The organism is Nocardia sp. CDC153, assembly GCF_035818515.1.
Lineage (GTDB): Bacteria > Actinomycetota > Actinomycetes > Mycobacteriales > Mycobacteriaceae > Nocardia.
Map to the genome: position 1 here is coordinate 57,672 of NZ_JAYKYU010000006.1, position 112,048 is coordinate 169,719.

At 67.7% G+C, this 112,048-nt stretch carries 110 protein-coding genes (2 of these 110 only partly in view); 64 read left to right on the forward strand and 46 right to left on the reverse strand.

What is annotated here, in order from left to right:
- Together VMT65_RS30530 and car are read left to right on the forward strand one after the other, a co-directional pair.
- Positions 1 to 969: the 3' portion of an alpha/beta hydrolase gene (locus VMT65_RS30530; RefSeq protein ID WP_326311974.1), read on the forward strand. It extends 66 nt beyond the left edge of the window; the window shows 969 of its 1,035 coding nt (coding positions 67-1,035); its start codon lies off the left edge, out of view; it ends in the stop codon at positions 967 to 969.
- 203 nt (positions 970 to 1,172) lie between these two features.
- Positions 1,173 to 4,703 carry a carboxylic acid reductase gene (car, locus tag VMT65_RS30535; protein ID WP_326311975.1) on the forward strand — a complete coding sequence of 1,177 codons (3,531 nt, stop codon included), beginning with the start codon at positions 1,173 to 1,175 and terminating at the stop codon, positions 4,701 to 4,703.
- Here the strand turns inward: car and VMT65_RS30540 are convergent.
- A complete protein-coding gene (locus VMT65_RS30540; protein WP_326311976.1) occupies positions 4,700 to 5,407 on the reverse strand; it encodes a TioE family transcriptional regulator in 708 nt (235 codons plus the stop codon). The two genes, car and VMT65_RS30540, sit on opposite strands and share 4 nt — an antisense overlap.
- Positions 5,408 to 5,499: 92 nt before the next feature.
- On the opposite strand from VMT65_RS30540, the gene VMT65_RS30545 reads away from it, so the two are divergent.
- Positions 5,500 to 6,633 carry an erythromycin esterase family protein gene (locus VMT65_RS30545; protein WP_326311977.1) on the forward strand — a complete coding sequence of 378 codons (1,134 nt, stop codon included), beginning with the start codon at positions 5,500 to 5,502 and terminating at the stop codon, positions 6,631 to 6,633.
- On the opposite strand, the gene VMT65_RS30550 is transcribed toward VMT65_RS30545, so the two are convergent.
- On the reverse strand, positions 6,630 to 7,262 hold the full coding sequence (locus VMT65_RS30550) for a TetR family transcriptional regulator (RefSeq protein ID WP_326311978.1): 633 nt from the start codon (positions 7,260 to 7,262) through the stop codon (positions 6,630 to 6,632). The genes VMT65_RS30545 and VMT65_RS30550 overlap by 4 nt on opposite strands.
- Positions 7,263 to 7,385: 123 nt before the next feature.
- Here VMT65_RS30550 and VMT65_RS30555 point away from each other — a divergent pair, with 123 nt between their 5' ends.
- Positions 7,386 to 8,525 (forward strand): lipase family protein, encoded by a 1,140-nt coding sequence (locus tag VMT65_RS30555; RefSeq protein ID WP_326311979.1) that lies wholly within the window; start codon positions 7,386 to 7,388, stop codon positions 8,523 to 8,525.
- Between the two features lie 60 nt (positions 8,526 to 8,585).
- Here VMT65_RS30555 and VMT65_RS30560 read toward each other — a convergent pair whose 3' ends face one another.
- Both VMT65_RS30560 and VMT65_RS30565 read right to left on the reverse strand, forming a co-directional pair.
- Complete coding sequence (locus VMT65_RS30560; RefSeq protein ID WP_326311980.1) at positions 8,586 to 9,368, reverse strand: VOC family protein; 783 nt, start codon at positions 9,366 to 9,368, stop codon at positions 8,586 to 8,588.
- Between the two features lie 69 nt (positions 9,369 to 9,437).
- On the reverse strand, positions 9,438 to 10,229 hold the full coding sequence (locus tag VMT65_RS30565) for an SDR family NAD(P)-dependent oxidoreductase (RefSeq protein ID WP_326311981.1): 792 nt from the start codon (positions 10,227 to 10,229) through the stop codon (positions 9,438 to 9,440).
- A gap of 105 nt (positions 10,230 to 10,334) precedes the next feature.
- Here VMT65_RS30565 and VMT65_RS30570 point away from each other — a divergent pair, with 105 nt between their 5' ends.
- Complete coding sequence (locus VMT65_RS30570; protein ID WP_326311982.1) at positions 10,335 to 12,374, forward strand: CocE/NonD family hydrolase; 2,040 nt, start codon at positions 10,335 to 10,337, stop codon at positions 12,372 to 12,374.
- Between the two features lie 3 nt (positions 12,375 to 12,377).
- Here the strand turns inward: VMT65_RS30570 and VMT65_RS30575 are convergent, their stop codons facing one another.
- Positions 12,378 to 12,965, reverse strand: coding sequence for a hypothetical protein (locus tag VMT65_RS30575; protein WP_326311983.1), 588 nt, complete (start codon positions 12,963 to 12,965; stop codon positions 12,378 to 12,380).
- A 55-nt stretch (positions 12,966 to 13,020) separates the two neighbouring features.
- Positions 13,021 to 14,787, reverse strand: coding sequence for an ABC transporter ATP-binding protein (locus VMT65_RS30580; protein ID WP_326311984.1), 1,767 nt, complete (start codon positions 14,785 to 14,787; stop codon positions 13,021 to 13,023).
- An 85-nt stretch (positions 14,788 to 14,872) separates the two neighbouring features.
- Between VMT65_RS30580 and VMT65_RS30585 the strand changes: the two genes are divergently transcribed.
- The 5 genes from VMT65_RS30585 (at position 14,873) to VMT65_RS30605 (ending at position 20,649) form a co-directional block, all read left to right on the forward strand.
- On the forward strand, positions 14,873 to 15,316 hold the full coding sequence (locus tag VMT65_RS30585) for a MarR family winged helix-turn-helix transcriptional regulator (RefSeq protein ID WP_326311985.1): 444 nt from the start codon (positions 14,873 to 14,875) through the stop codon (positions 15,314 to 15,316).
- Positions 15,317 to 15,564: 248 nt separating this feature from the next.
- Positions 15,565 to 16,209: a pentapeptide repeat-containing protein gene (locus VMT65_RS30590; protein ID WP_326311986.1), complete on the forward strand. Its 645-nt coding sequence runs from the start codon at positions 15,565 to 15,567 to the stop codon at positions 16,207 to 16,209.
- 39 nt (positions 16,210 to 16,248) lie between these two features.
- A complete protein-coding gene (locus tag VMT65_RS30595; protein ID WP_326311987.1) occupies positions 16,249 to 18,498 on the forward strand; it encodes a molybdopterin-dependent oxidoreductase in 2,250 nt (749 codons plus the stop codon).
- The gene (locus VMT65_RS30600) at positions 18,495 to 18,992 is read left to right on the forward strand and encodes a winged helix-turn-helix transcriptional regulator (RefSeq protein ID WP_326311988.1); all 498 of its coding nucleotides are present in this window, start codon (positions 18,495 to 18,497) and stop codon (positions 18,990 to 18,992) included. Before VMT65_RS30595 ends, VMT65_RS30600 begins: the two co-directional genes overlap by 4 nt.
- 70 nt (positions 18,993 to 19,062) lie before the next feature.
- A complete protein-coding gene (locus VMT65_RS30605) occupies positions 19,063 to 20,649 on the forward strand; it encodes an HNH endonuclease signature motif containing protein (RefSeq protein ID WP_326311989.1) in 1,587 nt (528 codons plus the stop codon).
- A gap of 436 nt (positions 20,650 to 21,085) precedes the next feature.
- On the opposite strand, the gene VMT65_RS30610 is transcribed toward VMT65_RS30605, so the two are convergent.
- Positions 21,086 to 21,631, reverse strand: coding sequence for a YaeQ family protein (locus VMT65_RS30610; protein WP_326311990.1), 546 nt, complete (start codon positions 21,629 to 21,631; stop codon positions 21,086 to 21,088).
- A gap of 20 nt (positions 21,632 to 21,651) precedes the next feature.
- On the opposite strand from VMT65_RS30610, the gene VMT65_RS30615 reads away from it, so the two are divergent.
- From VMT65_RS30615 to VMT65_RS30645, 7 genes are all read left to right on the forward strand, one after another.
- Complete coding sequence (locus VMT65_RS30615) at positions 21,652 to 22,365, forward strand: L,D-transpeptidase family protein (RefSeq protein ID WP_326311991.1); 714 nt, start codon at positions 21,652 to 21,654, stop codon at positions 22,363 to 22,365.
- Positions 22,366 to 22,553: 188 nt separating this feature from the next.
- The gene (locus tag VMT65_RS30620; RefSeq protein WP_326311992.1) at positions 22,554 to 23,279 is read left to right on the forward strand and encodes a response regulator transcription factor; all 726 of its coding nucleotides are present in this window, start codon (positions 22,554 to 22,556) and stop codon (positions 23,277 to 23,279) included.
- Between the two features lie 94 nt (positions 23,280 to 23,373).
- Positions 23,374 to 23,910, forward strand: a complete 537-nt coding sequence (gene ectA / locus VMT65_RS30625; RefSeq protein ID WP_326311993.1) for a diaminobutyrate acetyltransferase — start codon at positions 23,374 to 23,376, stop codon at positions 23,908 to 23,910.
- Entirely contained in the window at positions 23,907 to 25,175 is a 1,269-nt protein-coding gene (gene ectB, locus VMT65_RS30630) for a diaminobutyrate--2-oxoglutarate transaminase (protein ID WP_326311994.1), read from the forward strand. The genes ectA and ectB overlap by 4 nt, the downstream gene beginning before the upstream one ends.
- A gap of 1 nt (position 25,176) precedes the next feature.
- Positions 25,177 to 25,569 carry an ectoine synthase gene (locus VMT65_RS30635; RefSeq protein ID WP_326311995.1) on the forward strand — a complete coding sequence of 131 codons (393 nt, stop codon included), beginning with the start codon at positions 25,177 to 25,179 and terminating at the stop codon, positions 25,567 to 25,569.
- Between the two features lie 16 nt (positions 25,570 to 25,585).
- Positions 25,586 to 26,479: an ectoine hydroxylase gene (gene thpD, locus VMT65_RS30640; protein ID WP_326311996.1), complete on the forward strand. Its 894-nt coding sequence runs from the start codon at positions 25,586 to 25,588 to the stop codon at positions 26,477 to 26,479.
- A 74-nt stretch (positions 26,480 to 26,553) separates the two neighbouring features.
- Entirely contained in the window at positions 26,554 to 28,020 is a 1,467-nt protein-coding gene (locus tag VMT65_RS30645) for an alpha/beta hydrolase (protein WP_326311997.1), read from the forward strand.
- A gap of 11 nt (positions 28,021 to 28,031) precedes the next feature.
- Here the strand turns inward: VMT65_RS30645 and VMT65_RS30650 are convergent, their stop codons facing one another.
- On the reverse strand, positions 28,032 to 28,976 hold the full coding sequence (locus VMT65_RS30650; RefSeq protein WP_326311998.1) for an oxygenase MpaB family protein: 945 nt from the start codon (positions 28,974 to 28,976) through the stop codon (positions 28,032 to 28,034).
- A 130-nt stretch (positions 28,977 to 29,106) separates the two neighbouring features.
- Between VMT65_RS30650 and VMT65_RS30655 the strand changes: the two genes are divergently transcribed.
- Positions 29,107 to 29,739: a TetR/AcrR family transcriptional regulator gene (locus tag VMT65_RS30655; protein WP_326311999.1), complete on the forward strand. Its 633-nt coding sequence runs from the start codon at positions 29,107 to 29,109 to the stop codon at positions 29,737 to 29,739.
- Positions 29,740 to 29,742: 3 nt separating this feature from the next.
- Here the strand turns inward: VMT65_RS30655 and VMT65_RS30660 are convergent, their stop codons facing one another.
- Positions 29,743 to 30,903, reverse strand: coding sequence for a PucR family transcriptional regulator (locus VMT65_RS30660; RefSeq protein WP_326312000.1), 1,161 nt, complete (start codon positions 30,901 to 30,903; stop codon positions 29,743 to 29,745).
- Between the two features lie 107 nt (positions 30,904 to 31,010).
- On the opposite strand from VMT65_RS30660, the gene VMT65_RS30665 reads away from it, so the two are divergent.
- From VMT65_RS30665 to VMT65_RS30690, 6 genes are all read left to right on the forward strand, one after another.
- Positions 31,011 to 31,295 carry a hypothetical protein gene (locus VMT65_RS30665; protein WP_326312001.1) on the forward strand — a complete coding sequence of 95 codons (285 nt, stop codon included), beginning with the start codon at positions 31,011 to 31,013 and terminating at the stop codon, positions 31,293 to 31,295.
- A 131-nt stretch (positions 31,296 to 31,426) separates the two neighbouring features.
- Positions 31,427 to 32,776, forward strand: coding sequence for a cytochrome P450 (locus tag VMT65_RS30670; RefSeq protein ID WP_326312002.1), 1,350 nt, complete (start codon positions 31,427 to 31,429; stop codon positions 32,774 to 32,776).
- Positions 32,773 to 33,675 (forward strand): alpha/beta fold hydrolase, encoded by a 903-nt coding sequence (locus tag VMT65_RS30675; protein ID WP_326312003.1) that lies wholly within the window; start codon positions 32,773 to 32,775, stop codon positions 33,673 to 33,675. Before VMT65_RS30670 ends, VMT65_RS30675 begins: the two co-directional genes overlap by 4 nt.
- Positions 33,659 to 34,516, forward strand: a complete 858-nt coding sequence (locus VMT65_RS30680; protein ID WP_326312004.1) for an SDR family NAD(P)-dependent oxidoreductase — start codon at positions 33,659 to 33,661, stop codon at positions 34,514 to 34,516. The genes VMT65_RS30675 and VMT65_RS30680 overlap by 17 nt, the downstream gene beginning before the upstream one ends.
- The gene (locus tag VMT65_RS30685) at positions 34,513 to 36,003 is read left to right on the forward strand and encodes a flavin-containing monooxygenase (protein WP_326312005.1); all 1,491 of its coding nucleotides are present in this window, start codon (positions 34,513 to 34,515) and stop codon (positions 36,001 to 36,003) included. Before VMT65_RS30680 ends, VMT65_RS30685 begins: the two co-directional genes overlap by 4 nt.
- A gap of 19 nt (positions 36,004 to 36,022) precedes the next feature.
- Complete coding sequence (locus VMT65_RS30690) at positions 36,023 to 36,646, forward strand: TetR/AcrR family transcriptional regulator (protein WP_326312006.1); 624 nt, start codon at positions 36,023 to 36,025, stop codon at positions 36,644 to 36,646.
- A 3-nt stretch (positions 36,647 to 36,649) separates the two neighbouring features.
- Here VMT65_RS30690 and VMT65_RS30695 read toward each other — a convergent pair whose 3' ends face one another.
- Positions 36,650 to 37,234: a helix-turn-helix domain-containing protein gene (locus VMT65_RS30695; protein WP_326312007.1), complete on the reverse strand. Its 585-nt coding sequence runs from the start codon at positions 37,232 to 37,234 to the stop codon at positions 36,650 to 36,652.
- Positions 37,235 to 37,316: 82 nt separating this feature from the next.
- Between VMT65_RS30695 and VMT65_RS30700 the strand changes: the two genes are divergently transcribed.
- Positions 37,317 to 38,282, forward strand: a complete 966-nt coding sequence (locus VMT65_RS30700; protein ID WP_326312008.1) for an NAD(P)/FAD-dependent oxidoreductase — start codon at positions 37,317 to 37,319, stop codon at positions 38,280 to 38,282.
- Position 38,283: 1 nt separating this feature from the next.
- Here VMT65_RS30700 and VMT65_RS30705 read toward each other — a convergent pair whose 3' ends face one another.
- The 5 genes from VMT65_RS30705 to VMT65_RS30725 all read right to left on the reverse strand — a co-directional run bounded on the left by VMT65_RS30705 (position 38,284) and on the right by VMT65_RS30725 (position 43,936).
- Positions 38,284 to 39,114, reverse strand: coding sequence for a SecDF P1 head subdomain-containing protein (locus tag VMT65_RS30705; RefSeq protein WP_326312009.1), 831 nt, complete (start codon positions 39,112 to 39,114; stop codon positions 38,284 to 38,286).
- 68 nt (positions 39,115 to 39,182) lie between these two features.
- Positions 39,183 to 40,298 carry a serine hydrolase domain-containing protein gene (locus tag VMT65_RS30710; RefSeq protein WP_326312010.1) on the reverse strand — a complete coding sequence of 372 codons (1,116 nt, stop codon included), beginning with the start codon at positions 40,296 to 40,298 and terminating at the stop codon, positions 39,183 to 39,185.
- 45 nt (positions 40,299 to 40,343) lie between these two features.
- Positions 40,344 to 41,132 carry a helix-turn-helix domain-containing protein gene (locus tag VMT65_RS30715; RefSeq protein WP_326312011.1) on the reverse strand — a complete coding sequence of 263 codons (789 nt, stop codon included), beginning with the start codon at positions 41,130 to 41,132 and terminating at the stop codon, positions 40,344 to 40,346.
- Positions 41,133 to 41,600: 468 nt separating this feature from the next.
- Positions 41,601 to 43,139, reverse strand: coding sequence for an HNH endonuclease signature motif containing protein (locus VMT65_RS30720; RefSeq protein ID WP_326312012.1), 1,539 nt, complete (start codon positions 43,137 to 43,139; stop codon positions 41,601 to 41,603).
- 149 nt (positions 43,140 to 43,288) lie between these two features.
- Positions 43,289 to 43,936 (reverse strand): TetR/AcrR family transcriptional regulator, encoded by a 648-nt coding sequence (locus VMT65_RS30725; RefSeq protein ID WP_326312013.1) that lies wholly within the window; start codon positions 43,934 to 43,936, stop codon positions 43,289 to 43,291.
- A gap of 161 nt (positions 43,937 to 44,097) precedes the next feature.
- Here VMT65_RS30725 and VMT65_RS30730 point away from each other — a divergent pair, with 161 nt between their 5' ends.
- Together VMT65_RS30730 and VMT65_RS30735 are read left to right on the forward strand one after the other, a co-directional pair.
- Positions 44,098 to 45,279, forward strand: a complete 1,182-nt coding sequence (locus tag VMT65_RS30730; RefSeq protein ID WP_326312014.1) for an LLM class flavin-dependent oxidoreductase — start codon at positions 44,098 to 44,100, stop codon at positions 45,277 to 45,279.
- A gap of 167 nt (positions 45,280 to 45,446) precedes the next feature.
- Positions 45,447 to 46,313 carry a ParA family protein gene (locus VMT65_RS30735; protein WP_326312015.1) on the forward strand — a complete coding sequence of 289 codons (867 nt, stop codon included), beginning with the start codon at positions 45,447 to 45,449 and terminating at the stop codon, positions 46,311 to 46,313.
- Here the strand turns inward: VMT65_RS30735 and VMT65_RS30740 are convergent.
- Positions 46,286 to 46,822 (reverse strand): hypothetical protein, encoded by a 537-nt coding sequence (locus tag VMT65_RS30740; protein ID WP_326312016.1) that lies wholly within the window; start codon positions 46,820 to 46,822, stop codon positions 46,286 to 46,288. The two genes, VMT65_RS30735 and VMT65_RS30740, sit on opposite strands and share 28 nt — an antisense overlap.
- 111 nt (positions 46,823 to 46,933) lie before the next feature.
- On the opposite strand from VMT65_RS30740, the gene VMT65_RS30745 reads away from it, so the two are divergent.
- The 5 genes from VMT65_RS30745 to VMT65_RS30765 all read left to right on the forward strand — a co-directional run bounded on the left by VMT65_RS30745 (position 46,934) and on the right by VMT65_RS30765 (position 51,746).
- Entirely contained in the window at positions 46,934 to 47,698 is a 765-nt protein-coding gene (locus VMT65_RS30745) for an ATP-binding cassette domain-containing protein (RefSeq protein WP_326312017.1), read from the forward strand.
- A complete protein-coding gene (locus VMT65_RS30750) occupies positions 47,695 to 48,900 on the forward strand; it encodes an ABC transporter permease (protein WP_326312018.1) in 1,206 nt (401 codons plus the stop codon). Before VMT65_RS30745 ends, VMT65_RS30750 begins: the two co-directional genes overlap by 4 nt.
- Positions 48,901 to 49,010: 110 nt before the next feature.
- On the forward strand, positions 49,011 to 49,907 hold the full coding sequence (locus VMT65_RS30755) for an ABC transporter substrate-binding protein (RefSeq protein ID WP_326312019.1): 897 nt from the start codon (positions 49,011 to 49,013) through the stop codon (positions 49,905 to 49,907).
- Positions 49,908 to 49,954: 47 nt separating this feature from the next.
- Positions 49,955 to 50,338, forward strand: coding sequence for a hypothetical protein (locus tag VMT65_RS30760; RefSeq protein ID WP_326312020.1), 384 nt, complete (start codon positions 49,955 to 49,957; stop codon positions 50,336 to 50,338).
- A gap of 214 nt (positions 50,339 to 50,552) precedes the next feature.
- Positions 50,553 to 51,746: a lipase family protein gene (locus VMT65_RS30765; RefSeq protein WP_326312021.1), complete on the forward strand. Its 1,194-nt coding sequence runs from the start codon at positions 50,553 to 50,555 to the stop codon at positions 51,744 to 51,746.
- Between the two features lie 24 nt (positions 51,747 to 51,770).
- On the opposite strand, the gene VMT65_RS30770 is transcribed toward VMT65_RS30765, so the two are convergent.
- Entirely contained in the window at positions 51,771 to 52,091 is a 321-nt protein-coding gene (locus VMT65_RS30770) for an ArsR/SmtB family transcription factor (protein ID WP_326312022.1), read from the reverse strand.
- Positions 52,092 to 52,150: 59 nt separating this feature from the next.
- On the opposite strand from VMT65_RS30770, the gene VMT65_RS30775 reads away from it, so the two are divergent.
- The 3 genes from VMT65_RS30775 to VMT65_RS30785 all read left to right on the forward strand — a co-directional run bounded on the left by VMT65_RS30775 (position 52,151) and on the right by VMT65_RS30785 (position 54,890).
- Positions 52,151 to 52,492 carry a putative quinol monooxygenase gene (locus tag VMT65_RS30775; protein ID WP_326312023.1) on the forward strand — a complete coding sequence of 114 codons (342 nt, stop codon included), beginning with the start codon at positions 52,151 to 52,153 and terminating at the stop codon, positions 52,490 to 52,492.
- Between the two features lie 113 nt (positions 52,493 to 52,605).
- Positions 52,606 to 52,989 (forward strand): phage holin family protein, encoded by a 384-nt coding sequence (locus VMT65_RS30780; protein ID WP_326312024.1) that lies wholly within the window; start codon positions 52,606 to 52,608, stop codon positions 52,987 to 52,989.
- Complete coding sequence (locus VMT65_RS30785; protein WP_326312025.1) at positions 52,986 to 54,890, forward strand: potassium transporter Kup; 1,905 nt, start codon at positions 52,986 to 52,988, stop codon at positions 54,888 to 54,890. The genes VMT65_RS30780 and VMT65_RS30785 overlap by 4 nt, the downstream gene beginning before the upstream one ends.
- Here VMT65_RS30785 and VMT65_RS30790 read toward each other — a convergent pair.
- Genes VMT65_RS30790 through gvpJ form a run of 8 tightly spaced genes read right to left on the reverse strand, consistent with a single transcriptional unit; the run spans position 54,887 to position 58,342 of the window.
- Complete coding sequence (locus VMT65_RS30790; RefSeq protein WP_326312026.1) at positions 54,887 to 55,171, reverse strand: gas vesicle protein K; 285 nt, start codon at positions 55,169 to 55,171, stop codon at positions 54,887 to 54,889. The genes VMT65_RS30785 and VMT65_RS30790 overlap by 4 nt on opposite strands.
- A complete protein-coding gene (locus VMT65_RS30795; RefSeq protein WP_326312027.1) occupies positions 55,168 to 55,356 on the reverse strand; it encodes a gas vesicle protein in 189 nt (62 codons plus the stop codon). Before VMT65_RS30795 ends, VMT65_RS30790 begins: the two co-directional genes overlap by 4 nt.
- Positions 55,353 to 56,135, reverse strand: coding sequence for a GvpL/GvpF family gas vesicle protein (locus VMT65_RS30800; RefSeq protein WP_326312028.1), 783 nt, complete (start codon positions 56,133 to 56,135; stop codon positions 55,353 to 55,355). The genes VMT65_RS30795 and VMT65_RS30800 overlap by 4 nt, the downstream gene beginning before the upstream one ends.
- Positions 56,128 to 56,508 (reverse strand): gas vesicle protein, encoded by a 381-nt coding sequence (locus VMT65_RS30805; protein WP_326312029.1) that lies wholly within the window; start codon positions 56,506 to 56,508, stop codon positions 56,128 to 56,130. The genes VMT65_RS30800 and VMT65_RS30805 overlap by 8 nt, the downstream gene beginning before the upstream one ends.
- A complete protein-coding gene (gvpO, locus tag VMT65_RS30810) occupies positions 56,505 to 56,840 on the reverse strand; it encodes a gas vesicle protein GvpO (RefSeq protein ID WP_326312030.1) in 336 nt (111 codons plus the stop codon). The genes VMT65_RS30805 and gvpO overlap by 4 nt, the downstream gene beginning before the upstream one ends.
- The gene (locus VMT65_RS30815; RefSeq protein WP_326312031.1) at positions 56,830 to 57,069 is read right to left on the reverse strand and encodes a gas vesicle protein GvpG; all 240 of its coding nucleotides are present in this window, start codon (positions 57,067 to 57,069) and stop codon (positions 56,830 to 56,832) included. The genes gvpO and VMT65_RS30815 overlap by 11 nt, the downstream gene beginning before the upstream one ends.
- The gene (locus VMT65_RS30820) at positions 57,066 to 57,857 is read right to left on the reverse strand and encodes a GvpL/GvpF family gas vesicle protein (RefSeq protein WP_326312032.1); all 792 of its coding nucleotides are present in this window, start codon (positions 57,855 to 57,857) and stop codon (positions 57,066 to 57,068) included. The genes VMT65_RS30815 and VMT65_RS30820 overlap by 4 nt, the downstream gene beginning before the upstream one ends.
- A complete protein-coding gene (gene gvpJ, locus VMT65_RS30825) occupies positions 57,854 to 58,342 on the reverse strand; it encodes a gas vesicle protein GvpJ (protein WP_326312033.1) in 489 nt (162 codons plus the stop codon). Before gvpJ ends, VMT65_RS30820 begins: the two co-directional genes overlap by 4 nt.
- A gap of 176 nt (positions 58,343 to 58,518) precedes the next feature.
- Between gvpJ and VMT65_RS30830 the strand changes: the two genes are divergently transcribed.
- Together VMT65_RS30830 and VMT65_RS30835 are read left to right on the forward strand one after the other, a co-directional pair.
- Positions 58,519 to 58,692: a CsbD family protein gene (locus VMT65_RS30830; RefSeq protein WP_326312034.1), complete on the forward strand. Its 174-nt coding sequence runs from the start codon at positions 58,519 to 58,521 to the stop codon at positions 58,690 to 58,692.
- Positions 58,693 to 58,824: 132 nt separating this feature from the next.
- Positions 58,825 to 63,384 carry a cation-translocating P-type ATPase gene (locus VMT65_RS30835; RefSeq protein WP_326312035.1) on the forward strand — a complete coding sequence of 1,520 codons (4,560 nt, stop codon included), beginning with the start codon at positions 58,825 to 58,827 and terminating at the stop codon, positions 63,382 to 63,384.
- Here the strand turns inward: VMT65_RS30835 and VMT65_RS30840 are convergent.
- Genes VMT65_RS30840 through VMT65_RS30860 form a run of 5 tightly spaced genes read right to left on the reverse strand, consistent with a single transcriptional unit; the run spans position 63,296 to position 65,845 of the window.
- Positions 63,296 to 64,084, reverse strand: coding sequence for a metallophosphoesterase family protein (locus VMT65_RS30840; RefSeq protein ID WP_326312036.1), 789 nt, complete (start codon positions 64,082 to 64,084; stop codon positions 63,296 to 63,298). The two genes, VMT65_RS30835 and VMT65_RS30840, sit on opposite strands and share 89 nt — an antisense overlap.
- Positions 64,081 to 64,335, reverse strand: a complete 255-nt coding sequence (locus VMT65_RS30845; protein ID WP_326312037.1) for a BON domain-containing protein — start codon at positions 64,333 to 64,335, stop codon at positions 64,081 to 64,083. Before VMT65_RS30845 ends, VMT65_RS30840 begins: the two co-directional genes overlap by 4 nt.
- Entirely contained in the window at positions 64,332 to 64,892 is a 561-nt protein-coding gene (locus tag VMT65_RS30850) for a nucleotidyltransferase family protein (protein WP_326312038.1), read from the reverse strand. Before VMT65_RS30850 ends, VMT65_RS30845 begins: the two co-directional genes overlap by 4 nt.
- Before the next feature lie 5 nt (positions 64,893 to 64,897).
- Positions 64,898 to 65,509 carry a flavodoxin family protein gene (locus VMT65_RS30855; RefSeq protein ID WP_326312039.1) on the reverse strand — a complete coding sequence of 204 codons (612 nt, stop codon included), beginning with the start codon at positions 65,507 to 65,509 and terminating at the stop codon, positions 64,898 to 64,900.
- Between the two features lie 9 nt (positions 65,510 to 65,518).
- Positions 65,519 to 65,845, reverse strand: a complete 327-nt coding sequence (locus tag VMT65_RS30860; protein WP_326312040.1) for a plasmid stabilization protein — start codon at positions 65,843 to 65,845, stop codon at positions 65,519 to 65,521.
- A gap of 294 nt (positions 65,846 to 66,139) precedes the next feature.
- Between VMT65_RS30860 and VMT65_RS30865 the strand changes: the two genes are divergently transcribed.
- Complete coding sequence (locus tag VMT65_RS30865; protein ID WP_326312041.1) at positions 66,140 to 66,904, forward strand: alpha/beta hydrolase; 765 nt, start codon at positions 66,140 to 66,142, stop codon at positions 66,902 to 66,904.
- A gap of 17 nt (positions 66,905 to 66,921) precedes the next feature.
- Here the strand turns inward: VMT65_RS30865 and VMT65_RS30870 are convergent, their stop codons facing one another.
- Positions 66,922 to 68,331 carry an FAD-binding oxidoreductase gene (locus VMT65_RS30870; protein WP_326312042.1) on the reverse strand — a complete coding sequence of 470 codons (1,410 nt, stop codon included), beginning with the start codon at positions 68,329 to 68,331 and terminating at the stop codon, positions 66,922 to 66,924.
- A gap of 22 nt (positions 68,332 to 68,353) precedes the next feature.
- Positions 68,354 to 69,304: a TIGR03557 family F420-dependent LLM class oxidoreductase gene (locus VMT65_RS30875; protein ID WP_326312043.1), complete on the reverse strand. Its 951-nt coding sequence runs from the start codon at positions 69,302 to 69,304 to the stop codon at positions 68,354 to 68,356.
- 41 nt (positions 69,305 to 69,345) lie between these two features.
- Between VMT65_RS30875 and VMT65_RS30880 the strand changes: the two genes are divergently transcribed.
- Both VMT65_RS30880 and VMT65_RS30885 read left to right on the forward strand, forming a co-directional pair.
- Positions 69,346 to 71,154 carry a glycoside hydrolase family 15 protein gene (locus VMT65_RS30880; RefSeq protein ID WP_326312044.1) on the forward strand — a complete coding sequence of 603 codons (1,809 nt, stop codon included), beginning with the start codon at positions 69,346 to 69,348 and terminating at the stop codon, positions 71,152 to 71,154.
- Positions 71,151 to 72,113, forward strand: a complete 963-nt coding sequence (locus VMT65_RS30885; protein ID WP_326312045.1) for an SDR family oxidoreductase — start codon at positions 71,151 to 71,153, stop codon at positions 72,111 to 72,113. Before VMT65_RS30880 ends, VMT65_RS30885 begins: the two co-directional genes overlap by 4 nt.
- On the opposite strand, the gene VMT65_RS30890 is transcribed toward VMT65_RS30885, so the two are convergent.
- Both VMT65_RS30890 and VMT65_RS30895 read right to left on the reverse strand, forming a co-directional pair.
- On the reverse strand, positions 72,093 to 73,199 hold the full coding sequence (locus VMT65_RS30890; RefSeq protein ID WP_326312046.1) for an enolase C-terminal domain-like protein: 1,107 nt from the start codon (positions 73,197 to 73,199) through the stop codon (positions 72,093 to 72,095). The genes VMT65_RS30885 and VMT65_RS30890 overlap by 21 nt on opposite strands.
- Positions 73,196 to 76,054 carry an FAD-binding and (Fe-S)-binding domain-containing protein gene (locus VMT65_RS30895; RefSeq protein WP_326312047.1) on the reverse strand — a complete coding sequence of 953 codons (2,859 nt, stop codon included), beginning with the start codon at positions 76,052 to 76,054 and terminating at the stop codon, positions 73,196 to 73,198. The genes VMT65_RS30890 and VMT65_RS30895 overlap by 4 nt, the downstream gene beginning before the upstream one ends.
- A 150-nt stretch (positions 76,055 to 76,204) precedes the next feature.
- On the opposite strand from VMT65_RS30895, the gene VMT65_RS30900 reads away from it, so the two are divergent.
- Positions 76,205 to 78,001, forward strand: coding sequence for a thiamine pyrophosphate-requiring protein (locus VMT65_RS30900; protein ID WP_326312048.1), 1,797 nt, complete (start codon positions 76,205 to 76,207; stop codon positions 77,999 to 78,001).
- 109 nt (positions 78,002 to 78,110) lie between these two features.
- Here the strand turns inward: VMT65_RS30900 and VMT65_RS30905 are convergent, their stop codons facing one another.
- Positions 78,111 to 78,431 (reverse strand): hypothetical protein, encoded by a 321-nt coding sequence (locus VMT65_RS30905; RefSeq protein ID WP_326312049.1) that lies wholly within the window; start codon positions 78,429 to 78,431, stop codon positions 78,111 to 78,113.
- Between the two features lie 174 nt (positions 78,432 to 78,605).
- On the opposite strand from VMT65_RS30905, the gene mbp1 reads away from it, so the two are divergent.
- The 6 genes from mbp1 (at position 78,606) to VMT65_RS30935 (ending at position 81,030) form a co-directional block, all read left to right on the forward strand.
- Entirely contained in the window at positions 78,606 to 78,851 is a 246-nt protein-coding gene (gene mbp1 / locus VMT65_RS30910; protein WP_326312050.1) for a microaggregate-binding protein 1, read from the forward strand.
- A 13-nt stretch (positions 78,852 to 78,864) separates the two neighbouring features.
- The gene (locus VMT65_RS30915; protein WP_326312051.1) at positions 78,865 to 79,434 is read left to right on the forward strand and encodes a hemerythrin domain-containing protein; all 570 of its coding nucleotides are present in this window, start codon (positions 78,865 to 78,867) and stop codon (positions 79,432 to 79,434) included.
- A gap of 238 nt (positions 79,435 to 79,672) precedes the next feature.
- Complete coding sequence (locus VMT65_RS30920; RefSeq protein WP_326312052.1) at positions 79,673 to 79,948, forward strand: hypothetical protein; 276 nt, start codon at positions 79,673 to 79,675, stop codon at positions 79,946 to 79,948.
- A 6-nt stretch (positions 79,949 to 79,954) separates the two neighbouring features.
- Complete coding sequence (locus VMT65_RS30925) at positions 79,955 to 80,140, forward strand: hypothetical protein (RefSeq protein ID WP_326312053.1); 186 nt, start codon at positions 79,955 to 79,957, stop codon at positions 80,138 to 80,140.
- Positions 80,141 to 80,232: 92 nt separating this feature from the next.
- On the forward strand, positions 80,233 to 80,439 hold the full coding sequence (locus VMT65_RS30930; RefSeq protein ID WP_326312616.1) for a hypothetical protein: 207 nt from the start codon (positions 80,233 to 80,235) through the stop codon (positions 80,437 to 80,439).
- A gap of 195 nt (positions 80,440 to 80,634) precedes the next feature.
- On the forward strand, positions 80,635 to 81,030 hold the full coding sequence (locus tag VMT65_RS30935) for a CBS domain-containing protein (protein ID WP_326312617.1): 396 nt from the start codon (positions 80,635 to 80,637) through the stop codon (positions 81,028 to 81,030).
- A 48-nt stretch (positions 81,031 to 81,078) separates the two neighbouring features.
- On the opposite strand, the gene VMT65_RS30940 is transcribed toward VMT65_RS30935, so the two are convergent.
- Both VMT65_RS30940 and VMT65_RS30945 read right to left on the reverse strand, forming a co-directional pair.
- On the reverse strand, positions 81,079 to 82,065 hold the full coding sequence (locus tag VMT65_RS30940; protein ID WP_326312054.1) for a DoxX family membrane protein: 987 nt from the start codon (positions 82,063 to 82,065) through the stop codon (positions 81,079 to 81,081).
- A gap of 26 nt (positions 82,066 to 82,091) precedes the next feature.
- Positions 82,092 to 82,247 (reverse strand): hypothetical protein, encoded by a 156-nt coding sequence (locus tag VMT65_RS30945; RefSeq protein WP_326312055.1) that lies wholly within the window; start codon positions 82,245 to 82,247, stop codon positions 82,092 to 82,094.
- Between the two features lie 103 nt (positions 82,248 to 82,350).
- Between VMT65_RS30945 and VMT65_RS30950 the strand changes: the two genes are divergently transcribed.
- The 6 genes from VMT65_RS30950 to VMT65_RS30975 all read left to right on the forward strand — a co-directional run bounded on the left by VMT65_RS30950 (position 82,351) and on the right by VMT65_RS30975 (position 87,678).
- A complete protein-coding gene (locus VMT65_RS30950) occupies positions 82,351 to 82,869 on the forward strand; it encodes a DUF6328 family protein (protein ID WP_326312056.1) in 519 nt (172 codons plus the stop codon).
- Positions 82,870 to 82,959: 90 nt separating this feature from the next.
- Positions 82,960 to 83,373, forward strand: a complete 414-nt coding sequence (locus VMT65_RS30955) for an STAS domain-containing protein (protein ID WP_326312057.1) — start codon at positions 82,960 to 82,962, stop codon at positions 83,371 to 83,373.
- A 60-nt stretch (positions 83,374 to 83,433) separates the two neighbouring features.
- Complete coding sequence (locus VMT65_RS30960) at positions 83,434 to 84,120, forward strand: PAS and ANTAR domain-containing protein (RefSeq protein ID WP_442790341.1); 687 nt, start codon at positions 83,434 to 83,436, stop codon at positions 84,118 to 84,120.
- Positions 84,121 to 84,282: 162 nt separating this feature from the next.
- A complete protein-coding gene (locus VMT65_RS30965) occupies positions 84,283 to 84,726 on the forward strand; it encodes an anti-sigma factor (protein ID WP_326312058.1) in 444 nt (147 codons plus the stop codon).
- On the forward strand, positions 84,716 to 85,486 hold the full coding sequence (locus VMT65_RS30970) for an RNA polymerase sigma factor SigF (RefSeq protein WP_326312059.1): 771 nt from the start codon (positions 84,716 to 84,718) through the stop codon (positions 85,484 to 85,486). The genes VMT65_RS30965 and VMT65_RS30970 overlap by 11 nt, the downstream gene beginning before the upstream one ends.
- 83 nt (positions 85,487 to 85,569) lie before the next feature.
- The gene (locus VMT65_RS30975) at positions 85,570 to 87,678 is read left to right on the forward strand and encodes a catalase (protein WP_326312060.1); all 2,109 of its coding nucleotides are present in this window, start codon (positions 85,570 to 85,572) and stop codon (positions 87,676 to 87,678) included.
- Here VMT65_RS30975 and VMT65_RS30980 read toward each other — a convergent pair.
- A complete protein-coding gene (locus tag VMT65_RS30980) occupies positions 87,675 to 87,803 on the reverse strand; it encodes a hypothetical protein (protein ID WP_326312061.1) in 129 nt (42 codons plus the stop codon). The genes VMT65_RS30975 and VMT65_RS30980 overlap by 4 nt on opposite strands.
- Between VMT65_RS30980 and VMT65_RS30985 the strand changes: the two genes are divergently transcribed.
- Both VMT65_RS30985 and VMT65_RS30990 read left to right on the forward strand, forming a co-directional pair.
- A complete protein-coding gene (locus tag VMT65_RS30985) occupies positions 87,802 to 88,224 on the forward strand; it encodes a hypothetical protein (protein WP_326312062.1) in 423 nt (140 codons plus the stop codon). The two genes, VMT65_RS30980 and VMT65_RS30985, sit on opposite strands and share 2 nt — an antisense overlap.
- A gap of 42 nt (positions 88,225 to 88,266) precedes the next feature.
- On the forward strand, positions 88,267 to 88,455 hold the full coding sequence (locus tag VMT65_RS30990) for a DUF2795 domain-containing protein (protein ID WP_326312063.1): 189 nt from the start codon (positions 88,267 to 88,269) through the stop codon (positions 88,453 to 88,455).
- 37 nt (positions 88,456 to 88,492) lie between these two features.
- Here VMT65_RS30990 and VMT65_RS30995 read toward each other — a convergent pair whose 3' ends face one another.
- Together VMT65_RS30995 and VMT65_RS31000 are read right to left on the reverse strand one after the other, a co-directional pair.
- Positions 88,493 to 89,983 (reverse strand): FAD-dependent oxidoreductase, encoded by a 1,491-nt coding sequence (locus VMT65_RS30995; RefSeq protein ID WP_326312064.1) that lies wholly within the window; start codon positions 89,981 to 89,983, stop codon positions 88,493 to 88,495.
- Positions 89,984 to 90,018: 35 nt separating this feature from the next.
- Positions 90,019 to 90,300 carry a hypothetical protein gene (locus VMT65_RS31000; protein WP_326312065.1) on the reverse strand — a complete coding sequence of 94 codons (282 nt, stop codon included), beginning with the start codon at positions 90,298 to 90,300 and terminating at the stop codon, positions 90,019 to 90,021.
- A gap of 172 nt (positions 90,301 to 90,472) precedes the next feature.
- Between VMT65_RS31000 and VMT65_RS31005 the strand changes: the two genes are divergently transcribed.
- From VMT65_RS31005 to VMT65_RS31035, 7 genes are all read left to right on the forward strand, one after another.
- Positions 90,473 to 90,730: a hypothetical protein gene (locus VMT65_RS31005; protein ID WP_326312066.1), complete on the forward strand. Its 258-nt coding sequence runs from the start codon at positions 90,473 to 90,475 to the stop codon at positions 90,728 to 90,730.
- A 19-nt stretch (positions 90,731 to 90,749) separates the two neighbouring features.
- A complete protein-coding gene (locus tag VMT65_RS31010) occupies positions 90,750 to 91,514 on the forward strand; it encodes a beta-phosphoglucomutase family hydrolase (protein ID WP_326312067.1) in 765 nt (254 codons plus the stop codon).
- Entirely contained in the window at positions 91,514 to 93,850 is a 2,337-nt protein-coding gene (locus tag VMT65_RS31015) for a glycoside hydrolase family 65 protein (RefSeq protein WP_326312068.1), read from the forward strand. Before VMT65_RS31010 ends, VMT65_RS31015 begins: the two co-directional genes overlap by 1 nt.
- Before the next feature lie 110 nt (positions 93,851 to 93,960).
- A complete protein-coding gene (locus VMT65_RS31020) occupies positions 93,961 to 94,887 on the forward strand; it encodes a hypothetical protein (protein WP_326312069.1) in 927 nt (308 codons plus the stop codon).
- Positions 94,888 to 94,961: 74 nt separating this feature from the next.
- Entirely contained in the window at positions 94,962 to 96,425 is a 1,464-nt protein-coding gene (locus VMT65_RS31025; protein ID WP_326312070.1) for an amidase, read from the forward strand.
- An 89-nt stretch (positions 96,426 to 96,514) separates the two neighbouring features.
- Entirely contained in the window at positions 96,515 to 96,772 is a 258-nt protein-coding gene (locus VMT65_RS31030; RefSeq protein WP_326312071.1) for a hypothetical protein, read from the forward strand.
- A 72-nt stretch (positions 96,773 to 96,844) separates the two neighbouring features.
- Positions 96,845 to 98,137: a family 1 glycosylhydrolase gene (locus tag VMT65_RS31035; RefSeq protein ID WP_326312072.1), complete on the forward strand. Its 1,293-nt coding sequence runs from the start codon at positions 96,845 to 96,847 to the stop codon at positions 98,135 to 98,137.
- A gap of 7 nt (positions 98,138 to 98,144) precedes the next feature.
- On the opposite strand, the gene VMT65_RS31040 is transcribed toward VMT65_RS31035, so the two are convergent.
- From VMT65_RS31040 to VMT65_RS31050, 3 genes are all read right to left on the reverse strand, one after another.
- Positions 98,145 to 98,876, reverse strand: coding sequence for an HAD family hydrolase (locus VMT65_RS31040; protein ID WP_326312073.1), 732 nt, complete (start codon positions 98,874 to 98,876; stop codon positions 98,145 to 98,147).
- The gene (locus VMT65_RS31045) at positions 98,873 to 100,399 is read right to left on the reverse strand and encodes a mannitol dehydrogenase family protein (protein WP_326312074.1); all 1,527 of its coding nucleotides are present in this window, start codon (positions 100,397 to 100,399) and stop codon (positions 98,873 to 98,875) included. Before VMT65_RS31045 ends, VMT65_RS31040 begins: the two co-directional genes overlap by 4 nt.
- Positions 100,400 to 100,709: 310 nt before the next feature.
- Positions 100,710 to 101,078 (reverse strand): hypothetical protein, encoded by a 369-nt coding sequence (locus tag VMT65_RS31050; protein WP_326312075.1) that lies wholly within the window; start codon positions 101,076 to 101,078, stop codon positions 100,710 to 100,712.
- A gap of 173 nt (positions 101,079 to 101,251) precedes the next feature.
- On the opposite strand from VMT65_RS31050, the gene VMT65_RS31055 reads away from it, so the two are divergent.
- Both VMT65_RS31055 and VMT65_RS31060 read left to right on the forward strand, forming a co-directional pair.
- The gene (locus VMT65_RS31055) at positions 101,252 to 106,717 is read left to right on the forward strand and encodes an ATP-binding protein (protein WP_326312076.1); all 5,466 of its coding nucleotides are present in this window, start codon (positions 101,252 to 101,254) and stop codon (positions 106,715 to 106,717) included.
- Between the two features lie 172 nt (positions 106,718 to 106,889).
- Positions 106,890 to 108,089 carry a cytochrome P450 gene (locus tag VMT65_RS31060; RefSeq protein WP_326312077.1) on the forward strand — a complete coding sequence of 400 codons (1,200 nt, stop codon included), beginning with the start codon at positions 106,890 to 106,892 and terminating at the stop codon, positions 108,087 to 108,089.
- 38 nt (positions 108,090 to 108,127) lie between these two features.
- Here the strand turns inward: VMT65_RS31060 and VMT65_RS31065 are convergent, their stop codons facing one another.
- From VMT65_RS31065 to VMT65_RS31075, 3 genes are all read right to left on the reverse strand, one after another.
- A complete protein-coding gene (locus tag VMT65_RS31065) occupies positions 108,128 to 109,897 on the reverse strand; it encodes an acyl-CoA dehydrogenase family protein (RefSeq protein WP_326312078.1) in 1,770 nt (589 codons plus the stop codon).
- A 196-nt stretch (positions 109,898 to 110,093) separates the two neighbouring features.
- A complete protein-coding gene (locus tag VMT65_RS31070; RefSeq protein ID WP_326312079.1) occupies positions 110,094 to 111,356 on the reverse strand; it encodes a cytochrome P450 in 1,263 nt (420 codons plus the stop codon).
- 90 nt (positions 111,357 to 111,446) lie between these two features.
- A protein-coding gene (locus VMT65_RS31075) for a class I SAM-dependent methyltransferase (RefSeq protein ID WP_326312080.1) crosses the window boundary here: on the reverse strand, positions 111,447 to 112,048 show its 3' portion. It continues 28 nt past the right edge of the window; the window shows 602 of its 630 coding nt (coding positions 29-630); its start codon lies beyond the right edge, outside the window — the gene reads right to left on this strand; it ends in the stop codon at positions 111,447 to 111,449.

Here is a 112,048-nt window from a genome sequence, read left to right on the forward strand (position 1 = left end):
CGCTACTACCTCCCCGCCGACCCCGCGAACCTGCTGCACGCCGACCCGACCCGGCGCGACACGGTGAAATTCGCCAGCGGCACGGCCACTCTCGTCGGTCACCTCTACCGCCCGCCGGGCCGCGCCGCCGACGTCCGCACGCCCGGCGTGGTGATGTGCGGGCCCATCAGCAGCGTCAAGGAGCAGACCCTGCCGCATTACGCGGAGCGCCTCAGCGACGCGGGCTACACCGTGCTGACCTTCGATCCGCGCAATTTCGGTGAGAGCGAGGGCGAACCGCGCTTCCGCTACGACCCCAACCAGGTCATCGCCGACTACGCCGCCGCCATCGGCCACCTGCTGACCCGCCCCGACATCGACCCCGAAAATGTTGCGGCCGTGGGCGTCTGCATGGGCGGCGGGTACGCGGTGTCGGTCGGCGCACGCGACAAACGCCTGAAGGCCGTGGTCAGCATTGCCGGTGGCTACAACATCGGCGGCACCTTCCAGCAGTTCTTCGGCATCGACGGTTTCGCCGCCTACTACCGCCAGGTCAACGATCTGGTGCAGCGCCAGTACGAGACCGGTGAGATCGTCTACATCCCCACCATCGCCGCGGCCCTGTCCGAGGAACACCCGGTGGTGGCCATGCCGAATCCGGAGGCGTTCAGCTACTACGACCGCACCGCCAAGGCCGACGCGCCGACCTGGTCCTACACCCTGACCGCCGACTCGCTCGAGCCGTACTTCCTCTACAACTCGGTCGTCCACGCCCCGCTGGTGGCGCCGACCCCGCTCCAGATCATCCACGGCACCACCGATTCCGCGCTCCTGCCGGAGTTCGCGCAGCAGGTCTACGACGCCGCCTCCGGCGACAAGGAGTTGATCTGGATCGACACCCACAACCACATCGAGCTCTACGACCAGGACCCGTACGTGAGCGAGGCCGCCGCCCACGCCATTCGCTGGCTGGACCGGCACCTGCGCTAGCTCGAAGCGGTGTCGCCGGTCCGGCCACCGGTGGCACCGATCGCGGTCGCGGCGCATCCTGGCAGGGATGCGCCGCGAGGTTCTTGACTTTCCCTCGCCGCCCGCGCATCGTGGAATAGTTAGCAAAGCTAATCGATGTGTGAAATCCGGTCGCCCAAACCCGTTTCACGGTTCACTTGGGCGAGGATCCAGGGAGGCAGTCGATGGTCGAAGACACCGCGCTCGAAGAATTGACCCGGCGTTTCGGGGACCCGCTCGGTCAGGCGGAGATCGCGAAGCGCTTCGAGGAACTGATGGCCGACGAACAGATCCGCGCGGCCATGCCGCTGCCGGAGGTGAGTGAGGCGGCCCGACAGCCGGGGCTGGGGTTGGCGCGCGCGGTGGCGGTCCTCATGGAGGGCTACGCCACGCGCCCGGCCATCGGGGAGCGCGCGGCCGAGATCGTCATCGCCGCCGACGGTCGGCGCACCCGCCGCCTGCTGCCCGAATACCGGACCGTGAGCTATGGCGAACTGTGGTCGCGCGCCGGGGCCATTGCCTCGAGCTGGCAGCATGACGAGCGGAATCCCTTGCGCGCCGGGGACTTCCTCGCGATCCTCGGCTTCGCCAGCGGTGATTTCACCGCTCTGGAGCTCGCCGCGATCCGCCAGGGCCTGGTGACCGTGCCCTTGCAGTCGAGCGCGTCTGCGGCGCAGTGGCTTTCGATCATCACCGAGACCGGATCCCGGACCCTGGCGGTGAGTCTGGAGCTGCTCGAACCCGCTGTCGAGTGCGTCCTGGGCGGTGCGCCGGTGACCTCGATCGTGGTCTTCGATTACGAACCCGAGGACGATGGACAGGCCGAAACCTTCGCCGCCGCACAGCGCCGCCTCGCGGAATCGGACAGCGGGATCACCCTGGAATCGCTTGCGGCCGTGACCGAGCGGGGAGCCACGCTGCCCGACGTGCCGCTCCACGTTCCCGCCGACGCGGATGAACTCGCCGTGCTCATCTACACCTCCGGCAGTACCGGCACGCCGAAGGGCGCGATGTATCCGCACCGTCTGGTCACCGGAATGTGGCTGGGCCCCACCGTGATTCCGGCACCGGTCATCAACTTCTGCTACATGCCGCTGAGTCACGTGGCCGGACGCATGATCCTGACCGGCACCTTCTCGCGCGGCGGCACCGCGTACTTCGCGGCCTCCAGCGATATGAGCACCCTGTTCGAGGACATCGCCCTGACCCGCCCGACCGAGGCGTTCTTCGTGCCGCGCGTGTGCGACATGGTGTTCCAGCGCTATCAGGCCGAGGTGCAGCGCCGCGTCACGGCCGGTGCGTCGGCCGAGGATGCCGACCGCGCGGTGAAAACCGCACTGCGGGAGGACTTTCTGGGCGGTCGCATCGTGCGGCTCATGGTCGGCAGCGCGCCCATCTCGGCGGAGATGCGCGAGTTCATGAATTCCGTCATGGGCAGCCCCATCATCGACGGTTACGGCTCCACCGAGGCGGGCGGCGGCCTGCTCATCGACAATGAGGTCCGCCGCCCACCGGTCCTCGACTACAAGCTGGTCGATGTGCCCGAGCTCGGCTACTTCGCCACCGACAAGCCCTATCCGCGTGGCGAATTCGTGGTGAAGTCCGCCCAGCAGATCCCCGGCTATTTCAAGCGGCCCGAGCTGAACGCCGAGATCTTCGACGAGGACGGCTTCTATCGCACCGGCGATATCGTCGCCGAGGTCCGGCCCGACCACCTGGTGTATGTGGACCGGCGCAACAACGTGCTCAAGCTGTCGCAGGGTGAGTTCGTGACCGTGGCCAAGCTCGAGGCTGTGTACGCCACCAGTCCGCTCATCGCGCAGATCTTCGTGCACGGATCCAGCGAGCGTTCGCATCTGCTGGCCGTGATCGTGCCCACCGCGGACGCGCTGGCCCTCGATCCCGCCGAGCGGACCTCGGCCATCACCGAATCCATGCAGCGCATCGCCAAGGAGGCCGAGCTCGAATCCTACGAGATTCCGCGGGCGTTCCTGCTCGAGACCGAGCCGTTCACCCAGGACAACGGGCTGCTGTCCGGGATCGGAAAACTTCTGCGGCCCAAGCTGAAAGAACGGTACGGGCAGCGGCTGGACGAGCTGTACGCCGAGCTGGCGCGGCAGCAGGAGGACGAGCTCGCGGCGTTGCGGCTCGGGGCCGCCGACCGGCCGGTGCTCGAGACGGTGTGCGCGGCCGCGCGCGCCATCCTCGGCGGCGGCGAACCGCAGCCCGACGCCCACTTCACCGATCTGGGCGGGGATTCGCTCTCGGCGCTGTCGTATTCGACGCTGCTGCGGGAGATCTTCGATGTCGAGGTCCCGGTCGGGGTCATTGTCGGCCCGGCTACCAACCTCGCCGGGCTCGCCGCCTACATCGAGGGTGAGCGGAGTTCGGGCGGTGGGCAGCCGACCGCGGCAACCGTCCACGGCGGCACCGAGATTCGCGCGGACGAACTCACCCTGGACAAGTTCATCGACGCCGCGACCCTGCGCGTCGCGCCCACACTCGCGCGCGCCCAGCAGCCGCCGCGCACCGTGCTGCTGACCGGTGCCAATGGCTATCTCGGCCGGTTCCTGTGCCTGGAATGGTTGCGGCGCGTGGACGACACCGACGGCACCCTGGTCTGCGTGATTCGCGGCCGCGACGTCCAGGACGCGCGGCGGCGACTGGACGAGGTCTTCGACAGCGGCGATCCGGAGCTGACGCGCCGGTACCGTGCGCTGGCGCAGCGCAGGCTGCGGGTGGTGCCCGGGGATATCAGCCAGCCGAATTTCGGTCTGAGCCAGGAGGATTGGCGGGAACTGGCCGACACGGTCGATCTCATCGTGCATCCGGCGGCCCTGGTCAACCATGTCCTGCCCTACGACCAGCTGTTCGGTCCCAATGTGGTCGGCACCGCCGAGGTGATCCGCCTGGCCCTCACCTCGACGCTCAAACCGGTCACCTACTTGTCCACGGTGGCGGTGGCCGCCCAGATCGATCCGGCCGTCTTCACCGAGGACGGCGATATCCGCGAGATCAGCGCCGTGCGAGCGCTCGACGACGGGTACGCCAACGGCTACGGCAACAGCAAGTGGGCCGGTGAGGTGCTGCTGCGCGAGGCACATGAGCTGTGCGGGCTGCCCGTCGCGGTCTTCCGCTCCGACATGATCCTGGCGCACAGCGAATTCGCCGGTCAGCTCAACCTGCCCGATATGTTCACCCGACTGCTGCTCAGCGTGCTCGCCACCGGACTGGCGCCGAAGTCGTTCTACGCCTTGGATTCCCACGGCAACCGCCGCCGCGCCCACTACGACGGCCTGCCTGCGGACTTCACCGCCGCCGCCATCACCACCCTGGGCGCGCGGGTGGGTGAGGGCTTCGAAACCTACGACGTCCTCAACCCCCACGACGACGGCATCTCCCTGGACGAGTTCGTGGACTGGCTCATCGAATCCGGTCATGCCGTCGACCGCATCGACGACTACGGCGACTGGTTCACCCGCTTCGAAACCGCCCTGCGCACGCTGCCCGAGCATCAGCGCGCCGCCTCGGTGCAGCCGCTGCTGCACGCCTACCGGCGTCCGGGGCTGCCGATCGCCGGGTCGGTATTGCCCGCCAAGCGTTTTCAGGCCGCGGTCCAGGCGGCCGGGCTCGGGCCGAACGGTGACATTCCGCATCTGACAAGGGAACTCATCGACAAATATGTCGCGGACCTGAAGCTGCGCGGGCTGCTCTAGTCCGCGCGCAGCCGCAGATAGTGGCTCAGCCGACCGGCCGCGTCGAGCCTGGCCAGGCTCTGCGCGGTCAACCGGTCACGCCAGTCCGCCAGTGCCGCGGCCAGCGAATCGGTGCCGCCCGCCGCCCGAATCTGGTGCACCACCAGGGCGATCCGATCGAGGGGATAGCCGCCGCGGCGCAGCAGGTGGGCGAGTTCGGCGTCGCGTCGGTCGTTGGCGTCGTAGCGACGGTAGCCGGTGCCGGATTCCCTGGGCGGGACCAGGATTCCGGCCCGCTCCCATTTGCGCAGGGTCGCCGCGGTGACTCGAAGGTGATGCGCGAGTTCGCCAATGGTCCACGAATCGGTTCCGGAGACGGGCTCCGGCGCGTCCTGCTCGGTCAGGTGCCGCACCGCCTTGCGCACCGCGTCGAGGGTGTCGCGGTCGCGCAGTGACTGTTCGTGGCGGCGGTCGATGATCAGCAGCGCGGTCTCGAGCTCGCCCTCGTGAATCGCGGTCATGATCCGCCCGGCGGCCGCGTGCCCGTGCGCCCGCACCAGCGTGAGGTAGGCGTCGAGGGCGGCGGCGTGGAGCTCGGTATAGATCCGGTAGCCCGCGGCCGTGCGCCGCGCGGGCGGCAGGAAGCCGTCCTGCTCGTAGTTCCGCACGGCCTGGGTCGAGATGCCGTGTTCGCGGGCCAGGTCGGCCGGGCGCAGGGTATCCATCGGTTTGAGACTTTACAGAGGCAGACCAGTAGTTCAGGCTGGTGATCGGTGCACAAGTATCAACCGTCGTTTCAACGATACGATTCACCTACATGACTCCGGACATCCAAGACTTCATCCCTGCCTCCTGCGACCTGTTGGGGCTGGGGGAACCGACTCACCAGGAACCGGCCTTCGCGCGGATCCGCAACGAACTCCTCCCGCAATTGGTCGAGCGCGGTTTCCGATCGATCGCCCTCGAGATCGATCGCGTGGCCGCCCTCGGCGTCAACGACTATGTCCAAGGCGGATCGGGAACCCTGGAAGACGTAGTCCGCGAGGGCTTCTCACACGAGTGGGGCGAACGCGAACCCAATCGACAGCTCGTCGCCTGGATTCGCGACCACAATCGCGCCCACCCGCGGGACGCGGTGACCTTCCACGGCTTCGACGCCCCGACCGAGAACTACAGCGCCCCCAGCCCGCGCACCTACCTCGAACACGCCCGCGACTACTTGAAACTCGACCACGACATCGCGGCCCTCGCCGGCGACGACCACCGCTGGAGCCGCCAGGAAGCGGTCCTGGACCCCGCCATGTCCCCGGGCGCGACCCCCGAGGCGAAGCGACTGCGCGACCTGGGCGAGGACATGCTCTTCACCCTCTACCGCCGGGCCGCCGACCTGATCGCCACCACCTCCCGCGCCGAATGGTTCAGCGCCGAAACACATCTCACCGCCGCCCTGGGTCTGCTGCGCTACCACGCGCAGTGTGCCGAACCCCTCCCGCCGCACGAGCGCCTGACCCCGCTCATCGCCACCCGCGACACCCTCATGGCCCAGAATCTGCTCGCCATCCGCCGCCTCGAGGCCCGCCGCGGCCCCACCCTGGTCTGCTCCCACAACCTCCACCTCCAGCGCGGCACCACCACCATGCCCCTGCCCGACCAGACCTACACCTGGTCCAACGCCGCCTCGATCATCGACGCCCTGGACGTCCTCGACTACACCTTCATCGCCGGAAGCCTCGGCCGCAGTAAGGTTCTCGACCTCGGCACCCCGGATCCGGGCAGCTACGAAGGCGTACTGGACACCCGCACCGACACCCGGAGCCTGACCCCCGCCGCGGAGATCACCGGCGCTCACCCGCGCACAGACCCCATCCCGCACGGCCACTTCCCCCTCACCGCCGACCTGTTGGACCGCGCCGACGCGATCCTGCACGTTCGCGAGGGCGCGACGAATTAGCCTGCCGCCGCGGGAAGTTCGAGGCCGTGTTGCAGGGCGGCGACCGTCGCGTCGAGGATCTCGTACAGGCCGCGGACCGTCGGATCCGGTTGCGCCACCCAGTGATCCAAGCCCACGCCGAATGCCGAGAAGCAGGTGGTGGCGGCGAGGACGGCGCGCAGATCGTCCTCGGGCAGTCCGGCACGGCGGGCGAAGTTGCGCGCCAGGGCGTCGCGGCGGCCGAAGGTGCCGGTGAAATTCTCCCGGCGCAGTTGGGGATTGGTGATCAAAACCAGGCGGGCGCGGCGGGCGGTGTCGACCTGGCGGCGGCGCAGGTCGGTCTCCGCGTCGTCGAGGAGGAAGTCGCGCAGGGCGGCGCGGAGGGCGACGAAGACCGCCTCCCGCGGCGGGCGGCGGTCCAGGGCGGTGAGCAGGTAGGCCATGACGTCCTCCTCGTGGGCGAACACCACGGCCGTCTTGGAGGGGAAATGACGGTGGAAGGTGCGCCGGGAGACGTGGGCGGCGTCGGCGATCTCCTGAACGGTGGTCTGCTCGAAGCCCCGCCGGTCGAACAGCATCAGGGCCGCGTCGATCAATTCGCGCCGCACCCTGGCCTTTTCCCGTTCCCGCAAGCCGGTCGGTGCCGTCATGCCGTCCTCTCGTCGCGCGTGTCGCCCACCCCCTGGTGTCTCACTGTGACACTTCTCAGGATAGTCTGACTGAAGTGTCTCACTGTGACACCAAGGCGAGACGAGTACGAGAGGACTCTCCCGATGACCCGACGCAGCGTGATCTCCCTGGTTTCGGCGGCCCTGCTGGCCACCGGCCCGCTGGCTGGTACCGCCCTGGCCGACCCGCCCGCACGGTCCGACAGCGCGGCGCCGGGCACGGTCGTCGGGAACGAGGCACTGCCGCGGTCGATGTGGATCGAGGGCGCGGGTTCGGCCCGCAAGCTCACCTACTGGACGCGGGATTCCTCGGATCAGCCCGCCCTGTCCACCGGCGTCGTGTTCACTCCGGCGGGCACCCCGCCGCCGGGCGGCTGGCCGGTGCTGTCGTGGGAGCACGGCACGGTCGGCATCGGCGATGATTGCGCGCCCTCGGTGGCGGGCCGCTCGGATCGCGACATGGGCTTCCTCGCCACCTGGCTGCAGCAGGGCTACGCCATCGTGGCCACCGACTACATCGGACTCGGCACCCCGGGCATCCACGCCTACCTCGACGGTCGCGCCGAGGCGCACGCGGCCATCGACATGGTCCGCGCCGCGCACGACGTGGACGACACGCTGGCCTCGAAGTGGGTGGCCATCGGCCAGTCCCAGGGCGGCGGCGCGGCGGTCTTCACCGCCTCGCTCGCGACTCGCTATGCGCCCGAACTGGATTACCGCGGCGCGGTCGCCACCGGCCCGGCCTCCAATATCGTCGACGCCGCGACACTGATCGGCCCGAACACCCCGCCGATCCCGTCCTCGCACATCACCGCCTACGCGACCTACGTGTTCAACGGCCTGAAGGCGGCCCGCCCGGACTTCGACCTGGACTCCTACCTGACCCCGCTGGGCCGGCAGGCGGTGGCCGACGCGCAGACTTTGTGCTTCGCGCCGCTCGCGGATCGATTGAACGGAATCTCGTTGAACCAGTTGGTGTCTCGCCCGCTGTCCGAGGGCGATTTCGTGTCGGTGGCCCGCACCGTCATGGACGTCCCGTTGACCGGCTACGACCGCCCGCTGTTCCTGGGCCAGGGCACCAATGACACCGACGTGCCCGCGCCTCTGACCGCCAAGCTGGTGGCCGATATGACCGCTGCCGGAACGCATCCCGAGGTGCACGTGTACCCGGGCAAGGACCACAGCGGTGCCATGCTGGCGTCCCTGGCCGACAGCGTGCCCTTCGTGGCTCGACTATTCGCCTGATCCGATCCAAACGAAAGGCCGAGTGGCGCACTGCCACTCGGCCTTTCGCAGGTGTTGTGCTCAGCCGATGGTGACGGTGGTGTCGATGAGCCCGAACACCTCACCCTGCGGTCCCGCCACGATGCCCATGCGGCCGAACGGGCTGTCGTCCGGGCCCATGAGCACGGTCGCGCCGAGCTGCTTGGCCTGCTCCAGAGACGCGTCGGTGCCCGCGACCTGGAACCAGGTCAGCCAGTAGTTGGGCATGTCGCCGGGCTGTCCGGTGGTGTCGGCCATGCCGCCCATGGGCCGACCCTGGGCGTCGGCGAAGGTGGAGTAGGTCATCTGTTCGTTGCCGATCTCGTCGAACTTCCACCCGAACACCCGCCCGTAGAACTCCTGCGATGCCGCATATCCGTTGGTGTGCAGGTCGTTCCAGCAGTAGGCGCCCGGCTCGTTGAAGATCCCGGCCCCGGTGTGCGCCTTGGCCTCCCACACCCCGAACACGGCACCGGCCGGATCGGCGGCGATGAACATGCGGCCCACATCCATGACGTCGAACGGCGGCATGAACACCGCCCCGCCCGCCGCCTGCACCGAGCCCGCGACGGCGTCGGCATTGTCGGCGGCGAAGTAGGTGGTCCACACCGAGGGCATGGCCGCCTCACCCATTTTGGGCCCGATGCCCGCGGCGGGTTTGCCGTCGAGCATGGCCATCAGATATCCGCCCGCCTCCGGCGGGCTGTCGAGGACTTCCCAGCCCAGCAGCTGGGAGTAGAAGTCCCGCGCGGCGGCGGGATCGTCGACGGAGCAGTCGACCCAACACGGAGTTCCTTGCGGCCAGGCTTTGTCGGTTGTGGGCATGGGGATCCTCCCGTAAACGGTCGGTCGTGGGCCTGTCGGAGGGCAGGCACCTGGTCAGCTAACCACGAATCAGGCGCGGTGGGGGTATGCGCCGCCGTCGACGACTATGCGCTGGCCGGTGAGGTACCCGGCGGCGGGGGAGACCAGGAACGCCACCACGTCGGCCACTTCCTCGGGGCGGCAGACGTGGCCGAACGGAGAGGTGTCGTCGAGGTCCGCGGCCTGCCGAAGGGTGCCGCCGCTGAGGGCGGCGGTGAGGCGGTCGCCCATATCGGAGGAGACCAGTCCGGGCGCGACGATATTGACGTGGATGCCGTTGGGGGCTTCCTCTTTCGTGAGGGTGTGGGCCAGCGCCTCGAGCGCGGCCTTGGCCATGTTGTAGGGCGCGCCGTTGGCACTCAGCGCATGCGCGGCAACACTGCTGATCATGATGATGTCGCCACGCGGGCAGGTGCGCATCTGCGGCAGGACCAGGCCGCTCAGGTAGTGCGGGCCGATGGCCTGAATGCGCAGCAGGCGTTCGACTTCCGCGGAATCGGTGTCGGCGACCGCGCGGCCGCGACTGGCGATGCCGCCATTGTGGACGAGAATGCCGATCGGGCCGAGCTCGCCGTGCACGCGCTCGACCATGGCCGCCACGGCCGCCGGATCGTCGACCGGCGCGTGCACGGCCAGCGCGGTGGCTCCGGCCGAATTCAGTTCCGCCACCGTCTCGTTCGCCGGTTCCTCGTGCCGCGCCCAGTTCACCGCGACCGCGGCCCCGCGGGCGGCCAGCGCCCGGCTGATGGCCCGCCCGATGCCGCGCCCGCCGCCGGTCACCAGTGCGACGCGGCCCGCCAGATCCCCTGCTGCTGCATTCATCCGGTCAACATATGACACCGGACACGATTGCGATCGACAGTGGCGGCCATTACAGTCCGACCGTTGGGTACGCAGAGGTTCCTTGCATCGCACCACGGGGTCGGGATGAAATTCAGGAAAGTCAGGGGTCGGACGCTGGGCGCGCTCGCCCTGTTCGCCACCGTCGTCACCATCGGTGTGCTGGTTCGACCGCTGGCCACGGCCACACCGGATGCCGGATCGCTGGGCGCGGCCTGGACCGCGACCGAGGACGAGGCGCCCAAATATCCTGGCGTGCACATCGATTGGGACGTCCCCATCACCATGAGCGACGGCACGGTGTTGAAGGCCAATGTGTACCGGCCCATGGACGCCGAGGGCCATATCGTGGACACCCCGCTGCCGACGGTCGTGAACCTCACCCCGTACACGAAACTCGTGTCCATGATCGCGGATTCGGCGCTGTCGATTCCGGGGCTGTCGGATGTGTTGTCGAATTTCCTGCAGGGCTTCGACCTTTCGGGTGTCGGGCTCGGCGGACTCTCCGATCTGGTGAAGGTGGTCCCGGGCGGTGCGGCCCGCGTGTTCACCGCCGATCGCAAGCTGGTGCAGTCCGGCTACACCCAGGTCGTCGCCGATGTGCGCGGCACCGGATTCTCCGAGGGCGTGTGGCAGGTCTTCCAGGAACGCGAGCAGCTCGACAGCGTCGAGGTCATCGACTGGGCGGCGCGGCAGCCGTGGTCGGACGGCAAGGTCGGCATGTCCGGTATCTCGTATTCGGCCATCAATCAGGTGCAGGCCGCCGAACACCAACCGGCCGCGCTGAAGGCGATCTTCCCGGTCGAACCCGGCAGTGATCTGGTGCGCGATGTGCTGGCCACCGGCGGCGCGCTCGGATTCGGTTTCATCCCACCGTGGTTGCTCGGTGTCGACAGCCTCAAGCTCATCCCGGATCTGACCTCGATCTTCTCCGGCACCTTCGACTGGAAGTGGCTGGCCGACCGGCTGCAGAGCCCGTTCACCTTCTTCGACTACATCATTCAGGCGCTCACGGTGCAGAGCATCCCGGAGATCCCGGACAATCTGAAGAGCATCCTGGAACCCGACAGCAACCTGCGCAGCGCCTGGCTCGGCCACCCCGACCGGGTGCGCGTGCCGACCATGGTCTACGGCGGCTGGCACGACATCTTCACCTACTCCGAACCGCGCATCTACAACGCGATTGCCTTGCCGCCCGGGCAGAAACAGCTGATCATGGGCGACACCTACCACGCCGATCCGGGCAGCGGTTTCGGCGCACCCGGTGCCCCGCCGCGCCTGGACGTGCTGCAGCGGGCCTGGTTCGACAAGTGGCTCAAGGGAATCGACAACGGCATCGACTCCTACGGTCCGGTGACGCTGTTCCAGCAGGGTGGCGCGTGGACCACGACGGGTGAATTCCCGCGTAGCGACGTCGATTACCGGCGGCTGTACCTATCGGGCGCGCCCAGCGGCACCACCGCCACCAGCCTGCACGACGGCAGCCTGACGACGGATCCCGCTGGGCCGGAACGACTCACGGTCGCGCCCGGCATCATGAGCCTGTGCTCACGGGACTCGGCGCAGATCACCGCGGGCGTCACCGCCATCCTCGACGCCTGCGCCAAGGACGCGCGGCCGATGGAACTCAACGGCCTGACCTTCACCAGCGGTCCCGTCGCCGACGCCACCCTGGTCTCGGGTCCGATCAATGTGCATTTGAACACGGTCCTCGACGCCACCGATGGCTACTGGTCCGCGACCCTCAACGATGTCGCCCCGGACGGCCGCTCGACCGTTCTGACCTCCGGTCAGCTGACGGCCTCCCTGCGAAAAGTGGACGAGGACAAGGCAACTCGCTCGCCGAACGGCGATTACACCGACCCGTACCCTGTCCTGACCCTCGCCGATCGAGAACCGATCGTCCCCGGCCAGCCCACCACCATCGACCTAGGCCTGACCGCCACCGACGCCGTCCTACAGCCGGGCCACCGCCTGCGCGTGGACGTCTTCGCCTTCAACTTCCCCCGTGGCCTGCCCCTGCGCCCGCTGCTGAACGAAAGTGAGCTGCTCCCACAGCATCTCGATCTCGACCCGAACGCGCCGAGTTGGGTGAACATTCCGCTCGGCGGCAATCCGGGCTGGTAGGGGTCAGAAGCCCTGGGGGCCGGTGGGATACGGTCCCTGCGGATACGGTGCGTACGCCGGGGCCGGGCGGAAATAGGCGCTGGACGGTCCGCGCCACAACAGGATCACGGCGGCCAGGCCGATGAGCCAGGTCAGGACACCGATGGCGTCCGAGACGGGGAACCGTCCCGCCACCACCGAGTACAGCGTGGTGAGCGTGTCCACGGCGAAGAAGACGGTCGCGGTGACGCGGGCCCAGTGCTTCCCCGCGCGATTGGCGAACGCCATCCAGACCCAGAGCCCGACGGCGATCAGCGAGAACACGACGGATACCGCGAGAGTGACGGTGACGATCGTGTCGATATCGCTATCGGTCAGGCCCCGATGGGACCGCTGTTTCACCGTCTCGCGCGCGGCCGAGAACTGCGTGCTGCCGTACACGACCCCCACGACCGTGGCCACGGCACCTGCGAGCATCAGATAGAAGGCGTAGGTCACGGTCTGCGGCCGAGCGGGTTTACCCGGTGTCGGCCCGCCCGGGTACCCCGAACCCGCCCCGAACGGATCGTAGGGGTACGGATTCGGCTGAGCCGGGAACTGTTCGCTGGTCACGTGGCATTCTCCCTCCGATACCCGGACGTGCCGACCGGGTAGGGCCCAATGTCTATCAGACGGTAGCCCCGACCACATCTTCGAAGGCGTCGCGGGCCAGGAGAGCCGCGTAGTAGCCGTTGCGCTCCACCAGTTCGCGGTGGGTGCCGCGCTCGACCACGTGGCCGTTGTCGAGCACCACGATCTGGTCGGCGTCGCGGATGGTCGAGAGCCGGTGGGCGATGGTGATGGTGGTGCGGTTGGCCGAGAGGGTGTCGATGGCGGACTGGACCTCGCGTTCGGTGCGGGTGTCCAGGGCGCTGGTCGCCTCGTCGAGGACCATGATCGGCGGGTTGCGGAGGATGGCCCGGGCCACGGCGAGGCGTTGTTTCTCGCCGCCGGAGAAGCGGTAGCCGCGTTCGCCGACGAGGGTGTCGTAGCCATCGGGCAGGGACATGATGTGGTCGTGGATTTGGGCGGCCTGGGCGGCGGCGTGCAATTCCTGTTCTGTCGCGTCGGGTTTGGCGAAGCGCAGGTTGTCGGCTACGGAGGCGTGGAAGAGGTAGGTCTCCTGGGAGACGACGCCGACGGCGGAGGACAGGTCCGCGAAGGACAGGTCGCGCACGTCGATATCGTCGACGGTCACTCGGCCCGCGGTCGCGTCGTAGAGGCGTGCCACCAGATAGCCGAGAGTCGTCTTGCCGGAACCTGTTTCGCCGACAATCGCCAGACTCGTTCCGGCGGGGACCTCGATGTCTATATCGCTCAACACATCTCGATCCGAGTCGTAGGCGAATCCCACGTTCTCGAAGCGCACCGCGCCCGACACCTGCTTCGGCAGGGGAGTGGGATGCTCGGGTTCCTCGATATCCGGTCGCAGATCCAGGTATTCGAAGATGCGCCCGAACAGGGCCAGCGAGCTCTGGATGTCCACGCCGGTCGACAGCAACATGACCGTGGGCCGCAGCAACCCGCTCTGCAGGGTCGTGAACGCGACCAGCGTGCCGATCGACACCATGGGATGCCCCGAGGCCACGGTCATTCCGGCGGCCCAGTAGATCACCGCGGGCATGGCGGCCATGACGATCGAGATCGTCGACTGCCGCCAGCGTCCGGCCATGCTGGAGCGAATCTCCAGATCCACCAGTCCGCGCGATTCCCGCGTGAAATCGTCCACCAGGGCGGGGGAGCGACCCATGGTGCGCGACAACAGGATTCCGCTCACCGACAGCGATTCCTCCACGATCGCCGACATGCCCGCCAGCTTGCGCTGCCGTTCCCCGGTGATCCGTCGCCGCTCGGAGCCGACCTTGCGGCTGATCCAGACGAACAGCGGCAGCATGGCCAGCGACACCAGGGTGAGCCGCCAATCCAATGCGGCCATGGCGATGACCGCCGCCACCACGGAAGTGAAGTTCGAGACCAGTGAGGTGAGCGTCGAGGTGACCGTCGACTGCATGCCGCCGATGTCATTGGCGATGCGCGACTGCACCTCACCGGTACGGGTGGTGGTGAAGAAGCTCAGCGGCATGGATTGCAGCCGCGCGTAGACGGCCGACCGCAGATCGTGCATGACGTTCTGGCCGACGGAGGTGGAGATGTAGGTCTGCAACACGCCGAACACGCTGTTGAGCGCGGCCACCGCGATCATGCCCGCGGCCAGCAGCGTCAACAGCCCGGTACGACCGTGCGGCAGGGCGTCATCGATGATGCCGCGCAGCAGGAACGGGGAAGCCAAACCGGCCAGTGCGGCCAATCCCACCAGGGCCCCGACCAGGGCCAATCGCCCTCGATAGGGTCGAAAGAGCCGGACGATCCGGCCGAGTTCTCGCTCTGAAGCCATAAGCGCCTCCTTTCGAACGGAGTCACGCGCTATAACTGAGTTTGACTCATAATTGTTCCGAGGACAATGAGCTATGCTCCAAATCATGCCGAGCAGCACCCCGGACGACCCCGACCTCGCGGACCTCTTCTTCCGCGCGACCAAACGCCTGCGCCGCACCCAGTCCGCCCGCCTCGCCCCGCTCGGCCTCACCCCGGCCCAGGCCCGCGCCCTGCGCATCATCGGCCGCGCCGACGAACACGCCGACACCCCGCTGCGCATGTCGGTCCTCGCCGAGCACCTCGGCATCGTCCCGCGCTCGGCCACCACCGTCGTCGACGCCCTGGTATCCGCGGGATTGGTTGCCCGCGAACCGGACCCGGCCAACCGCCGCGCCATGCTAGTCACCCCGACCGAAGCGGGCCGCCGCGTCCTGACCCAGATGTCGCAGGCCCGCCGCGAGGCCGCCCAGGAAATGTTCGCCGCCCTCACCCCCGACCAACGCCGCACCCTCCGCGACGCCCTCGCCGCGTTGACTGCCGAGGACTAGCGCCTCGGCACCGGCTGCACCTGTGTGGTGCCGCCCGGCCCCGATCGCGTGGCGGATGGATATATCACGTGTCGCAGTGCGGGTTTTGGGTGTTCGGCGCGGTTTCAGGGCGCTGACCTGCGGGCTATACCACTGTGCCGTCTTGGCTCGAGGGTGGCGGGGCGGGGTGGGTTGTCGGGGGCCGCGAGTAGCGTCGGGGCGAATCTTCGATCCGATCTGCCGCACTCGACCTTGATTGGGACCTGCCTATGCCACGGGAGTTGACCGACCTGCCCTTCGCGCGTTTTCTCGAGCCGCGCGAGGCGATCGAGAGTGAAGGCGCGTACGACTGCGCCCATTTCGAGGGGCTGTCGCTGGATGATCCTCAGGTGCGGGGCGTGACGTTCGCCGAGTGCGCGTTCAGCGCCAGTACGGTCACCGGCGGCATCTTCCGCTATTCGCGGTTCAACGACGTCTGGCTGCAGAGCACCCGGTGGATTCGCACCGATCTGTCCGAAACCAATTGGATGGACGCGGAATTCGTGATGGCGGCGTTGTCCGGGGTGGAGGCGTTCGGTTCGACGCTGCGGCGGGTGAGCTTCCACAACTGCAAGTTCGACTCGGTGAATCTGCGCGGTGCGACGCTCATCGACGTGTCGTTCGTGGATTGCGTGCTGCGCGATGTCGACATCATGGACGCCAAGTTGACCGGGGTGACCTTCCCGGGGTCGGAAATCAGCGGGCTCATGCTGCGCAATGCCAAGTTGAAGAACGTGGATCTGCGCGAGGCCCGTTCGCTGGGGATCGCGAGCGGCGTCGAATCGCTGTCGGGCGCGACCGTCACCAATATGCAGCTGCTCGAACTGGCCCCCGTCTTCGCCGCCGCCTTCGGAATCACGGTCAAAGACCTGTAGTGGGTAGCGCTAGTGAACTAACAGGGTTACGCTCCTCACATGACGGAGTGGCAGCCCACGGCGTGCATCCTGTGTGAGTGCAATTGCGGCATCCAGGTGCTGCTCGGCCCGGACGGCCGGTCCTTCGAGAAGATTCGCGGCGACAAGCTGCATCCAGCGTCGGAGGGCTACACCTGCAACAAGGCGCTGCAGCTGGACCGCTACCAGAACGGCCACACCGGTCGCCTGACCGCGCCCCTGCGGCGGCGCGCGGACGGCAGTTTCGAGGAAATCGATTGGGACACCGCGATTTCCGAGGTCTCGGCGCGACTGCTGGAGGTCAAGCACCACTTCGGCGGGGAGTCGATCTTCTACTACGGCGGTGGCGGGCAGGGCAATCACCTGGGCGGCGCGTACGCTCCCGCGACCATGGCCGCCTACGGCATCAAGTATCGGTCGAGCGCGCTGGCGCAGGAGAAGACCGGCGACTTCTGGGTGGGTGCGCGCATGGCCGGGTACCCGATGCGCGCGGACGTGGAGCACGCCGAGGTGGCGTTGTTCATCGGCAAGAATCCGTATCAGTCGCACGGCTTTCCGCGGGCGCGCACGGTGCTGAAGGAGATCGCCAAGGACCCGGGGCGCTCGATGATCGTGCTCGACCCGGTCCGCACCGAAACCGCCGAACTGGCCGATTTCCATTTGCAGCTCCGCCCCGGCACCGACGTGTACCTGCTGTCGGCCATGGCCGCGATCCTGGTGCGCGACAACCTCATCGACCATGAGTGGCTGGCCGAACACACCACGGGCCTCGACGCCGTCCTGCCGGTCCTGCGTGCCGTCCCGATCGAAAAGTACTGTGCCATCGCCGATGTCGATCTGGATCTGGTCACCGCCGCCACGCACCGGCTGGCGCGGGCGAGCTCGGTGGCCGCCCTCGAGGACCTCGGGGTGCAGATGAACCGCTACTCGACCGTGGTCAGCTACGTCGAGAAGCTGGTCTGGCTGCTCACCGGCAATGTCGGAAAGCCCGGCACGCAATACGCTTTCACGGGTTTGACCAATATCGGCCACGACCGTGGGCATCCGGCCGGGGAGGGGCCGAAGAGCCCGGTGGTCGGGGCGCACATCGTCAGCGGGCTGGTGCCCTGCAATGTGATCAGCGAGGAGATCCTCACCGATCACCCCGCGCGCTACCGCGCGATGTTCATCGAGAGCGCGAATCCCGCTCACTCGCTGGCGGATTCGGAGCGCATCCGGGAGGCGCTGCAGGCTCTGGAGTTGGTCGTCGTCATCGATGTGGCCATGACCGAGACGGCCCGCCTGGCCGACTACGTCCTGCCCGCCCCGACCCAGTTCGAGAAGTACGAAGCCACCTTCTTCAATTTCGATTTTCCCCGCAATATCTTCCACCTGCGGCATCCCGTGCTGCCCGCGCCGGAGGGCGTGCTGCCCGAGCCGGAGATTCACGCCCGACTGGCCGAGGCCGCCGGTGTGGTGGGCGAGGCCGACTACGCGCCGCTGCGGGCGGCTCTGGCGCAGGGACGCGAAGCCTTCGCCATGGCGTTCCTGGGCATTCTCGGCGACCCGGCCCGCTCGAAACTCGCTCCCGTGCTGCTGTACCGCACGCTGGGGGAGACGCTCCCCGACGGTGCCGCGTCGGCCGCGCTGCTGTGGGCGGCGGCCTACAATATGGTGCGCAAGTTCCCCGCGAGCGTCGAACGTGCCGGGTACGGAACGGGTTTGGAGGCGGGGGAGCGGCTGTTCGAAGCCATTCTTCATGGCAAGCATGGCGTGGTGATCTCGGAGGACGACTACGCCGAGACGTGGAATCGGGTGCGTGACAAGACGATCCGCCTGGAGATCCCCGAACTGCTCGAGGTGGTCGCCACCTTGCCCGACGCGCCCGAGGATGCCGACGAGTGGCCGTTCATCCTCTCGGCCGGTGAGCGCCGCGCCTTCACCGCGAACACGATTTTCCGAGATCCCGCCTGGCGCAAGCGCGATGCAGCGGGCACCCTGCGCATCAGCGTCACCGACGCCGACCGACTGGGCCTCGCGGCAGGGGACCTGGTCCAGATCACCACCCGCCGGGGCAGTGCCCAGGTGCCGGTGGAACCCACCGACCGCATGCGCCCGGGCCACCTGTCCCTGCCCAATGGCTTCGGTCTGTCGGTGGTGGGCCCGGACGGCACCGAGGTCACCACCGGTGCCGCGCCGAACGAGCTGACCTCCTTCGACGCCCGCGACGAATGGGTCGGCACCCCCTGGCACAAGTACGTCCCCGCCCGCCTGGATACCGTGACCGCATGAAACGAACGAGTTTCGCGAACTGGCCGTGCACCGTCGCCCGCACCGTGGATCTGCTGGGCGACTGGTGGACACCCCTGATCCTGCGCGAAGCTTTCTACGGCGCAAAGCGTTTCGACGATTTCGAATCCACCCTTGGCCTCAGCCGCAACATCCTCTCCCAGCGCCTGAACCGCCTGGTGGAAACCGGCCTCCTGACCAAATCCCCCTACCAGGACCGCCCGGTCCGCCACGAATACCTACTCACCGACCAAGGCCGCGATTTCTTCCCCGTCATAGCAGCCATGATGGCGTGGGGAGACCGCTATCTAGCTCCAGAATCCGGCGAACCAGTCATCCTCCACCACACCACCTGCGACCACGATACGCACGCAGAAGTAGTGTGCGCGCATTGCCGAGAACCGCTGCGCCACGAGGATATTTCAGCCCGCCTCGGACCAGGATTCCCACCCCGCCTCCGCGAATCCGCAATTGCGACTGGTCGTTTCGATAATTGAATTCTGAAAAGCATTACATCACACCATAATTAGACTTCTATTGCGACGGCAATAGCGGTAAAATTGAGGCATGAATTCGAAGGGGGAAACACTCGACAGCACCGGCATCAGCGCCCTGATGACCGCGATCACCAACGTCGCCGACAATGCTCTGCACGGCGGACTCAAGCCGCTCGCCGATATCGATGCAGTGGAATTCATGCGCGATCTGGAGATCTGCAAGCGCCAGCTGGCCGCTCTGGATTCGGCTCTGGTGATCGAGATCGCGGAGCGGGATCTGCCGCGCAAGGCGGGGGTGAAGGATGTGGTGCCGTTCCTGCGTCAAACCCTGGGCCTGTCGCGCTATGACGCGGCGATGCGCGTGAAGATCGCCGCAGCGTGTGGGGAATTCCTCGGAGCCGACGGCAAGCCGCGTCCGATCGCGCTGGCCGCGACGGCGAACGCGTTTGAGGCGGGGGTGATTTCGCGTGATCATGTGCGCGGGATCGTGGACATCATGACGCATCTGCCCGCCGAGGTTCCCGCTCCGGCGCGGGTCGAGACCGAGGCGCTGTTGGTCGAGCACTGTGTGACCGGGCACCCCGACGACCTGCCCAAGATCGGGCGCGAGATCCTGGCACGTTTGGATCCGGAGGGCACGGTGATTTCCGATGCTGATCGTCGTCGCCGTCGCGGGATCACCATCAGCCGTCCCGGGGTGGATGGGATGTCGAAGATCGAAGGCTGGCTCACCCCCGAACTGCGCGCCCTGCTGGATGCGATCTTCGCGAAGCTCGCCCGCCCGGGCATGTGCAACCTCGACGACACCGACACCGAAATCCTCGCCGCCACCACGCACGTCGAATCGAAGGTGTTGGAGGCCGCCGCGCGCCGGGATCGCCGCGACGCGGGCCAGCGCACCCACGACGCGTTGTTCGCGCTCGTGTCCGCCCTGCAGCCGGTCACCGACACCACCGCTGGTATCGATGCCGCTGCCGCTGGCGCTGCGGGCGCTGGTGCTGCTGCGGGCACCGCCGCCGCTGGTGTTGGTGTCTTCGCTGCTGCCGGTGCCGCTGCAGCCAAGGCCGGTAAGCCGGTGAAGCTGGGCAAGCACCGCGGCCTGCCCGTCGAAGTCGTGGTCACCATGAGCCTGGCCGACCTCGAAAAGGGCGCGGGCGTGGCCACCACCGCCTCCGGCGGACACCTCTCCATCAACGAAGCCCTCAAGCTGGCCAAGAACTCTCGCCCCGTGCTCGCGATCCTCGACAAGGACGAGATCCCGCTCTACCTCGCCCACGGTGAACGCCTCGCCAGCTCGGGTCAGCGCCTGGCGTTGATCGCCCGTGATCGCGGCTGCACCCACCCCGGCTGCGATGTGCCCGCCTCGATGTGCGCGGCGCATCATGTGATCGATTGGGCCAAGGGCGGACCCACCGACCTGAACAACCTCGCCCTGGTCTGCGACCACCACCACGCCATGGTCAACGACAGCGAACACGGCTGGAAGACGGTGATGTTGGGCAAAGACTCGGCCCAGCCGGGCCGGGTGGGGTGGATTGCTCCGGCGGTGTTGGACCCCTCCCACACCCCACAGGTCAACGACAAACATCACGCGGGGCGGCGGGTCGCCACGGCGGTCGATTCCAGTTGCCGGAAGTGGGGTTCACGGGCAGCGTGACACCCGAGCAGCTCGTGCCCCGCTGGCGTGCGCAAAACAACGGGAAGTGTGGTCGCCTCGCCTGCCCTACCGGACTTGGGCTGACGCCGGGTTGGGAGCCGCCACCTCACCTCCCAGCCCACGGACTGCACGCATCACCTTCTCGAGACAACCCCAGAAACACAGACCCGAATCGTTCGACAGCTCCACGGCTTTCAGGTTCTTTGACAATTCCACAGAGACGAAGAACGGTCGAGCGGTGAGGGGGCTGGTAAGTGAGGGGGCCTCGCAAGCTCGACCCGCCTCTCTGCCTCCTCCAGGCATCTTTTGTCTTTTGTCTTTCCGGAAGCGGGCTGGTAGGTGAGGGGGCCTCGCAAGCTCGGCCACCCTCTCTCCCTCCTCCTGGCGTCTTTTATCTTTTCTTTTTTTGGTTTTTCTTTTTTTGGCTCTTGGTTTTTCAGTTGTCGAGTCGATGCTCTTCGATAGGCGCGGAGAAGGATTGGCCGTTGAGTTCGAGGAAGATGTGGCGGTCGGTGACCGAGGCGGTGAGAGTGTTTCGGCGGTCCAGGGCGGAGGCGGCGGAGTCGATGAAGTTGCGATCGAAGGAGTAGAGGGGGATGGCTTCGGCCTGGTGGATTCGTTTGGAGGGGAGGGCGGCGAGGACCTTTGTGGGGTCTCGGTGGGTGTAGATGGATACTTGGTCGGCTAGTTTGCTGGCTCGGTGGATACGGTCGGCGTCGGGGGCGCCTACGTCGATCCAGTGGGTGAGGCGGCCGGTGAGGTCGCGGATGAGGACCGGGGGCTCGTCGGTGGAGGAGACGCCGCCGTCGCTGAAGGTGATGCCTTCCTGGTATTCGAGGCAGTAGGCGAGGAGACGGGTCATCATGTATTCGGCGGTTTCGGAGGGGTGTCGCGCGACCCGGAGCTCGAGCTCCTCGTAGACATTGCGGTCCACGTCCGCCAGGTGGACGGTGAAGGTGTAGACGGTCGAGTTCAGGGCCATAAGAGAGGGAGCTTATCGCCGTGCGGCAGACTGTCAGCACCATGCCCATCACCCGCCGCCTGGTAGCCGCGCTCACCGCCGCCCTGATGCTCGCCGCGGCCGGGTGCGCACGCCCGCACGGCGAGCCGGAGGAGCAACCGAGCTATTCCGGCCCGGCCGAGCAGCTGATCACGGTGACCGCGGATTCCCCCACCGCCACAACCGCCACACTGACCGCCTGGAACCGCACCGATTCCCACTGGTCCCGCGCGATCGGCCCACTGCGAGCCGACATAGGCGCGGAGGGCGTCGGCCCCGCCAGCGAATCGGCCACCCGTTCCCCGGCCGGAATCTGGTCCCTCACCGAGGCGTTCGGCATCGCGGCCAACAACGGCACCCGCCTCCCGTATCGCCGGGTGACGGAGTCGGATTGGTGGGTCTCGGATGCGAAGTCGCAGTACTACAACACTTTTCACACCTGCGCCCCCGGCACCTGCCCGTTCGACGAATCCGCCGGTGAGGACCTGGGTTTGGCGGGTCCGGCCTACGATCACGCCGTCGTCATCGATTACAACCGCTCCCCGGTCGTCCCGGGCGCGGGTTCGGCGTATTTCCTGCATGTCGGCGACGGCCACCCCACCGCGGGCTGTGTGGCCCTCCCGAGTTCGGATCTGGACGCGGTAATGCGTTGGCTCGATCCCACCCGCGGCCCAGTTATCGATATCTCAGTGCGAAATACGCCCGCGACCAGCTGAATCCACGTCGAAACCTTTTGTGCCCGTTCTCACAATGTCGCACTTGCGCCCAAGGTGAGCCGGTAGCCAATGTTTCGCTGAACTAAGGTTCGGGTATTCGACTTTGTCGATACACGATCACCGGTAGTAGTCCGGTGATTGTCCGCTGGACGCGTCGGGGCGGCCTCCGGGCGAAAGGATATGGATGAATGGGCGCGAGCCTGATGATCGTGGGGGACGACGACAGGGTCCGCGACACCTTGCGGATGGCGATGGAGCAGGAAGGATACGAGGTCGCCGAGGCGGGTGCCGCCGAGACGGCGTTGGAGCGGCTGCGTAACCACGGAGCCCCCGACGTGATGATCGTGGATCTCCTGGTCGGCGAGATGGACGCCTTCACCTGTATTCGCGAGGTGCGCCGCGCCCACGAGGTGCCGATCATGGTGGTCAGCGACAGCGCCGACACCCACGATGTGGTCGCCGCCCTGGAGGCCGGCGCCGATGATTTCGTGGCCAAGCCGTTCGAGATCAAGGAGATCAGCGCGCGCATGCGGGCGCTGCGGCGACGTCCACGGCTGGGCGCGCTCCCGGACGAGCCGATCGCCGAGCCGCCCGCGGAAATCGTGCTGGACGCCGATGATGATGCGCCCCTGGTGCTTTCGCCCGACGGCGGCGTCGTCCGTCGTGGCGATGAACAGATTCCCTTGACCATCACCGAGTTTCGTCTGCTCTGCGAGCTGGCCGCCAACCCCGGCCGCGTCCTGAGCCGCACCCTGCTGCTCGAACGGGCTTGGGACGAAGGCTTCTTCGGCGACGAGCGGCTGGTCGACGTCCACGTGCGCCGCCTGCGCACGAAGATCGAGGCCGACCCCTCGGACCCCCGCATCGTGGTGACGGTCCGAGGACTGGGATATCGCCTCGACATGCCGCGATAGGCCCGTCTTGATGACGGCGGTCATAGGATCGTCATGAGATCGCAATGAGTTCGCATGGAAGACCTCAAAGATTGATCGTCAGGCTGAGATCGTCATGCAGATCCCAATCAGCAAATTTGACGCGATATCCCAGCAAACCATCGAGATCCGGGAGCCCCGGCTTTCCGACGGAGCGCACATGTGGCGCATTGCCGAGGACTCCCGGGTGCTCGACACCAACTCCAGCTACGCCTATCTCCTGTGGTGTCGGGATTTCCCGAACACCTCGATGGTCGCCGAAATCGACGGCGAGGTAGCCGGTTTCGTCATCGGCTACACCCGACCGGCCTGGCCGCACACCCTGTTCGTGTGGCAGGTCGCCGTCGACCATCCCCATCGCGGGCACGGCCTGGGCGTGGACATGCTCGACGCGCTGCTGGAAAGCTGTGCGTCCCAGGGCGTCACGCAACTCGAGACCACGATTTCCCCCGACAATCCGGCCTCGGTCGCCATGTTCGCCTCGCTCGCGCGTCGTCGCGGTGCGGCCCTGACCCGCACCCCGTTGTTCACGGCGGACCAATTCCCGGGCGGACATCAGCCCGAAGACCTTTATCGCATCGCACCGATTACTTCTCAGGAGGACTGGCGATGACCACACCCGACATGACGGTTTTCGCGGAACTGGAATCCAATGTGCGCGGCTACTGCCGCTCCTGGCCGACAGTCTTCGACACCGCCTCCGGAGCCTGGCTCCGCGACGAAACCGGCCGGGAATACCTGGACTTCTTCGCGGGCGCGGGCGCGCTCAACTACGGCCACAACAATCCCGTGTTGAAGCAGGCCCTGCTGGACTACATCGCCGGTGACGGCCTCACCCACGGCCTGGACATGTCCACCGTCGCCAAGCGCGAATTGCTGGAGTCCCTGCGCGAGCGCATCTTCCGCCCGCGCGGCCTGGACTACAAGGTGCAGTTCCCCGGACCCACCGGCGCGAATGCCGTGGAGGCCGCGCTCAAGCTGGCCCGCAAGGCCACCGGGCGCACCGAAATCCTCAATTTCACCAACGCTTTCCACGGCATGACCTTGGGCGCGCTCTCGGTCACCGGCAATGCCGCCAAGCGCGCGGGCGCGGGAGTGCCGCTGCAGCACGCCACCTCGATGCCCTACGACGGCTATCTCTCCGGCCCGGACGATGATTCGTTCGAATGGATGGAACGCGTCCTCGACGACGCCTCCTCCGGCCTGGACCAGCCCGCCGCCGTGATCGTGGAAACCGTGCAGGGCGAGGGCGGTGTGAACATCGCCAGCGTCAACTGGCTACGCAAGCTCGCCGGATTGTGCTCGGCCCGTGAGATTCTGCTCATCGTCGACGACGTGCAGATGGGCTGCGGCCGCACCGGCCCGTTCTTCTCCTTCGAAATGGCCGGTATCACACCGGATATCGTGACCCTGTCCAAGTCCATCGGCGGCTACGGCCTGCCCATGGCGCTGGTGCTGTTCAAGCCGGAGCTGGACCTGTGGAAGCCGGGCGAACACAACGGCACCTTCCGCGGCAACAACCCCGCGTTCGTGACCGCCCATGCGGCACTGGAGAACTACTGGGCCGACGATGCCCTGGAAAACGCCACCTTCGCCAAGTCGGCACGCATCGAGACCGCCCTGACCGGCATGGTCTCGGCCTTCGACGGCATCAGCTCCCGCGGTCGCGGCCTCGTGCACGGCATCGCCTTCGACGACGCCTCGCAGGCGGAGAAGGTGTGCGCCTCGGCCTTCCAGCGCGGTCTGCTGGTGGAGACCTCCGGCCCCGAGGACGAGGTGGTGAAACTGCTTCCGCCGCTGACCATTACCGACAGCGAACTGGACCACGGCCTGGAGCTGCTGGCCGCCTCGATCGACGTCGTGTGCGGGGGTCGCTGACATGATCGTGCGCACCACGGCCGAAATCACCGGCACCGACCGCGATGTCGCGGGCCCGGGCTGGCGCAGCAAGCGCATCGTGCTCGGCGGCGACGGCGTCGGTTTCTCCTTCCATGAGACCACCATCGACGCCGAGACCGTCCACGAATTCCACTACCAGAACCACATCGAGGCGGTCTGGCTGGTCGAGGGCGACGGCACCCTGGTCGACCTCGACCACGGCACCACCTACGAACTGGGCCCCGGCTCGATGTATCTGCTCGATGGCCACGAACGGCACCGGCTGTTCGCCCGCACCCGGATGCGCATGCTGTGCGTGTTCAATCCGCCGGTGACCGGGCGCGAGGTGCACGACGAGCACGGCGTGTATCCGCTCGTCGCCGTCGGTGAGTAACAGAGGAGGGAAACGAATGACGGTGTCCGGCACCGAACACCCGGAACGCATCGATCGCTACCGCACCCGCACCGTGGCGGGCACGCCGCCGATCGTGCGCGACGACCCGACGGTCTGGGGCGAGATCGGCACCCCCGCCCTCGCCGAGTTCGACGAGAACGGCCACGCCATCCTCGAGGGCCTGCTCGACCCGTACGAGGTCGCCGATGTGGCGGGCGAAATCCAGCGCATGACAAGCGATCCCGATCTGGTGCTCGACGATCGCGTGATCATCGAACGTGATTCGCACCGCGTGCGATCGATCTTCGACGTGCACAAGTTGAGCCAGCCCATCGCGGATCTGCTGCGGGAGAGCCGAATCGCCGGACTGGCCCGGCAGGTGCTCGGCTCGGAGGTCTATCTGCATCAGACCCGCGTCAACTACATGCCGGGCTTCACCGGCACCGGCTTCTACTGGCACTCCGATTTCGAGACCTGGCACGCCGAGGACGGCATGCCCGCCCCACGCGCGGTGAGCCTGTCCATCGCCCTGACCGACAACTACCCGTTCAACGGCAGTCTGATGGTGATGCCGGGTTCGCACCGCACCTTCGTCCCCTGTCAGGGCGTGACACCCGCCGACCACTACCGAGTCTCCTTGCGAGACCAGGAGATCGGCATCCCGTCCCAGGCGGCCATCACCGATCTGGCCGAGAAGCACGGCATCGCCCAGTTCACCGGCCGGGCGGGTTCGGCACTGCTGTTCGACTCCAATCTGATGCACGGTTCGGCCGGAAACATCACCCCGTTCCCGCGCTCGAACCTCTTCCTGGTGTTCAACAGCGTCGAGAACACCCTGCTGGAGCCGTACGCGGCCCCGTATCCGCGCCCGGAGTATCTCGCCAGTCGGGACTTCACCCCGCTGGCATAGTCCCACAGGGCTAGTCGAGATCGGGACCGTGGGGTGAGGTCGGCGAGCGGTCCCGGTTCCTAACGTCTGCAGGCGTGAAGCGAACAGTTCGTCTCGGAGTGGTGCTGGGGCTCGCCGGGCTGGTGATGTCCACGGTGGTGGCGTGTCGGGGAACGTCCGGCGCAACGCCATCGTGGACCGCTTGCCAGGGCAGCGGGCTGGATGCCCGGCAGGAGTGCACGACCATCTCGGTGCCGATGGACTACGACAAGCCCGGGGGAGAGCAGGTTTCGCTTGTCATCTCGCGGATACGCAGTGCGCATCCGGACCATCGCCGCGGTGTGTTGTTCCTGGTGCCGGGCGGGCCGGGCAGCAGCGGGCTGAATCTGCCCACCACCCAGGGCGCGGCACTGCCGGAGGCGGTGCGCGACGAGTACGACCTGATCGGCTTCGATCCGCGCGGCATCGGCGCGAGTGTGGAGGCGAATTGCCATCTCGCACAGTCGGATCTGGCACTGGAGCGTTTGCGGCCGTGGCCGGATGCCGATGGGGGGATAGCGGGGATCGTCGACGTGCAGCGGCGCATCGCCGCGTCCTGCGTGCGCGAAGGCGGTGCGCTGGTACGGTCCATCGGGACCCGGACCGAGGCGCGGGATATCGACCGGATTCGAGAAGCTCTGGGAGAGAACACGATATCCGCGTGGGGCAGGTCCTACGGGACATACGTACTGTCGACGTACGCCACCTTGTTCGGTGAGCGGACCGACCGGATACTGCTGGACAGCAATGACGATCCGGACCCCGACCGGGTCGAGCGCGGCTGGATGGCGAACTACGCCGTCGGCGTGGAGGACCGGTTCCCGGATTTCGCCCGCTGGGCCACGACGGACGGCAATCCGGACCGAGTGGCGGAGACCCCGGAGGCGGTGCGCGCCGAATTCCTGACGCTCGCAGCGCGTTTGGACCGCGACCCGCTGCCCTGGCCGGGTGCGGAGCTGTCGATCCTGAGCGGCAATGGACTGCGGCAGATCCTGCTCGACGGGATGTACGACGACAAACGCTTTCCCTTCGTGGCCCAGGTGATGAATGCCGCCGCGAGGTCGCAAACGTTGCCCGCGGCCCGGCCTGCACAGCCCGAATCCCAGGCCCAGCGAACGGCCGCGGTCCTGGTCGCCACCATGTGCAATGACGTGGCCTGGCCGACCGCGGTCGAGGACTACGCGAGCGCCGTCGCCGAGAACCGAGCCCGCTATCCCCTGACCGCGGGCCTGCCCAGCGGCTACCCACCGTGTGCGACCTGGCCGTATCTGGTCCAGCCGCGCACCGTCGTGAACGCGACCGGACCCTCGAATCTGCTGCTGGTGCAGAATCTCCGGGACCCGGCCACGCCCTACAGCGGCGCGCTGAATCTACGCCGAGCCTTCGGTGATCGCGCCCGGATGGTCGCGGTGGACGCCGGTGGGCACGGCGCGTATCCCTCCCCTGTCGCCTGTGCGAACGAGGCGGTCGAGCGGTTCCTGACCGACGGCACACGCCCGGAGTCGGACCTCACCTGCCGTTGAGTCCGCTCGAATCAGCTTGCGGCGGAAACGCTTCGGTGACCGCGGCTGCCATACAGTTCGCGGGCCTTGGCGGGGGTCACCGTCTCGGGCAGCGTGGGCACCCCGGCCTTCAGATGCTGCTCCAGGATCTGCCCGGCCATCGGCGCGATGAGCGGGGCGGCCATGATCAAGCCCGCCTTGTTGAACAGCGTGAACAGCCACACCAGGATTCGCGCCACCGGGCGGACCATCAGGTCGACGATGCCGGGCCGGTCGAACTGCCCGAGTTTGCGCATCCACTTGGGCAGCGTCGCGATCGAGGCGAAGGACAGCAGCCGTGCGCCGAGAGCATAGGTCCACCCCGCGCCGTTCTTCGGCGAGGTGAACAGCATCTGGTGCATGCCCTCCTGCGCGCGCTCCGACGTGCACAGGCGCGCACGGACATTCGCGTAGTACTGGCGGATGCCCTCGCGGGTCACCGGCACGTCCTCGGGCTTGCAGGTCTGCAGTTCGGCGGCGATCCGGCACTCCTGCCAGTAGAGGGCCTCCTCCTCGGGAGTCAGGCCGGGGCCGAACATCTCGTAGGCCTTCAGCACCGACTGCCACCCGGTGATGTGGATCCACAGCTGGGTCTCGGGGGAGTTGGGGCTGTAGCGCCGGCCGGTGATGGGCTCGATGCCGCTGCTCTTGGCGTGCACGTCCATTAGGTGCTCGGAGGCCTGGATGGCGGTGCGGGAGTCGCCGATCGCCACGATCAGGAAGTAGGCGAAGGTGGCGTCGAGGCGGCCGCGCGGGTCGGCGTAGATCTTGCCGGTGTCGGCGACCGACGCGGTCAGAAACGGGTCGAAGAACTCGAGGGTGACCGCGCGCTGGAAGCCGATCACCGCGGTCGGCGAGGTCCAGACCTTCCAGCTCGGTGAATCCGGGCCGAAGAAGCCGTAGTCATCTCGGCGCAGGGTGGTCGGATCGAAGGTCACGGGGGCTCCTCAGCAGGCTCGATCCCAAGCAATACAACGCCACCGTAGCAATTGTGCGCGGCGAATACAACGGCTGCGTAGCTTTATGGCAGAATGGCCCGGTGACGGTGGAGCGGCAGGTGAGCGAGCGATGACGGACCGGCCGCGTCGGCGATACGCGCCCCGCCTGCCGCCCGAGGAGCGTCGGGCCCAATTGCTCGACGCCGCGTTCGCGGTGTTGGAGAAGTCCGAACTTCACGAGCTGAGCATGGAGGCCGTGGCCGCCGAGGCCGGGGTCGGCAAACCGGTGCTGTACACGGTCTTCAAGACCCGCGCCGAGTTGGTCGCCGCGCTGCTCGAACGCGAGCGCGAACGCGCCCTGGACCAGGTCGCCGACACCCTGCCCACCGATCTGCTCGGCGCGGACCCGGTGGTCGCCGCCTCCGCCACGGTCGAGGCGTTCGTGGATGTGGCACTGAGCAATCCGACCCGCTGGCGGCTGCTGCTCGCGGGTCCGGGCAATGCGCCCGACGAATACCGCGAGGCCATTCGCAGCTCCCGCGCGGGCATTTTCGATCAGGCCGAGGCGCTGGTCCGCATCGGTCTCATCGCCGATCCGCGGTGGGCGGGAATGGATTCCGGGCTGCTCACCAACTCGTTGCTGACCATTGCCGAGATGCTGGGCCGCCTGGCGGTCAGCGAGCCGGACACCTATCCCCGCGAGCGCATCGAGGCTTTCGTCCAGGCCATCGTCACCCTGCTGGTCGGTGCGAGGACCGAGTAGCTCTCAGTCCCGAGACTCCGCGAGCCGCCGCGCCACCCGGGCGCTCATGAGCGTGGAGATCCCCGCCGGGGTCTGCGGATCGAAACCGGTCAACTCCGCGATCCGGGTGAGCCGGTAGGTGATCGTGTTCCGGTGCACGGAAAGCTCACGCGCCGTGCCGTTCTGGTTGAAATCCTGCAGGATGAACACTTCGAGGGTCTCGGTCAACACCGGCTGCCCATCGAGGGGATCCAGCACCCGCACCAGATTCGCCGCGGCCGCCGAGGTGGCGATGGCGTATTCGAACACCATGTCCTCGCGCCGGCAGATCATGCGCGGCCAGCGCAGCGAACGCCCGGTCTCGGCGAGCACCCGCGCCTCGGCGAAGGCGGCGGGAATCCCGTCACGGGTCGCGGCGGCCGAAACACCCACCCACAGCGCCGGTTTCGCGGTGTTCTTCCGGGGCTGCAGCACGTCGGCGAGACTGTCGATGGCCGCGCTGACATCGGCGGCCGAGCGCAGCGGCAGCAGGGTCGTCCACCCGCCGCTGTCGCGGTAGAGAAAGCTGCCCGCGATCCCACTCAAGCGCCGCCGCAGCTCGGTGAGAATCCCGGGCGGCGAATCACCGAGCCGGATGACCGCGACCACATAGGCGTCCATGATCGTGACACCCGAATCCTCGGCCCATTCATATGGATCCCCGCCGCTGAGCAGCGCTTCTGCGATCGCCCGGTGCTGCTCGATGCGGTCGTAGCGCGACTGCCGCACATCGTCGACGCAGGCATCGGCGATTCGGCCGGTCAGCAGGGCCACGTACTGGGCCAGTCGAAACGCGCTCGTCGCCGCGGTCACGGCCGCCTCGGGCGCGGGCGTCCCGACCACCTGATTCCACACGAAGGTGAGCCCGACCCGGTAGTTGGTGAGCGCCTCCGCCAGCGGCATCCCGTCGCGGACCAGTGAAACCGCCCGCGCCACCAGCGGTTCCGACTCGACCTCGCCCGGTTCGTCCCCGGTGCGCAAAAACCGGAAGAACAGCTCGATATTGAGCTGGGCGGCGGGCAGGAAGTCGGCGTCCATCATGGACTTCGGGAGCACGTCATACGGCGGCGCGCCGACCGCGAAATTCGCGATCAGCGCCTCCGCCCGCTGCTGCCAGGCATCGATGAACTTGTCGGCCTCGGCCATGAGACCTCCCGTCGTCGCAGTCAGGGTGTGACGATAGCGAAGCCGGACGCGAATCCGGCTGTTCGGCGGTGCTGTGAAACGCCGGTTGGCGGGACTACCATGCCCGCATGACGGTTGGCACCGACCTGCCCAAACCCGAAGCTCTTTTCGATCTCGACGCCTGGCTGCACCGCTGGCCCGCGAGCGTGTACGCGACCGAATTGCATTACGGCGTACTCGTTTTCACCGGCTGCGACGCCTTCGACGAGCGGGACGCGGAGATCGCGGCGCGTACCTATCCCGGGCGGCGCATCCTGATCGACGACACCGGCAAGCTCGAGGTTCATCCGGCCGGTGACGGCCCGCCGATCTCGATCTTCGATTCGCGGCATCCGCTGCGCGCGGCGCGGTAGAGACGCACCGACCGGATTCCCGGGCGGGTGATGTGGCACTCGCCGGGTTCGGAAAGTGACCCTTGCCACAGCCTGGTACACGCGCGTACCGTGCGAATGGTACGCAGAAGTACCAGGCTGGGAGATGGCGCATGACCACAGTGACACTGCCCGATGGACCGAACACGCCCGCCTTCGTGCAGGCCGTCGAGATCCTGGCCGGACGCACCCACGCGTGGCGGCGGCTGCACGCGCGGTACGGGTCGGCGTTCATGGTCAAGATGCCGCGCTTCGGGCCGACGCTGGTGCTCTCGGATCCGGCCGAGGTGAAGACGCTGTTCACCACCCACACCGATCTGGTCGACAACATCGACGCCAATCTCGGCCAATTCCTCGGTCCCGGTTCGCTTTTCGCGCTGCGCGGCGAGGAACACCGCAAGGAGCGCAAGCTGCTCACGCCGCCGTTCCACGGGCGGCGGCTGGCGGTGTACGAATCGCTCATCGAGGAGGAGGCCGTCCGCGAGATGGCCGGATGGCCGTCCGGGCGCGAGTTCGCGACCATGGAGTCGATGATGCGGATCACGCTGAATGTGATCCTGCGCGCGGTCTTCGGGGCCGAGGGCGCGGAATTCGATCAATTGCGGGCGCTGCTGCCGAAATTGGTGCTGGTCGGGTCCGCGCTCGCGGCGCTTCCGGTGCCGCGCAAGCTGTTCGGGCGCTTCGGACCGTGGGCGCGCTTCGCCGCCTATCGCGCCGAATACGACCGGATCGTGCAGCGGCTGATCGAACGCGCGGCCGACGACCCGAAGCTGAGCGACCGCGACGACGTGCTCGCCATGCTGCTGCAGGCACGCTACGACGACGGTTCGGCCATGACGCACAACGAGATCGCCGACGAGCTGCTCACCCTGCTCACCGCCGGCCACGAGACCACCGCCACCTCGCTGGCCTGGACCATCGAGCGGCTGCGGCGGCACCCGCACATTCTGGAGCGGCTGGTCGCCGAGGCGGATGCGGGCGGCTCGGAGTTCCGGGAGGCGGTGCTGTTGGAGACGCAGCGGGTGCGCCCGGTCATCGACGCCACCGCCCGCAAGGTGCGCGCGGACTCGTTGCAGCTGGGCCGGTGGACGCTGGCGCGCGGGCAGCACGTGATGGTGAGCATTCGGCTCATGCACGAGAATCCGGAATTGTTCACCAACCCAAAGGATTTCAACCCGGACCGCTTTGTCGGCAAGCGGCCGGGGACGTTCAGCTGGATCCCGTTCGGCGGCGGTGCGCGCCGGTGCATCGGGGCCGCGTTCGCGACCATGGAGATGAATGTGGTCTTGCGGGTGCTGCTGCGGGACTTCACCCTGGAGACCACCGACGCCCCGGACGAGCGCGCCCACTTCCGTGGCGTCGCACTGGTTCCTGCGAAGAAGGGGCGAGCCGTCGTCCACCGGCGACCGCCACGACCCGCGGTCACCGAGAGCAACGCGCGCGGCGAACAGGTGACGGCATGACAGAGCAGTCCGCCGATGTCGGGCGGGGTATCACGCTGACCTATGAGCGGCAGGGGCAGGGCGTTCCGCTGCTGTTGATCGCCGGGCTCGGGCAGCAGAAGCACGAATGGCACGACGGTCTCGTGGCACTGCTGGCCGACCGCGGCTACGACGTGGTGCGCTTCGACAACCGCGATGTCGGCACCTCCACCCATCTCGGGTTCCGGCCGCCGGGCCCACTCGATATGCTCCGAAAGCGCTGGGATCCAAGGCAATACGATCTCGGTGACATGGCCCTGGACACCCTCGGCCTGCTCGACACGCTGGGCTGGCAGCGGGCGCACCTGGTCGGCATGTCCATGGGCGGCATGATCGGGCAGACCGTCGCGGCCCGCTACCCGGATCGGGTCTCCTCGCTCTCCTCGATATTCTCCACCACCGGCGCGGCCCGGGTGGGTCGCCCCGCGCTGTCCACCTGGGCGCGCATGTTCGGCAAGCCCGCCCGCACCCGCGCGGAGCACACCGACGCCGCGGTTTTGATGTACCGGCACATCGGCTCGGCCGGATATCCCTTGGACGAGGCCAGGATTCGCGCCACCGCCGGAACCACCTGGGATCGCGATCCGCGCCCGGCGGCCGGTGTCGGACGCCAGCTCGCGGGCATCATGAAGTCCGGCGACCGAACTCACGAGGTCGCCACCATCACCGCCTCGACCCTGGTGCTGCACGGCGACCGCGATCGCATGGTGAATCCGACCGGCGGCAAGGTCACCGCCGCGGCCATCGCGGGCGCGCGCCTGCACACCCTGCCCGGCATGGGCCACGACCTGCCCGAGCCGCTCTGGCCCACCCTCGCCGACCTCATCGACACCCACGTCACCACCGTCGAATCCAGGAGCACCGATGCCCCGAACCACTAGGCCCCTGTCCGGCCACCCGGTCATGATCACCGGGGCGGCCTCCGGAATCGGGCGGGGACTGGCCCAATTGCTTTCTCGCCGTGGATCACCCGTGGCCATCGCGGACATCGACGCCGAGGGTTTGAAGCAGACGGCCGCCACGCTGAGCGGCCCGGTGCTGACCCGGGTGCTGGACGTGCGCGACGCCGCCGATCAACTCGCCTTCGCCGACGAGGTGCGGGACTGGCTGACCGCGCCACTGGCGGCGGTGTTCAACAATGCCGGTGTGGCGGTGTCCTCCTCGGTGCTCGACACCGTGCCCGAGGACGACGAATGGTTGCGGCAGATCAACTTCGACGGGGTGGTGAACGGGACGCGTGCGTTCCTGCCCATCCTGGTGGAGCAGGACAGCGGCGCGATCGTCAACACCTCCAGCGTGTACGGGCTGGCGGGCATGCCGTACCAAAGCGCCTACTGTGCGGCGAAATTCGCGGTGCGCGGGTTCACCGACGCGCTGCGGCAGGAACTTCGGGGCACCGGGGTCTCCGCGGTCACCGTGCATCCGGGCGGCATCAAGACCAATATCGCCCGCAACGGTCGCGTCCGGAAGGATCCCGAGGGACGGGGGCGCACCCACGAGCAGATGGCCGCCGAATTCGAGGCCATCGCCATGACGACACCGGAGAAGGCGGCCGAAATCATCTGCCGCGGAGTCGAACACGGCAAGGCGCGGATTCTGGTCGGGCCGGACGCGTACCTGTTCGACACGGTGGCCCGGGTGACCCCGACGCACTACTACGATGTGCTCTCGGTCGTCATCGGGGCACTGCGCGGGCGGGCAACGAAGGGAGCGAGACGATGACCGAACACGTGGACGTGCTGATCGTCGGGGCCGGGCTGTCCGGTGTCGGGGCGGCGCATCACCTGCAGGACGCGTTCCCGAACCGCAGCTACGCCATCTTCGAGGCGCGGGAGACCATGGGCGGCACCTGGGATCTGTTCCGGTACCCCGGCGTCCGATCCGACTCGGACATGCACACGCTCGGCTACCGCTTCCGCCCGTGGGTGGCGGCCGAGGCCATCGCGGACGGACCCGCCATTCTCGACTACATTCGCCAGACCGCTGCCGAGGCGGGCATCGATCGGCGAATCCGCTACGGGCACAAGGTGACCGGAGCCTCCTGGTCGTCCGAGGACGCGCGCTGGACCGTCGGCTACGAGCACGATGGCGCGACCTCCACCATCACCTGCGATTTCCTCTATCTGTGCAGCGGCTACTACCGCTACGACGAGGGCTACACCCCCGAATTCCCCGGAATCGAGGACTTCGCGGGGCAAGTCGTCCACCCGCAGCACTGGCCCGACGAACTCGATTACGCCGGAAAGCGTGTCGTGGTCATCGGCAGCGGCGCGACCGCGGTCACCCTGGTTCCGGCCATGGCCGAGACGGCCGGGCACGTCACCATGCTGCAGCGGTCACCGACCTACATCCTGTCGGTGCCGACCGTGGACGGCATCGCCACCAAACTGCGCGAGAAGCTCGGCACGCGGCGGGCCTACACCATTGTTCGCTGGAAGAACGTGCTGGTCAGCACGTTGATCTATCAGCTGAGCCAGCGGCGACCGACCATGATGCGCAAGTTCTTCCGCAATCTGGCCATCAAACAGCTGCCCGAGGGCTACGACGTCGACACGCATTTCAAGCCGACCTACAACCCGTGGGATCAGCGGCTGTGCCTGGTGCCGGACGGGGATCTGTTCCGGGCCATCCGGGACGGGCGGGCATCGGTCGTCACCGACCGCATCGAGCGATTCACCGCCGACGGCATCGCACTCGAATCCGGTGCCGAACTGCCCGCCGACATCGTGGTGACCGCGACCGGGTTGGACCTGCTCGCGCTCGGCGGTATCGCGCTGACCGTGGACGGCCGGGAGATCCAGGTGCCCGAGACCATGGCCTACAAGGGCATGATGCTCGGCGGGGTGCCCAATCTCGCGTTCACCATCGGCTACACCAATGCCTCCTGGACGCTCAAGGCGGACCTGGTCGCCGAGTTCGTGTGTCGGCTCTTGCGGCACATGGACATCCACGGCTACCGCCAGGCCACGCCGTGGCCGGATCCGACCATGTCCACCGCGCCGCTGCTCGACTTCCAGGCCGGATACGTGCTGCGGTCCATCGACCGCTTCCCCAAGGCCGGATCGCGCGCGCCGTGGCGGCTGGGCATGAACTACGCGCAGGACGTGATCACCTTGCGGCACGGCAAGATCGAGGACGGCACCATACGATTCGCCGGTGCCCCGCGACACGCCGCCGAACGCGCGGAGACACGCCTCGGCGTCCAGTGAATTCGGAGAAACTACTCTGATGCTCGTGACCCGCGCCGATCCGGACACCAGCGCCGAACCCGCCGTCGACTCCGTCTTCCGGCGGCGGCTGCTGGACGCCATGGCCGACGCGGTTCGCGAGCGCGGCTACAAGGACGCCACCGTCGCCGACGTGGTGCGCATCGCGCGCACCTCGCGGCGCACCTTCTACGAGCACTTCGCCGACAAGCAGGACTGCTTCGTGGCCCTGCTGACCGAGCGCAACAACGACACCATTCGCCAGATCTACGAGGCGGTCGACGTGACCGCGCCCTGGGACACCCAGATTCGACAGGCCATCGAGGCGTGGATCGAGGCGTCGCGGGTCGACACCTCGATCACGCTGGCCTGGATTCGCGACACCCCGGCGCTGGGGGAGCGGGCACGACAGCTGCACCGCGATGCGGCGGAAGCCTTCATCACCCTGATCCAGGATCTGACCACGACGCCCGAATTCCAGTCCGCCGGAATGCATCCGCCGAATCGTCAGATGGCGACCATCCTCTTCGGCGGGTTCCGGGAACTCATCGCCTCGACCGTGGAGGACGGCGGGGACGTCACCGGCATCACCGGTGTCGCGGTGGAAACCGCGCTCGCGCTGGTCGGTCCGAGGTTCGGGGCGTAGCGGTCAACCGTTGCGGGGGCGGGCGCGGAAGTGTGCGCGTTCACCCTGTTTGCCGAAGAGACTGAGGAATTCGACCGGCTCGTCCCCGACCGCGCCGAACCAGTGCGGTTCCCGGGTGTCGAATTCGGCGGCCTCGCCCGGTTCCAGGATCAGATCGTGTTTGCCGAGGATGAAGCGCAGCCTGCCATTGAGGACGTAGAGCCACTCGTAGCCCTCGTGGGTCTGCGGATTCGGTTCGGTGCGACCGGATTTCGGGGGCAGCACGATTTTGAAGGCTTGGATGCCACCGACTCGACGGGTGAGCGGGAGCATCTGCATGCCGTGGCGGGTGATCGGGCGCATGTGGACGCGGGGGTCGCCGGTGGGTGGGGCGTCGACCAGCTCGTCGAGGGTGACATTGTGCGCACGGGCCAGGGGGAGCAGTTGCTCCAGCGTCGGCCGCCGCGCACCCGACTCCAGCCGGGACAGCGTGCTCACCGAGATACCGGTCTCGGCCGACAGCTCGGCCAGCGTGGTTTCGCGCTGTTTCCGCAGCTCACGCAGCCGCAGACCCACGCCGTCCAGGGCTCGGTCGATGTCTTCGGTCATGGGATCAGTTTGCCATATCGGCAAAGAAGGTTGCCAGTTTCGCCGATGTGCCCCGATGGTGGTGATCAGGAGGTGGTCATCCATGACCGATGGGCTGAACAGCAGCTATGACGTAGTGGTGGTCGGCGGCGGTGCCGCTGGGTTGAACGGAGGGTTGATGCTGGCCCGGGCACGGCGCTCGGTGGTCGTGATCGACGCGGGCAGCCCGCGCAACGCACCCGCGGACGGGGTGCACGGGTTGTTCGCACGGGAGGGCACGCCGCCCGGGGAACTGCTGGCGCGGGGGCGGGAGGAAGTGCGGATGTACGGGGGCCAGATTGTTTCGGGCGAGGTCAGTGGAATCACCAGGGACGGTGAGGAATTCATCGTCACCCTCGCCGACGGGCAGTCGACGCGTGCCCGACGCATCCTGGTGACCACCGGACTGGTCGACGAACTGCCCCCGATTCCCGGCCTGAAGGAGCGGTGGGGACACGACGTCATCCACTGCCCGTATTGCCACGGCTGGGAGGTTCGCGACCGGCCGATCGGCGTTCTTGGACTGGGCCCCATGGGAATTCACCTGGCCTCGCTGTTCCGTCAGTGGAGTGAGGACGTCGTGTACTTCGCCCACACCGCCACCCCGCCCACCGCGGAAGAGTCGGAGCAGTTGGCGGCCAGGGGAATTCGAGTCGTCACCGGCGAAATCGCGGCCGTAGAGGTGACCGACGACCGCATCACGGGCGTCCGCCTCACCGACGGCACCGTGATCGCCCGCGAAATCCTCGCCGCCCCCAGCCGCATGGTGGCTCGCGCGGGCTTCCTCGCGGACCTGGGCCTGCACCCCACCGAACACCCCATGGGCGCAGGTGAACACATCCCCTCCGACCCCACCGGTCGCACCACGGTCCCCGGCGTGTGGGCCGCGGGCAATGTCACCGACCTGTCCGCCCAGGTGGGTGCCGCCGCGGCCGCGGGAGCCATGGCCGGCGCCCAGATCAATGCCGATCTGGTGGCCGAGGAAACGCGCCGCGCCGTCGAGGAGTACCGAGCCCTCACGCGCGTGTGAGCTACCCCTGCGCGGTGAAAATCGCCGGGAGCGCACCGAATCGCAGGGAGGCCGCGAGATTGTCCGCGGCCTCCTTGGTGAAGCTCCCGACGATCTGACTCTGATTTCCCGTGAGCGCGCTCTGGATGATCGGCGCCGACACCGCCTGCGAATCCACCGCGAACACGAACTGCTTGCCGATATTCGTCGCCGTGTACTGCCCGAACTGGCGGGCCCCGGTGTCACTGAAGGTGATATTGACCCCGTACCGTGCCGTCCGAGTGTCCATCGCGCCCTTGGCATCCGAGATCTCGCGCCCGTCGACCACGGTCGGCCCCAGCAGATAGACGGTGTCGCCGCTATCGGAGCAGGTCACCAATGGCAGCGTGGCATCATCCCCACCCTGCAGCGGATCGGGCTGCCGACAATTGATCGCGGCCATCGTCGTCGCCTGCACCGCCGGATCGGTGCTCTGCCGCACGTCCTTGCCGGGCATGGTCTTCACGCCGGTGCCTTGAAAAGGCTTGCTGGACAGTACGGGCCGCATCAGGACCCGCCCGGTCTTGGCCAACAGTCGTGCCATCGACCCGTCGTCTCCCGCCACGGTGATGGTCAACATCTCGCCATCGACCTTCACCGTGGTCTTCTTCATCCCGAGACTCTCGGCTCGCTTCTCCACGATTTGCTGAACCTGGTCCATGGTCCCCGCCGACGGAATACTGCCCTCGGCCGTCCGCCCACTGAACGCGACCGGCGTCCCCGCCTTGTCACCCCCGCCGCACCCGCTCACCGTGGCCGCGAGCGCCAAACCCGCGACCACGGCCCGCAACCCGAGACCGACCGACAATCTCATCCGGACCCCTTCTGACGCATGACGCCGTGATGATAGTCATGGCCCGGGCCGCAGGGGGTGCGCAGAGATCAACCACACAGGGTCAGCTGAATCAGTGCTTGGAGTGCGGCGTCGATAGGATGCGGCTGCGGCATACCCGCGGCATCCAGTCGATTCCACCGCTGCAGATTCACCGCGAGAGCCATCTGCCGCGTGCCGTCGGCACTGATCATGGCGACCGCCCCACTGCCCCAGGCCGACCCTTCGTGACCCCAGTAGACGCGGCCCGGCACGGTCGTCTTCTGCAGGCCGAGACCGTAATCGATGGTCTTGCCGTCGAAGGCGATGACCGGAACCGTCCGCTGCATTTCCGCCAGCGACGCCGGGCTGACTATCTCGCCCGCGAGGAGGAGTCGGTAGAAGCGATTGAGGTCCGAGACGGTCGAGATGAGCGATGCCGCCGGGCCGACGAAAGACATGTCGTAGACGCTGTAATCGCGCGGCGGATCGATCATGGCGAACCAAGCCTCGTAGTGCAGGGAGTGCGGCCCGGTGATCTCGGGTGTGATGGCGAGCTCGGTGTCCTTCAGTCCGGCTGGCTCGATGACGGTGCGGGTGATGCATTTCTCCGCGGTGTCGCCGGTGATCTTCTCCAGAAGTTGGGCCAGCAGAAGGTAATTGGTGTTGGAGTACACGCCCGGTGTGCCGCCCGGAGCACAGGTAGCGGGTGCTGAGATGCCCATCGCGATGAGATCGGTCGGATGAAAACGCGTGTAGCGGTTGGCATCCATACTGTCCGGGGTGGTCTTGCCGGGCCGCGGGAACCCAGCAAAGGATGGGTAAGCGTACTGCAAATATTCGGCGAGACCACTGCTGTGGCTGATCAGCTGGCGCACTGTGATCGCCTTACCCCGCTCGCCGGGAACGAGTTTCGGCAGATAATGGCCGATGGCCGTATCCAGCCCAACCTCCCCGTTCTCGACCTGCTGCAGTACGGCAGCGGCGGTGAACGTCTTGGTGAGGCTGCCGACCCGGTGCCGCATATCGGTGGTGATCGGGCGGCCGGTGGCCGTGTCGGCGAATCCCGCTGCGCCACGCCAGATCTGGTCGTGCTCACGAACTTCGGCGAACAGGCCGGGCATACCCGCGTGGTGCACGGCCTCCAGGGCGGTTTGCAGCTGATCGGGGTCGAGGGTGCCGGTCATGGCGGATGTCCTCTCGGTGTCGATGGATGACCAAGGTGGACACCACTATCGAGCGACCGCACCCCCGCCGTATTGGAAGAATTTTCCCCAAGCCCGATACCGATGCTGAGCGATGGCGGGCGAATAGTGCGTGGTCAACGCCCCCGGCGGGCGCCCCGTGAAGATCGACACATCCCGACTCAGATGTGCCTGATCCGCATACCCGCTCTCGGCGGCAACCTCGGCCGCACTCCCACCCGCCAACAGCCCATCCACCGCATGCCGAAACCGCACCAACATAGCTGCCCGCTTCGGCGTCAACCCGATCTGCGACTCGAACCGAGCCCACAGCCGCTTGTTGCTCCACCCGAGCGAACTGGCAAGCTCCCCAATCCGCACCCCGCCATGCGATTCGAGAACCCGCCGCCACGCATCGATCACCTCCGGATCCGGCGTCCGCGCAGACCGATCACTCTGCGCCAGAAAAGCTCTCGTCAACTCGAACCGCTCATCCCAACTGTCCGCATTGGCAAGCTGCTCGCGCAACCGCCGACCCGACGCTCCCCACAGATCCTCCAGATCGACTGCCCCCCGCCCCAATTCATTCGGAGCGATACCCAACACCGAATACGCCCGCAGCGGCGACAGCCGAACCTCTACACACTCGGCCCGCTCACACCGAAGCCGCATAGGCGCGATCGGCAGTCCAGCCACAAACCCGCCAAGGCTCCTCTGCCCAAAGGCATCATCAACAATCACCTCCTGATCTCCGAACCCGATCAACAAGGTGACCTCCGACGTCCCCGCAACTCGAAGATCCAACCCACCCCCACCCACATCCCGATACCCGATCATCGCCCCACCTCGCGCAGAGGCGGCCCCCACCGCCGCGAAGTCCCATCCCGCATCGCTCTCTCGACCCGCTCCCACTCGTCCAGGTTACGGAACCGAAGCTGGAAGAAGAAAAGCCAAAAGAAGAAAAGCCAAAAGAAGAAAAGAAAAAGAGAGAAAAGATAAAAGACGCCAGGAGGAGGGAGAGAGGGTGGCCGAGCTTGCGAGGCCCCCTCACCTACCAGCCCCCTCACCGCTCGGCCGTTCATCGTCTCTGTGGAATTGTCAAAGAACCTGAAAGCTGTGCAGCTGTCGAACGGTTCGGGTCTGTGTTTCTTGGGTTGTCTCGAGAAGGTGATGCGTGCAGTCCGTGGGCTGGGAGGTGAGGTGGCGGCTCCCAACTCGGCGTCAGCCCAAGTCCGGTAGGGCAGGCGAGGTGACCACGCTTCCCGTTGTTTTGCGCACGCCAGCCCCACACGAGCGGCCCGGGTGTCACGCTGCCCGTGAACCCCACTTCCGGCAACTGGAATCGACTGCCGTGGCGACCAGCTCCCCGACGTGATGTTTGTCGTTGACTTGCGGGGTGTGGGAGGGGTCCAACACCGCCGGGGCAATCCACCCCACCCGACCCGGGTGAGCCGTGTCCTTGCCCAGCATCACTGTCTTCCAGCCGTGTTCGCTGTCGTTGACCATGGCGTGGTGGTGGTCGCAGACCAGGGCGAGGTTGTTCAGGTCGGTGGGTCCGCCCTTGGCCCAATCGATCACGTGGTGGGCGGCGCACATCGAGGCGGGTACGTCGCAGCCGGGGTGGGTGCAGCCGCGATCGCGGGCGATCAACGCCAGGCGCTGTCCTGAGGTGGCGAGGCGTTCGCCGTGGGCGAGGTAGAGCGGGATCTCGTCCTTGTCGAGGATCGCGAGCACGGGGCGAGAGTTCTTGGCCAGCTTGAGTGCTTCGTTGATCGACAGGTGCCCACCCGAGGCGGTGGTGGCTACGCCCGCAGCCTTTTCGAGGTCGGCCAGGCTCATCGTCACGACGACCTCGACGGGCAGGCCACGGTGCATGCCCAGCTTCACCGGCATACCGGCCTTGGCCGCAGCGACACCGGTAGCAGCGGCGGTACCCGCAGTAACGCCCGCCTCAGTACCAGCACCATCGACACCGGCGTGCAGAGCGGACACGAGCGCGAACAACGCATCATGGGTGCGCTGGCCAGCGTCACGACGATCACGGCGCGCGGCCGCTTCCAGCACTTTCGATTCGACGTGCGTGGTGGCGGTGAGGATTTCGGTGTCGGCGTCGTCGAGGTTGCACATGCCCGGGCGGGCCAGCTTGGCGAAGATCGCGTCCAACAGGGCACGCAGTTCGGGGGTGAGCCAGCCTTCGATCTTCGACATCCCATCCACCCCCGGGCGGCTGATCGTGATCCCGCGACGGCGACGACGATCGGCATCGGAAATCACCGTGCCCTCCGGATCCAGGCGCGCCAGGATCTCGCGGCCGATCTTCGGCAGGTCGTCGGGGTGCCCGGTCACGCAGTGCTCGACCAGCAGTGCCTCGGTCTCGACCCGCGCGGGCGCGGGCACGTCGGCGGGCAGATGCGTCATGATGTCCACGATGCCGCGCACATGATCACGCGAAATCACCCCCGCCTCAAAAGCGTTCGCGGTCGCGGCCAAGGTGACCGGACGCGGCGAGCCGTCGGCACCGAGGAACTCCCCACAGGCTGCGGCGATCTTCACCCGCATCGCCGCGTCATACCGCGACAAACCGAGGGTTTGACGCAGGAACGGCACCACATCCTTCACCCCCGCCTTGCGCGGCAGGTCCCGCTCCGCGATCTCGATCACCAGAGCCGAATCCAGAGCGGCCAGTTGACGCTTGCAGATCTCCAAATCGCGCATGAATTCCACGGCATCGACATCGGTCCGAGCCTTGAGCTTGCCGTGCAGAACGGTATCGGCGACGTTGGTGATCGCGGTCATCAGCGCGCCGATACCGGTGGTGTCGAGTGTTTCCCCCTTCGAATTCATGCTCTAATTCTACCGCTAATTCAATCGCAATAGAAGTCGAATTCCGTTGTGATGTAAAGTGTTTCAGAATTAGTGCTATCAATTATGTTAACTCGCAAGCGATTCCGTCCACCTCATCAATGCGAGAAATCAGCAGTGGATGATTGTGGTCACGAAGCAGGCGTGTTCAGAAGGCGATCCAGGCCGCCGATCAGGAAGTTGACCTGGTCTTCGTAGAAGGCGGTCAGGTCTTCAGCGGGAGAGGGGGTGGAGGTCGGTCGCCATTCGTCGGCTCGGGCCAAGGCTTGGAGGAACCCCATGAGCGCGATGGCCCAGCGGGCTTCTAGGCGGTTTGGGTCGGAGTGGGGGAAGGCGCGGCGTAATTGGGTGTGGAGGTGGGCGGGGAGGTCGGCTTCGGCGGCGGTGAGGGCGGGGTGGGAGTGGAGGGATAGTTGGGTGACGATTTTGATCCAGCGCATGCCTCGGGTTCGGTGGCGTAGCAGCAGGTCTCGGTAGGGTTCGGTGACCGCGCGGACGAGAGTTTCCGCGGTGGGCGGGATTGCGGAGGCGGCCAGGGCGTCGGTGTTGGCGCGGATGCGGTCGCGGACGGTCGCGCCGAGGTCGAGCAGGACGGCGGCGATGAGGTCGTCCTTGGTGCCGAAGTGGTAGTTGACCGAGGCCGCGCCGAGCCCGGCGGCGGCATTGACCGCGCGGACCGAGACGGCGTCGACGCCGTGGGCGGCGAACAGGCGCTCGGCCGTCTTCACCAGTCGGGCGCGGGTCGCGCTGCCCTGGCGATTCTGCATCGGGACACTCACCCGACGAGCTTGGCATACCGACTCCCGGTTACCCACGATCACCTGCCATTTCGCTGCTTCCCACTCACCGGGACAGTCACACTTCTGGATCAAATGATCTAGTTTTACTCGGGGTACCGCGCCGGGCGACGAAGCTGGCGCACTGGGTAAGGAGATCCACGATGTGGACCGCTGAATCGATGAAATTCGGGGCCTTCCTCGCCCCCTATCACCCCCTCGACGCCGACCCGGCCCTGCAGCTGCGCCGCGATATCGACCTCATGGAGCACCTCGACCACCTCGGCTTCGACGAGGCCTGGATGGGCGAGCATCACTCGACCGGGGCCGAGATCGTGCCCGCGCCCGACGTTTTCATCGCCGCCGCCGCCGAACGCACCCGGCGGCTGCGGTTCGGCACCGGTGTGACCTCGCTGCCCTATCACCATCCGCTGGTCACCGTGGATCGGATCACCCAGCTGGACCTGCAGACTCGCGGCCGCCTGATCTTCGGTACCGGGCCGGGCAAGATTCCGCTCGACGCGCACATGATGGGCATCGATCCGTCGGATCAGCGTCGCCGTCAAGGCGAGGCGCTCGAGGCGATTCTGGCGCTGCTGCGCGGCGAGGTCGTGAATATGAAGACGGACTGGTTCACCTTGCGGGATGCCCGCGCCCAGCTGCCCACCTACGATCCGGCCGGAATCGAGGTCGCCACCGCGTCGACGATCTCTCCGAACGGTTCGGTGCTGGCGGGCACGCACGGCCTCTCGCTACTGTCGCTCGCCGCCAGCTCGCCCATGGGATTCGAAGTGCTGGACCGTAATTGGGGCGTCTACGAGAAGGTGTGCGCCGAGCATGGGCACACCGCGGATCGGGCGCGGTGGCGGCTGGTCAATCCGATCTTCCTGGCCGAGACGCGCGCGGACGCCGAGCGGGCCGTGAGTCGGCGCATCGGCTCCATGGCGGCGTATGTGAATCGCCAGACCGGGGACAATCCGGACTGGGCGCGGACGCCCGAGGGCATTATCGACCATTGGCGCAATGACACTCTCGGCGAATTCGGGCAGGCCATTATCGGCACGCCGGATGAGGCGATCGCGCGGATCGAGCGGCTGATCGAGAAGACCGGCGGGTTCGGGACCATGTTGATTCTGCACGTGGACATGGCGAATTGGGAGGACACCAAGCGCAGTTACGAACTGTTCGCCTCGGAGGTGATCCCGCATTTCAAGAACCGCAATCGCGGTCGGGAGGCGAGCCTGCGGTACGCGCAGGACAATCGGGAACTGTTGATCGGACAGTTGGTCACCGCTATCACCAAGGCGCACACCGACTACTACGGACCGGCCGCGACGGGCGCGTGAGCGCGCTGGAAAGTTAGCTGGTTAACCGTCGGCCGGTCCTTTGTCCGACAGGTGTGTTCGGGCCGCTATGGTCGAAAAGCCCTGGTAATCCGGTGTGATCCCCGGCGTGAGAAACGACTCAGCCGGGGGTCCCCCTGATAATCCACACGACAGGCTACGCTGGCGAAATGTCGGCAAACATTCCTGCTGAGGACGCCATCACTACTCCGAAGACCGGGGCGGCCGCACGCGAGGCCCAGGTGATTGCGCTCTGCAATCAGAAGGGCGGTGTCGGGAAGACCACGTCGACGGTCAATCTGGGTGCCGCGCTTGCCGAGTGCGGGCTGCGGGTGCTGCTGGTGGATCTGGATCCGCAGGGCGCGTTGTCGGCGGCGCTGGGCGTCGCGCACCACGATCTCGAATTGACGGTGTACAACCTTGTGACCCGCAACGCGCCGTCGATCGACGACGTGCTCATGAAGACCAGCGTCGACAATCTGCATCTGCTGCCCAGCAATATCGATCTCTCGGCGGCGGAGATCCAGCTCGTCAACGAGGTCGGCCGCGAGCACTCCCTGCGCCGGGTGCTGGATCCGATCCGGGACCGCTACGACTACATCCTCATCGACTGCCAGCCATCGCTGAGCCTGCTCACCGTGAACGCGCTCGCCTGCGCGGACGGCGTCATCGTTCCGATGGAATGCGAATTCTTCTCGCTGCGTGGGCTGGCGCTGCTCAACGACACCATGGACAAGGTTCGGGAGCGGCTGAATCCGGGGCTCGAACTGTCCGGCATCGTGGTCACCATGTACGACCCGCGGCTGCTGCATTCGCGTCAGGTGCGCGATCGGGTGGCCGAGTCGTTCGGTGATCTGCTCTACAAGACGGTGATCTCGCGGACCGTGCGTTTCCCGGATTCCACCATCGCCGGGGAACCGCTCACCAAATGGGATCCGAAATCGCGTGGCGCCGAGCAGTATCGGGAATTGGCGCAGGAATTCCTCGGCCGCTCGGGTCAGCCGGGCAGTCAGTTGATGATGTCCTCGATGCAGTAACCCTGGGCGGCCGTACGCAGGGTGAAGGTGACCACCTGGGTGACGGTGGCGGAATTCGTCACCGGGACGGTCACTTCCGCGCCGTTGTCGCCGGTGCGCCGCGCGGTCATCCGATCATTGGCGAACGACACTGTGCCGGTCAGTTTTCCGGGGTTGTTCGCGAGCACGGAGTTCGCGCACACCAGTGGATACCGGCCCTCGGTGTCATCGGGTTGCAGCGGCTGGCCGGTCCAGCGGGAGAGGTAGCGGCGGACCGTGTAGCGCGCGTCGTCCTCGGTGAAAGCGGGCTGTGCGCTGGGTGATTGCGGCGCGACCGTGGTTTGCGACGGGGTCGCTGCGGCGGTCGTAGGCGCCTCGGACGTGATCCCCAAAGTATCCAATGACCCGACCGGCGACTGCGGCCCGGTGGTCGCGGGCACGGTATGTGGACTCTCGGTACAGCCGACCGCCATGGCGCACACCGCGACGGCCGACAACACGTTCAGCACACGAATTCGCAGACGGGTCACGGCCTCACGATAGCCGTGTTTGCCATATCGCCCACGACACCGGGAGATCGAACGTAGGCTCGGTGAGCGGACCGGACGTCCGCTCAGTCGATGTCGCCGGGGTGATCGCCGATGCCTGCCGTGGTTTTGGAAGCCGAGGGGCTTCAGAAGCGCTACGGCGGGGTGGAGGCGTTGCGCGGGGCCAGCTTTCAGGTCGGGCCCGGCGAGGTGGTGGCGCTCATCGGTGATAATGGCGCGGGGAAATCCACGCTGGTCAAATGCCTTTCGGGGGCCGAGCAGCCCGATGGCGGGCGAATCCTGTCGGACGGTAAGCCGGTTCGCATGGCCTCACCGGTCGCGGCGCGACGGCTCGGGGTGGAGACGGTCTATCAGGACTTGGCGGTCGCCCCCGACCTCGATCCCGCCGCGAATCTGTTCCTCGGGCGCGAGGTGTTCCGCAAGGGATTGCCCGGCGTGCTGGGCATGCTCGACCGCAAGTCCATGAGAACCCAAGCCGCCGAGCATTTTCGACGACTGGGTGTCGTGCTGCCGCGCGATGACGTGCCGATCGGCTCGCTCTCGGGTGGCCAGCGCCAAGCGGTGGCGGTGGCCCGCGCGGTCATGTGGGCCAGCAAGGTCGTGTTCATGGACGAGCCCACCGCGGCCCTCGGCGTGGTGCAGCGCGAGCGCGTGCTGGATGTCATTCGCCGCGTGCGGGATCAGGGCATCGCGGTCGTGTTGATCAGCCACAACATGCCGGAGGTGCTGGCGGTCGCCGACCGCATCGAAGTGCTGCGCCTGGGACGGCGGGTGGCGCGCTTCACCGCCGCCGACGCGACCCTGGAACAGCTGGTGGGTGCGATGACGGGGGCGCTGACCACGGAGGACGACTCGTGAACGGGGAGAAGGCGAACGGCCACGACGCGGGCGCACAGGACGCGGACCCGCGGGCCGTGGGCGGCAGCGCCGCGGACAGCGCAGAACCGCAAAACGTGGGCGCGCGAAACGTGGGCAGCCGCGACACGACCGCGAAGAGTGCAGATCCGAAAGACGGGGACGGGCAGAGCGCAGGTGGGCGGCCAGCGACAGTGGGCGGAGCGGCGGTGGCGCGGGTTTTTCGGCGGGTGGCCGGGACCGGCACGTTCTGGATCGGCGTCGTGCTGGTCGTGCTCTATCTGGCCTTCAGCGTCGCGCGGCCGGATGCCTTTCCGACGCGGTTTACCTTCCAGACCCTGCTGATCGAGACCTCGGTGCTGCTGGTGCTGTCGATCGGCATGACCTTCGTCATCGTCACCGCCGGAATCGATCTGTCGGTCGGCATGGTGCTCATCTTCTCCGGCGTGCTCGCCTCCAAGACCATGGAATGGCTGAGTCCGGGGGAGGACGCCACTCACGCCGGATGGGGACTCATCCTGCTGGGCCTGCTGATATCGCTTGCGGGCGGCGCGGTCTGGGGTCTGGTGAACGGATTTCTGGTGGCCAAGGCCAAGATTCCGCCGCTGATCGTCACCCTGGGTTCGTTCGGTGCGGCCTTGGGGTCCGCGCAGCTCATCACCGGCGGTGTCGATACCCGCACGGTGCCCGAAAAGCTGCGCAACTCACTCGGTTTCGGCACCGTGCTCGGCGGCATCCCCGATCTGGTGCTGGTCGCCGCGGTCGTCACCCTCGTCGGCGCCTGGCTGCTGCACACCACCCGCTTCGGCCGCTATACCTACGCGATCGGCTCCAATGCCGAGGCCGCCCGCCGCGCCGGCATCGGCGTCACCCGGCATCTGGTGCTGGTTTACCTCATGGCCGGAATGCTCTCGGGCCTGGCCGGTTTCATGAATCTCGCCTACTTCGGCACCACCACCATCGCCGGGCACGGCACCGACAATCTCGACGCCATCGCGGGCGTGGTGATCGGCGGGACCAGCCTGTTCGGCGGGGTGGGGTCGGTGTTGGGCACCGTGATCGGGGTGTTCATCCCGTCGGTATTGCGCAAGGGCTTCGTCATCGTGGGGGTGCCGGTGTTCTGGCAGCCCATCGCGGTGAGCGTCGTGCTCGTGGCGGCCGTGTGGTTCGACCAGATCCGCAGGCGGTCCCGAGACCGGAAATAACAGAACACAGTTCGAAGGCGAGGGCGAAGATGATGAGGAGCGGACGGGCGGCCGTACTGGCCGCCGTGACGGTGGCGGTGGCCGGGCTAGTGGCGGGATGCGGTGGCTCGGTGAGTAATTCGGGAAGCACCGACGCCAAGAAGCTGGTGCTCATCCCCGGTGTCGCGAACGAGCCGTTCTACATCTCGATGCAGTGCGGCGCGCAAGACGAGGCCAAGCAGCTCGGCTACACCCTCGACACCCAGGCCCCGTCGCAGTTCGACGCGTCGCTGCAGACCCCGATCGTGACCGGCGTGATCGCGAACAAGCCCGGCGCGATCCTCATCGCACCCACCCACGCCCAGGCCATGGCCAGCCCGATCAAGCAGGCCAAGGACGCGGGGATCAAGGTCATCGAGGTGGACACCGCCCTGCAGGACACCTCGATCGCGCTGTCGTCGATCGCTTCCGACAATGTCAAGGGCGGTCAGCTGGCGGCGCAGACCCTGGCGAAACTGGTGGGGGACAAGGGCTCCGTGCTGGTGATCAATACCAAGGCCGGTACTTCCACCACCGATCAGCGCGCCCAGGGCTTCGAGGACGAGCTGAAGGCCAGCCATCCGGGCATGACTTCGCTTGGCGTGCAATACAACAACAACGAGGCGGCGCAGGCGGCGTCGATCGTGACCGCCACCCTGGCCGCCCACCCCGACCTGGCGGGCATCTTCGCCACCAACCTCAGCTCCGCCGAGGGCGCGGCCACCGGCCTGCGCAATGCGGGCAAGCTCGGTCAGGTCAAGGTCGTCGGCTTCGACGCCAGCCCCAAGCAGGTGCAGGACCTCAAGGACGGCACGGTTCAGGCGCTCATCGCCCAAAACCCTGGTGACATCGGCAAACAGGGTGTCGACCAGGCGGCGGCCGCCCTCGAGGGCAAGCCCGTCACCCGCAATATTCAGACCAACATGATCGCCATCACCCAGGAGACCATGGCGACCAACGAGCAGTACTTCTACAAGTCGAAGTGCTGACGATCTCCCCGAGAAACACCCATTCCCAAGAGATTCAGGAGTTACCCATGTTCCGTAAAGTAGCCGCCACGGCCGTCATCGCCGCCGCCTTGACCGGCGCGGGCACCGGCTTGGCGTCCGCCGCAACCACTCCCGACCCCGCCCCGGCACCCGTGGCCGCCCCCGTCGCCCCCGCCGCCGTGGTGGTCCCGGTCGCCGCGGGCCAAACCCAGGCTCTGGCAGGCGAACAGGTCGGCTCTGTGCTCGGCGGCGTCGCCGGTGGTGCGGTCGGCGTCCTGATCGGCGGAGCCATCGGCTGCACGGTCGCCGCACCGGTCTGCCCGCTGTCGGTCGTCATCGGCGCGGGCCTCGGCGGCGCGGCCGGTGTCGCCATCGGCGCGTCGGTCGGCGCGGGCATCGGCAGCGCGATCGGCGCACAGATCCCGGGCTGATCCCCCCCCCACAGGAGCGATCAAGATCAGGTAGCTCTCCCCGCGGGAATCCGCCCGATTCCCCGCGGCACGAGCTCCCTGATCTTGTTGTGCCCACGGCTCGATGACAGTTTGTGCCTGATTTGTCCTGTTATCTGGACGGGTGGATTGGGTTCGCTGTAGCGTCACCACGCGATTCGCGAGTGATTTGCTGGGGTCGGGCCGAGGGTGAGGAATGGCGTTGTTCAAGGTGTCCGTCAGGGCGGTCGTGCTGGCGTTGAGTGTGGTGACGGCGGGGCTGGTGTGTGCTCCGGTGTCGGCTCAACCCCTTTATCCGACACAGGATCCCGATCCCTTCTACAGTCCGCCCGCCGACCTCGGGAGCCTGGCTCCGGGGGATGTAGTGCGGACCCGCCGGATCGATACCGGACTGTATGTGAGCACCGACGGCTGGCAGGTCGCATTCCGCAGCACGAACTCCGCGGGGCAGCCGATCCTCGGGATGACGACGGTGTTGCTCCCGAAGGGGGTGTCCAATCCGCCGCTGGTGTCCTATCAGGCATTGATCAATTCGCTGGGCGCGCAATGCAATCCGTCGCGCTCGCTGTTCAATGGCGAGCTGCAGGACGGCGCGGGCGCGATGCTGCCGATCGGGCGCGGCTGGGCGATCTCGCTGCCCGACTACCTGGGCCCGAATGTCGCGTACGGTGCCGCGAAGCTGAGCGGGATGGTGACCCTCGACAGCGTGAAGGCCGTGCGCAAGGCCACCGAGCTGGGCCTGACGAAATCGCCTGTGGCACTGGCCGGTTACTCCGGTGGCGGCATGGCGACCGCGTGGGCGGCGGCGTTGCAGCCGCAGTACGCCCCGGACCTGAAGCTGGACGCGGTCGTGGCGGGCGGGATTCCGGCGGATCTGGAGCAGATGGCCCTGGCGCTGGGCTTCGATCCGCATCCGGGTTTCGGGCTGGCCTTCGCCGCGGCCATGGGCCTGGAACGGGAGTATCCGGATCGGTTGCCGATCTCGGACCAGCTCAATGAAAACGGCCTCTGGTTCCGCGAATTCACCCACGACGCCTGCCGCCGCTTCCTGCTCTTCCACGGCGCGTTCCGCAGCGCGGACCAGATGGCGGCGTCCAAGAGCCTCATGGACAGCCCGGAGGCCCGCGCGGTCCTGCACGAGAACAGCCTGCGCGACTTCGGTGGCATTCCGACCGTGCCGACCTACTTCTGGCAGGGTCGCTACGACACCCTCACGGCGTTCGCCCCGGTCGCCGAGGTCGCGGACCGGTATTGCAAGGCCGGTGTGCCCCTGGTCTTCCGGCCGTACGACATCGCCGAGCACATGACCGCCGCCGTCGCGGGATTCGCGGATGCCTGGAGCTATGTCGAATCGCGCTTCCGTGGAGATCCGGCACCGTCGAATTGCTGATCGAGTGCCAGTAACGATCGCCGATCAGTTGCCTCGGCGTTCGTTCTCGGCGGTGAGCAATTCGATCAGGCCGGGGAAGCGCTGTGCCAGGTCGGCGCGGCGCAGCTGCGCCATATTGCTGTTGCCGCGATTGACCTGACGGATCAGCCCGGCCTGGCGGAGCACGCGAAAGTGGTGTGTCCGCGTGGCTTTCGACACCGGCAGGCCGAAGGAGCTGCAGAGTCGTTCGGCCCCTTCGGCATCGGCCAGCAGGGCCAGCACCACCGCCAGGCGGTGCTGGTCGGCCAGGGCCGCCAGTACCGCCCCGAGCTCCAGTCGATCCACGTCCGGCTCGTCGTCGGCCACGTCCACACCTCCTAGGTACGACTTGCATCGTACCTCAGTGGTCGCTACGGTCCCGAGGTATGACAGATTTCGTACCTCTCGATCGGACGCCCTTCGCTCTCATGGGCCTCGCCCACCCCAAACCCGAACGCGCCGAAGAACTGAAGGAGCTGCTGCTGTCCTTCGTCGCTCCCACCCGGGACGAGCCCGGCGCCCTCGAATACCACTTCCACGAGGACGCCGCCGACCCCTCGACCTTCGTCTTCTACGAGGTCTGGCGTTCCAAGGCCGACCTGGACCGCCACCTCGAACTTCCCCACATGCGCGAGTTCTGGGAACGCCGCATGGACTACCTGGAACGCGACCTCGACATTCGCTTCCTGTCGATGCACAGCCCGTACCCGCGACCGATCGCCGGGTAGGCCGGTCGGGCCGTGGCCTCCCCGGCGAGGCCATCCGGAGCGGCGCGCAGCGGTTTCCACTGAGCTCAGCGGGTATGTCGATGGCATCAAGCTGTCGACAGGGAAGTACGAGCATGGTGGAAATACCAGGGACGCAGGGATCGGGTGGGACGCCGTTTCCCGGACTCGGGACCGACCAGCTGGCCGGGCTGCTGCGGGAACAGGTGCGCCTGGCGCTGAGCGAGGCCGTCGGTCGGCTGCCGCGGTTCGGTCGGGCGGCCAAGTTGAAGGTGACCGCGGGGATCGTCGGGCTCTATGGCGGCGGCGCGCTGGTCGCGACCGTGATCCTGCTGCTGGCGTTGGCAATGCCCGCGTGGGTGGCGGCGCTCATCGTGGGCGTCGTGCTGGTGATCGTCGCGGCGGTGGTCCGGGCGATGGCCGATTCGCGCCAGCATCCGGAGTCGTCGCCGACACGCGCGAAATTCGTGTCGGGTGGGCCTGATTCGCCGAGACCGTGACCGACAGCCGCGATAGGGCGCGGCCGGGGCTGGTGATCGGTGCCCTCGGAGTCGTCTTCGGGGACATCGGCACCAGCCCGATCTATACCTTGCGGGCGGTTTTCGACCCCTCGGACCCCCACCCGGTGCCGGTGCGCCGCGAGAGCGTGTTCGGCGTGGTGTCGCTGATCTTCTGGTCGGTGTTGATCATCGTGACGGTCACCTATGTGCTGGTGGCCATGCGCGCCGACAATGACGGCGAGGGCGGGATCATGGCCCTCATCACGCAGGTGCGGCGTTGGGCGGTGCCGGGTCGGCGGCGGTTGGCCTTGACGCTGGCCGGGCTCGGAATCTTCGGTGCGGCATTGTTTTTCGGCGACAGCATGATCACCCCGGCGATTTCGGTGCTGTCCGCGGTCGAGGGATTGCAGATCGTCGCGCCGCCGCTGTCGCGGCTGGTGGTGCCGATCACCGCGGTGATCATCGTGGCGCTGTTCCTGTTCCAGCGGCGCGGGACCGCGACGGTCGGCCGCCTGTTCGGGCCGATCATGATCGCGTGGTTCCTGACCATCGGCACCTGCGGGGTGGCCGGGATCGCCCGCAATCCCGGGATTCTGCGGGCCCTGTCGCCGACGTACGCGCTCGGCTTTCTGGCCGGACATCTCGGGGTGGCGTTCTTCGCGTTGGCGGCCGTCGTGCTGGCGGTGACGGGCGCGGAGGCGCTGTACGCGGATCTCGGACACTTCGGCCGCCGATCCATCACGCGCGCTTGGCTTTTCCTCGTCTTCCCGGCGTGCGTGCTGAGCTATCTCGGGCAGGGCGCGCTGCTGACCGCCCACCCGGAGCACGTGTCGAGCCCGTTTTTCCTGCTGGTGCCGAGCTGGGCGCGGCTGCCGATCGTGGTCTTGGCCACCGTCGCGACGGTGATCGCCTCGCAGGCGGTCATCACCGGCGCGTACTCGGTCGCGCAGCAGGCGGCGCGGATCGATTATCTGCCGCGCCTGCGCATCGTCCACACCTCCGAGGAGACGGCCGGGCAGATCTACGTGCCGTGGATCAACTGGCTGCTGATGGTCTCGGTGCTCACCCTCGTCTTCGCCTTCCGCTCCTCGACCGCGCTGGCCTTCGCCTTCGGCATGGCGGTCACCTGCACCATCAGCATCACCACGCTGCTGCTGGCGTATCTGGCGCACGCGAAATGGCGAAAACCGCTGTGGCTCATCGCCTGTGCGACGGTGCCGCTGCTCATGGTCGACCTGTCGTTCGTGGCCGCCAATCTCACCAAGCTGACCCACGGCGCGTGGCTGCCGCTGCTGGTCGGGATCGTCGCGTTCACGATCATGACCACCTGGCAGCGCGGGCGCAAGGTGGTACATGCCGAGCGGGAACGCCGGGAGGGCTCACTGCGTGAGTTCATCGACGAACTGCGAGAAGGCGATTCGACGCCGGCCATCGTGGACGGCACCGCCATCTTCCTCAATCGCAGCAAGGAGACCGTGCCGCTGGCGCTGCGGTCCAATGTCGAGAACAATCACGTCCGGCATCGGCATATCGTGATCCTGTCGGTGGAAACCGAATCGGTGCCGCGGATTCCGGAATCCGATCGGGTCCGCATCGACCATCTGGGATACAGCGACGACGGGATCATTCACGTCGCCGTCCGGGTCGGCTACCTGGATACGCCCGATGTGCCCGCCGCGCTCGCCCTGCTCGATCCGGAGGAGACCGAGGGCAAGCTCGACCTGGACAACGCCACGTACTTTCTGTCCGAAGTGGAGCTGCGTCCAGGGCCGGACAAAGCCCTGTCACGATGGCGCAGAAACCTTTTCATCGCGACCACCTACCTCTCGGCCGACGCCACCGACCACTTCCGGCTGCCGCGCGATCGCACGGTGATCATGGGTTCGCGCATCGAGATCTAGAGATCGCGAGGGAGCAGGGTGCCCAGCGGGCCGAGATCGATATTGAGGTCCTCCGGGGCCAGATCGAAGTGCTCACGCAACTCGTCCATGGCTTCGGACAAACGCATGAGAGTCGTTCCCACCTTGTCGATCTGGTCGTCGGTCAGCCCGCCCGCCTCCATGCGCCGCACGGCCTGCCGCTCCATGAGCTGACGCAGCAGCTCGACAATGGTGAGCACCAGGGTGGCCAGACCGCGTTCCACCCCTTCGGGGTCCAGTTCGATGCGCGCGGAGTCGGTCACTGTTCGATCAGGGCCGCGGCCGAGGCGATGAGGGTGCGCAGGGAGATGCGCACCAGTTCGACATCGGCGATGGACAGGGTGATGTCGCCCGAGATGACCACGCCACCGGCCAGCACTCGATCGAGCAGGTCGATGAGCGCGACATCGCGATTGTCGCGCAGGTCGGGCTCGTGGGCGGCGGTCACAACTCACCTGCCGCGCCGACGAAGGTGTAGGGCGGCCACGGGCCGGAGCGTTCGATCACCAGCAGCTCGTGGTCGTCGAATTCCTGTGCCGCCGCGAGGAAATCGGCGGCCTTGGACATGTCGACCAGATAAGCGGCGTTCAGCACCAGGTGGGCGCGCCGTCCGGTGAGAGTGGAGTCCGTCGACGGACGGCAGCGAGCCGCGACCGCGTGTCGGCACAGGGCACGGAACATGGTCGAAGCGGCGAGCTCGGCGGACGCGAGGTCGGTTCGGTTGCGCTGCAGGGCATCTCGACGCTGCCGAAGGTAGTCGGCACCGGAGGCGGGGCGCGGCCGGTCGTCGTTGTCGCCGGGCGGGCGCAGATAGGCGCGCACGCCCCACTCCGCGCGCCCCTCGACCAGTGCCAGGGCCGTGCGGAAATCCTGGTGGCGCTCGATCAGCAGCCGCCGGACACTGCCCTCGTCGCGGCAGAGCACCGCGAGCCGGATGGGAATGACCGGACGCTCCTGCGCCGCGGCCCCGATGACCGCGTGGTGGGCGCGCGCGGCGTCGGCCAGCCAGTCGAAATCATTGAGATTGCGTTCCAGGGCGGCGGAATTGAACTGGCGCAGGGGAACCGAGCCGACCACCGCGGCCAGCCCGCCCGCGCAGACACACCGCACCGGCTCGTTGCTCACGCCGGTGACCTCGGGTGCGGGTGCGTTGCCATCACGGATGGCGTACATCCACAGCGCGGTCCCGGTATCCACCGCGGCATCGACCGCGGTCTCGCTAGTCATCCTCGGCCTCCGGTTGTTTCGCCTCGAGTTCGGCCAGGCGTCGACGCAGTCGCTCGTTCTCCGACCAGAGTTCGGCCTCGGTGCCCCCGTCGAGACTCCGCTGTCCGTCCTTGCCCCCGACCGCGCGGTCGCCGCGCAGCCACGGATCCTGTTCCCACCAATCGATTCCCACCTCGCGCGCGGTCTCGAGCGATGCGATGACCAGCCGCAGTTTGATGGTGAGCAGCTCGATATCGAGCAGGTTCACCCGAATATCGCCCGCGATGACCAGGCCCTTGTCGAGCACCCTTTCGAGGATGTCGCCGAGATTGGCGGGTTCGGATCCGCTGCGCGCGGCCGGGCGCGCGGAGAACCGCTCCGACGGCAGCGTCATCGCCGATCATCCCCGATCGAGCAGCGCTGTCCGCGTCGAATCCGACTGTAGGACAGCAGATCCCCGGTCTCCGACAGATCCAGGCGGTAGAGCGCCAAGACGTCGGCAGAGGAGGGGATGTGGGTCTCTTCCAGCACCTCGACCTCGACGGTCCACCCGTGCTCGGCGGGCCGCGAGGCGGTCGCGCCGAGCACGGACTGTCCGGTCAGCTGGGCGATGAGCCGCACACCCACGGTGGCGGCGTCGGCGGCCGAGAGTCTGCCGTTCTCCTTGGCGGCGTCCGAGCCTTTCGAGCCCGAACTCCTTGCCCGAGAACGTTGTTCATCCGCCATGCGACTCGCCTCCGCGATGTAGCGCCCGATTCAGCACCTGCTGTTCCCGCCGCTGGTACTCCTCGGGGTCGAGGCGGCCCTCCGCCCGCAGGCGTTGCAGATCGTCGAGTTCCCGCCGCAGCGACGGCATGCTGTAGAGCTGTCGGTCCGCCTCGTCGGCGATCACCCGGGCCAGGGCCACAACGCCTTTGAGCGGCAGCAGCGGGAGGGACAGCAGGGTGCCGATCATTGGTTGTCCGTCGCTTCCACCGACATGAAGTCCCAGGCCGCGAGCGGTCCGACGACGCGCAGCACCACCCGGTTGTTCCACTGCTTGCTCAGCTGATCGGCGATGTGCACCAGATCCTTCTCCTTGTCCAGGGGCAGCAGGACCGCGATGGCGGCGACCTCCTGCTCGTGGGTGGGCGGGCGCAGCACCAGCTCATTGGTCAACTCGCTCAACGCGTTCACCATCACCGTGGTGTCGGTCTCGCGCTTCTGCTCGAGATCGGCGTTGATGGTCTCGCCCAGCGCCAGGCTGATGTCGCGGCCGGCCTCCGGCGGTGCGCTGCGCAGGGTTTCGCTCAGCGCGGCGGCCTGCTGATCCTCCTGCAGGATCTCGCGCAGCACGGTCTCCTCGACGTACTGCCCGATCACCAGGTATTCGGCCAGCCCCTTCAGATCCTCGAGCGCGGTACCGAACTTCTTCTCATTGGGTTCCAGCAGCCCGGACTCCACCGCGGCCTCGTCCTCGAGCGCCGCACCGAAGCGGATGGGGATGATCGCTGTGTCGCTGACCATCTCGTCCACCACCCGGGAGAAGCCCTGCAGATCCTCGGCCCGGTCCAGCGGCTCGTCCAGCGGCACCTCGCTCACCAGCGCGGCGATCCGGCCGTGCGGGATGGTGCGCACCGGGGCCGGGGCGCGCCCGACGCCGTGGCCCTTGGGCTTGGCGTCCGCGGGCACGATGCCGTACAGCAGCAGCGCGGTATTCGAACTCGCCTGTGTGCGTGCGGTTTCCGACTGTGACTCGGTCATGACTGGCTCCTGCGGCGTGACGTGGACCGCGACTTCGGCTGCTCTTCTTCGGCCTCGGGCTCCTGTTCACCCTTGCCCTGCCCGAGCGCGCCGAGAATCTGCTGCCCGGCCTGCTCGAGAATCTTCTGGGTATCCTGGCCGCCCTCGGACAGCTGCTTGGTGACCGATTCGATGGCATCCTTGGCCGCCGAGGACTTGCCGCCGGAGGCGACATCCTTGACGACGTCGGGCAACCCGGGCTTCTGGTCCTGCGCCGAGATGTCGAGGCGGTTGACCGCCTCGGCGAAACGCAGGTAGGTGTCGACGCTGGCCACGACCACGCGCGCGTCGATGGTCAGGATCTCGATGCCGACCAGCGACACACGCACGTACGCGTCGATCACGAGGCCCTTGTCCAGGATCGTGTCGAGGACCTCGGCCAGGCTGCTGGCATTGGGTCTGCCGACTCCGCCACCGCCGCCGCGGGGCTGTAGTGCGGTTGTCATAGGAACTCTCTCTCCTTGTTCCTTGTACTTGCTCCTATCGCTCGCCTACCCGCTCGTCGGTCGAACATGCGCCAAACCCCGGTTTTGTCAGTCTGTTTCGGTGTTGCCCACCCGGGTAGGCGAAGGACGGGGTCGAGGCGACGGCCCCTCGCTCCGCTCGATCGGAAGGAAACGACATGAGCGCAACGGACAAGGCCAAGAACAAGGCCGACGAACTCGCCGGTAAGGCGCAGGAGAAGCTCGGCAAGGTCACCGGTAACGAGGACCGTGAGGCGTCCGGCAAGGCCCGCCAGACCAAGAATCAGGTCAAGGACGCGGGCGAGAAGGTCAAGGACGCTTTCCGGGATTGATCCCGCGATCGCGTGCCCGGGCGCCGAAGGGTGCCCGGGCACCGCTCTGTTCAGGGGCGGGTCGATGCTGTTCGGGTGCGAGTCGGGGCACGGGCACGGTTTGCGTCCGCATATCCCGGGTAGCTGCGAAACATGATCCCCTCCCTGATCAACAATGGCTTGGCGCTCGCGAAAGCGACTCTGGCACTGCCGATTCGTGTGCTGGAGACCGGTGTTTCACTGGCGAGTACGGGAATCGAGACCGCCGGTGCGGGATTCGAGGCCGTCGCGCCCGAGGCGGTGCGGCGGCTGCGCGACGATCTCGTCACGCTGGCGGACCTGCGGACCGAGCGCACGCAGCGGCGGGTCGCGGTCGGGACCGATCGCGCCGCGGTGGAGGTGCGCGGACTGACCTCACCGGAGGCCGGGCGGGTGCTCGAGGCGCTGGAGGAGCGGCTCGAGCACACCGACGCGGTGCGATGGTGGCGCGTCAATGCGGTGACCGGGCGCGTGGTGGCGGGTCTGTCCGATATCGAGTCCGAGTTGCCGGAGCTGCTGGACGCGGTCGAGGCGGTGGAGGATGACGCCGAGGTCGCCGAGCAGACATGGGACCGGTCGGTCGAACATCCAGCGGATCGGGAACCCGTGGTGGCGGCCGGAATCCAGCTCGCCGCCGATATCGCGGCCATCGGCCTGGCGGCCAGCGGAGCGCTGCTGCCCTTCGACGCTTCCGCGCGATTGCTGCGCGGTGTCGCGCTCTTGGCCGACAATCAGCCGCGGCTGCGCGAACAGCTCGAGGCGCGGCTCGGACGGGTGCGCACGGATGTGGTGCTGACCCTGGCGAGCGCCATCGGCAGCGCGGCCGCCGAGAGCGTGGCCAAACTGGCCGTCGATGCCGCGCAACGCGGGTTCCTGTTCGTGGAGGCCAGCAGTTCCTACGCGCGCTGGGGCGACTGGGAGGCCGAGCTCGCCGGAAAGGCGCAATCCCCGGTCCGCGAACCCCTGCCGCGCCGCGAGCGACCGGTCGAGATCCCGGCGGGGCCGGTGGAACGCGTCGCCGACGAGACCGCCACCGGAAGTCTGCTCGGCACACTGGCTTTCGCGGGCGGCACCCGATTCTCCGACGCCATCGACGCCCTGGAACTGGGTGCGCCCAAGGCGGCCCGCGCCAGCCGCGAGGCCTTCGCCGCGACCGTCTCGACCGCGCTTTCCCGCGCCGGGGTGCTCACCCTGCACCCTGGCGTGTGGCGACGCCTGGACCGACTCAGCGCCGTGGTGATCGACGGCGAAGCGCTGCTCACCGATCGGCGCGTGGTGCTCGAGGCCGACCCCGACGAGGGGGCGGCGGCGGAGCTGTGGCGGCTCGCGCAGCGCGCACTCAGAAGCACTGAGCGGCAGGAGGATTCGGACGAGGAATCGCCTCGGCTGGTGCATCCGGGCAGTGGGACGCCGGATCGGGGGATGACGCGGAGGCCGGTGTGGCGGGAAGTGCGAGTGGGGGAGCGGGTGCTCGGGCGGGTGTTGATCGGGCGGGAGATGGATCGGCGGGCGCAGGCGTTGTTGGAGTCGGCGCGGGCCGCGGGGGTGCGGGTCATTCTGTCCGCGCATCAGGATCTGCGCGAATTGCGGTCGCTGGCCGATGAATTCGTGCCGGGGGAGGTCTCGACCAGCAAGCTGGTCGACGATCTGCAACGGGACGGGCAGGTGGTCGCGGTGCTCGCGGCGCGGTCGTTCAAGGCGTTGGATTGGGCCGATGTGTCGATCGGGCTGGCCCGCGGGGAGAACGGGGAACTGAAGGTGCCGTGGAGCGCGGACGCGGTGTGCCGGGATCTGGCTCAGGTGCAACGGATTCTGGCGGTGGTCCCGGCGGCGCGGCAGGTCAGTGAGCGGGCCCGGGTGCTGGCGCTGTCGGCGACCGCGTTGGGCGGGTTGATGTTGGCGGTGACGCCGCGTGGGGGACCGTCCGCGCCGCTGCTCGCGGCGAATGTCGCCGGGCTGCTGAACGGCGCGGCCACCGGGTGGCGGGTAGCGCGGGGCGCTCCGGCCGGGCCGGTCGCGCCGCTGCTGCCCTGGCATGCCCTCGGCGGTGACGAGGTGCTGGACCGACTGCCCGCGCCACCGGCGCTCGAAGACCGAGAGGAAGAGGAAAACCCCTCGCACACCGGTCTTTTGAAGCCCCTCGCCTCCGTCGCGGACTTCGCCGGGCATATGCGGCGCGAACTCGCCGACCCCTTGACGCCGCTGCTCGGCGTCGGTGCGCTGGCCACCGCGATTCTCGGATCACCGTCGGATGCCGTGCTGCTCTCGTCGGTGCTCACCGTGAACGCCATGGTGTCCGCGCGGCAACGGCAGCGGGCCGAACGCGCGCTGCACAGCCTGATGGAACGCGAGCAGACGATCGGACGGTTGATCGCACGCGCGGACCGCGACCGGCCCGACCCGGACGAAACCGTGGTCCCGGCAAGCCTGTTGGAGGTCGGCGATCTCATCGCGCTGCACGCGGGCGATGTGATTCCCGCCGACGGCCGCCTGCTGCGCGCCGACGAACTCGAGGTCGACGAATCCGGGCTGACCGGCGAATCGGTGACGGTCGACAAGCAGACCGCCGCCACACCCGGTGCGGTGCTGGGGGATCGGGCCTGCATGGTCTTCGAGGGCTCGACCGTGGTCAATGGCGACGGGCTGGCCGTCGTGGTGGCCACCGGCGCGGACACCCAGGCCGGACGGGCCACGGCCGGGGCACGGCCACCCGAAAAGACCGGTGTCCAAGCACAATTGCGGGAACTGACCGATCGCGCGCTGCCGCTCACCCTCGCCGGGGGCTCGGTGGTGACGCTGCTCGGCGGGCTGCGCGGCCGGGTGCTGCGCCAGGCCATCGCCGACGGTGTCGCGGTCGCGGTGGCGGCGGTGCCCGAGGGGCTGCCGCTGGTGGCCACGGTGGCGCAGCTGGCGGCCGCGCGACGGCTCTCGCGCTACGGAGTCCTGGTGCGCGCCAGCCGAACCGTGGAGGCGCTGGGCCGGGTGGACACCGTGTGCTTCGACAAGACCGGTACCCTGACCCACGGCAAGCTACGGCTCACCGCGCTCGCGGACCTGGACCGGCAGTTCGAGGCGGACGCCGACTCGGCCGACGCGCGCCGGTTGCTGCGCGCGGCGGCCCGGGCCTGCCCGGATCCGCACGACGGGCCGGTGCATCACGCGACGGATCGCGCGGTGCTCGATGCCGCGCACGAGATTCTCGGCACCGACTCCCATCCCTGGGACCCCATCGAAGAAGTGCCGTTCGAATCGAATCGCGGCTACGCGGCCGCCCTGGGCAAGACACGTCATCGGTTGCGGTTGGTCGTCAAGGGCGCGCCTGAGGTCGTGCTCCCGCACTGCACGGGATTTCGGACGTCCGAGGGGGAGACGAGCCCCCTCGACCAGCAAGGGCGGGAGCGGGCCAAGCGGGCCGTGCTCGAGCTCGCCGAACAGGGGCTGCGGGTGCTGGTCGTGGCGCGTCGCGAATTCTCCACGGCACCCGAGGATGTCGAGACGGCCTTCGGGGATCTGACCCTGCTCGGGCTGCTCGGGCTCGCCGACACCCCGCGCCCGCACAGCGTCGCCCTGGTCAATGCCTTGCAGGACAACGATATTCGGGTCCGCATGATCACCGGGGATCATCCGGTCACCGCCGCGGCCGTGGCACGCCAGCTCGGCATCCCCGCCGACGGTGTCACCACCGGCGCGGACCTCGATCGCCTCGACGAATCCGGCCAGACCGAACTCATCGAACGCAGTGCGGTGTTCGCGCGGGTGAACCCGGAACACAAGGTGCGCATCGTCTCGGCCCTGCGCCGCCGCGGGCACACCGTCGCCATGACCGGCGACGGGTCCAACGACGCCGCCGCCATTCGCACCGCCGACGTCGGAATCGGCATGGCGGCACAGGGTTCCGTCGCCGCCCGCAACGCCGCCGACCTCGTCCTCACCCGCACCGAGCCCTTGGCATTGTTGGACGCCCTGGCCGAGGGTCGGGGCATGTGGCGGCGGGTCACCGACGCCGTCGGGGTGCTCGTCGGCGGCAATGCCGGAGAAGTCGGGTTCACTCTCTACGGCACCGCGGTGAGCGGGCAGGCGCCCATTGGCACCCGTCAATTCCTGCTGGTGAACATGCTCACGGACATGTTCCCGGCATTGGCATTGGCGTTGTCGCGCAGCGGGTCCGGCCCGGCCGACGATCCGGACGTCGACGAGGAGACCCGGGCGCGGCACCGGGCCCAGGAGCTCGCCGAGATCCCGCGCGCCAATCTGGGCGCGGACCTGCCGCGGGCCCTGGCGGTACGTGGAATAGCCACGGGCACGGCCGCTTCGGTGGCCTGGACCATCGGCCGCTACACCGGCACCCAACGCCGGGCCGCCACCATCGGCCTGGTCGCGCTCATTTCGACCCAGCTCGGTCAGACCCTGCTGGCGGCGCGGACCAGCCCGCTGATCTGGCTCACCACCGTGGCCAGCGGCACCGTGCTCGGCGCGGTGGTCATGACGCCGGGACTGTGCACCTACTTCGGTTGCCGGCCACTGGGGCCGGTGGGATGGACCATCGCCTTGGGGTCGGCGGCCACGGCCAGCGCGCTGACGCTGGTCAGGATTCCGTCGACCCGCGACGACCGGACCGACCCGCGGTCAGCGGACGCGGAACTCGCCGCGGATTCTGAACTCGCCGTGGATTGATGCGGTAGAGGGCGTAGGCGGCGCGGATCACCGGCTGGGCGACATTGCGGACGCGAATGCCGCCCGGCGTCGCGCCGTGCTCGGTGCCCGCGTGCGCGTGACCGTGCACGGCCAGATCGGTGTCGGCGCTGTCGATTGCCTCGGCCAGCAGATAGGAACCCAGGAACGGGTAGATCTCGCGCGGCTCGCCACGCAGGGTGTCGGGCGTGGGGGAGTAGTGGGTCAGGGCGACCTTGATATCGGTGTGCAGGCTGTCCAGACCGGTGCGCAGCGACTCCGCCAGCGCCATGGTGCGGCCGATGAAGTCGCGCATCATGCGTTCGCCGAAGGCGCTGCCGGAGTGCCCGGCGAAACCGCCGCCGAAACCGATGGTGCCCGCGATGCCCAGGGACACGCCCTTCACGTCGAGGGTGACGGTGGTCCCTTCCAGGACGAGAATGCCACTGTCGCACAGGGTTCGGGCCACGGCCTCGGGTGCGTCGCCGTGATGGTCGTGATTGCCGAGGACGGCCACCACCGGGATGCCCAGATCACCGAATTCGTCGGCGACGACCCGCGCCTCCTCGACGGTGCCGCAGCGGGTGAGGTCCCCGGCCAGCAACAGCACATCGGCGCGGCCGGGCAGCTGGGCCAGGGCCGGGCGGAACAGGCCGCGGGAGTCGCTGCCCAGATGGACGTCCCCGACCGCCGCGATCCTCATTCGCCCAACGCCTCGACAATGTGCGGCGGCGTCGGCGGCGACACTTGGATGTCGTTGTGCACGGCGAAACCCGGAAGTGTCTCGCGCACCACCTCTTCGATGTGGTCGCGGCCCTCGTCACTGGTCACCCGCCCGGCCAGCGACACCACCAGCCCCTCGACCGCCACCTCGATCCCGAGTTCGGCGGTGCGGGCGTCCTCGTGCAGGACACGGCGCAGGCGGGCGACGAGGTATTCGGCGCTGTTGTTCATCGGGTGGGCTCCTCGATCACACGCAGATCGGCCAGCAGGCCGAGAAAGGCTCGGGCATAAGGGGAATGGCTGGTCTGCTCGCGGACCTGCGCCCAGTCGACCTGCTCGCGCAGATCGCGGGCGATGCGCAGCAGCGGGCTCAGGTCGAGCCGGTGCGCGTCGAAGACGAGCAGTTTGTCGATGATCAGGTCGGTGGCGCTGACCACCGGGGCGACCGTGGGGCCGATGCGCATGACCTCGGCGCGGTCCAGCAGTTCGTCGGTGACCTCGCGATAGTTGGGGCGAAAGATCAGATCGACCAGGGTGTCGCCCGCATAGGCCTTGGTGAGCCAGTCCTCCGGCGGCTCGGAGAGCCGTAATCCGGCGCGCACCAAGGCCGTTCGCGCGCGCCCGATGTCCTCGGGCTTGATGAACAGGTCGACGTCGTGGTCGGAAATGGGTCCGCCACGGGCGTAAACGGCGCAGCCGCCCGCCACCGCGAACCGAATGTCGGTCTCCGCCAAGGTGTTCACCGCACGCGTGAGCGCGTGCAGCAGTTCGTCGATGGAGGCGGCCATCTCGTCTACTCGGTTCCCGGGTAGTTCTGCCCGGTCAGCAGGCGGGCCAGGTGCGCGGTATTGCGGGCCAGGGTGTCGATGGTCCGCGCCACCGATTCCGGCTGTTCGGGAAGATCGAGATAGTCGGTGGAGCCCATGGCCTGGTGGTTCCAGTAGGCGCAGCCCTGGGCGGGGATGGTGAAGCCGATATCGTTGAGGCCCTGGAAGAGATCGGCCACGATCTTGTGCGCGCCGTCCTCGTTGCCGACCACGGCCGCGATGGCGACCTTGCCGGTCATGACCGGGCGGCCCGCGTCATCGGTGTGCGCCAGTTCGGCATCCAGGCGTTCGAGGGCCCGCTGGGCGATGGAGGACATGTGGCCCAGCCAGGTGGGGGTGGCGACCAGCAGGATCTCCGAGGCGAGAATCTCCTCCCGGATGATCGGCCACTGGTCGCCGTCGCCCTCGTCGACGCTCACCCCCGGTCGGATGTCGTGATCGACCAGCCGAATGCTTTCGCCGCCAACGCCATGGGCCGACAGCCGAGCCAGGATCTGGCTCGCGATCAGGTCGCTGCTGGACTCCTCGGGCGAGGGCTGCAAGGTGCACACGAGGGCCACGGCATTGAGCTCGGCCATGCTCGAACCTCAGTCCTTGCCGAGCGCGTGCGCGAGCTGGGCCTTGGTCATTCCCGAGCGGCCCTTGATGTTTCGCTGGCGTGCCTCGTTGTACAGCTGATCGCGGGTCGGGCCCTTGGCTCCGCTGTGTGAACGCTGCCCGCCGCGCTGCTGCGGCGACTTGTCCTTCACCGAGGTGCGGCTGGCGGTCTTGGTCTGACCGGCCTGCGCGCGGTTCTTGTTCACCGTGCGCGCGGCGATCTCCTTGGCCCGCTTCCCGCTCTCCCCGCGATCCTCCGCGGACTCCTTGATGTGCTCGTACTGCCGTTCCTGCTTGTCGCTCCATTCCTTCGGCATGGCGAACCTCCTGGTCTGAGCAGCTCTCGGCTCCTCGAAAGCCATTACACGCTCGCCGTACCCGACCCTGTTCGGGGCAAACACCGCCGACTCGGGAGTGAGCTGCGTTCCACCGGATGTAAATCCCTTGCCGCACCGCTGTGAGCACTGCTAACCTCGCCGAGGCCGTGTAAAGGACGAGGAGGTGGTACCCGTGAACACAGTTTCGACGTGGGTGCTCTCCTTCGGGGTCACGGTCGGACGATAGGGGTCGTCCGGGAGCGCCAATCTGACGCACTCCCGAAAGGCACGACCATGCACTTCACCTCCGAACAGCGCCTCGACGACAGCTCCGAACAGCACCGCGACGCCGTCCTCGAACGCCGGTTCACCCTCGCCGACATTCCCGGCATTCTCTGGACCCCCGACTCGGCCACCGAATCGACCCCGGTCCCGCTCATCCTCCTGGGGCAACCCGGCGGCCTCGGCCTCGACAAGATGTACCCGCGTCTGGTGGCCCGAGCGCGGAGCGCCGCCGCCCAGGGCTTCGCCAGCGCCACCATCGAATTCCCCGGCACCGGATCCCGTCCGGCCTCACCTACCGCCCAGCAGGCCGGAGCAGACCTCCGCCGAGCGGTAGCCGCCGGTGAGCCCGTCCCCGACGAGGTCGTCGACCGCCTGATCCTCCCGCTCGTGGACAAGGCGGTTCCCGAGCTGCAGGCCACCTTGGACGCCCTCCTGGCCCTACCGGAAATCGGTGGCCCGGTGGCGTATTCGGGTGGCGTGATCTCCGTCGGCGTCCGCCTGGCCGTAGTCGAACCCCGCATCGTGGCCGCCGGTCTCTTCGCGGGAAGCTATGTGCCACGCTCGATCATGGAGGAGGCCCGCCAGGTCACCATCCCCCTCCACGTCCTCCTGCAATGGGACGACGAGGGCAACGACCGCCAAATGGCCCTAGCCCTCTTCGACGCCTTCGCCTCCAAGGAGAAAACCCTCCAAGCCAACATGGGCGGCCACACCGGCGTCCCGCCCCACGCGGGCGAAGACGCCAGCCGCTTCTTCGCCCGCCACCTGAAATAACCTCGGCCACAACCCGTTCAGCGCTCGGCGGGGACAAACTCGTCGTCGACCAACCGCAGTCGCCGCGCCAGATCCGAGACGAACACCCGCCCCGGATCGGCGGCGTCTCGCACCCGACGCCACTCCTCGAGTCGCGGATACATCGCCCGCACCAGCTCCGGCGTGGTCCGCGACTCCTTGGCGAAATACAGCCGCCCACCGGCGTCGAGCACTCGGCGGTCGAGCTCGGCGCAGAACTCGTTCACCCCCGCCTTCAATGGAAAGTCCAGGCTCAGCATGAAACCGGGGTGCGGCCACGACAGCGGCGCTCGGCTGCTGGCTCCCATGCGCTTGAAGACATTCAGAAACGAGCGATGCTCCGAGTGCGCGATGAACCGCACCGCCTCCGCCAGTTGATCTTCCGCGCCGTAGGGCATCGAGAACTGATACTGCAGGAAGCCGCGCCGACCGTACCCGCGGTTCCATTCGCCGAGCAGGTCGAGCGGATGCAGGAACTGCGTGATGTTCTGGATCAGCCCTCGCCCCTGCTTCGCGAACGTGCGATGGGTGACCTCCCCACCGATCCGAGTGGTCAGATTGTTGACCATCCCGTTCGGGAAGACATCGGGCACCGTGAACAGCTGCGGCGCGGTGAAACGCAGCGGATCGCGACGCAGCTTCGCGGGCAACTGGTCCACGGTCGCCAGATTGCCCCGACTGAACCCCGCCCGCCCCAATTTCGCGCCGGTGCTGATCGTGTCGGGCACCGCCACCGAGTACTCGTAGCCTTCGTCGGACCCGCCGGTCAGCAGTTCCATTGTCGCGGCGAGGTTTTCGGTGCGGTCGCTGTCGACATAGAAGTACGCGGTCTCGGTGCGCTTCATCCGGATGCGGGCGCGCACGACAATGCCCGTCAAACCCATTCCGCCCACGGTGGCCCAGAACAGCTCCGCATCGACCCCCTCGGGTTCGAGTGTCCGCACCTCGCCGTCGGCGGTCAGCAGCTCCATCGACAGCACGTGATTGCCGAAACTGCCCTGCGAATGATGGTTCTTGCCATGGATATCGGATGCGATCGCGCCACCGACGGTGACCTGCCGGGTACCCGGCAGCACCGGAACCCACAGCCCCATCGGCAAAGCGGCGCGCATCAAGGTGTCCAGGCTGACCCCCGCGTCCACATCGACCACGCCGCTGTCCGGGTCGATCGTGTGGATGCGCGCGAACGCGGTCATGTCGACGACGAGACCGCCGCCGTTCTGCGCCGGATCCCCATAGCTGCGCCCGAGCCCCCGCGCGATGACGCCACGCGGTCCCGCCGCGCGCACGGCCTTGGCCACCGTGTCCAGGTCGGGTGTGGAAAGCACCTGCGCGACAGTCGGTGCCGTACGGCTCCAGCCCGACAGCGGACGTTGATCGATCACCGATCCCCCATTCGTGAAATGCACGTCCGCCACCGTAGCGGCTCGCTCAGCGGAGGGCGGGGAGGATGTCCTTTTCGTAGGCGGTGAAGAAGCCGTCGAGGTCTGGGCCTATTTGTTGGATGTAGAGCTCGTCTACGCCGGCGTCGAGGTATTGGCGGAGGTGGGACAGGTGCATGTCGGGGTCGGCGCCGGTGGCGAAGTTGTTGGCTACCGCGCGGGTGCTGATGAGGGGCATGGCGGCTTCGAAATCGGCTGGGCGGGGGAGGGTTTGGTTGAGTTGGCCGGGGAGGAGTTCGTTGGACCAGAGGCGTTGGGCGTATTCGAGGCCGGTGTCGTCTCGGGACCAGCTGACCTTGGTGCCGGCTTGGACCGGTTTGCTGCCACCGCCTTCGGCGCGGAAGAGCTCCACCAGATCGCGGTCGGGCATGGCGGTGCAGAAGCCGTCGCCGAGGCGGGCGGCCAGACGGGTGGAGCGTTTGCCGAAACCGGAGACGTAGATGGGGACCGGGTCCTCGGGGAGGGTGTAGATGCGGGCGTCTTCGACGTGGTAGAACTCGCCGTCGTGGTTGACCATGCCGCCGCGGTGCAGGCGGCGGATCAGGCCGACGGCCTCCTCGAGCATGCGCAGGCGGGTGGGCGCGTTGGGCCAGGGGTCGCCGAAGATGTGCTCGTTGAGGGCTTCTCCGCTGCCGACGCCGAGAATGAAACGGCCCTCGCACTGCACCGCGGCCGTCGCGGCGGCCTGGGCGATGATCGCGGGATGGATGCGGACCGTCGGGCAGGTGACCGCGGTGGTGATCGGCAGATCGACGGCCTGCGAGAGCGCGCCGATGGTGCCCCACACGAACGGGCTGTTGCCCTGGGCGTCGTTCCACGGGTGGAAGTGATCGGAGATCCACAGGCGCTCGAAACCGGCCCGCTCGGCCCGCACGGCCTGGTCGACGAGCTCTCGCGGCCCGAACTGTTCGCTGGCTAGGAAGTATCCGATGGTGACCATGTCGGGCGGTTACCCGCGCGATCGCGTGGTATTCGACGATCGTGGTCGCTGATTCGGTGCTACGCCAGCCGCACGTACTGCGGGAGTACGCGTTCCTGGCCGATGGTGAGCGCGGGGCACTGGTGGGCCCGCGCGGAGACATCTCGTGGCTGTGCGTGCCCGGGTGGGACAGCGACGCCATCTTTCACGCCCTGGTCGGCGGGCCGGGCGTGTACGCGGTGACACCGGTCGACCGCTACGTGTGGGGCGGGCACTACGACGAGGGCGGCCTGATCTGGAACTCCCGATGGGTCACCAGCTCGGCGGTCATCGAATGCCGTGAGGCGCTGGCGTTTCCGGGCGATCCGCATCGGGCCGTGCTGCTGCGGCGCATCCGCGCCCTGCAGGGCGATGCCGAAGTCGATGTGGAGCTCGCGCCGTCGGCCCGGTTCGGGTCCGCGTCGCTGACCGATATCCGCCGGACCGGCGAGATCTGGGAGGCGCGCAGCGCCGGGATCCGACTGCGCTGGAGTGGCGCGGCACGAGCCGTCGTGTGCGAGGAAGGCGCGCCCCCGGTCTGGCGTTTGCGTCTGCGCGTGCCCGCGGGCCAACACCACGACCTGGTGCTCGAGATGTCCGACCGGGAGCTGCCGGACGAACCGGCGGACGCCGAGAAATGCTGGACCGCAACGGAATTCACCTGGCAGCGGGAGATGCCCGCGCTCGCCGGGGGTGCGGCCCCGCGCGACACCGCCCACGCCTACGCGGTCATGCGCGGCATGACCGGCCGCACCGGCGGCATGGTCGCGGCCGCCACCACCAGCCTGCCCGAACGCGCCGAACAGGGCGGCAACTACGACTACCGCTACGTGTGGATCCGCGACCAATGCATTGCCGGGCAGGCCGTCGCCGCGGCCGGACCGCATCCGCTGCTCGACGACGCCGTCCGATTCACCGCCGAACGGCTGCTCGCCGACGGCCCCAAGCTCACGCCCGCCTACACCATGACCGGCGGCCAGGTGCCGCCCATGAGCGACGTTGCCCCGCAGGGCTATCCGGGCGGCGGCTCCGCCCTGGTCGGCAATCGCGTGCGCGACCAGTTCCAACTCGACGTCTTCGGCGAGTCGCTGCTGCTCTTCGCCGCCGCGGCCCGCCACGACCGCCTCACCGAAGACCACCGCCGCGCCGTCGGCATCGCGGTGGAAGCGATTGCCGCACAGCATGATCGACCCGACGCCGGAATCTGGGAGCTGGACGATGAACACTGGACGCATTCGAAACTGGCGTGCGCGGCGGGGCTGCGCGCGGTGGCGGCGACCAAGGCCAGCGGTGCGGATATCGCGTCCTGCACCGCCTTGGCCGATCGCCTGGTCGCCGAGGCGGCCACGGTAGGCCTGCACCCCACCGGGCGCTGGCAGCGCTCACCGCGGCATCCGGAAGTCGACGCCGCCCTGTTGCTGCCGCTGGTCCGCGGTGCGCTGGCGATCGAGGATCCCCGCAATCGCGCCACCTTCGACGCGGTGCGCCGCGAATTGTCCACCGACTACTACGTGTACCGATACCGCCGCGACGCGCGGCCTCTCGAAGAATCCGAGGGCGCGTTCCTGCTGTGCGGCTTCGCCATGGCCATGGCCGCCGACGAATTGGGCCTGCCCGTCACCGCGGCCCGCTACTTCGAACGCAATCGCGCCGCGTGCGGCACCCCCGGCCTGTTCGCCGAGGAATTCGATGTCAACCAACGCCAATTGCGCGGCAACCTGCCGCAGGCCTTCGTGCACGCGCTGCTGTTCGAGGCCTCGAATCGGGCGGCGCGGCCGGGACGCTGGGCCGACCCGGGCTTCGAATCACCCGCAGGAAAGGAACAATCGTGACCGACGCACCGAAAACCGTGGTGATCACCGGGGCGAGCGCGGGCATCGGCCGCGCCGCCGCCCGCGCGTTCGCCGCCCGCGGCGACCGCATCGCCCTGCTGGCGCGCGGCCGCACCGGCCTGGCCGCGGCCGCCGAGGACGTCCGCGCCGCCGGGGGGCGGGCCCTCGAAATACCCACGGATGTCGCCGATTACGAGGCGGTCGATGCCGCCGCCACCCGCGCCGAGAACGAGCTCGGACCCATCGACGTCTGGGTGAATTCCGCCTTCACCTCGGTCTTCGCACCGTTCGATCAGATCCATCCCGAGGAGTTCCGCCGCGTCACCGAGGTGACCTATCTCGGTTCGGTGCACGGCATCCGGGCGGCGCTGCTGCGGATGCGCGCCCGCGACCGCGGCGCGATCGTCCAGGTGGGTTCGGCGCTGGGGGACCGGTCGATTCCGCTGCAATCGGCCTATTGCGGAGCCAAGCACGCGGTCAACGGCGTGGTCGAGGCGGTCCGCGTGGAGCTGTTGCACGACCACAGCAATGTCCATATCACCGTGGTGCAGGCACCGGCGGTCAACACACCGCAGTTCTCGTGGGTGCTGTCGCGCCTGCCCCGCAAACCGCAGCCCGTCCCGCCCATCTACCAGCCCGAGGTCCTCGCCCGCGCCCTCGTGTTCGCCGCGGATCATCCATCGCACAAACAGTATTGGGTCGGCGCGAGCACGGTCGGCACGATCGTGGCGCAGCGCCTGGCGCCCCGCCTGCTGGACCGCTACCTGGCGCGCACCGGATACGACTCGCAGCAGACCGACGGCGAAGCCAAGCGCGACACCGGCAACCTCTGGTCCCCGTTCGACGGCCTCGAGGGCCCCGACTACGGCGCGCACGGCGATTTCGACGACCGCGCCCACGCGCGCAGCCCGCAGGCCTGGCTCACCCGGGCACTGACCTCAATCGGGCGGAAGCACTGAGATCCGGTAGTCCGCGGCGCTGGCGGCCAGGCGCATGCCGTGCCCGCACGGGTCGGCATCGCTGTTGCCGCGCGGTGGAATTCGCCCGTCCTGCACCTGCGGCGCGCCGTCGACCAGCAGCGGTTCGAGGCGGGCGTGGTCGACGAACCATTCGATGTGCCGCAGTCGGGGCGTGGCCGCCGCGATGCTGGCCGTCAGCGCGGGCGCGCAGTGGGCGGAGATATCGCGGTGGTGATAGGCGGCCAGCGAGGCCGCGTAGCGGAATCCGGTGTACCCGCCGCAGCGGGTGACATCGAGTTGCAGGCAGTCCACGGCGTCGATGAGATGCACGGCTTCGGCCGCGGTACAGATGTATTCGCCCGCCGTGACGTCGCAGCGCAGGGCGTCGCGCACCATCCGCAACCCGGCCGGATCGTCACTGGTGACCGGCTCCTCGAACCAGGTGACCCCCAAGCGGTCCAGCTCGTGGCCCATGCGCCGCGCCTCGCCCGGACTGTACGCGCCGTTCGCGTCGACCATGATCTGGGTATCGTTCCCGGTCAGCTTGTCCACCAGTGCGATTCGCTCCAAATCCCGCCGCCGGTCGATACCGATCTTGATCTTCACCGCGGTGCAGCCCGCCGACTCCCAGGCCAAGACCTGTTCGGCCAGTTGGTCATCGGACAGATTGACGAACCCGCCGGACCCGTACACCGCCGTGGCCTCGCGCACCTTCCCGAACAGCGTGGGCAGCGGCAACTCCAGCAGCCGCGCCTTGAGATCCCATAGCGCGATATCGACCGCGCTGATGGCGTGCGCGACCACACCCGAGGTGCCGATATTGCGGCACGCCTTGTGCATTCGCTCCCAGGTGTCGGGAATGTCGTCGGGTGAGGAGCCCAGCAGCAGCGGGGCCAGATGCCGCTCGATGACGGTGGCCGCGGCCGGGGAGCTGTAGGTCCAGCCCAGTCCGCGCTCGTATTCGGCCGCCACGGTCACCACGACCGCGGTGGTGGAATCCCAGGTCAGGGTGCCGTCGGCCTCGGGTTGGGGGGTGGGGAATCGGTAGACCTCGACGGTGATGCCGTCGATATCGGGAGTCTTCATGGAATACCGCCTTGGAGGGCTTGCGCCAGTAGCTCGGCCGTATGCCGCGGCCGGACCTCGGGGAGCAGGTGACGGATCTGGGTGCGGCAGCTGAACCCATCCGCGAGGATCGCCGTATCGGGGGACACCTCGCGCAGGGCTGGTATCAATTGGTCCTGCGCACATGCTACGGACACATCGTAGTGCCCGCGCTCGAAGCCGAAATTGCCTGCCAGCCCGCAGCATCCGGCATCCAGCAGATCGACCTCGGCCCCGGTCGAGTCCAGCAGCTCACGATCGGGCTCGGAACCCAGGATCGCGTGCTGATGGCAATGCGGTTGGACCACAACAGATCCCAGCACCTGCGGCGGGCTCCACTCCGGCGCGCGCTCGGCCAGCAGTTCGGCGAGAGTGCGGGTCTGACCGGCCAGCCGCCGCGCGTCCTCGTCGCCGTCGAGCAGCTCGGGCAGGTCCGAGCGGAACACCGCCGCGCAGCTGGGCTCCAGCACGACGATCGGAATGCCTTCGCGCAGCGCCGGTTCCAGCGTGCGCAAGGTACGCGCCAGCACTCGTTTGGCGGTCGGGAGCTGCCCGGTGGAGATCCAGGTCAGCCCGCAGCAGACCGCGCGCCGCGGGATGTCGACTGTGAATCCCGCGGCGGTCAGCACCGTGACGGCGGCGTCGGCGATCTGCGGGTCGAAGTTGTTGGTGAAGGTGTCCGGCCACAGCAGCACCCGCCCGCGCGGCCCGGGCTCGGCATCGGTGGGCCGCACGAAGGTTCGGGTGAACCGGCGGGAGGCGAATCGCGGCAGCTCGCGGCGCGGATCGACGCCGCCCAGCCGCGCGATCACCCGCCGCAGCCCCCGCGCGTGGGTGACGGCATTGGCCAGTGGCGCGGCACCGGTGGCCAGCCGCGCCCACAGCGGAATCCAGCCCATCGAATAGTGCGACATGGGCCGCAGCCGCCAGTGATAGTGATGGGACAGGAACTCGGCCTTGTAGGTGGCCATATCCACATCCACCGGACAGTCACTGCGACATCCCTTGCAGGACAGGCACAGATCCAGCGCGTCGCGCACCTCGGTGGAACGCCAGCCGTCGGTGATCACCTCGCCCTGCAGCATTTCGAACAGCAGCCGGGCCCGCCCGCGCGTGGAATGCTCCTCCTCGCGGGTGGCCCGGTAGCTCGGGCACATGACCCCGCCGTGATCGCCGCGGCACTTGCCCACGCCGACACAGCGATTGGCGGCGTGGCTGAAGTGGTGACCGTCGTCGGGATAGGCGAAATGCGTGCGCGGCTCCCACGGCCGATACGAAACGCCCTGCCGCAGATCGCTGTCCAAGGGGTGGGGATCGACGATCTTTCCGGGATTCATGCGATTGTCCGGGTCGAACAGCCGCTTCACCTCGCCGAACGCCTCGACGACCCGATCACCGAACATGATGGGCAGCAGTTCCGCGCGGGACTGCCCGTCCCCGTGCTCACCGGAGAGTGATCCGCCGTACGCGACGACGAGATGCGCACTGTCCTTGGCGAATTCGCGATAGTGCGCGATGCCCTCGGCGGTGCGCAGATCGAACGGAATCCGCGTGTGCACACAACCCTGGCCGAAATGCCCGTAGAGCGAACTGGATTCGTAGCCGTACAGATCCAGCAGCCGTTCGAAGTCCCGCAGGTAGTCGCCCAGTCGATCGGGCGGCACGCCCGCGTCCTCCCAGCCCTCATGGGTTTCCGGCCCGTCGGGCGGGTACGCGGTCGCGCCCAGCCCGGCCTCGCGCGCCGCCCACAGTTCGGCCTCGCGCTCGGGATTGTCAAGCAGGCTGGCGCTCACCTCCGGCCGGTCGGTCAGCGCGCTGATCATGGCGTGCGCCCGTTCGTCGGCCTCCGAGGCCGACTCGCCGTCGAATTGCGCCATGAGCCAGGCTTTTCCCTCGGGCAGCTGCTTGATCGCCTTGTCCGCGAGATGCCGTAGATGTTCGAGCTGAACCAGCCGGTGATCCAGACCCTCCAGCGCGGCCGGGTGGTGCGCGAGCACGTCGGGCACCGCGTCGGCCGCGGTGTAGATATCGGGAAAGCCCAGCACCACCAGCGCTTTCGCCGCCGGGACCGGAACCAGCTCGAGCTCGGCCCGCAACACCGTCACCAGCGTGCTCTCGCTGCCGACCAGGAATTTCGCCGCGTCGGGATCGCGTTCGGGCAGTAGCCAATCCAGGTTGTAGCCCGACACCCGGCGCGGAATATCGGGATAGCTCTTGCGGATGTCCGCGGCGTACCGCGCCACGATGTCGGTCAGGCCGTCGCGCAACGACGAGGTCAGCCCCGCCATCCCCGGCCCCACCCACATGCGCTCCCCGCCGTAGGTGTGAATCTCGAGGCGGCGCACCGAATCGGCCATCTTGCCGTACGCCTGCGCCGTCGAGCCGCACGAGTTGTTGCCGATCATGCCGCCGATCGTGCAGCTCACGTGGGTCGAGGGTTTCGGCCCGACCATCAGTCCGTGCGGTTTCAGCACCGAGTTCAACCGATCCAGGCTGATCCCCGGCTCCACCACCGCCGTGCGCGCCTGCGGGTCGATCGACACCACCCGATGGCAGTACTTGCTCCAATCCAGCACGACCGCGGCATTGCAGCATTGGCCGGCCAAACTGGTGCCCCCGCCCCGCGAGAGCACGGGCATATCGTGCTCCCGGCACACGTCGATCGCCAGCGCCGCGTCCTCGGGCGTGCGCGGCACCACCACCCCCAGCGGCAGCGCCCGATAGTTCGACGCGTCGGTCGAGTACGCCGCCCGCGACCCGGGATCGAAGCGCACCTCCCCGGCCACCCGCTCGGCGAGCTCGGCGCGGACGGTGTCGAGCAGCAGCGATGTGCGCATCGAGAGGCCTCCATTCGGGTTGGTGCGTGCGGACATTCGCGGCTCCGCTGTCGCGCGGGTACCCGCTCGCGCGCGATCTACGCGCTGATTCGAGGCGAGGTGCGCGGGTAACCGACCGCTGTCGAGAACCGGACACGGACAGGAGAGACCATGACGCGACAAGTCGGTGATCATGTCGTGCAGAGACTGCGGGAATGGGGTGTCGACCAGGTCTTCGGCTATCCCGGTGACGGAATCAACGGCCTGCTGGCCGCCTTCGGCCGCGCCGATGACCAGCCCGCTTTCATTCAGGCCCGGCACGAGGAGATGGCGGCCTTCCAGGCCGTCGGATACGCGAAATTCAGCGGCCGGGTGGGAGTGTGCACCGCCACCTCCGGTCCCGGCGCGATCCACCTGCTCAACGGCCTCTACGACGCCAAACTCGACCACGTCCCGGTGGTCGCCATCGTCGGGCAGACCGCGCGCAGCGCCATGGGCGGCAGCTACCAGCAGGAAGTGGATCTGCAGAGCCTCTACAAGGACGTGGCCTCGGACTATCTGGTCGAGGTGAATGTGCCCAGCCAGTTGCCCAATGCCCTGGACCGGGCGTTTCGCACCGCGCTCGCGCGGCGCGCCCCGACCGCGGTGATCATCCCCTCCGACCTGCAGGAGGAGCGCTACGAGAAGCCCGAACACGAATTCAAGCAGGTGCCCTCCAGTCCGCCCGGCCCACCCAACGCACCGACCGTGATTCCCCCGCGCGCGGAGATCGAACGCGCCGCCGGGGTGCTGAACGAGGGCTCCCGGGTCGCCATTCTGATCGGTCAGGGCGCGCGTGCGGCCGCCGACGAGATCACCCGCGTGGTCGACCTGACCGGCGCGGGCGTGGCGAAGGCGTTGCTGGGCAAGGACGTGCTCTCCGACGAGCTGCCGTACGTGACCGGCTCGATCGGCCTGCTGGGCACCCGCCCCAGCTACGAGATGATGCGCGACTGCGACACCCTGCTCATCGTCGGCTCGAACTTCCCCTACGCCCAGTTCATGCCGTCCTTCGGACAGGCCCGCGCGGTCCAGATCGATATCGACGGCACCATGATCGGCATGCGCTACCCGACCGAGGTGAATCTGGTCGGCGACGCCAAAGCCACACTGGCGGAACTGATTCCGATGCTGCGACCCAAACAGGATCGCACCTGGGCCATGGACATCCAGAACAATGTGGCGCGCTGGTGGCAGGTCATCGAACGCCAGTCCATGCTCGAGGCCAAGCCGGTCAACCCCATGCGCGTGGTGTGGGAGCTGTCGCAGTGCGTCCCCGAGGACGCCATGATCACCGCCGACTCCGGTTCCTCCACCAACTGGTACGCGCGCTGCCTGCGTTTCCACGGGCAGATGCGCGGCTCGCTGTCGGGCACGCTGGCCACCATGGGCCCGGGCGTCCCCTACGCCATCGGTGCGAAGTTCGCCCACCCGGACCGCCCGGCCATCGCGCTCGTCGGCGACGGGGCCATGCAGATGAACGGCCTGGCCGAACTGCTGACCATCGCCCGCTACCGCGACCGCTGGTCGGACCCGCGCCTGGTCATCTGCGTCTTCCACAACAACGACCTCAACCAGGTGACCTGGGAGATGCGCGCCATGGGCGGCGCACCGAAATTCGAGGAATCCCAGACCCTTCCGGAGGTCTCCTACGCCGAGGTGGCCCGCGCCGCCGGGCTGGCGGCCACGGTCGTCGAGGACCCGGAGGCGGTCGCACCGGCGTGGCGGGCCGCCCTGTCCGCGGACCGCCCGGTGCTGCTGGACATTCACACCGATCCGGAGGTGCCGCCGATTCCGCCGCACGCCACCTGGGAGCAGATGAAGGCGACCGCCGAGGCCATCCTCAAGGGCGACCCCGGCGGCTGGCACCTCATGGCGCAGGGCGCGAAAACCAAAGCGCAGGAATTCATTCCGACCCGCGAGGTATGAGCGGCCGTGATGCCGCAGCACGCCCCGTTACCGGAGTGGCGGCCGGGTGAGGCAACGTCAACGGCGACGTCCTTCTCAATGATAAGCAGACGCTTGACCCAGCCGCCCCTCACTTCTTCGGGACGAGAATCCCGGTGAGATCGGCGTCGCGAATCGGAGTGTCCGGATTCGCCTGGGCCTGGCACATCAGGGTGATGGCGGCGATCGACGCGTCGACCTGGTCGGCGTTGGGCGTCGGCGTCACCTTGGTGTCCTGCTCCAGATACTTGCGCACGGTGATGTGCTGAGTGTTGTCGTCCTGCTTGGTGAATTCGCTGCAGGGCGTGTTGCCGCCCTTGTTGACGACTTCCTTGGCCTGGTCACAGGCCCCGAGCGCGACCGTCGTGCACACGGCCGCGACCGCGATGAGCAGGCGGGATCGGCGCGTCATGGGTTCCTCCTCGGGGGACGGGTTCTTCCGCGTTGCAATGCCCAGTTCGACGATGACCAAACAGTGTGACGAAACCGGCTGCGGTCGTGGCTGTTTCGTCCGTGCTGCCTGTTTCGGGTGCGAACTCACGGGTAGGTCCGGGATGTCCTGCAATCGATACGGGAGGTAGTTCCCATGTCCGAACACGAGAAGAGCGGTACCCGAGAAGGCGCGGAAGGCTTCGTCGAGGGCGTCAAGGGCAAGGCCAAGGAAGCCGCGGGCACGGTCTTCGGCAACGAGGACCTGCGCGACGAGGGCCGTACCCAGCAAGACAAGGCCGAAGCCCAGCGTGATGCGGCCAAGAAGGAGGCCCAGGCCGAGAAGGACCGCGCCGAGGCCGAGGCCGAGGAGCGGCGCCAGCGCGCCCAGCAGCGTCGGTAAGGGGCACGCGGTCATGCCTGCCCAGAACAGCACCGATGTGGTCGACCTGCTGCTCGCGCAGCACGGTCAGATCAAGAACACGCTGGAGTTGGTGCGCACCTCCACCGGCTCGGAGAAGCAGCGCTTCTTCGACGAGCTGGTGCGGCTGCTCGCGGTCCACGAGAGCGCCGAGGAGGAGGTCGTGCATCCCGCGTCCCGCCGTCACTCGGTCGCCGACGAGATCGTCGACAGTCGGCTGCACGAGGAGGAGGAAGCCAAGCACGTGCTGGCCCAGCTCGCCGACATGGGCGTCGGGCATGCCGAATTCGACACCAAGTTCCGTGAGTTCGCCGAGAAGGTGGTCGAGCACGCGGAATTGGAGGAGAAGGAGGAGTTCGGTCAGTTGATCACCCAGGCGTCACCGGAGGAACGGATGCGCCTGGCCAGTGTGGTCCGCTTCGCGGAAGCGCTTGCGCCGACCCGCCCCCATCCGGGGGTCGGGGAGTCCGCGACCGCGAATCTGCTGGTGGGTCCCCCGCTGGCGGTCTTCGACCGCATTCGCGACGCCATCCGCGACTGGCGCCGCCAGAGTGGCGACGCCTGACGGCTGAACGGGGCCGGTTGCCAATGACGTCACCGGCCCCTCCGTCAGTGTTCGGACACTCGTTGGTGTTTGGACACTATCGGTGCTTCGGCACTACATCGGCATGTTCGGGAACATCTGGTTCCACATGTCCCGCAGCATGTCGATCAGCTGGGTCATCATGGGAGACATCATTTTTCCTCACCTCCTGACCTGGAATTCGCGGATCCTTACCCGCTTACCCACGAGGAGGGCACTCATGACAGCAGACCGGAAACAACCTCGCACGCATGCCGGAGAAGGCATCGAGGACGGGGTCAACATGATCGGCGTCGTGGCGTGGTTGCTCGGCGTCGTGGCGCTGGCGCTGGCCTTGGTGGCAGGCGGCTACGGATTCGTCGGATGGGCGGTGGTGGCCGGAATCGCCTGTGTCGCCCTGTGTTCGGTCGGCGCGGCGGTCTTCGCCATCGAATGGCACCGCACCCACCGGCGCGGGCGTGGGCACTCGAACCATACTGTGAGACAAGGGCATTGATAACCGATGAGAGATACCGTGCGACCACGCGCCACGCGGCGGCGCGCCCGTCACCATCCGAACGAGGGCCGGGTGGTCGCGGTGTGGCCCGAACCCAGCCCGCTGCAGGACTGGTGGGACACCGTTATGTTCGGGCCGGGTGCGGTCCCGGATTGGAAACCCGCGGATTCGAATTTGTCGGCCGATAGCTGAATAGGCCGGGGGAGGCCGGGTACGGCTGGGATGTGGGCGGCAAGAAAGTTCGCTCCACAATCGAAATCCAGGATCTTGAAGGAGGTTTCGCCATGCCCGATCCGAAGAACCCGGGTCAGTTCGGCAATCGTCCGGATACCGAGGAACAGGCCAGCAAGGGCGGTAAGGCCAGCAGCGGCAGCTTCGGTGCCGAGCACGGTGCCGATCCGCGCGAGGCGGGCCGCAAGGGCGCCCAGGCACAACCGACCGAGGCCAAGGCCGAGGGCGGGCACCACAGCCACGGTGGGCGCCAGAGTTAGTGAGCGATACGAAATCGCCGGGCCGGGTGGGACTTCCACCCGGCCTGGCGCGTATCCGAAGCGGAAAAACGAGACAAAGGAGACGCCATGACCGTCGCAGGACACCCCGAGGACACGGGTGGGACAGAGAGCACCAGCGATACGGGGATCACACGAGCAACCGGAATCACCGGCGGGACAACAGCGCGCGAGGTGATGACCCCGGACTGCCAATGCGTCAGATCCAGTGACACGGTACTGACGGCGGCGCGGAAGATGGCCGAACTCGATGTCGGCGCACTGCCGATCTGCGGGGAGGACAACAAGCTCAAAGGCATGCTGACCGACCGCGACATCGTGGTGAAAGTGGTCGCGCAGCGCAAGGATCCGATCGGGATCGACGCCGGCGATCTGGCCGACGGCGTCCCGGTGGTGGCCCAGGCCGACGACGATGTGGAGCGGGTGCTGCAGCTGATGGCCGACCATCAGGTCCGGCGGCTGCCGGTGATCGATCACAACGAGCTGGTGGGCATCATCGCCCAGGCCGATATCGCCCGCATACTGGAACACCGGGCCTCCGGCGAAGTCGTGGAAGCGATTTCACAGGAGTGACCCGGTGTTTCGAATAGCGGGCACCGCGCACGCGGGTGCGGCCGAGACTCAGTCCGGCCGCACCCGCGCGGCGATATCCCGCGTGGCGTCGGCCACCCGCTCTCCGCGCTTGCGTGCCGCCCTGGCCTTGCGTCGGGTCGCATAGGCCTTCTCGCGAGTCAGATCGGCCAGCGCCGCACGGTTGTCCTGGGTTCGATCGGCCCAGTCCGCGCCGCGATCACGGGCGATTTCGGCCGCCTGCTCGCCGCGATGGCGTGCGGTCTCGGCCCATTCCTCGGCCAATTCGGCCAGCTGGCCGCCCTTTTCGCGCGCGGTCTCGGCCAACTGCCCGCCCTTGTCGCGGGCGACTTCGGCGAACTGTCCACCCCTGTCACGGGCGACTTCGGCGAACTGTCCACCCCTGTCCCGGGCGACCTCGGCCACCTGCCCGCCCTTGTCGCGGGCGACCTCGGCGAGATGTCCGCCCTGTTCGCGTGCGGTGTCGGCCAGCTGTTCACCGCGATCGCGGACGGTTTCCCAGACCGCCGGCGCGTGCTCGGCGACACCCTCCGCGAGCTGCGCGACCGGGCTCTTGCCGTGGTCGCTCACCCGGCGTGCGGCGCGGCGGGCGCGCCAGCCCAGCGAGGGCTTGCCGCGGGTGTCGGAGGCGGCGATGAGCAGCCCGCCGAGCAGGCTCGCGTCGCGCAGGAACGCGGTCCGCAACGCGCCGCGCCGTTCCCGGTCGGGCTCGTTCCAGAAGTCGTGTTCGGTGAGGGCGACCGGAACCGTGGTGGCGGCCAGCACGATCGACGCCAGCCGGGGCGCCTTGCCCAGCGTGAGCAGCACGCCGCCGCCGATCCGAATGGCCGCGGTGGCGCGCACCACGGTCTCCGGATCGGTGGGCACCTTGGCGGCCACCTGATCCGGCAGCACGCGCTGGCCGCGCTGCACCAGCGTGGCCGTGGATTTCACGCGGTTCTCCGGATTGCTCAGGGTCTCCACGCCGTCCACGATGAACGCGCTGGCCAGGAGCGGATATGCCACACGTCGGAACATGTGAATTCCTTTCTGGGAGAGGCGGATCAGTAATAGTGCGTACGGCCTCCGATCGGGCGTCCGGCGGCACCGAGGATCCACAGCACCGCGCCGACGATCAGCAGGATGATGCCGATGGTGGTCAGAATCGAAATGCCGAAGATGATGCCGCAAATGAGCAGAATCAAGCCCAGGATGATCATGAGAACTCCATGTGTGTGGGCGGTTGTGACAATCCCGCAGTTCCCGGCATGCCGGTGCTGAAACCCGGGTATGCGAGCCGAACCCGGGAAAGGAGTGCCAACCATGCCCGCCGCCGAGCAAACATCCACTTCGAGGCAAACATCCGCCCCCACCCTCGACGATGGCCGCGACGAGACCAATACCGAACGGCTGGATCGCAATTGGAACAGCCTGATGCAGGAGCTGCGCGTGGTGCAGACCGGTGTGCAGTTGCTGACCGGATTCCTGCTGACGCTGCCGTTCCAGAACCGCTTCACCGTCCTGCCGCCGCCCATGAAGTGGCTGTATCTGGGCATCGTCGCCGCCTCGATCGGCGCGACCGTGTGCCTGATCGCACCGGTGGCCGCGCACCGCATGCTGTTTCGCCGCCACCGCATCGACCAGGTGGTGACCGCGGCGCACCGCTACGCGCTGGCGGGACTGGGCCTGCTGGGTCTGGCCCTCACCGGCGTGGCGATTCTCATTTTCGACACCGTCGCCGGTGTTGTCGCGGCCATTGTCGTAGGTGGCGTCGTGGCCTGCCTTTTCGTGTGGGTGTGGCTGGTGCATCCGTGGCGTCAGCGCAGCGGTGAACGCTTCTGACCCGGCCGACGGGGTGGCCGTCGTGCGCGTGCGGTGACAGACTGGGAACAGGTTGAAGACGCAGCCGTCCCCGCTTTTGGGAGGTTAGGCATGTCAACCATTTCCATTGTGCCCAGTCGGCTCGCCGATGAACTTCCGGCGGTAGGGCCGCCTCCCGCATCCGACGCAGCCCACGGGGTCGAGGCCGTGGACTGCCTGGTCGTGCAGGTGGAGGGCGAGCTGGACATCACCGGGCTCGAGTCCTTCCAGCGGGCGCTGTCGTTCGCCATTGCCGGTGGCACGCCGACCGTCGTGGTGGATCTGCGGCGCACGCGCTTTCTGAGCCTGCGCAATGCCTCCGCGCTGGCGGAGGCGATGGACGACGCGTTCGGCGCGGAGGTCGAGACCCGGCTGCTCACCGGCCACCGCCAAATCGAGCGTGCGCTCGAGGTGACCGGCGCGCGGGCGCGGGCGCGGCGCACCGTGCGGCGGCGGCACAGACGGGAAAAGGCGGCGGCACACTAGATCCGGCCGATTCTCGCGGTTGGTGTCGCGGTCTTCCCTGGACAAACGGATAATTCGGGGGTGAGTACAGACGCGGGCGCGGCGGCGGACGAATCTCGGGCTTTCGAGCAGGTCTTCGCCGCGGCGACATCATCATTGCGAGTCGGCGGTTTCCGCTTCTGGTTCGCCGACGAGCGGTGGGAGTGGTCCGACGAGGTGGCGAGGATGCACGGGCACCGGCCCGGTGCGGTGCATCCCACCACCGAGTTGCTGCTCGCCCACAAACACCCCGATGATCGCGAGCACGTGGCCTCGATCATCGCGCGCTCGCGCAGCAATGCCGAACCGTTCTCGAGCCGCCACCGCATTGTGGACACCGGCGGCCGGGTGCACGAGGTCATCGTGGTCGGCGACACCATGATCGACGGCCAGGGGCGGGTCGTCGGGACCTCCGGCTACTACATCGACGTGACCGACACCCTCGCCGAGAACCGCCAGGAAGTCCTCGACGAGACCCTGCCGGAGCTCTACGCCGCCCGCGCGGTGATCGAACAGGCCAAGGGTGTGCTCATGCTCATCTACGGCATCGGCGCCGACCAGGCGTTTCGCGTGCTGACCTGGCGTTCGCAGGAGACCAATACCAAGCTGCGGGCCCTGGCGGCGCAATTGCTGTCCGAGCTGCCGGTCCTCGCCGACGACGCGGGCACGCTGCGCACCCGTTTCGACCACCTGCTGCTGACCGTTCACGAACGCGTACAACGCAATTGACACCGTCGGTGTTTCTTCCGTACATCGCCGGGTATGCGGTGGTCGGAAGCGGATTTGGGATGTAGGCGGTATCTATGGTGGTGACTGATGACCGGACTGCCGCGGCGTGCGAGATCCGAGGGTAATGGGCTGCCGCATTTCGACGTGTTGCACGATAGGGAAGTGGACAGGTTCATCGACGAGTCCGAATCGGCGTGGAATTCCCGCTCGGGTGAGCTGGATGTGCGTGTCCCGGCCCGCCTCGAGCAACTGTCGATGCTGCGGGCCGTCACCGAAACCATCATGCTGACAGCGGATTTCACCATTGATGTGGTGGTGGACGTGCGGGTCGCGCTGGACGAGGTGGCCACCGCCATGATCTTGTCCGCGGTGCCGGGTGCGAGCGTGGACTGTCGGTTCCGCTACGACGGGCATCAGGTGGCCGTGGAGGTGTCGTCGGTGTTGGAGTCCGATGGAGCGCTGGAGGGTAACAGTTTCGGCCGGAGTTTTCTCGAGACATTGACAGATTCCATGGATTCTGCCGCCGAAGCGTTCAATGACGCGCTGGGTGGGTACCCCGTAGTCGTGCACCTGAGCCGACTACGGAGTGAGGACGATGACAGGTGACAGCTATGACGACATCGAACCGCTGCTGAAGAAACTGGCGATTGCGGTAGAAACCAACGATCCGGCCCGGGACCGGCTGCGGGATGAAGCCATCGACCGCTGCCTACCCTTGGCCGAGCACATCGCACGCAAATTCTCCGGTCGCGGCGAGCCCTACGAGGACCTCCTGCAGGTGGCCCGGCTGGGGCTGGTCGTCTCGATCGACCGCTTCGACGTGGAACGCGGGTCGCGCTTCCTGTCCTTCGCGGTACCCACCATCATGGGCGAGGTGCGCCGCTATTTCCGCGACGCCACCTGGGCCGTGCGGGTGCCGCGCCGGATCAAGGAGATCCAGTTGCGCCTCGGCAGCACCATCGAGAAGCTGTCGCAGCGGTTGGGTCGCATGCCCAATGCCGGTGAGATCGCCGCGGAGATAGGCGTGGACCGCGCCGAGATCACCCAGGCCATGTTGGCCGCCAACGGGTATCAGAGTTCCTCGCTGGAGGCGGCGATGCCCGACGGTGGCGACAATGCCCCGCTGTCGCTGCTGGACGCGCTCGGCACGGACGAACCGAAATACGAACTGGTAGAGCAATACATGGCAGTTCGCCCCCACGTGGAGAACCTGCCCGAACGGGAGCGTCAGGTGCTGATCCTGCGCTTCTTCGAGGGCAAGACGCAGGCGCAGATCGCCTCGCAGTTGGGTGTCTCCCAGATGCACATCTCGCGCATCCTCACCAAAACCCTCACCGGGTTGCGGGAAGAGGCGTTGAAGGACTGAGGATTTCCTCCCCCGGCGTGTAGCCGTCCCGGTCGTGGGTATGGCGGTGCGGAGACCGCAGGAACGCCGGGAGAGGAGCCCGCATGGACGGCGCATCGAACGACAAACAGCGGCAATTGGACTCGTACCGGGTCGACCGCCGCGACGGCTACCTGACCACCCAGCAGGGCGTCCGGGTGGACAGCACCGACGACGCGCTGACCGTGGGTGAGCGCGGCCCCACTCTGCTCGAGGACTTCCACGCGCGCGAGAAGATCACTCATTTCGACCACGAGCGAATCCCCGAGCGGGTGGTGCACGCGCGCGGCGCGGGGGCCTACGGGCATTTTCGGCCCTACGGCAACTGGCTCGAGCGGTACACCACCGCGCGCTTCCTCGCCGATCCGAGCGTGGAAACCCCGGTGTTCGTGCGGTTTTCGACCGTCGCCGGATCGCGGGGTTCCGCCGACACCGTGCGCGACGTGCGCGGGTTCGCGACCAAGTTCTATACCGCCGAAGGCAATTACGACCTGGTCGGCAACAACTTCCCGGTGTTCTTCATCCAGGACGGCATCAAGTTCCCCGACTTCGTGCACGCGGTGAAACCCGAGCCGCACAACGAGATTCCGCAGGCCGCCTCCGCGCACGACACGCTGTGGGACTTCGTGGGCGAGCAGCCCGAGACGTTGCACGCCATCATGTGGCTGATGTCGGATCGCGCGCTGCCGCGCAGCTTCCGGATGATGCAGGGTTTCGGGGTGCACACCTTCCGGCTCGTGGATCGTTCCGGGAATGCGACTTTCGTGAAATTCCACTGGACGCCGAAGCTGGGCGTGCACTCGCTGCTGTGGGACGAATGTCAGCAGATCGCCGGACACGATCCGGATTTCCATCGGCGCGACCTGTGGGACAGCATCGAGGCCGGACAGTTCCCGGAATGGGAGCTGGGCGTGCAGCTGATTCCGCAGGACCACGAGTTCGCCTACGACTTCGATCTGCTCGACGCGACGAAACTCGTTCCCGAGGAAGAGGTTCCGGTGCGGGCCGTCGGGTCGATGGTGCTGGACCGGAATCCGGACAACTTCTTCGCCGAGACCGAGCAGGTGGCCTTCCACACCGCGAACCTGGTGCCCGGCATCGACTTCACCGACGATCCGCTGCTGCAGCTGCGCAACTTCTCCTACCTCGACACCCAGCTGATCCGTTTGGGCGGACCGAATTTCGCGCAGCTGCCGATCAACCGGCCCGTCGCCGACGTGCGCAACCATCAGCAGGACGGCTACGGCCAGCACGCCATTCCGCGCGGTGAGGCCGCCTACACCAAGAACACCATCGGCGGCGGCTGCCCGATGATCGCCTCGGAGGGCGCCATGCGGCACGTGGCCGAACCGCTGTACGGCACGCCGGTGCGCGGGCGGGCCGAATCCTTCCGCGAGTACTACCGGCAGCCGCGCATGTTCTGGCGCAGCATGTCCGAGCCCGAGGCGGACCATATCGTGTCGGCCTTCGCCTTCGAATTGGGCAAGGTGACGCGCCCGGCCATTCGGACCCGGGTGGTCGAGCGGCTGGCGAGCATCGATCCCGATCTGGCGGTGCGGGTGGCGGCCGAGCTCGGACTCCCGGCCGTCGCCAATGGTTCCGACCCCTCCGACGCGGTGATCTCGCCCGCGCTGTCGCAGCTGACCAAGGCGGTGGGCACGGTCGCCACGCGCAAGGTGGCGATCCTGACCGCCGACGGGGCCGACGGCATCGGGGTGCGCACCGTCGCCGCGTGGCTGAGCGGACGCGGTGCGGTGCCGGAAGTCATCGCCCCGCACGGTGGTTCGGTGACCGAGCACGGGGACACCAACGAGATGCTCACCGTGGACAAGTCGCTGTCGACCGTCTCGTCGGTGCTCTACGACGCGGTGATCGTGGCCGGTGGGCCCGACGCCGCCGACACCCTGATTCGGGCCGGTGCCGCGGTGCATTTCGTGCTCGAGGCGTTCAAACACGCCAAACCCATCGGCGGCTTCGGGGCCGGGCTGACGGTGCTGCGCACGGCCGGCATCGCCGGGCATCTGCCCACCGATACCGATCTGGCCGTGGAGAACGGGGTGGTCATCACCTCGGCCGCCGGGAACCGGGTGCCGGAGAAGTTCGTCGAGCTGTTCGCCGAAGTGCTTGCCCGCCACCGGGTCTGGCGTCGCCGCACGGCCGTCGTACCCGCCTAGCGGCAGACCTCACGACGCCACGGTCCGGCCTTCCCGCTCGCCTGCTCGGCCGGATCGTGGCCACCGGGGCCGCGCGGATCGGCCATCCGCGCGGCCCATTCCCCTTCAGCGACGGAGTTCACCATGGGTTTGCAGCTGTTCACCGGTCCTCGCGCGGCCCTCGCCCGGGTACTGGCGGTCGGGGCCGTGCTCGCGCTGCCCGCGTGCGCCGATCAGGACGGCGTGCTCGCGCCCTCATCCACGCCCCCATCGGTGTCGCACAGTGCCGTTCCGACGAGCCCGGGCGAGTTGGTGCCGCCGCAGAATTCGCGGTCGGTGTCCGCGCCGTCGGCGATCTCACCGGCGCAATTGCGGCACAAGACCTGTACGGACCTGCTGCCGCGAATGGAGCGTTTGCGGTCGAGTTCCGGGCAGCAGGCGGTGGATCAGGCGGTCGCCGATGCCATCGCGAACTTTCCCAATACCGCGGACTGGTCGGTGCTCACGCCGGAACAGCAGCAGGCCGCCGTGGATGGGGCGCATGACTCCGGCACCGGCAAATGCTGATCCGGCACCGGTAAGTGTTGACTCGACGATGGGAGCGCCGGCATGGCGACGATCAATCCGATTCGGCTCCAGAAATTCCTGTGCGGCACCGACTATCCGTGCAAGCGCGACGAGCTCGTGCGCATCGCCCGCGACAATGGGGCCGACGCGACCATTCTCGAACGGCTGCAGCAGATCCCGGACCGGAACTATGAGGGGCCGCAGGCGGTGAGCCGGGCGGTGGCGCGGTGAGTCGGACGGTGGCGCGCTGATTCGGTGCGTCGGCGGCTCAGTAAGGATGGCGGCGAAGAGATTTCGTCGCCGGTCCCTCGAGCAGGGTGCCGTCGGGGGCGAAGCGAGAGCCGTGCAGCGGGCAGTCCCATGTGCATTCGGCGGAGTTCCAGCGCACGATCCCGTAGAGGTGCGGGCAGACTGCCGAGACCGAGACGGTGTTGCCGTCCACGGTGGAGGTTGCCGTGGGGGAGAGCGGGCGGCGGTCCACCACACCGGAGCCCTCCGGCGGGAACGGCTCGCCGCCGCCGAACGCGACGCGCGCCCAGCCGGACGAAAGCTGCAGGGCCACAGAGCCGTTCGCGGCGATCGTGGCCGGCAGCGAGGTGTAGTCGGCGACCCGCCAGCTGGCCATCGCGCCCGCCCAGTACGGCGTCTTGCCGGTGATCCGGCCCGCGAGGGCCAGACCGGCCGCGACGGCGTTGGTCAGCCCCCATTTGGCGTAACCGGTGGCCACGAGGATGCGATCCTGGCCCGGCAGCAACGGGCCGACATAGGGGAGCTCTCCGGCCGGGTGATAGTCCTGCGCGGACCAGGTCGCCAGGGGTTCGGCCGCACCGAAAGCGCGCTCGGTCCACTCGATCAGGTCGCGCACCCGATCCGCGGTGTCGCCGTCGCGGCCCACCACGTGGCCGTTGCCGCCGACCAGCAGGATGTCGCCGTCGGGATCGGGGACCTGGCGGAGCGAGCGGGTGGGCTCACCGGCGCTGAGGAACATGCCGGGCGGAATCGGCGTGGACGGCCGGAATGCCGCCAGATACGACCGCTGCGGCACCAATCGGGCGAAGAAGCCGCCGCGATCGAGAATCGGTGTGCCGGTGGCCAGGACGACCGTTCCGGCGCTGATCGGACCGTGCTCGGTGTCGATGAGGTGATCGCCGTCCTTGCCGGAGCGCACGCCGGTCGCGCGGGTGGATTCGAAGATCTGCACCCCGTGCGATTCGATATCGACGGCCAGCGCCGCGAGCAGCGTCATCGGATTCAGCTGCGCCTGCACGGACAGCCGCACCGCGGCGTGCACCGGGAACGGCAGGTCGAGCCGACCGAGCAGATCCGTCTGCAGCCCGGCCTCGCGCAGCACCCGATGCTCGGTGCGCACCGCCGCGACCTCCCGCTCGGACTGGGCGTAGGTGTAGGCGTCGGTGACCTGCACCGGCACCCCATTGGTCTCGCAGTAGTTCAGAAGCCATTGCTGCCCAACGGCATTCGCGTCCAGATACATGCGCAGCGCGTCATTGGAGTGGCGTCGGCGGATCTGCTGTCCGCGCACGCCCTGCAGCAGGCTCACCTTCGCGGTGCTGGCCCCGGTGGTCCCGTCACCGATGCGGCGGGCCTCGAGGACGGCGACATCGACACCGCTCTGCGCGAGCAACAGCGCCGTCGTCAATCCGGTCAGCCCGCCGCCGAGCACGACGACGTCGAACCGGCCGCCCGGGGTGAGCCGCAGGCGGGCCGGTCGCGGTATATCGGTGTGCCACAGAGGTTTCATAGCCCGGGCATAACCGCACCCGAGCCGCTGAAACGCTACTCGCCGACGGCCACCCGGGGTTGGTGTTCCTCCTGCGTGTCCTGCCAGGCGCGATAGCGACGATGTTCGATGACGACCCAGGTGAAGCCGACCGCGAACGCGATCAATGCCAATCCGGTGCCGGTGAACGGGCCCGGTCCGGTGTCGAGATCACCGAAGGTCGAGGCGAGGGTGAGGACTCCCGCCAGCAGCAGGGTCAGGCCCGGCCAGCCGACCCCGTCGAGAACCGTGTCGGGAGCCGTGTCCGGGGCCTGGTGAATTGTGTTGCAGTGCTTCATCGGTGGGAACTCCTCCAGCTCTAACTGACCGTCGTTCTCCGGTAGGTCCGCCTGTGCACCAGAGCTGGGGTACCCGCCGCGGGGACGACTCATTCCCGAAGGCGCGCGGTTTGGCGTGTCGGGGCGCGGGTAGGCGATCGATGTCCACACAGTCGATCGTGAGGAGAGCACGATGCCAACCACCGAGGAGACCGGCCAGTTCACCGGGACACAGGACAAGGACTACAACCTCATCTGGTTCACCGAATCCTGTCTGAGCAATGCGCTGCGCATGGAGATGTACTCGCGCGACGCCGAACGGGCCGGGGACAGCGAGCTGGCGGAGTTCTTCCGCCGCGCGCAGGGCGAGAGCCAAAAGGGGGCCGAGCAGGGGAAAGCCTTGCTACGCAGCCGCTTGACCGGGGAACTGGGCAATACCGGGCAGCACTGAGAAACCGGGTGGCACCGAGATGACACCCGCCGACGCGGGGGCCGGGACCCGGCTGGGTTTGCCCGCGGCCATCACCGCGGCGCTGTTCGACCTCGACGGGGTACTGACCAGCACGGCCGCCCTGCACGAACGCGCCTGGAAGCAGGTTTTCGACGAATTCCTCGAAACGCGCTGCGGGCCAGGATTTCAGCCGTTCACCGAGCGCGACTACGTATCCCATGTCGACGGCCGACCCCGGCTCGACGGTGTCCGGGAGTTTCTGAAGTCCCGCGACCTCAGCGTGCCCGAGGGCAAGGACGGCGATTCCGAGGAATGGACCGTGCACGGTATCGGGGCGCGCAAGGACCGACTGCTGAAGTCGATGATCGAACACGATGGCGTGCACGTGTATCCCGGGTCGGTGGACTATCTGTCGGCGGTGCGCGCGGCCGGGCTGCGGATCGGCGTGGTGTCGTCCTCGGCCAATGCCGCCGCCGTGCTGCGCGCCGCCGAACTATCGGAGTTCGTCGAGGTGCGCATCGACGGGGAGACCTTCGCTCGGCGCGGGCTGCGTGGTAAGCCCGCGCCGGACGGATTCCTGGTCGCCGCAACCGAATTGGGGGTCGCGCCGCCGCACGCGGCGGTGTTCGAGGACGCGGTCGCCGGGGTCGCGGCCGGGCGCGCGGGCGCGTTCGGATTCGTGGTCGGGGTCGAGCGGCACGACGACGAGGACCATGCCGAGGCCCTGCGGACGGCGGGAGCGCACGTGGTGGTGCCGGATCTGGCGGAACTGATGGAGTCTTGATGGACGGCACGGGATTCGAGGTGTCGCCTTGGGAATTGCGGTGGTGCGGGCTGGATCTCGACGCGCTGCCGCGCACCGAATCGATCTTCGCGCTGTCGAACGGGCACCTGGGTTTGCGGGGGACGCTGGAGGACGGGGAGCCGGTCGGAATGCCGGGGACCTACCTCAACGGGTTCTACGAATCGCGGGTGCTGCCGTACGCCGAAGTGGGGTTCGGGTATCCCGAGCACGGGCAGACCATTGTGAACGTGGCCGACGGCAAGATCATTCGGCTGCTGGTGGAGGACGAGCCGATGGATCTGCGCTACGGGCGGACCGTGGCGCACGAGCGGGTGCTGGACTTTCGGTCCGGGACGCTGCGGCGGGAGACGGTATGGAATTCACCGACCGGTCGGTGCGTGAAGATTCGTTCGGAGCGACTGGTGTCCTTCACCGAGCGGGCAGTGGCGGCCATCCGGTACGTCGTCGAGCCCATGGACGGCGATCTCGAACTGGTCGTGCAATCGGATCTGCTGGTGAACGAGCCCATAGCGCCGGTGGCGGGCGACCCGCGCCGGGCCGCCGCGCTGGACCGGCCGCTCGAGTCCGAGCAGTACGCCACCGGTGACCTGTCGGCGGTGCTGGTGCACCGCACCCGGCGGTCCGAGCTGCGCATGGCGGCGGGAATGAATCACGAACTCGAGGTCCGCGACACGCCGAGGTGCACCGTGCACGCGGAGGCGGACCTCGGGCGGGTGACCTTCGCCGCGGATGTGGCGCGGGGAGATCGGTTGTGCCTCACCAAGTTTCTGGCCTACGGCTGGTCCGGGCGGCGGTCCGCGCCCGCCTTGCGCGCGCAGGTGGAGGCGGCGCTGGCGGCGGGAATGGAGATCGGGTGGGATGGGCTGCTGGCCCGGCAGCGCGACTACCTCGACGACTTCTGGGCGCGGGCCGATATCGAACTCGACGGCGATCCCGAGCTCCAGCAGGCGGTGCGGTTCGCCTTGTTCCATGTGCTGCAGGCGGGGGCGCGCGGGGAGGCCCGGGCGATACCCGCCAAGGGGTTGACCGGACCCGGATACGACGGACATGCGTTCTGGGACACCGAGACCTACGTCCTGCCGGTACTCACCTACACCATGCCGATGGCCGCGCGCGACGCCCTGCGCTGGCGGCACGCCACCCTCGATCAGGCGCGACGGCGCGCGGCCGAATTGGGGCAGGCGGGCGCGATGTTCCCGTGGCGATCCATCAATGGCGACGAGGCCTCGGGGTATTGGCCCACGGCCACCGCCGCCGTCCACGTCAATGCCGACATCGCCGACGCCACCGCCCGATATCTCACCGCCACCCGGGACGAGGAGTTCGAAACCGACTGCGGTGTCGAGCTTCTCGTCGAGACCGCGCGGCTGTGGGCGAGCCTGGGGCACCTGGAATCGGACGGGTACCGCATCGACGGGGTCACCGGGCCCGACGAGTACTCGGCCCTGGCGGACAACAACTTCTACACCAATCTGCTGGCCCAGCGGAATCTGCGGGAGGCGGCCGAGGTGTGCCTGCGCCGCCTCGACGTCGCCGCGCGACTGGACGTGTCGGCGGGGGAGATCACCCGGTGGCAGGAGTACGCGGATGCCATGGTGCTGCCGTTCAACCCGGAACTCGGGGTGCACGAGCAGTCCGAGGGGTTCACGCGGTATGCCTGTTGGGATTTCGACGCCACACCGGAAGAGAAGTATCCGCTGCTGCTGCACTATCCCTACTTCGACCTGTACCGGCTGCAAGTGGTCAAGCAGGCCGACCTGGTGCTGGCAATGTACCTGTGCCCCAATGCGTTCGATTCCGAGCAGAAGGCACGCGACTTCACCTACTACGAGGCCTTGACCGTCCGCGACTCGTCGCTGTCGGCCTGTGTGCAATCCGTCCTCGCCGCCGAAATCGGCCATCTCGGCCTGGCCTACGACTATTTCGCCGAGGCCGCGCTCACCGATCTGCACGACCTGCACAACAATGTCGACGCCGGACTGCACATCGCCGCCCTCGCCGGGACCTGGCTCAGCTGTGTCGGCGGCTTCGGGGGCTTCCGCGATCACGACGACCATCCGAGCTTCGCACCCCGCATTCCGCGGGTCCTCGACCGCCTGTCGTTCCGAATCCTCTGGCGGGACAGCCACATAGGCGTGGACATCACCTGCGCGTCCACCACCTACCGCCTGCTGTCGGGCGATCCCGTCGCACTCACCCACCACGGCACCACGCACAAACTCACCGACGCCCCGTTGACCCTCGACAACCCGCCCGCCCCGACCCCGCCTCCCGCCACCCAACCGCGCGGCCGGGCCCCGCGCGCCCGGCACTGACCGGCCGTTCTCGGTGAGCCAGCGGCTCACAGCCATCTCACAGTCGGCTCCCCGGATTCCGGCAGCCACGCGCCGATCTAACTCGTATGAGTCCGAATCGGGAGCGAGCGGTGGGGGTTGGTGTGGTCCGGCGTCTGCTGGCGGGGCTGGGTGCGTGCGCGGTCGCGGGCGCGGTGGTGCTGGGCGCACCGGCGATCGCGCACGCGCATCATCCGGAGAGCGTTCCGACCGGGGCGGCCGCCGCGCCGGCGCCCGGTTCCCAGGCGAACGCCCCGCAGACCCCGGTGCCGAGCGCGGCGGCCGCGGCGCAGCTGGCTCAGACCATGCTGGCGGCGGTCGAGGGCGTATCGCCGGGCAGCCGGGTCGGCGTCCAGGTCACCGATATGACCGATGGTGCGACGCTGGTGGGGCTCAATACCGACGAGCAGTTCTACACGGCGTCGGTCGTGAAGTTGCTCATCGCGCTGGATGCCTGCAATGGTCAAGGGTGGCAGCCGGATTCGGTGACGGCGGACCAGGTCTCGCAGATGCTCTCGGCCAGCGACGACGATATCGCCGACGCGCTGTGGGATGCCGATGGCGGCGACGACATCGTGAACCGGATGATCGCGCTCATCGGCCTGGGCGAGACGCAAGCGCCCGCGGACCCGGACCAATGGGGCGAGACGCTGACGACCCCGCACGACGTCGTGACCATCTACCGCTACATCACCACCGTCGTTCCGCAGCCCGCGCGTGGCATCCTGCTCGACGCCCTCGGGAATGCGGGGCAGATCGCCGCCGACGGCACCGACCAGTACTTCGGCATTCCCGACGCCTTGCACGGCGACACCTGGGCCATCAAGCAGGGCTGGATGACCCTGGACACCTCCACCACGCTCGACACCACCGGCCTCGTGGGCACCGACCCCGCGCATCCGCTGCGGTACGCGGTCGTCGTCATGACGTCGCAACCGGCCGATGTCGCCTGGAGCACCGGGGGAGCGGCGCTGACCGCGGCCCTGACCCCGTTGCAATCGGTCCTGATCACAGCCTGAACGGCGTTCGCATGACCCGGTTTCCCGATGCACGACCCGGTTTCACGATGATCGCCGCGTGTATAACGGAGCCTATGCCGGGACAAGAGTTCGCGACTCTGCGCGATCAGGTAGCCGCATTACAGGCCAAGACCATTTCCGCCACCGAACTGCTCGAGCTGAGCATCGAGCGGATCGAGAAGTTCGACGACAAGATCAATGCCGTGGTGGTGCGTGACTTCGACCGCGCGCGAGCGGCCGCCGCGCAGGCCGACGCGGCGCTCGCGCGCGGGGAATCGGCACCGCTGCTCGGGGTCCCGGTGGCGGTGAAGGAATCGTTCAATGTCGCCGGGCTGCCGACCACCTGGGGCTTCCCCGATGCCGAGGGGTGGCAGCCGGAGGCGGACGCGGTGCTGGTGTCGCGGGTCAAGGCCGCGGGCGGTGTGGTGATCGGCAAGACCAATGTGCCGGTGGGACTGCAGGATTGGCAGTCCTACAACGACATCTACGGCACCACCAACAACCCGTGGGACCTGACCCGCTCGCCCGGCGGCTCCTCGGGCGGCTCGGCGGCCGCGCTCGCCGCCGGTTACGTCTCCTTCGCCCTGGGCTCCGACATCGGCGGATCCTTGCGTGTGCCAGCGCATTTCTGCGGCGTCTACGCCCACAAGCCGTCCCGCACCCTGCTACCCGGTCGCGGTCACGTCCCGCCCCGGGTTCTCGTCGTGCCGGCTCCGATCGATCTGCCGGTGGTCGGACCCATGGCCCGCAGCGCCGCCGACCTCACCCTGACCACAGTGCTGCTCGCGGGTCCCGACGAGGTCGAGGCGACGGCCTACCGGCTGACCCTGCCGCCGCCGCGCAGCGTCGACCTCGCCGGGTTCCGGGTGCTGGTCGTCGAGGAACACCCGTTGCTGCCGACCTCGGCCGTCATCCGGCAAGGCATCGATGCCCTGGCCCGCGACCTCGAGCGGGCCGGTGCCACCGTCGCCCGTCACAGTGACCTGCTGCCCAATCTCACGCTGACCGCGAGAACCTATCTCACCCTGCTGATGTCGCAGTTCGGCGCGGACATCCCGCCCGAGGGCTTCCAGGCCCTGCAGGCCGCCGCGGACCGAATCCCCGCCGAGGACGACAGTCTCAACGCCCTCATCCGCCGCTCCTTCGTCCTCACCCACAGCGACTGGGTCAGGGCCGACCGCACCCGCCTGTCCCTGGCCGATCGATTCCGTCACCTGTTCACCGAATTCGACGTCATCGTCTGCCCCATCACCCCCACCCCCGCCTTCCCCCACAACCACACCGATTCGGTCATCGACAACCGCACCCTCGACATCGACGGCACCGAATACCCCTACAACCTCCACCTGGTCTGGGCCAGCATCGCCACCGCCCTGGGCCTGCCCGCCACCGCCGCCCCCATCGGCCGTTCCCCCGAGGGCCTGCCCTTCGGCGTCCAGATCATCGGCCCCTACCTCGAAGACCGCACCCCGCTGCGCTTCGCCGAACTGCTCGAACAACACTTCGGCGGCTTCACCCCACCACCCGCCTTCGCCTGAGGACCTCCTGTTTACCGACGTAGCGCCCGGGTATCGCGATCAATGGCCCGCCCGGGCCCACACGTCGAATTCAGAACGGAGGCCACACGATGGGCATCTACGACGACCGAAGTTACCGCTACAGCACCGTCCGTTACGGCGGTGGCGGCCTCACCCTCCTCATCCTCATCTGGCTCATAGTCGGAGCCGTAGCCGCTGGCCAACGCCACTACTTCGACAACGCCCCCACCAACTGCGCCAGCACCGGCACCGTGGCCGTCACCATCCTCGCCGGTCCCCTCAACTACATGGGCGTCAACCCAAAGATCCACGACTGCAACGTAAACGTCCCGCAACCCAGCCAGTAGTCACTCGGCCGCTCGCCTCGATCTCACCCGTACCGCCTCGAAAAGAGGGGTGGGACAGGTACTCTCGTTGTGATGGGGCAACGTGCGCTGTTCTTGGTGGCATGTATCGTTCTGGCGGCGTGGTGTGCGGTCACCACGCCTGGCAGTGCCACCGCAGATCCTGGGTTACCGCCTGTGGGCGGGGGATTCCTGTGGGGGGTTTCCAGCTCCGGGTATCAGAGTGAAGGGTTTGCGCCGGACAGCAATTGGAGTCGGTACGTGGGGTCGGGGCGGGCCGACAACTATCTGAACTCGGTGGATTTCCTGCATCGGTATGACGAGGACATTCGGCATGCGGCCGATCTCGGGGTGGATGTCTATCGGGTGAGTGTGGAGTGGGCGCGGGTGCAGCCGAGTCCGGGGGAGTGGGACTTCTCGTTCTATGACGCGATGATCGGGCGGATACGGGCGGCGGGGATGCGGCCCATGATTACCTTGGACCACTGGGTGTTTCCGGGGTGGGCGGTCGATCGGGGCGGGTGGCGGAATCCGGGAATGGTGGAGGACTGGCTGACCAATGCTCGGGCCGTGGTGGACCGGTACGCGTCGTTCGATCCGCTGTGGGTCACCTTCAACGAGCCGCTGAACTATGCCGGAAAAGAGCAGGAGATAGGGGATTTGGGCGCGCTCGACGTCGCGCCGATGATCGATCGGATGGTGGCGGCGCATCGGGCGATCTACGACCACATTCACGCGCGACAGCCCGGCGCGATGGTCACCAGCAATCTCGCCTTCACGGCTCTGGGTGCGGCACAGGCGGATTCGTCGTTCATCGACCGGATCGCCGACAAACTCGACTACGTCGGCATCGACTACTACTACGGCGGCTCGCTCAGCAATCCGCCGAATCTGATCGCGGCCCTGACCAACACGGCGTCACCGCTGATCATGGAGCCCGAGGGCATCTATTACGCGCTGCGCCGATACGCCGGAAAGTTCCCGGGGCGACCGCTCTACATCGTGGAGAACGGCATGCCCACCTTCAACGGCTCACCCACCACCGACGGCATCACCCGCGCGGACGACCTGCGCGACACCGTCTACTGGGTCCAGCGCGCCAAGGCCGACGGCATGAACGTCATGGGCTACAACTACTGGAGCATTACCGACAACTACGAATGGGGCAGCTACTCACCGCGTTTCGGCCTCTACACCGTCGATGTCACCACTGACCCCTCGCTGACCCGGCACCCGACCGACGCGGTCGGTGCCTATCGCGACATCACCGCGAACGGCGGTGTCCCCGCGGGCTACGTGCCGACCCGCGCGCCCGCGCTGTGCTCCCTGCAGGACCTGCCCTCCAGCTGTATCAACCCGGTGCGCTGACGCGGCCTCACCACAGCACCGGTCGATACTGCCGCGGCACAGCGTCATTGGCGGCGGCGATGTAGTCGATGACATGCAGCAGATCGGGATAGACCCGATGGGCGAGACCGCTCGTCTCCGCCGTCGCGGGCACCAGATCCGGAATCAGCATGCAGCGCAGGCCCGCCGCGTGCGCGGCACGCAGACCATTGGGTGAATCCTCGCAGGCCAGCGTGAGTTCCGGAGCCGTGTCCAGCGCCGCCGCGGCGGTCAGATACGGCTCCGGATGCGGTTTGCCCCGCCGCACATCCTGACGGGTGACGATCGCGTCGAACCGCTCCCACAGACCCACCGCCCGCAGATGATGCCGGGTGCGGTCCCGATTCGAGGAGGTCGCGATGGCGCGGGGGAGCCCGCGCTCGTCCAGCTCGTCGAGCAGTTCGGCGACACCCGGTTTCGTGGCGAGACGGCCCTCGTCGACCAGCCGGGCGATGACGGTCTCGTGCCGGGCGAAGAACTCGTCCAGCGGAAACCCCGGCCCGAAGGCCGCGGCCGCCAACTCCCGGCAGCGGTCGGCGGGCATGCCGATCAGACTGTGGCAGAACTCCCGAGAGAGCTCGAACCCCAATTCACCGCCCGACACCGCAAGCGATTCCACCGCCAGCCGCTCGGAATCCAGCAACAGCCCGTCCATATCGAAAACAACGGCCCGAACCGGCTTCTCGTACGCATCCATGCCCGCAACCTCGTCCACGCTCATGCCACCCGCCCAACGAATTCCGGCCGCAGCCGCCGCTCGATCACCTCGGACACATTGTCGCGGATCAGCTCGGTCAACGCGTCGCCCACCTCCTGCTGCACATGGCCCAAATGCGGCAGCACACCGAAAATATCGGTGCGCGCGACGAATGCGCGGGCCCGCCGATGCGGATCGGGAATCGCCGCCAACCGCGCGAGCTCGGCCGCCCGCGGATCAATGATCTGCCCCGGTGCCTTCGGCGTTCCGCACAGATCGAACCAGTGAATCCACGCCGCGATCAACAGAATAGCGGCGGGCGTCGGCCGCCCCGCGGCGAGATTCTCACGCATGGCCGCGGTGACCCGCGGCAGCATCTTGTCCGAGCCATTGCGCCCCACCCGCGTCATCTCGTGGCGAATATCGGGATTGCGGAAGCGCCGCATCAGATCTCGCACGGTGCGCTGCAATTCGGTCTCCGCCAAGGTCAGGGTCGGCCCCTGCTCGTACAGCATGAACTGCCGCGCCAACGCACTCAGCGCCGGATCCGCACTCGCCTCGGCAATGGTCGAATACCCGGCCAACGCGCCCACATAGGCCAACAACAGATGAGTTCCATTGAGCAGCCGCAGTTTCGCCAATTCATGGCCCGTCACATCGCCCACGTAATCCGCCCCGACCAGATCCCAGCGCGGGCGCTCACCCTCGAAATTCTCGATGGTCCACGTCATGAACGGTTCGGCCGACACCTGCGCGCGATCATCGACCCCACCCAGCCGGGTCCGCGCCGCCGCATCGTCGGTGTCCGCACCGGAGGCCACAATGCGATCCACCACACTGCACGGGAATTGCACATTGCGCCCGATCCAATTCGCCAGCCGATCATCGCGCAGGGCCGCGAAATCCAAGACCGCACTGCGCAATTGCCGCCCATTGGCCGACAGATTGTCGCAACTGATCACCACCGGCGGCGTCCCGCCCCGCCGCCGCACCGCGGCCAGCCCGCCCACCAGCATCCCGATGGCCGTGCACGGCTTCGCGCTGCACCGCAGATCGTGGCGCACCGGATCGCTGCCCGAATCCAGCCGCCCGCTCGGCGCGAGGCAGTACCCGCCGGTGGTGACGGTGAGCGTCACGATCCGCACCCGCGGATCGGCCACCCGCCGCACCACCCCGATCCGATCCGACGGCGCGTGCACCGCCGCGGTGATCGCGCCGACCACTTCCGCCCGCACTACGCCCTCATCGCGCAGCAGGGTGGTGTAGAGGTTGTCCTGCGCCCGCAGCGCCCCGACCACATCGGGCCGGGACATGGCGACCGTCGAAATCCCCCAGCGCCGATCCCCGGTCGCGCTCATGGCGTGCTGGGTGATCAGCGCCTGATGCGCGCGATGAAACGCACCGCACCCCAGGTGCACGATGCCGGTGCCCAAACTGCCGGGGGTGAACGGCGGCCGGGTGACATCCTCCGGCAATCCGCGCAACGCCCCGACGCCCAACCGCGGCGAAAGACCCGCGGATCCAAACGAATTCGAATTGCTGTACATACCGAGTCCTCCGGGAGCATTCGGAATGATCAGGGATGAATGCGACCGATCGACATTGAACCCGGTGCAGATTCCGAATCTAGGACAGGTTTTCGGAAAGATCGACACCACTTTCGGTATCCAAACGTGTACGGTCCATCACACGATTTCCGGCAGTGGCCGTAGAGATTTCGTAAATGCGCACCTGAAAAGCGGAGAAAGGCGTAGAGCCGCTATTCGGATTTTTCGGACGTCGGTTCTTTTCCTTAAAGAACCCACAGAGATTGCACCGTCAACCGATTCCGATCGGCCATCCGGACGTCACGCCGAGTTACTGCGGAGTTTCCTCGACGCTCGAGTTCGCGGCCGCGAGCGATTCGGCGGCCCGGCGCGCGATGGTCTGCGCCTGCCGCACCTGCGCCTCCGGATGGGCGGTGCGCTGCGCCAGCGCGATCTGAATCCGGTCGAAGGCGACACCCGCGTCGGCGGCGGCGCGCCGCAGGGCCGACTGCTGGAAGTCGATTTCGTGGTACTCGAGCTCGAGATCGGAATACCGTTGCCGCAGATCGGTGATGTGGTCGATGACCGCGGCCGCTTCCTGGGTGGTCAGCACCAGCCGCGGATGCTCCTCACCTGCGAGAAGCGCCTCGGCGGCGGCCTCGGCCCAACGCGCGTGCAGGACGTCGAGAACGTCGGCCAATCGGATCGCCTCCCACGCTGCTGGTGGCCTCGGACAATAGTTTTTCAAGATATACGTGCCAGTAACCCCCTACTGCGGTGTACCTGCGCGTAGCAGACGTGCAGACTACCTGGCACCGGCAGTCGTAACCGCAAGCGACTGGCGCAGGGCTAGGAAGAGGAAGGAACCGGCAAGTGTTCAGTCGCATCGCCATCGTGAACCGGGGAGAGGCCGCCATGCGGCTCATCCACGCGGTCCGGGATCTGGCCGCAGAAACTGGCCGCCCGATCGAAACCGTAGCTCTCTACACCGATGTCGACAGAAACGCGACCTTCGTGCGCGAGGCCGATATCGCGTACGACCTGGGTCTCGCGTCGGCACGTCCGTATCTGGACCTGAAGGTCCTCGAAAAGGCGCTCAAGGCGACCAAGGCCGATTCCGCCTGGGTCGGTTGGGGTTTCGTCGCCGAGGACCCCGCCTTCGCGGAACTGTGCGAGCAGATCGGTGTCACGTTCATCGGCCCCGATCCGGAGGCCATGCGCAAGCTCGGCGACAAGATCGGCGCGAAGCTGATCGCCGAGGAGGTCGGCGTGCCGGTCGCGCCGTGGAGCCGCGGCGGGGTCGACACCGTCGAGGCCGCCGTCGCCGCCGCCGCGGAGATCGGCTACCCGCTCATGCTCAAGGCCACCGCCGGTGGCGGCGGTCGCGGCATCCGCATGATCACCAATGAGGCCGAACTCGTCGAGGCCTATGAACGCACCCGCCAGGAGGCCGCGCGCGCCTTCGGCTCCGGTGTCGTCTTCCTCGAGCGCCTGGTCACCGGCGCCCGCCACGTCGAGGTCCAGGTGATCGCCGACGGTCAGGGCACCGCGTGGGCGCTGGGCGTGCGCGACTGCTCGGTGCAGCGCCGCAATCAGAAGGTCATCGAGGAGTCGGCCTCCCCGGTGCTGCGTCCCGAGCAGGTCGCCGAGCTCAAGGCGTCGGCCGAGCGGCTCGCGGTCAAGGTCGGCTACCGCGGCGCGGCCACCGTCGAATTCCTTTACCACCCCGGCGAGGAGCTGTTCGCCTTCCTCGAGGTGAACACCCGTCTGCAGGTCGAGCATCCGATCACCGAGTCCACCACCGGATTCGACCTGGTGCGCGCCCAGCTGCTGGTCGCCTCGGGGGAGAAGCTGGTGGGCGAGCCGCCCGCCGAGCGCGGCCACGCCATCGAGGCCCGCCTCAATGCCGAGGATCCCGACCGCGACTTCGCGCCCGCCCCGGGCCGCATCGCGCGCCTGGACCTGCCCGCCGGTCCCGGCATCCGCGTGGACACCGGTGTCAGCGAGGGCGACACCATCCCCGCCGACTTCGACTCCATGATCGCCAAGATCATCGCCTACGGCCGCGACCGCGACGAGGCGCTGGGCCGCCTGCGCCGCGCCATGGGCCAGACCCGCGTGGTCATCGAGGGCGGCGCCACCAACAAGAGCTTCGTCCTGGACCTGCTCGACCAGCCCGAGGTGATCGACGGCAGCGCCGACACCGGCTGGATCGACCGCGTGCGCGCGCAGGGCCGTTTGGTCTCGCACCGCCACTCCGCCATCGCGCTCATCGTCGCCGCCATCGACGCCTACGAGGAGGAGGAGCAGAGCGAGCGGTCGCGGCTGCTGTCCACCGCCGCCGGTGGCCGCCCGCAGGTGCAGCACGAGAGCGGACGCCCGCTCGACCTCAAGCTGCGCGGCGTCGGCTACCGGGTGCGGGTGGCCCGCATCGGCGCCGACCGCTTCCGCGTCGGGCTCGAGGCGGGCGGCGAAATCCGGGCCGCCGACGTGGATTTGGTGCGTTTCGACCGCCACACCGGTCAGGTCGTGGTGAATGGCACCCGCTTCCGGGTGACCGCGGGCGCGCACGGCCCGATCCACGCCGTGGATGTCGACGGCGTCATGCACCGTGTCAGCCGCGACGAGGGCGGCGTGGTCCGCTCGCCCGCGCCCGCGCTGGTGGTCGCGACCCCGCTCGAGGTCGGCGCGGAGGTCGAGGCGGGCGCACCGGTGCTCGTGCTCGAGTCCATGAAGATGGAAACCGTGCTGCGCGCGCCCTTCCGGGCTCGCCTGAAGGAATGCGCGGTGTCGGTCGGTTCCCAGGTGGAGACCGGTGCGCCGCTGCTGCGGCTGGAGCCGCTCTCCGATGAGGAGGACGACGCCGCCACCGAGACGACCGAATCGGTCGAACTGGATCTGCCGGGCCGTCCGGCGCCGGTGCGTCCGGAAGAGGGTCTGGCCCGCAGTCTCGAGGATCTGCGCGGCTTGCTGCTGGGCTTCGACGTCGACCCGCACGACGAGCGCCGCGTGCTCGACGACTACCTGGCCGTGCGCCGGGTCGCCATCGAGGACAACCGCCGCCCGCTGGCCGAAGAGGTCGAACTGATCCAGGTCTTCGCCGATCTGGCCGAGCTGAGCCACAATCGCCCCTCCGGCGATGACGGCAAGGCCGGGGTGCACAGTGCCCGCGAGTACTTCCACACCTACCTGCAGAGCCTGGATGTCGAGCGGGCCGGGCTGCCGGAATCGTTCAAGACCAAGCTCGCCGCGGCCCTGGGCCACTACGGCATCACCGAGCTGGATCGTTCGCCCGAACTCGAGGCCGCGGTCTTCCGGATCTTCCTGGCCCAGCAGCGTCCGTCCGGCACCGTCACGGTCATCACCGCGCTGCTGCGCGAGTGGCTGAGCGAGCCGGTCCCGGACCGCGTGCTGCGCGAGCCCGTCGGCCTGGCGCTCGAGCGTCTGGTTGCCGCCACCCAGGTGCGCATCCCGGTGATCGCCGATCTCGCGCGTGGCGTCGTGTACGCCTGGTACGGCCACCCGCTGCTGCGTCGCAACCGTGCCCGCGTCTACACCAATGTCCGCAAGCACCTGAGTTTCCTCGACGCGCAACCGGATACGCCCGATCGCGCCGAGCGCATCGCCGATATGGTGCGCAGCACCGAACCGCTGGTGCGACTGCTCGGTCAGCGCCTGGTGCGCGGCCGCGTCGACAACACCGTCATGCTCGAGGTGCTGACCCGCCGCTACTACGGCAACAAGGATCTCGCGTCGGTGCGGGTCCAGCAGGCCGGTGGCTGCTCGTTCGTCGTCGCCGAGCGTCGGGGCGTGAGCCTGGCGTCGGCCGCGGTGAGCTTCGACTCGCTGGGCACCGTGGTGCGCGGGCTGGGCGAATTGGCCAGTGGCGCTTCGTCGGTCGAGGCCGACATCTACCTGAGCTGGGAACGCCAGCCCGAGGACTTCGACGCCATGGCCTCGGCCCTGCAGGATGTCCTTGCCACCCAGTCGCTTCCGAACCAGGTGCACCGCATCACCTGCACGGTGGCGGGCAGCGGCGGCGCGGTCATGCACCACCACTTCACCTTCCGCCCGACCACCACCGGCATGGTCGAGGAACGGCTCATTCGCGGCCTGCACCCCTACATCGCGCAGCGCATGCAGATGAAGCGGTTGCGCAAGTTCGACCTCACCCGTCTGCCGTCCTCGGACGACGAAGAGGTGTACCTGTTCCGCGCGGTCGCCAAGGAGAACCCGGCCGACGACCGGCTCATCGCCTTCGCGCAGGTGCGTGACCTGGAGGCATTGCGCGATCACGACGGCCGCCTGCTGGCGCTGCCCACCGCGGAGAGCGCCATCGCCACCTGCCTGGATTCCATCCGGCGCGCGCACGCGCAGCGGCCCTCGGCCAAGCGCTTCAACACCAACCGCGTGGTCATGTACATCTGGCCGCCGGTCGAGGTCACCCTCGAGGAGTTGGAGACGGTGATCGGCGGGCACGTGCTGCCGATGACCGCGGGCGCGGGGCTCGAGGAGATCCTGCTCATCGCGCGTCAGCGCGACAAGGACACCGGCGAGCTGACCAAGATCGCGGTGCGGATCTCGTTCGACGCCACCGGAGGTGTCGAGGTGAGCATCGGCGAGCGGACCGACGAACCGGTCGAGCCGCTGGACGCCTACCGCCAGAAGGTGCTGCGCGCCAGCAGCCGCAACACCGTCTACCCGTACGAGCTGACCGGACTGCTCGGCCAGTTCAGCGAATACGACCTCGACGCCGAGCACAAACTGGTGCCGGTCGACCGGCCCAAGGGGCACAACAGCGCGGCGCTGGTCGCCGGTGTGGTCACCACGCCGACCGACAAGTACCCGCAGGGCGTCAGCCGGGTCGTGCTGCTCGGCGATCCGACCAAATCCCTTGGCGCGCTGTCGGAGCCGGAATGCCGCCGGGTGATCGCGGCCCTGGATCTGGCCGAGCAGATGCGGGTGCCGCTGGAGTGGTACGCGCTGTCCTCGGGCGCCCGCATCTCCATGGAGTCGGGTACCGAGAACATGGACTGGGTGGCCGCGGCGCTCAAGCGGATCGTCGAGTTCACCCAGGACGGCGGCGAGATCAATATCGTCGTCGCGGGCATCAATGTCGGCGCGCAGCCGTACTGGAACGCCGAGGCCACCATGCTCATGCACACCAAGGGCGTGCTGATCATGACCCCGGATTCGGCCATGGTGCTCACCGGCAAGCAGGCCCTCGACTTCTCCGGCGGTGTGTCGGCCGAGGACAACTTCGGCATCGGCGGCTACGACCGCGTCATGGGCCCCAACGGCCAGGCGCAGTACTGGGCCCCGAACCTGACCGCGGCCCGCGACATCCTGATGGCGCACTACGACCACACCTACATCGCCCCCGGCGAGCAGGCCCCGCGCGAGTCGGCGACCACCGACCCGATCGACCGCGACATCTCCGACTACCCGCACACCCTGGCGGGCAGCGACTTCACCACCGTCGGCGAGATCTTCTCCGCCGCGGCCAATCCCGACCGCAAGAAGCCGTTCGACATTCGCACGGTCATGCGGGCGGTCGCCGACCAGGACCACCCGGTCCTGGAGCGCTGGGAGGCCATGGCCGACGCCGACACCGCGGTCGTGCAGGACGCACACCTGGGCGGCATCCCGGTCTGCCTGCTGGGCATCGAATCCCGTGGCGTGGTCCGCCACGGCTTCCCGCCCACCGACGGACCCGACACCTACACCGCGGGCACCCTGTTCCCGCGCTCGTCGAAGAAGGCCGCCCGGGCCATCAACGCCGCCAGCGGCAACCGCCCGCTGGTGGTGCTGGCGAACCTGTCGGGCTTCGACGGCTCGCCGGAGTCCATGCGCAAGCTGCAGCTCGAGTACGGCGCCGAAATCGGCCGGGCGATCGTCAATTTCGATGGTCCGATCGTCTTCTGCGTCATCTCCCGCTACCACGGTGGCGCGTTCGTGGTGTTCTCCAAGGCGCTCAACGAGAACATGACCGTGCTGGCCCTGGACGGCTCGTTCGCCTCGGTCCTCGGTGGCGCCCCGGCCGCCGCGGTCGTCTTCTCCGGTGATGTCGACGCGCGCACCGCGGCCGATCCGCGCGTGCGTGACTTCGAGACCCGCGCGGCCAATGCCTCCGGCACCGACCGCGCCACGATCACCGCGGAGCGCAACGAGATTCGTTCCTCGGTGCGCGCGGAGAAGCTCAGCGAGGTCGCGGCCGAATTCGACCGCGTCCACAACATCCACCGCGCCGTGGAGGTGGGTTCGGTCGACGCCGTGATCCAGGCCAGCGAGATGCGCCCGCGCATCATCGAGGCCATCCGCGCCCACCGGCGCGGCTGAATCCGGCACCAGCGCGGCTGAATCCCGGTCGGTCACTGAACAATCGGGCCGTGTCTTCGGACACGGCCCGATTGTCGTTCGGCCGTGCGATCCCGGGCGGAGTCTGTAAGGTTGCTGTTGCTAGTGAAAGGTGTTCCAGGGCAAGTCGACACAGACATGTGAGGGATCATTCGTGGCCGCGTCGCCGGAGTCGATGTACACCCGCGAGTTCGCCGAGGATCCGCATGCGGCCTATGAGCGGTGGCGGCGAGCGCACGGTCCGCTGGTACCAGTCGAGCTGACGCCGGGGGTGCGGGCCACCCTGGTGCTGGGGTACGCGACCGCCCTGCGAATCCTCAACGACGCGGCCAACTTTCCGGCCGATCCGCGGCAGTGGCAGGCCTCGATGCCCGCCGGGTGCCCGGTGCTGCCGCTGATGCAGTGGCGGCCGAATGCGTTGCACAGCAGTGGATCCGAGCATCATCGATACCGGTCGGCCACGGTCGCGGCGCTGGAAACCGTTGACCTGCACGGCATGCACACCGTGGTCGAGCAGATCGCGCTGCCGCTGATCCAGGAATTCGGCACCCATGTCGGCGCGCACCACACGCTCGGCGGCGCGGACCTGTTGGAGCAGTACATCTATCCGCTGGTGTACCGGGTGCTGGACTTCCTGCTGGGTTTCGACGCCGACACCGGCGAACAGATCGGCGCGGGCATGGCGATGATCTTCGACTCCGCCGCGGACGCCGTCGCCGGCAACGCCATGATGACCGCCGCCATGAGCGAGCACATCGAACGCAAACGCGCCCGCCCCGGCGACGACATCACCTCGCACCTGATCACCCGCAGCGATCTGAGCACCGAGGAGCTCATCCACCAGCTGTCCACCCTCTACGGCGGCGGCAGCGAGCCGCAGGCGCATCTGATCTCGAACACGCTGCTGCTCATGATGACCGACACCCGCTTCGCCGGAGACCTGATCAGCGGCAGCCTCTCCACCCGCGACGCCCTCGACGAGGTCCTGTTCAGCAACCCGCCCCTGGCCAACTTCTGCATGACCTACCCCCGCCAGCCCATCCTCATCGACGGCGTCTGGCTACCCGCCCACCAACCGGTGGTCATCAGCATGGCCGCGAGCAATACCGACCCGGCCATCCACTCCGCCGATCAAACCCGCTTCGGCAACCGCGCCCACCTCTCCTGGGGCGCGGGCCCCCACCAATGCCCGGCCCGCCAACTCGGCTACCAAATCGCCATGGACGCCATCGACCAACTCCTCGACTTCGTCCCCGACATGAAACTGGCCGTCCCCGAAGCCGACCTGGTCTGGCGCCCCGGCCCCTTCCACCGAGCCCTGGAATCCCTCCCGGTGGTCTTTCCGTCCGGATAGGGCGCGCCCCACCCGGACGGGGGTGCGATCACGGGAACTCAGTGCCGCCGGGGATCCGCGATACGGTTGTCCCACGCCTGCGGCAGATCTTCGGAAAGCACCGGCGCGCCGAGGATCTCATCGTTGAACTCGAAGGCATCCAGCAGCGGCTCGAGGTACTCGGCGAGGTTGTCGACGGCGAGGCGTAGCTGCTGTTCGAGCGTCGCGACCGCGTCGAGGGCGAGCAGGCCGTGTGTCAGGTACCAGGTGGCATGCTGAACGAGGTAGTGCAGCGCGAAAACATCACGCACGGCCGCCAGTTCGGGATGCTCGGCGAGCCCGTCGAGTTGCCGCAACGCCTCCTCGGCGCAATAGGCCTCGGCGAGATCGAGGGCCGCGGGGATGACCGCGAGCCGGTCCTCGAGCCCGGGGGTGGTCAGATGCTGTTGCGCCTCTTGCACAATCGTCAGTGTGCGGGCCCGGAACAGGCGCGCGCGATCGTTCCGGTCGGTGGGATCGTGCGGCCTCGGCGCGGGCGGTGCGCTGGTGGCGAGATCCTTGGCCAGCACGCGACCGGCGACCGAGCCCAGGACGTAGCAGTCGCCCTCGCCGGTGATGGCCGCGTGGCAGACGCCGAGGTAATCGGCGACCCGGTTGGCGCTGAACATGCCCTGCGCGCCCATCTTGATGCGGCAGTGGGTGACCGTGTCCAGGGCGTGCAGCTGAATGAAGTGCTTGGCCAACATGACCGAGACGACGGTATTGCGGTCGGTGAGGTCGCTGCCCGCCAGCGCGGTCTTGACGCTGTTGCCGTACACGGTGCGCGCGATGGTTCCGGCCAGATCGGTCAGCAGGGTGTCGCGCACGTGCGGGAGGTCGGCCATGAGCGGGTGGTCGAACGGGGTCAGTGGCACGACCCGTTTGGCGGCGTAGCGCAGTGCGATGTACAGCGAGGCTCGGGCGCTGGCGTTCAGGCAGGAGGACAGCGCCAGCCGCCCGACGGTGAGCTGGCTGATGGCCGAGGCGAAGGCTCGCTTGCGGCTGTTCTCGTCGCGCCAGGTCAGCACGCCCTGATCGTCGATGCTGGCCAGGTTGTTGCTCAGCCAGGCGCTGCGTTCGACCCGCAGATTGTCGAAGCTGATGACCGAGTTGTCCATGATGACCAGCGGCTGGTGGTCGAGCTGGCTGATCGTGACCCCCGGCGCCGCTTCACCATTGGCGTCGCGCAGGCGTGCGGTGAACAGGTGCACGCCCTGGTCCACGCCCGCGGAATCGATGTAGCGCGCGCCGACGACGCACACCCGGGACACCGGAATGCCCACGCTGGGCATGAATTTGCGGGCCCGTGGGTTGGGGGTGTTGATGACGAACCCGTCGCCGTCCCAGGTCGCGGTGGTCTGCATGAACCCGATGTTCGAGCCGCACCCGTACTCGGTCAGCAGCATGACGCCGATCGCCGAGGCATCGTCGAGATCTTGCAGATACGGTGCGGCGGAATCGGAATCGGTCAGCGTGGCCAGGCTGCCCGAGGCCAGGTTGAAGTGCCCCGAGATGAGCGGGATCAGATCCGTCGCCAGCACCGCCGACCAGTCGAACACGGCGAACAGCTCGGGCAGGTCGGTGGCAACCTCGCGCGTACTGCCGATTTCCTTGACCAGGTACCGCAATTGGTCGTAGGCGTCCTCGCGTCGACGCTGTTGACTCTGCTTGTCGGTGACGAAGTAGTCCGGGTTGCTGAGGATCTCCTGCAAGTGCTGGTGAAAATCCAAGCTGCCGTGCCGAAGCACGTCGGCCAGCGATGCACCCTGCGTGCCCGCGCGCGTATTCATAACCGCCTCCTACTTTTTCGCGATCCCGGCGGCATCGTCTGAGACGATACGATCCTCGGCGAGTATTGCCACCGGGTTACTTCCGACCGGAAGAGTCGCGAATTGTAGTGTCACACAGAGTGACTCGAGACTCATAGTGGAAGCTCACAAAGAGGATTGCGCTATGAGTCCGAGCTCGATCGATAGCGTCGGGCGGCTAGGCCTGGTCCATGGTGAACGGGCGGCGGGTGGCCGGGAAAACGACCGGCAATGTGGTCAGCGCCCGGTGGAACGGGCCCGGCCGCCAGACCAGCTCGTCCTCCGGCACCGCCAGGGCGATGTCGGGAAGGAAGTCCAAGAGCTGATCGATGATGTCCTGGGCGAGCAGGATCCCGTACGGGCGGGCGTGCGCCGGGCAGGCGTGATCGCCGGTGCTGAACGCCAGATTCCAACCGTTGTCCAGGAACTCGCCCGTGTTCAACTCCGGGTCGGTATTGCAGGCGGCCATGCTGATGATGACCGGCTGATCGGCGGGCAGCCACACGCCGTCGACCAGGATGGGCTGGCGCGGGTAGGTGATGCAGTAGTTGGCCATCGGCGGGTCGGTGGCCAGCCGCTCGTCGATGGCATTGCGGGTGGTCAGCGGAATCCTGTTGTCGCCGCTGGTGAACCGCTTGTCGGTCATCATCAGCAGCAGGGTGTTGGCGATGAGGTTCAGCGGGGGTTCGACACCGGCGGCGAACAACAGCACCAGCTGATGCACCATCTCCTCGTCGGAGAGGTTGGCGGGGTGTTGGACCAGCCGGGTCGTGACGTCATCGGCGGGGTGGGCTCTTTTGAGCGCGGTGAGATCGAGCAGGGCCTCACCCATTTGGGCGTTGACCGTTGCGGTGTCCACCCCGTCGAACATGGCGGCGCTCGCGGCGGCGACGCGCTCACCGATTTCGGGCGGGCAGCCGAGGACCTGGCAGAACACCGAGAAGACCATCGGGAGCGCGTATTGGCTCAGAATGTCGGCCTGGCCGTCCACGCAGAACGTATTGACCAGGGGCAGTGCCGAGCGCTCCACCATGGCGTGCAGCAGATTCAGGTCGATCCCGGCCAGTGCGTCCATCAGCGCCCGGCGATAGCGGGCGTGTTCCGCGCCGCTGGTGCGAATCGCGTTGGGCCGGTACTCGATCATCGGCATGATCGGAATATCGCCGGGCACGGTCTGCTGCCAGGCGCTCGGATCGGCCGGGAAATGATGGGAGTCATTGAGAATCCGCACCGCGGTCGCATACCGGATGACCAGGGTCGCGGGAACGCCCGGCCATAGGTCGACCGGCACCAGCGAGCCGTAGACCTCCCGCATCCGCCGATACGAACCGTGCGGATCGGCCGCGAACTCCGGACTGTAAATGGGCACTCTCGAACTCGCGTTCTCGACCACCACATTCGAACCGGCGGAAGCACCCTCACGCGCGTGCTGCGGATCCACGAAGTCTCCTTGTATTCGGTTGCGGCAGAATCGTACCGAGGGTGTCCATCTCTTTGCTCGGCAACCGTCGGAGGTTAGGTGTCAGCCGGGCTATACCGTGGCGTATCGGTGGTGGGTGCAGGGGCGTAACCGCGCCAAATAGGCTGTGGTGGGGCCGATTCGGGTTTCGATGTGGAGGTGTTCGGCCTCGGCGTAATCGCGCAGGCGTCCGAACGGGATCCAATGGGGGTCGAAGAACTCGCCGATGACCAGGCGACCGCCCGGTTTGAGGACGCGGGTCATTTCCCGCAATACCGCGGCCGGGTCGCCGATCTCGCCGAGCACCGTGACCATGTAGGCGGCATCGAAAGTTCCGGCCGCGAATGGCAATTCGCGGGCATCGGACCGGGTGGGCACCACGGTTCCGAGGTGGCGGGCGCGGCGTTCGACGTGATCGAGCATTTCCTGCTGGATATCGACAATGTCGACACGTCCGGCGGGGCCGAGTCGGTCGGCGACCGCGAGGGTCTGCAACCCGGTACCGGGGCCGATCTCGAGCATTCGCTCGCCGGGTGTCGGGCGCAGTACCCGGGTGAGTCTATTGGTGGTCAAGCCCGGTAGCGGCACATCCAGCATCCACCGTTGGGAATAGGGAAACGGCGCGGAGTCCCCGAACCACAAGTAGGCCGATCCGGCCGCCAGCCCGGCGGCGA

What these genes read in the sequence shown, in the direction of transcription:
- VMT65_RS30900 (WP_326312048.1), top strand. Translation starts at nt 76,205, where the DNA reads ATGACGCGACAAGTCGGTGATCATGTCGTGCAGAGACTGCGGGAATGG.
- VMT65_RS30875 (WP_326312043.1), bottom strand. Translation starts at nt 69,304, where the DNA reads ATGGTCACCATCGGATACTTCCTAGCCAGCGAACAGTTCGGGCCGCGA.
- VMT65_RS30660 (WP_326312000.1), bottom strand. Translation starts at nt 30,903, where the DNA reads ATGGCCGAGGCCGACAAGTTCATCGATGCCTGGCAGCAGCGGGCGGAG.
- VMT65_RS30895 (WP_326312047.1), bottom strand. Translation starts at nt 76,054, where the DNA reads ATGCGCACATCGCTGCTGCTCGACACCGTCCGCGCCGAGCTCGCCGAG.
- VMT65_RS30830 (WP_326312034.1), top strand. Translation starts at nt 58,519, where the DNA reads ATGAGCGCAACGGACAAGGCCAAGAACAAGGCCGACGAACTCGCCGGT.
- VMT65_RS30700 (WP_326312008.1), top strand. Translation starts at nt 37,317, where the DNA reads ATGACCGATGGGCTGAACAGCAGCTATGACGTAGTGGTGGTCGGCGGC.
- VMT65_RS30730 (WP_326312014.1), top strand. Translation starts at nt 44,098, where the DNA reads ATGTGGACCGCTGAATCGATGAAATTCGGGGCCTTCCTCGCCCCCTAT.
- VMT65_RS30835 (WP_326312035.1), top strand. Translation starts at nt 58,825, where the DNA reads ATGATCCCCTCCCTGATCAACAATGGCTTGGCGCTCGCGAAAGCGACT.
- VMT65_RS30935 (WP_326312617.1), top strand. Translation starts at nt 80,635, where the DNA reads ATGACCCCGGACTGCCAATGCGTCAGATCCAGTGACACGGTACTGACG.
- VMT65_RS30710 (WP_326312010.1), bottom strand. Translation starts at nt 40,298, where the DNA reads ATGACCGGCACCCTCGACCCCGATCAGCTGCAAACCGCCCTGGAGGCC.
- VMT65_RS30920 (WP_326312052.1), top strand. Translation starts at nt 79,673, where the DNA reads ATGACAGCAGACCGGAAACAACCTCGCACGCATGCCGGAGAAGGCATC.
- VMT65_RS30980 (WP_326312061.1), bottom strand. Translation starts at nt 87,803, where the DNA reads ATGGTGAACTCCGTCGCTGAAGGGGAATGGGCCGCGCGGATGGCCGAT.
- VMT65_RS30705 (WP_326312009.1), bottom strand. Translation starts at nt 39,114, where the DNA reads ATGAGATTGTCGGTCGGTCTCGGGTTGCGGGCCGTGGTCGCGGGTTTG.
- VMT65_RS31040 (WP_326312073.1), bottom strand. Translation starts at nt 98,876, where the DNA reads ATGAGCGTGGACGAGGTTGCGGGCATGGATGCGTACGAGAAGCCGGTT.
- VMT65_RS30780 (WP_326312024.1), top strand. Translation starts at nt 52,606, where the DNA reads ATGGTGGAAATACCAGGGACGCAGGGATCGGGTGGGACGCCGTTTCCC.
- VMT65_RS30695 (WP_326312007.1), bottom strand. Translation starts at nt 37,234, where the DNA reads ATGACCGAAGACATCGACCGAGCCCTGGACGGCGTGGGTCTGCGGCTG.
- thpD (WP_326311996.1), top strand. Translation starts at nt 25,586, where the DNA reads ATGACGGTGTCCGGCACCGAACACCCGGAACGCATCGATCGCTACCGC.
- VMT65_RS30975 (WP_326312060.1), top strand. Translation starts at nt 85,570, where the DNA reads ATGGACGGCGCATCGAACGACAAACAGCGGCAATTGGACTCGTACCGG.
- VMT65_RS30840 (WP_326312036.1), bottom strand. Translation starts at nt 64,084, where the DNA reads ATGAGGATCGCGGCGGTCGGGGACGTCCATCTGGGCAGCGACTCCCGC.
- VMT65_RS30680 (WP_326312004.1), top strand. Translation starts at nt 33,659, where the DNA reads ATGCCCCGAACCACTAGGCCCCTGTCCGGCCACCCGGTCATGATCACC.
- VMT65_RS30860 (WP_326312040.1), bottom strand. Translation starts at nt 65,845, where the DNA reads ATGCCGAAGGAATGGAGCGACAAGCAGGAACGGCAGTACGAGCACATC.
- VMT65_RS30600 (WP_326311988.1), top strand. Translation starts at nt 18,495, where the DNA reads ATGAAACGAACGAGTTTCGCGAACTGGCCGTGCACCGTCGCCCGCACC.
- VMT65_RS30915 (WP_326312051.1), top strand. Translation starts at nt 78,865, where the DNA reads ATGCCTGCCCAGAACAGCACCGATGTGGTCGACCTGCTGCTCGCGCAG.
- VMT65_RS30620 (WP_326311992.1), top strand. Translation starts at nt 22,554, where the DNA reads ATGGGCGCGAGCCTGATGATCGTGGGGGACGACGACAGGGTCCGCGAC.
- VMT65_RS30610 (WP_326311990.1), bottom strand. Translation starts at nt 21,631, where the DNA reads ATGGCCCTGAACTCGACCGTCTACACCTTCACCGTCCACCTGGCGGAC.
- VMT65_RS30955 (WP_326312057.1), top strand. Translation starts at nt 82,960, where the DNA reads ATGTCAACCATTTCCATTGTGCCCAGTCGGCTCGCCGATGAACTTCCG.
- VMT65_RS30745 (WP_326312017.1), top strand. Translation starts at nt 46,934, where the DNA reads ATGCCTGCCGTGGTTTTGGAAGCCGAGGGGCTTCAGAAGCGCTACGGC.
- VMT65_RS30890 (WP_326312046.1), bottom strand. Translation starts at nt 73,199, where the DNA reads ATGAAGACTCCCGATATCGACGGCATCACCGTCGAGGTCTACCGATTC.
- ectB (WP_326311994.1), top strand. Translation starts at nt 23,907, where the DNA reads ATGACCACACCCGACATGACGGTTTTCGCGGAACTGGAATCCAATGTG.
- VMT65_RS30850 (WP_326312038.1), bottom strand. Translation starts at nt 64,892, where the DNA reads ATGGCCGCCTCCATCGACGAACTGCTGCACGCGCTCACGCGTGCGGTG.
- VMT65_RS31015 (WP_326312068.1), top strand. Translation starts at nt 91,514, where the DNA reads ATGGACGGCACGGGATTCGAGGTGTCGCCTTGGGAATTGCGGTGGTGC.
- VMT65_RS30560 (WP_326311980.1), bottom strand. Translation starts at nt 9,368, where the DNA reads ATGCCCACAACCGACAAAGCCTGGCCGCAAGGAACTCCGTGTTGGGTC.
- VMT65_RS30605 (WP_326311989.1), top strand. Translation starts at nt 19,063, where the DNA reads ATGAATTCGAAGGGGGAAACACTCGACAGCACCGGCATCAGCGCCCTG.
- VMT65_RS31025 (WP_326312070.1), top strand. Translation starts at nt 94,962, where the DNA reads ATGCCGGGACAAGAGTTCGCGACTCTGCGCGATCAGGTAGCCGCATTA.
- VMT65_RS30550 (WP_326311978.1), bottom strand. Translation starts at nt 7,262, where the DNA reads ATGACGGCACCGACCGGCTTGCGGGAACGGGAAAAGGCCAGGGTGCGG.
- car (WP_326311975.1), top strand. Translation starts at nt 1,173, where the DNA reads ATGGTCGAAGACACCGCGCTCGAAGAATTGACCCGGCGTTTCGGGGAC.
- gvpJ (WP_326312033.1), bottom strand. Translation starts at nt 58,342, where the DNA reads ATGACAACCGCACTACAGCCCCGCGGCGGCGGTGGCGGAGTCGGCAGA.
- VMT65_RS30580 (WP_326311984.1), bottom strand. Translation starts at nt 14,787, where the DNA reads ATGGCTTCAGAGCGAGAACTCGGCCGGATCGTCCGGCTCTTTCGACCC.
- VMT65_RS30690 (WP_326312006.1), top strand. Translation starts at nt 36,023, where the DNA reads ATGCTCGTGACCCGCGCCGATCCGGACACCAGCGCCGAACCCGCCGTC.
- VMT65_RS30950 (WP_326312056.1), top strand. Translation starts at nt 82,351, where the DNA reads ATGCCCGCCGCCGAGCAAACATCCACTTCGAGGCAAACATCCGCCCCC.
- VMT65_RS30930 (WP_326312616.1), top strand. Translation starts at nt 80,233, where the DNA reads ATGCCCGATCCGAAGAACCCGGGTCAGTTCGGCAATCGTCCGGATACC.
- VMT65_RS30775 (WP_326312023.1), top strand. Translation starts at nt 52,151, where the DNA reads ATGACAGATTTCGTACCTCTCGATCGGACGCCCTTCGCTCTCATGGGC.
- VMT65_RS30735 (WP_326312015.1), top strand. Translation starts at nt 45,447, where the DNA reads ATGTCGGCAAACATTCCTGCTGAGGACGCCATCACTACTCCGAAGACC.
- VMT65_RS30715 (WP_326312011.1), bottom strand. Translation starts at nt 41,132, where the DNA reads ATGATCGGGTATCGGGATGTGGGTGGGGGTGGGTTGGATCTTCGAGTT.
- VMT65_RS30855 (WP_326312039.1), bottom strand. Translation starts at nt 65,509, where the DNA reads ATGGCCGAGCTCAATGCCGTGGCCCTCGTGTGCACCTTGCAGCCCTCG.
- VMT65_RS30675 (WP_326312003.1), top strand. Translation starts at nt 32,773, where the DNA reads ATGACAGAGCAGTCCGCCGATGTCGGGCGGGGTATCACGCTGACCTAT.
- VMT65_RS30765 (WP_326312021.1), top strand. Translation starts at nt 50,553, where the DNA reads ATGGCGTTGTTCAAGGTGTCCGTCAGGGCGGTCGTGCTGGCGTTGAGT.
- VMT65_RS30590 (WP_326311986.1), top strand. Translation starts at nt 15,565, where the DNA reads ATGCCACGGGAGTTGACCGACCTGCCCTTCGCGCGTTTTCTCGAGCCG.
- mbp1 (WP_326312050.1), top strand. Translation starts at nt 78,606, where the DNA reads ATGTCCGAACACGAGAAGAGCGGTACCCGAGAAGGCGCGGAAGGCTTC.
- VMT65_RS30665 (WP_326312001.1), top strand. Translation starts at nt 31,011, where the DNA reads ATGACGGTTGGCACCGACCTGCCCAAACCCGAAGCTCTTTTCGATCTC.
- VMT65_RS30865 (WP_326312041.1), top strand. Translation starts at nt 66,140, where the DNA reads ATGCACTTCACCTCCGAACAGCGCCTCGACGACAGCTCCGAACAGCAC.
- ectA (WP_326311993.1), top strand. Translation starts at nt 23,374, where the DNA reads ATGCAGATCCCAATCAGCAAATTTGACGCGATATCCCAGCAAACCATC.
- VMT65_RS30655 (WP_326311999.1), top strand. Translation starts at nt 29,107, where the DNA reads ATGACGGACCGGCCGCGTCGGCGATACGCGCCCCGCCTGCCGCCCGAG.
- VMT65_RS30820 (WP_326312032.1), bottom strand. Translation starts at nt 57,857, where the DNA reads ATGACCGAGTCACAGTCGGAAACCGCACGCACACAGGCGAGTTCGAAT.
- VMT65_RS31000 (WP_326312065.1), bottom strand. Translation starts at nt 90,300, where the DNA reads ATGAAGCACTGCAACACAATTCACCAGGCCCCGGACACGGCTCCCGAC.
- VMT65_RS30970 (WP_326312059.1), top strand. Translation starts at nt 84,716, where the DNA reads ATGACAGGTGACAGCTATGACGACATCGAACCGCTGCTGAAGAAACTG.
- VMT65_RS30845 (WP_326312037.1), bottom strand. Translation starts at nt 64,335, where the DNA reads ATGAACAACAGCGCCGAATACCTCGTCGCCCGCCTGCGCCGTGTCCTG.
- VMT65_RS30570 (WP_326311982.1), top strand. Translation starts at nt 10,335, where the DNA reads ATGAAATTCAGGAAAGTCAGGGGTCGGACGCTGGGCGCGCTCGCCCTG.
- VMT65_RS30545 (WP_326311977.1), top strand. Translation starts at nt 5,500, where the DNA reads ATGACTCCGGACATCCAAGACTTCATCCCTGCCTCCTGCGACCTGTTG.
- VMT65_RS30905 (WP_326312049.1), bottom strand. Translation starts at nt 78,431, where the DNA reads ATGACGCGCCGATCCCGCCTGCTCATCGCGGTCGCGGCCGTGTGCACG.
- VMT65_RS30800 (WP_326312028.1), bottom strand. Translation starts at nt 56,135, where the DNA reads ATGACTAGCGAGACCGCGGTCGATGCCGCGGTGGATACCGGGACCGCG.
- VMT65_RS31005 (WP_326312066.1), top strand. Translation starts at nt 90,473, where the DNA reads ATGCCAACCACCGAGGAGACCGGCCAGTTCACCGGGACACAGGACAAG.
- VMT65_RS30760 (WP_326312020.1), top strand. Translation starts at nt 49,955, where the DNA reads ATGTTCCGTAAAGTAGCCGCCACGGCCGTCATCGCCGCCGCCTTGACC.
- VMT65_RS30595 (WP_326311987.1), top strand. Translation starts at nt 16,249, where the DNA reads ATGACGGAGTGGCAGCCCACGGCGTGCATCCTGTGTGAGTGCAATTGC.
- VMT65_RS31045 (WP_326312074.1), bottom strand. Translation starts at nt 100,399, where the DNA reads ATGTACAGCAATTCGAATTCGTTTGGATCCGCGGGTCTTTCGCCGCGG.
- VMT65_RS30670 (WP_326312002.1), top strand. Translation starts at nt 31,427, where the DNA reads ATGACCACAGTGACACTGCCCGATGGACCGAACACGCCCGCCTTCGTG.
- VMT65_RS30555 (WP_326311979.1), top strand. Translation starts at nt 7,386, where the DNA reads ATGACCCGACGCAGCGTGATCTCCCTGGTTTCGGCGGCCCTGCTGGCC.
- VMT65_RS30945 (WP_326312055.1), bottom strand. Translation starts at nt 82,247, where the DNA reads ATGATCATCCTGGGCTTGATTCTGCTCATTTGCGGCATCATCTTCGGC.
- VMT65_RS31035 (WP_326312072.1), top strand. Translation starts at nt 96,845, where the DNA reads ATGGGGCAACGTGCGCTGTTCTTGGTGGCATGTATCGTTCTGGCGGCG.
- VMT65_RS31010 (WP_326312067.1), top strand. Translation starts at nt 90,750, where the DNA reads ATGACACCCGCCGACGCGGGGGCCGGGACCCGGCTGGGTTTGCCCGCG.
- VMT65_RS31065 (WP_326312078.1), bottom strand. Translation starts at nt 109,897, where the DNA reads ATGAATACGCGCGCGGGCACGCAGGGTGCATCGCTGGCCGACGTGCTT.
- VMT65_RS30925 (WP_326312053.1), top strand. Translation starts at nt 79,955, where the DNA reads ATGAGAGATACCGTGCGACCACGCGCCACGCGGCGGCGCGCCCGTCAC.
- VMT65_RS30540 (WP_326311976.1), bottom strand. Translation starts at nt 5,407, where the DNA reads ATGGATACCCTGCGCCCGGCCGACCTGGCCCGCGAACACGGCATCTCG.
- VMT65_RS30990 (WP_326312063.1), top strand. Translation starts at nt 88,267, where the DNA reads ATGGCGACGATCAATCCGATTCGGCTCCAGAAATTCCTGTGCGGCACC.
- VMT65_RS30985 (WP_326312062.1), top strand. Translation starts at nt 87,802, where the DNA reads ATGGGTTTGCAGCTGTTCACCGGTCCTCGCGCGGCCCTCGCCCGGGTA.
- VMT65_RS30585 (WP_326311985.1), top strand. Translation starts at nt 14,873, where the DNA reads ATGCCGAGCAGCACCCCGGACGACCCCGACCTCGCGGACCTCTTCTTC.
- VMT65_RS31030 (WP_326312071.1), top strand. Translation starts at nt 96,515, where the DNA reads ATGGGCATCTACGACGACCGAAGTTACCGCTACAGCACCGTCCGTTAC.
- VMT65_RS30720 (WP_326312012.1), bottom strand. Translation starts at nt 43,139, where the DNA reads ATGAATTCGAAGGGGGAAACACTCGACACCACCGGTATCGGCGCGCTG.
- gvpO (WP_326312030.1), bottom strand. Translation starts at nt 56,840, where the DNA reads ATGGCGGATGAACAACGTTCTCGGGCAAGGAGTTCGGGCTCGAAAGGC.
- VMT65_RS30940 (WP_326312054.1), bottom strand. Translation starts at nt 82,065, where the DNA reads ATGTTCCGACGTGTGGCATATCCGCTCCTGGCCAGCGCGTTCATCGTG.
- VMT65_RS30815 (WP_326312031.1), bottom strand. Translation starts at nt 57,069, where the DNA reads ATGATCGGCACCCTGCTGTCCCTCCCGCTGCTGCCGCTCAAAGGCGTT.
- VMT65_RS30805 (WP_326312029.1), bottom strand. Translation starts at nt 56,508, where the DNA reads ATGACGCTGCCGTCGGAGCGGTTCTCCGCGCGCCCGGCCGCGCGCAGC.
- VMT65_RS30685 (WP_326312005.1), top strand. Translation starts at nt 34,513, where the DNA reads ATGACCGAACACGTGGACGTGCTGATCGTCGGGGCCGGGCTGTCCGGT.
- VMT65_RS30565 (WP_326311981.1), bottom strand. Translation starts at nt 10,229, where the DNA reads ATGAATGCAGCAGCAGGGGATCTGGCGGGCCGCGTCGCACTGGTGACC.
- VMT65_RS30635 (WP_326311995.1), top strand. Translation starts at nt 25,177, where the DNA reads ATGATCGTGCGCACCACGGCCGAAATCACCGGCACCGACCGCGATGTC.
- VMT65_RS30995 (WP_326312064.1), bottom strand. Translation starts at nt 89,983, where the DNA reads ATGAAACCTCTGTGGCACACCGATATACCGCGACCGGCCCGCCTGCGG.